Origin of the sequence: Acinetobacter sp. Swhac1 (assembly GCF_013390985.1) — a bacterium.
GTDB classification, from domain to species: domain Bacteria; phylum Pseudomonadota; class Gammaproteobacteria; order Pseudomonadales; family Moraxellaceae; genus Acinetobacter; species Acinetobacter towneri.
Genome location: NZ_JACASN010000010.1, coordinates 1 through 115,343, shown reverse-complemented (window position 1 = coordinate 115,343; position 115,343 = coordinate 1). Strand labels below are relative to the sequence as shown.

At 41.6% G+C, this 115,343-nt stretch carries 109 protein-coding genes, 1 tRNA gene and 2 pseudogenes (1 of these 112 running past the window's edge); 61 read left to right on the top strand and 51 right to left on the bottom strand.

The window, feature by feature from the left end:
• From HX743_RS07320 to HX743_RS07310, 3 genes are all read right to left on the bottom strand, one after another.
• Positions 1-696: the 5' portion of a Tim44 domain-containing protein gene (locus HX743_RS07320; protein WP_178318863.1), read on the bottom strand. The gene continues 291 nt to the left of window position 1, outside the view; the window shows 696 of its 987 coding nt (coding positions 1-696); the start codon lies at positions 694-696; its stop codon lies off the left edge, out of view.
• Positions 697-811: 115 nt separating this feature from the next.
• A complete protein-coding gene (radA, locus tag HX743_RS07315; RefSeq protein WP_104853204.1) occupies positions 812-2,203 on the bottom strand; it encodes a DNA repair protein RadA in 1,392 nt (463 codons plus the stop codon).
• A 156-nt stretch (positions 2,204-2,359) separates the two neighbouring features.
• Entirely contained in the window at positions 2,360-3,715 is a 1,356-nt protein-coding gene (locus tag HX743_RS07310) for a sodium:alanine symporter family protein (RefSeq protein WP_096900947.1), read from the bottom strand.
• A 359-nt stretch (positions 3,716-4,074) separates the two neighbouring features.
• On the opposite strand from HX743_RS07310, the gene HX743_RS07305 reads away from it, so the two are divergent.
• The 10 genes from HX743_RS07305 to HX743_RS07260 all read left to right on the top strand — a co-directional run bounded on the left by HX743_RS07305 (position 4,075) and on the right by HX743_RS07260 (position 14,899).
• Positions 4,075-4,314, top strand: a complete 240-nt coding sequence (locus tag HX743_RS07305) for a lipoprotein (protein WP_004971884.1) — start codon at positions 4,075-4,077, stop codon at positions 4,312-4,314.
• A gap of 25 nt (positions 4,315-4,339) precedes the next feature.
• Entirely contained in the window at positions 4,340-5,584 is a 1,245-nt protein-coding gene (gene lysA, locus HX743_RS07300; RefSeq protein WP_004971882.1) for a diaminopimelate decarboxylase, read from the top strand.
• Positions 5,585-5,596: 12 nt separating this feature from the next.
• Entirely contained in the window at positions 5,597-6,442 is an 846-nt protein-coding gene (gene dapF, locus HX743_RS07295) for a diaminopimelate epimerase (RefSeq protein ID WP_004971880.1), read from the top strand.
• Positions 6,443-6,573: 131 nt separating this feature from the next.
• Complete coding sequence (locus tag HX743_RS07290; protein ID WP_096900946.1) at positions 6,574-7,212, top strand: alpha/beta fold hydrolase; 639 nt, start codon at positions 6,574-6,576, stop codon at positions 7,210-7,212.
• Positions 7,212-8,126 carry a site-specific tyrosine recombinase/integron integrase gene (gene xerA / locus HX743_RS07285; RefSeq protein ID WP_178318862.1) on the top strand — a complete coding sequence of 305 codons (915 nt, stop codon included), beginning with the start codon at positions 7,212-7,214 and terminating at the stop codon, positions 8,124-8,126. Before HX743_RS07290 ends, xerA begins: the two co-directional genes overlap by 1 nt.
• Before the next feature lie 282 nt (positions 8,127-8,408).
• Complete coding sequence (locus HX743_RS07280) at positions 8,409-8,780, top strand: hypothetical protein (RefSeq protein WP_096901040.1); 372 nt, start codon at positions 8,409-8,411, stop codon at positions 8,778-8,780.
• 545 nt (positions 8,781-9,325) lie between these two features.
• Positions 9,326-10,075, top strand: a complete 750-nt coding sequence (locus HX743_RS07275) for an electron transfer flavoprotein subunit beta/FixA family protein (protein ID WP_096901145.1) — start codon at positions 9,326-9,328, stop codon at positions 10,073-10,075.
• An 18-nt stretch (positions 10,076-10,093) separates the two neighbouring features.
• Positions 10,094-11,026: an electron transfer flavoprotein subunit alpha/FixB family protein gene (locus HX743_RS07270; protein ID WP_104853206.1), complete on the top strand. Its 933-nt coding sequence runs from the start codon at positions 10,094-10,096 to the stop codon at positions 11,024-11,026.
• A 403-nt stretch (positions 11,027-11,429) separates the two neighbouring features.
• Complete coding sequence (gene gyrA, locus HX743_RS07265) at positions 11,430-14,405, top strand: DNA gyrase subunit A (protein ID WP_178318861.1); 2,976 nt, start codon at positions 11,430-11,432, stop codon at positions 14,403-14,405.
• Between the two features lie 68 nt (positions 14,406-14,473).
• Positions 14,474-14,899, top strand: a complete 426-nt coding sequence (locus HX743_RS07260; RefSeq protein WP_096901142.1) for a DUF3887 domain-containing protein — start codon at positions 14,474-14,476, stop codon at positions 14,897-14,899.
• A gap of 27 nt (positions 14,900-14,926) precedes the next feature.
• On the opposite strand, the gene HX743_RS07255 is transcribed toward HX743_RS07260, so the two are convergent.
• The 7 genes from HX743_RS07255 to HX743_RS07225 form a co-directional block, all read right to left on the bottom strand.
• Positions 14,927-16,027, bottom strand: coding sequence for an ABC transporter permease (locus tag HX743_RS07255; protein WP_178318860.1), 1,101 nt, complete (start codon positions 16,025-16,027; stop codon positions 14,927-14,929).
• Positions 16,024-17,154: an ABC transporter permease gene (locus tag HX743_RS07250; protein ID WP_131261184.1), complete on the bottom strand. Its 1,131-nt coding sequence runs from the start codon at positions 17,152-17,154 to the stop codon at positions 16,024-16,026. The genes HX743_RS07255 and HX743_RS07250 overlap by 4 nt, the downstream gene beginning before the upstream one ends.
• Positions 17,154-18,284 (bottom strand): HlyD family secretion protein, encoded by a 1,131-nt coding sequence (locus tag HX743_RS07245; RefSeq protein ID WP_005252470.1) that lies wholly within the window; start codon positions 18,282-18,284, stop codon positions 17,154-17,156. The genes HX743_RS07250 and HX743_RS07245 overlap by 1 nt, the downstream gene beginning before the upstream one ends.
• A gap of 11 nt (positions 18,285-18,295) precedes the next feature.
• A complete protein-coding gene (locus HX743_RS07240) occupies positions 18,296-19,777 on the bottom strand; it encodes a TolC family protein (RefSeq protein ID WP_178318859.1) in 1,482 nt (493 codons plus the stop codon).
• Positions 19,778-20,174: 397 nt separating this feature from the next.
• Positions 20,175-20,988, bottom strand: a protein-coding gene (locus HX743_RS07235) for an IS5 family transposase (protein ID WP_178318858.1) whose coding sequence is annotated in 2 segments (ribosomal slippage) — positions 20,175-20,600 and positions 20,602-20,988 — 813 coding nt in all. Because the reading frame shifts where the segments join, the coding sequence is not laid out codon by codon here.
• Positions 20,978-21,292, bottom strand: coding sequence for a hypothetical protein (locus HX743_RS07230; RefSeq protein ID WP_035310653.1), 315 nt, complete (start codon positions 21,290-21,292; stop codon positions 20,978-20,980). The genes HX743_RS07235 and HX743_RS07230 overlap by 11 nt, the downstream gene beginning before the upstream one ends.
• Before the next feature lie 255 nt (positions 21,293-21,547).
• On the bottom strand, positions 21,548-21,991 hold the full coding sequence (locus tag HX743_RS07225; protein WP_004971845.1) for a hypothetical protein: 444 nt from the start codon (positions 21,989-21,991) through the stop codon (positions 21,548-21,550).
• Between the two features lie 255 nt (positions 21,992-22,246).
• Here HX743_RS07225 and serC point away from each other — a divergent pair, with 255 nt between their 5' ends.
• Positions 22,247-23,326: a 3-phosphoserine/phosphohydroxythreonine transaminase gene (gene serC / locus HX743_RS07220; RefSeq protein WP_004971842.1), complete on the top strand. Its 1,080-nt coding sequence runs from the start codon at positions 22,247-22,249 to the stop codon at positions 23,324-23,326.
• Between the two features lie 94 nt (positions 23,327-23,420).
• Here the strand turns inward: serC and HX743_RS07215 are convergent, their stop codons facing one another.
• Together HX743_RS07215 and HX743_RS07210 are read right to left on the bottom strand one after the other, a co-directional pair.
• On the bottom strand, positions 23,421-23,561 hold the full coding sequence (locus tag HX743_RS07215; RefSeq protein ID WP_004971840.1) for a hypothetical protein: 141 nt from the start codon (positions 23,559-23,561) through the stop codon (positions 23,421-23,423).
• 490 nt (positions 23,562-24,051) lie between these two features.
• Positions 24,052-24,984 carry a hypothetical protein gene (locus tag HX743_RS07210; RefSeq protein WP_019837949.1) on the bottom strand — a complete coding sequence of 311 codons (933 nt, stop codon included), beginning with the start codon at positions 24,982-24,984 and terminating at the stop codon, positions 24,052-24,054.
• Between the two features lie 239 nt (positions 24,985-25,223).
• On the opposite strand from HX743_RS07210, the gene HX743_RS07205 reads away from it, so the two are divergent.
• The gene (locus tag HX743_RS07205; protein ID WP_004971836.1) at positions 25,224-25,691 is read left to right on the top strand and encodes a YaiI/YqxD family protein; all 468 of its coding nucleotides are present in this window, start codon (positions 25,224-25,226) and stop codon (positions 25,689-25,691) included.
• Between the two features lie 12 nt (positions 25,692-25,703).
• Complete coding sequence (locus HX743_RS07200; RefSeq protein WP_104853213.1) at positions 25,704-26,615, top strand: DMT family transporter; 912 nt, start codon at positions 25,704-25,706, stop codon at positions 26,613-26,615.
• A 76-nt stretch (positions 26,616-26,691) separates the two neighbouring features.
• Here the strand turns inward: HX743_RS07200 and HX743_RS07195 are convergent, their stop codons facing one another.
• On the bottom strand, positions 26,692-27,255 hold the full coding sequence (locus HX743_RS07195) for a PilZ domain-containing protein (protein WP_178318857.1): 564 nt from the start codon (positions 27,253-27,255) through the stop codon (positions 26,692-26,694).
• A 25-nt stretch (positions 27,256-27,280) separates the two neighbouring features.
• Between HX743_RS07195 and HX743_RS07190 the strand changes: the two genes are divergently transcribed.
• The 3 genes from HX743_RS07190 (at position 27,281) to HX743_RS07175 (ending at position 31,760) form a co-directional block, all read left to right on the top strand.
• Positions 27,281-28,516 carry a lipoprotein-releasing ABC transporter permease subunit gene (locus tag HX743_RS07190; RefSeq protein WP_004971828.1) on the top strand — a complete coding sequence of 412 codons (1,236 nt, stop codon included), beginning with the start codon at positions 27,281-27,283 and terminating at the stop codon, positions 28,514-28,516.
• Entirely contained in the window at positions 28,509-29,192 is a 684-nt protein-coding gene (gene lolD / locus HX743_RS07185) for a lipoprotein-releasing ABC transporter ATP-binding protein LolD (protein ID WP_178318856.1), read from the top strand. Before HX743_RS07190 ends, lolD begins: the two co-directional genes overlap by 8 nt.
• 132 nt (positions 29,193-29,324) lie before the next feature.
• A complete protein-coding gene (locus HX743_RS07175; RefSeq protein WP_178318855.1) occupies positions 29,325-31,760 on the top strand; it encodes a DNA internalization-related competence protein ComEC/Rec2 in 2,436 nt (811 codons plus the stop codon).
• On the opposite strand, the gene HX743_RS07170 is transcribed toward HX743_RS07175, so the two are convergent.
• Positions 31,717-32,706 (bottom strand): lysophospholipid acyltransferase family protein, encoded by a 990-nt coding sequence (locus tag HX743_RS07170; RefSeq protein WP_004971822.1) that lies wholly within the window; start codon positions 32,704-32,706, stop codon positions 31,717-31,719. The genes HX743_RS07175 and HX743_RS07170 overlap by 44 nt on opposite strands.
• Positions 32,707-32,833: 127 nt before the next feature.
• On the opposite strand from HX743_RS07170, the gene sppA reads away from it, so the two are divergent.
• Positions 32,834-33,856, top strand: a complete 1,023-nt coding sequence (gene sppA / locus HX743_RS07165; RefSeq protein WP_004971820.1) for a signal peptide peptidase SppA — start codon at positions 32,834-32,836, stop codon at positions 33,854-33,856.
• Positions 33,853-34,671 carry an alpha/beta fold hydrolase gene (locus tag HX743_RS07160; protein WP_178318854.1) on the top strand — a complete coding sequence of 273 codons (819 nt, stop codon included), beginning with the start codon at positions 33,853-33,855 and terminating at the stop codon, positions 34,669-34,671. The genes sppA and HX743_RS07160 overlap by 4 nt, the downstream gene beginning before the upstream one ends.
• A gap of 89 nt (positions 34,672-34,760) precedes the next feature.
• Here the strand turns inward: HX743_RS07160 and purN are convergent, their stop codons facing one another.
• Together purN and purM are read right to left on the bottom strand one after the other, a co-directional pair.
• Entirely contained in the window at positions 34,761-35,390 is a 630-nt protein-coding gene (purN, locus tag HX743_RS07155; RefSeq protein ID WP_178318853.1) for a phosphoribosylglycinamide formyltransferase, read from the bottom strand.
• A gap of 10 nt (positions 35,391-35,400) precedes the next feature.
• Entirely contained in the window at positions 35,401-36,471 is a 1,071-nt protein-coding gene (gene purM / locus HX743_RS07150; protein ID WP_004971815.1) for a phosphoribosylformylglycinamidine cyclo-ligase, read from the bottom strand.
• Between the two features lie 134 nt (positions 36,472-36,605).
• On the opposite strand from purM, the gene cxpE reads away from it, so the two are divergent.
• From cxpE to HX743_RS07130, 4 genes are all read left to right on the top strand, one after another.
• The gene (gene cxpE, locus HX743_RS07145) at positions 36,606-37,826 is read left to right on the top strand and encodes a chloramphenicol efflux transporter CxpE (RefSeq protein ID WP_178318852.1); all 1,221 of its coding nucleotides are present in this window, start codon (positions 36,606-36,608) and stop codon (positions 37,824-37,826) included.
• A gap of 14 nt (positions 37,827-37,840) precedes the next feature.
• On the top strand, positions 37,841-38,545 hold the full coding sequence (gene hda / locus HX743_RS07140; protein WP_004971812.1) for a DnaA regulatory inactivator Hda: 705 nt from the start codon (positions 37,841-37,843) through the stop codon (positions 38,543-38,545).
• 122 nt (positions 38,546-38,667) lie between these two features.
• Entirely contained in the window at positions 38,668-40,485 is a 1,818-nt protein-coding gene (rbtA, locus tag HX743_RS07135) for a rhombotarget A (RefSeq protein ID WP_178318851.1), read from the top strand.
• Between the two features lie 57 nt (positions 40,486-40,542).
• Positions 40,543-42,957: a CSLREA domain-containing protein gene (locus HX743_RS07130; RefSeq protein ID WP_250316207.1), complete on the top strand. Its 2,415-nt coding sequence runs from the start codon at positions 40,543-40,545 to the stop codon at positions 42,955-42,957.
• A 100-nt stretch (positions 42,958-43,057) separates the two neighbouring features.
• Here the strand turns inward: HX743_RS07130 and HX743_RS07125 are convergent, their stop codons facing one another.
• The 5 genes from HX743_RS07125 to HX743_RS07105 all read right to left on the bottom strand — a co-directional run bounded on the left by HX743_RS07125 (position 43,058) and on the right by HX743_RS07105 (position 46,338).
• Entirely contained in the window at positions 43,058-43,459 is a 402-nt protein-coding gene (locus HX743_RS07125; protein ID WP_004971806.1) for a DUF3106 domain-containing protein, read from the bottom strand.
• Positions 43,449-43,769, bottom strand: coding sequence for a hypothetical protein (locus HX743_RS07120; RefSeq protein WP_004971804.1), 321 nt, complete (start codon positions 43,767-43,769; stop codon positions 43,449-43,451). The genes HX743_RS07125 and HX743_RS07120 overlap by 11 nt, the downstream gene beginning before the upstream one ends.
• On the bottom strand, positions 43,766-44,380 hold the full coding sequence (locus HX743_RS07115; protein WP_004971803.1) for an RNA polymerase sigma factor: 615 nt from the start codon (positions 44,378-44,380) through the stop codon (positions 43,766-43,768). Before HX743_RS07115 ends, HX743_RS07120 begins: the two co-directional genes overlap by 4 nt.
• Positions 44,381-44,536: 156 nt before the next feature.
• Positions 44,537-45,313: an RNA methyltransferase gene (locus HX743_RS07110; protein WP_178318849.1), complete on the bottom strand. Its 777-nt coding sequence runs from the start codon at positions 45,311-45,313 to the stop codon at positions 44,537-44,539.
• Between the two features lie 50 nt (positions 45,314-45,363).
• Positions 45,364-46,338, bottom strand: coding sequence for a class 1 fructose-bisphosphatase (locus HX743_RS07105; RefSeq protein ID WP_004971801.1), 975 nt, complete (start codon positions 46,336-46,338; stop codon positions 45,364-45,366).
• A 177-nt stretch (positions 46,339-46,515) separates the two neighbouring features.
• On the opposite strand from HX743_RS07105, the gene HX743_RS07100 reads away from it, so the two are divergent.
• Entirely contained in the window at positions 46,516-46,701 is a 186-nt protein-coding gene (locus tag HX743_RS07100) for an NF038105 family protein (protein ID WP_004971800.1), read from the top strand.
• A gap of 156 nt (positions 46,702-46,857) precedes the next feature.
• Here HX743_RS07100 and pal read toward each other — a convergent pair whose 3' ends face one another.
• The 6 genes from pal to ybgC all read right to left on the bottom strand — a co-directional run bounded on the left by pal (position 46,858) and on the right by ybgC (position 51,790).
• A complete protein-coding gene (gene pal / locus HX743_RS07095) occupies positions 46,858-47,427 on the bottom strand; it encodes a peptidoglycan-associated lipoprotein Pal (RefSeq protein WP_004971799.1) in 570 nt (189 codons plus the stop codon).
• A 70-nt stretch (positions 47,428-47,497) separates the two neighbouring features.
• The gene (gene tolB, locus HX743_RS07090) at positions 47,498-48,781 is read right to left on the bottom strand and encodes a Tol-Pal system beta propeller repeat protein TolB (protein ID WP_026438303.1); all 1,284 of its coding nucleotides are present in this window, start codon (positions 48,779-48,781) and stop codon (positions 47,498-47,500) included.
• A 193-nt stretch (positions 48,782-48,974) separates the two neighbouring features.
• Positions 48,975-50,204 carry a cell envelope integrity protein TolA gene (gene tolA / locus HX743_RS07085; protein ID WP_178318848.1) on the bottom strand — a complete coding sequence of 410 codons (1,230 nt, stop codon included), beginning with the start codon at positions 50,202-50,204 and terminating at the stop codon, positions 48,975-48,977.
• Positions 50,205-50,207: 3 nt separating this feature from the next.
• On the bottom strand, positions 50,208-50,657 hold the full coding sequence (gene tolR / locus HX743_RS07080) for a protein TolR (protein WP_070154130.1): 450 nt from the start codon (positions 50,655-50,657) through the stop codon (positions 50,208-50,210).
• Positions 50,657-51,355 (bottom strand): protein TolQ, encoded by a 699-nt coding sequence (tolQ, locus tag HX743_RS07075; RefSeq protein ID WP_178318847.1) that lies wholly within the window; start codon positions 51,353-51,355, stop codon positions 50,657-50,659. The genes tolR and tolQ overlap by 1 nt, the downstream gene beginning before the upstream one ends.
• 27 nt (positions 51,356-51,382) lie before the next feature.
• Positions 51,383-51,790: a tol-pal system-associated acyl-CoA thioesterase gene (gene ybgC, locus HX743_RS07070; protein ID WP_004971791.1), complete on the bottom strand. Its 408-nt coding sequence runs from the start codon at positions 51,788-51,790 to the stop codon at positions 51,383-51,385.
• Positions 51,791-52,018: 228 nt separating this feature from the next.
• Between ybgC and HX743_RS07065 the strand changes: the two genes are divergently transcribed.
• Positions 52,019-52,597 carry a hypothetical protein gene (locus tag HX743_RS07065; RefSeq protein WP_004971789.1) on the top strand — a complete coding sequence of 193 codons (579 nt, stop codon included), beginning with the start codon at positions 52,019-52,021 and terminating at the stop codon, positions 52,595-52,597.
• Between the two features lie 82 nt (positions 52,598-52,679).
• Here HX743_RS07065 and ruvB read toward each other — a convergent pair whose 3' ends face one another.
• From ruvB to HX743_RS07050, 3 genes are all read right to left on the bottom strand, one after another.
• Complete coding sequence (ruvB, locus tag HX743_RS07060; protein WP_004971787.1) at positions 52,680-53,687, bottom strand: Holliday junction branch migration DNA helicase RuvB; 1,008 nt, start codon at positions 53,685-53,687, stop codon at positions 52,680-52,682.
• Positions 53,688-53,929: 242 nt separating this feature from the next.
• A complete protein-coding gene (ruvA, locus tag HX743_RS07055; RefSeq protein WP_004971784.1) occupies positions 53,930-54,532 on the bottom strand; it encodes a Holliday junction branch migration protein RuvA in 603 nt (200 codons plus the stop codon).
• Positions 54,533-54,661: 129 nt separating this feature from the next.
• Positions 54,662-56,002, bottom strand: coding sequence for a deoxyguanosinetriphosphate triphosphohydrolase (locus HX743_RS07050; protein ID WP_019837718.1), 1,341 nt, complete (start codon positions 56,000-56,002; stop codon positions 54,662-54,664).
• 263 nt (positions 56,003-56,265) lie between these two features.
• Here HX743_RS07050 and HX743_RS07045 point away from each other — a divergent pair, with 263 nt between their 5' ends.
• Entirely contained in the window at positions 56,266-56,583 is a 318-nt protein-coding gene (locus tag HX743_RS07045) for a YqfO family protein (RefSeq protein WP_104851742.1), read from the top strand.
• 540 nt (positions 56,584-57,123) lie between these two features.
• On the opposite strand, the gene HX743_RS07040 is transcribed toward HX743_RS07045, so the two are convergent.
• Together HX743_RS07040 and HX743_RS07035 are read right to left on the bottom strand one after the other, a co-directional pair.
• Positions 57,124-57,900, bottom strand: coding sequence for a nitroreductase family protein (locus tag HX743_RS07040; protein ID WP_178318846.1), 777 nt, complete (start codon positions 57,898-57,900; stop codon positions 57,124-57,126).
• A gap of 150 nt (positions 57,901-58,050) precedes the next feature.
• On the bottom strand, positions 58,051-58,851 hold the full coding sequence (locus HX743_RS07035) for an enoyl-CoA hydratase-related protein (protein WP_131261168.1): 801 nt from the start codon (positions 58,849-58,851) through the stop codon (positions 58,051-58,053).
• A 411-nt stretch (positions 58,852-59,262) separates the two neighbouring features.
• Between HX743_RS07035 and HX743_RS07030 the strand changes: the two genes are divergently transcribed.
• Positions 59,263-59,835 (top strand): nicotinate-nicotinamide nucleotide adenylyltransferase, encoded by a 573-nt coding sequence (locus tag HX743_RS07030; protein WP_096901115.1) that lies wholly within the window; start codon positions 59,263-59,265, stop codon positions 59,833-59,835.
• Positions 59,836-59,913: 78 nt separating this feature from the next.
• Here the strand turns inward: HX743_RS07030 and HX743_RS07025 are convergent, their stop codons facing one another.
• From HX743_RS07025 to dapD, 5 genes are all read right to left on the bottom strand, one after another.
• Positions 59,914-60,372, bottom strand: a complete 459-nt coding sequence (locus tag HX743_RS07025) for a peroxiredoxin (RefSeq protein ID WP_096901114.1) — start codon at positions 60,370-60,372, stop codon at positions 59,914-59,916.
• A 70-nt stretch (positions 60,373-60,442) separates the two neighbouring features.
• Positions 60,443-60,847 (bottom strand): hypothetical protein, encoded by a 405-nt coding sequence (locus HX743_RS07020; RefSeq protein ID WP_004971768.1) that lies wholly within the window; start codon positions 60,845-60,847, stop codon positions 60,443-60,445.
• A 13-nt stretch (positions 60,848-60,860) separates the two neighbouring features.
• Positions 60,861-61,532 carry a 7-cyano-7-deazaguanine synthase QueC gene (queC, locus tag HX743_RS07015; RefSeq protein ID WP_136144778.1) on the bottom strand — a complete coding sequence of 224 codons (672 nt, stop codon included), beginning with the start codon at positions 61,530-61,532 and terminating at the stop codon, positions 60,861-60,863.
• Positions 61,533-61,621: 89 nt separating this feature from the next.
• On the bottom strand, positions 61,622-62,332 hold the full coding sequence (gene queE / locus HX743_RS07010; RefSeq protein ID WP_178318845.1) for a 7-carboxy-7-deazaguanine synthase QueE: 711 nt from the start codon (positions 62,330-62,332) through the stop codon (positions 61,622-61,624).
• A gap of 78 nt (positions 62,333-62,410) precedes the next feature.
• Positions 62,411-63,232 carry a 2,3,4,5-tetrahydropyridine-2,6-dicarboxylate N-succinyltransferase gene (dapD, locus tag HX743_RS07005; RefSeq protein WP_178318844.1) on the bottom strand — a complete coding sequence of 274 codons (822 nt, stop codon included), beginning with the start codon at positions 63,230-63,232 and terminating at the stop codon, positions 62,411-62,413.
• Between the two features lie 302 nt (positions 63,233-63,534).
• Between dapD and carO the strand changes: the two genes are divergently transcribed.
• The gene (carO, locus tag HX743_RS07000; protein ID WP_178318843.1) at positions 63,535-64,251 is read left to right on the top strand and encodes an ornithine uptake porin CarO; all 717 of its coding nucleotides are present in this window, start codon (positions 63,535-63,537) and stop codon (positions 64,249-64,251) included.
• Positions 64,252-64,308: 57 nt separating this feature from the next.
• Here carO and HX743_RS06995 read toward each other — a convergent pair whose 3' ends face one another.
• The 7 genes from HX743_RS06995 to HX743_RS06965 form a co-directional block, all read right to left on the bottom strand.
• Entirely contained in the window at positions 64,309-65,505 is a 1,197-nt protein-coding gene (locus HX743_RS06995; protein ID WP_178318842.1) for an outer membrane protein transport protein, read from the bottom strand.
• A gap of 187 nt (positions 65,506-65,692) precedes the next feature.
• Positions 65,693-66,616, bottom strand: a complete 924-nt coding sequence (locus tag HX743_RS06990; RefSeq protein WP_178318841.1) for a CysB family HTH-type transcriptional regulator — start codon at positions 66,614-66,616, stop codon at positions 65,693-65,695.
• A 52-nt stretch (positions 66,617-66,668) separates the two neighbouring features.
• Positions 66,669-67,730: a sulfate/molybdate ABC transporter ATP-binding protein gene (locus HX743_RS06985; RefSeq protein WP_178318840.1), complete on the bottom strand. Its 1,062-nt coding sequence runs from the start codon at positions 67,728-67,730 to the stop codon at positions 66,669-66,671.
• Positions 67,731-67,741: 11 nt separating this feature from the next.
• Entirely contained in the window at positions 67,742-68,635 is an 894-nt protein-coding gene (gene cysW / locus HX743_RS06980; protein ID WP_104851751.1) for a sulfate ABC transporter permease subunit CysW, read from the bottom strand.
• Positions 68,632-69,465, bottom strand: coding sequence for a sulfate ABC transporter permease subunit CysT (cysT, locus tag HX743_RS06975; RefSeq protein ID WP_004971748.1), 834 nt, complete (start codon positions 69,463-69,465; stop codon positions 68,632-68,634). The genes cysW and cysT overlap by 4 nt, the downstream gene beginning before the upstream one ends.
• Positions 69,466-69,552: 87 nt before the next feature.
• Entirely contained in the window at positions 69,553-70,158 is a 606-nt protein-coding gene (locus HX743_RS06970) for an alpha/beta hydrolase (RefSeq protein WP_178318839.1), read from the bottom strand.
• A 319-nt stretch (positions 70,159-70,477) separates the two neighbouring features.
• A complete protein-coding gene (locus HX743_RS06965) occupies positions 70,478-71,485 on the bottom strand; it encodes a sulfate ABC transporter substrate-binding protein (protein WP_178318838.1) in 1,008 nt (335 codons plus the stop codon).
• 160 nt (positions 71,486-71,645) lie between these two features.
• On the opposite strand from HX743_RS06965, the gene pabC reads away from it, so the two are divergent.
• The 5 genes from pabC (at position 71,646) to mtlD (ending at position 77,007) form a co-directional block, all read left to right on the top strand.
• Positions 71,646-72,479, top strand: a complete 834-nt coding sequence (gene pabC / locus HX743_RS06960; RefSeq protein ID WP_019837698.1) for an aminodeoxychorismate lyase — start codon at positions 71,646-71,648, stop codon at positions 72,477-72,479.
• Positions 72,472-73,536: an endolytic transglycosylase MltG gene (mltG, locus tag HX743_RS06955; protein ID WP_178318837.1), complete on the top strand. Its 1,065-nt coding sequence runs from the start codon at positions 72,472-72,474 to the stop codon at positions 73,534-73,536. Before pabC ends, mltG begins: the two co-directional genes overlap by 8 nt.
• A 2-nt stretch (positions 73,537-73,538) precedes the next feature.
• Entirely contained in the window at positions 73,539-74,147 is a 609-nt protein-coding gene (tmk, locus tag HX743_RS06950; protein WP_178318836.1) for a dTMP kinase, read from the top strand.
• A gap of 125 nt (positions 74,148-74,272) precedes the next feature.
• Complete coding sequence (locus tag HX743_RS06945; protein ID WP_178318835.1) at positions 74,273-74,683, top strand: PaaI family thioesterase; 411 nt, start codon at positions 74,273-74,275, stop codon at positions 74,681-74,683.
• Between the two features lie 194 nt (positions 74,684-74,877).
• Positions 74,878-77,007: a bifunctional mannitol-1-phosphate dehydrogenase/phosphatase gene (gene mtlD / locus HX743_RS06940; protein WP_178318834.1), complete on the top strand. Its 2,130-nt coding sequence runs from the start codon at positions 74,878-74,880 to the stop codon at positions 77,005-77,007.
• A 178-nt stretch (positions 77,008-77,185) separates the two neighbouring features.
• On the opposite strand, the gene nadB is transcribed toward mtlD, so the two are convergent.
• On the bottom strand, positions 77,186-78,820 hold the full coding sequence (gene nadB, locus HX743_RS06935; protein WP_154320890.1) for an L-aspartate oxidase: 1,635 nt from the start codon (positions 78,818-78,820) through the stop codon (positions 77,186-77,188).
• Positions 78,821-79,151: 331 nt separating this feature from the next.
• Between nadB and HX743_RS06930 the strand changes: the two genes are divergently transcribed.
• The 11 genes from HX743_RS06930 to HX743_RS06880 all read left to right on the top strand — a co-directional run bounded on the left by HX743_RS06930 (position 79,152) and on the right by HX743_RS06880 (position 88,602).
• Positions 79,152-80,534: a Do family serine endopeptidase gene (locus HX743_RS06930; protein WP_004971727.1), complete on the top strand. Its 1,383-nt coding sequence runs from the start codon at positions 79,152-79,154 to the stop codon at positions 80,532-80,534.
• Between the two features lie 167 nt (positions 80,535-80,701).
• On the top strand, positions 80,702-81,148 hold the full coding sequence (locus HX743_RS06925; RefSeq protein ID WP_104851759.1) for a thioesterase family protein: 447 nt from the start codon (positions 80,702-80,704) through the stop codon (positions 81,146-81,148).
• A gap of 318 nt (positions 81,149-81,466) precedes the next feature.
• Positions 81,467-83,284, top strand: a complete 1,818-nt coding sequence (lepA, locus tag HX743_RS06920; RefSeq protein WP_004971725.1) for a translation elongation factor 4 — start codon at positions 81,467-81,469, stop codon at positions 83,282-83,284.
• 21 nt (positions 83,285-83,305) lie between these two features.
• Entirely contained in the window at positions 83,306-84,133 is an 828-nt protein-coding gene (lepB, locus tag HX743_RS06915; protein ID WP_004971724.1) for a signal peptidase I, read from the top strand.
• Positions 84,134-84,157: 24 nt separating this feature from the next.
• Entirely contained in the window at positions 84,158-84,529 is a 372-nt protein-coding gene (locus tag HX743_RS06910; RefSeq protein WP_004971723.1) for a DUF4845 domain-containing protein, read from the top strand.
• Positions 84,501-85,202, top strand: a complete 702-nt coding sequence (rnc, locus tag HX743_RS06905; protein ID WP_178318833.1) for a ribonuclease III — start codon at positions 84,501-84,503, stop codon at positions 85,200-85,202. The genes HX743_RS06910 and rnc overlap by 29 nt, the downstream gene beginning before the upstream one ends.
• Entirely contained in the window at positions 85,199-86,227 is a 1,029-nt protein-coding gene (gene era / locus HX743_RS06900; RefSeq protein ID WP_218618915.1) for a GTPase Era, read from the top strand. The genes rnc and era overlap by 4 nt, the downstream gene beginning before the upstream one ends.
• A 22-nt stretch (positions 86,228-86,249) precedes the next feature.
• Complete coding sequence (locus HX743_RS06895; RefSeq protein WP_154320888.1) at positions 86,250-86,444, top strand: NF038104 family lipoprotein; 195 nt, start codon at positions 86,250-86,252, stop codon at positions 86,442-86,444.
• 14 nt (positions 86,445-86,458) lie between these two features.
• Positions 86,459-87,172, top strand: a complete 714-nt coding sequence (gene recO, locus HX743_RS06890) for a DNA repair protein RecO (protein ID WP_178318867.1) — start codon at positions 86,459-86,461, stop codon at positions 87,170-87,172.
• An 11-nt stretch (positions 87,173-87,183) separates the two neighbouring features.
• On the top strand, positions 87,184-87,909 hold the full coding sequence (gene pdxJ, locus HX743_RS06885) for a pyridoxine 5'-phosphate synthase (protein ID WP_026438307.1): 726 nt from the start codon (positions 87,184-87,186) through the stop codon (positions 87,907-87,909).
• Positions 87,910-87,948: 39 nt separating this feature from the next.
• A complete protein-coding gene (locus HX743_RS06880) occupies positions 87,949-88,602 on the top strand; it encodes a tRNA-(ms[2]io[6]A)-hydroxylase (protein WP_004971715.1) in 654 nt (217 codons plus the stop codon).
• Between the two features lie 281 nt (positions 88,603-88,883).
• Here HX743_RS06880 and HX743_RS06875 read toward each other — a convergent pair.
• Positions 88,884-88,959: transfer RNA gene (locus tag HX743_RS06875), tRNA-Asn, on the bottom strand.
• A gap of 250 nt (positions 88,960-89,209) precedes the next feature.
• Between HX743_RS06875 and HX743_RS06870 the strand changes: the two genes are divergently transcribed.
• Both HX743_RS06870 and HX743_RS06865 read left to right on the top strand, forming a co-directional pair.
• Positions 89,210-89,668, top strand: a complete 459-nt coding sequence (locus tag HX743_RS06870; RefSeq protein ID WP_178318832.1) for a hypothetical protein — start codon at positions 89,210-89,212, stop codon at positions 89,666-89,668.
• A 139-nt stretch (positions 89,669-89,807) separates the two neighbouring features.
• Positions 89,808-90,635 (top strand): DMT family transporter, encoded by an 828-nt coding sequence (locus HX743_RS06865; protein ID WP_178318831.1) that lies wholly within the window; start codon positions 89,808-89,810, stop codon positions 90,633-90,635.
• 196 nt (positions 90,636-90,831) lie between these two features.
• Here the strand turns inward: HX743_RS06865 and HX743_RS06860 are convergent, their stop codons facing one another.
• On the bottom strand, positions 90,832-92,067 hold the full coding sequence (locus HX743_RS06860) for a pyridoxal phosphate-dependent aminotransferase (protein WP_004971708.1): 1,236 nt from the start codon (positions 92,065-92,067) through the stop codon (positions 90,832-90,834).
• 218 nt (positions 92,068-92,285) lie between these two features.
• On the opposite strand from HX743_RS06860, the gene HX743_RS06855 reads away from it, so the two are divergent.
• Positions 92,286-92,465: a hypothetical protein gene (locus tag HX743_RS06855; RefSeq protein WP_004971707.1), complete on the top strand. Its 180-nt coding sequence runs from the start codon at positions 92,286-92,288 to the stop codon at positions 92,463-92,465.
• A gap of 57 nt (positions 92,466-92,522) precedes the next feature.
• Here the strand turns inward: HX743_RS06855 and HX743_RS06850 are convergent, their stop codons facing one another.
• The gene (locus tag HX743_RS06850; RefSeq protein WP_004971705.1) at positions 92,523-93,311 is read right to left on the bottom strand and encodes a hypothetical protein; all 789 of its coding nucleotides are present in this window, start codon (positions 93,309-93,311) and stop codon (positions 92,523-92,525) included.
• 252 nt (positions 93,312-93,563) lie between these two features.
• On the opposite strand from HX743_RS06850, the gene uvrB reads away from it, so the two are divergent.
• From uvrB to HX743_RS06825, 5 genes are all read left to right on the top strand, one after another.
• Positions 93,564-95,591: an excinuclease ABC subunit UvrB gene (uvrB, locus tag HX743_RS06845; protein ID WP_004971703.1), complete on the top strand. Its 2,028-nt coding sequence runs from the start codon at positions 93,564-93,566 to the stop codon at positions 95,589-95,591.
• Positions 95,592-95,761: 170 nt separating this feature from the next.
• On the top strand, positions 95,762-96,361 hold the full coding sequence (locus HX743_RS06840; RefSeq protein ID WP_004971700.1) for a lipocalin family protein: 600 nt from the start codon (positions 95,762-95,764) through the stop codon (positions 96,359-96,361).
• A gap of 177 nt (positions 96,362-96,538) precedes the next feature.
• Positions 96,539-97,459 carry an EamA family transporter RarD gene (gene rarD / locus HX743_RS06835; RefSeq protein WP_178318830.1) on the top strand — a complete coding sequence of 307 codons (921 nt, stop codon included), beginning with the start codon at positions 96,539-96,541 and terminating at the stop codon, positions 97,457-97,459.
• A 268-nt stretch (positions 97,460-97,727) separates the two neighbouring features.
• Positions 97,728-99,185, top strand: coding sequence for a glyceraldehyde-3-phosphate dehydrogenase (locus tag HX743_RS06830; protein WP_004971695.1), 1,458 nt, complete (start codon positions 97,728-97,730; stop codon positions 99,183-99,185).
• A gap of 203 nt (positions 99,186-99,388) precedes the next feature.
• Positions 99,389-99,751 carry a helix-turn-helix domain-containing protein gene (locus HX743_RS06825; protein ID WP_070154171.1) on the top strand — a complete coding sequence of 121 codons (363 nt, stop codon included), beginning with the start codon at positions 99,389-99,391 and terminating at the stop codon, positions 99,749-99,751.
• A 64-nt stretch (positions 99,752-99,815) separates the two neighbouring features.
• Here the strand turns inward: HX743_RS06825 and HX743_RS16555 are convergent.
• Positions 99,816-100,539 (bottom strand): annotated as a pseudogene (locus HX743_RS16555) (MFS transporter); the annotation flags it as partial.
• 153 nt (positions 100,540-100,692) lie between these two features.
• On the opposite strand from HX743_RS16555, the gene cgtA reads away from it, so the two are divergent.
• Together cgtA and proB are read left to right on the top strand one after the other, a co-directional pair.
• The gene (gene cgtA, locus HX743_RS06815; protein ID WP_178318829.1) at positions 100,693-101,907 is read left to right on the top strand and encodes an Obg family GTPase CgtA; all 1,215 of its coding nucleotides are present in this window, start codon (positions 100,693-100,695) and stop codon (positions 101,905-101,907) included.
• A gap of 27 nt (positions 101,908-101,934) precedes the next feature.
• Positions 101,935-103,068 carry a glutamate 5-kinase gene (gene proB, locus HX743_RS06810; RefSeq protein ID WP_168418174.1) on the top strand — a complete coding sequence of 378 codons (1,134 nt, stop codon included), beginning with the start codon at positions 101,935-101,937 and terminating at the stop codon, positions 103,066-103,068.
• Between the two features lie 101 nt (positions 103,069-103,169).
• Here the strand turns inward: proB and HX743_RS06805 are convergent, their stop codons facing one another.
• Positions 103,170-103,874, bottom strand: coding sequence for an SIMPL domain-containing protein (locus HX743_RS06805; RefSeq protein WP_178318828.1), 705 nt, complete (start codon positions 103,872-103,874; stop codon positions 103,170-103,172).
• Positions 103,875-104,367: 493 nt separating this feature from the next.
• On the opposite strand from HX743_RS06805, the gene HX743_RS06800 reads away from it, so the two are divergent.
• The 8 genes from HX743_RS06800 (at position 104,368) to sohB (ending at position 114,360) form a co-directional block, all read left to right on the top strand.
• Complete coding sequence (locus HX743_RS06800; protein ID WP_168418176.1) at positions 104,368-105,741, top strand: diaminobutyrate--2-oxoglutarate transaminase; 1,374 nt, start codon at positions 104,368-104,370, stop codon at positions 105,739-105,741.
• A gap of 4 nt (positions 105,742-105,745) precedes the next feature.
• Positions 105,746-107,278 (top strand): aspartate aminotransferase family protein, encoded by a 1,533-nt coding sequence (locus HX743_RS06795; RefSeq protein WP_178318827.1) that lies wholly within the window; start codon positions 105,746-105,748, stop codon positions 107,276-107,278.
• 472 nt (positions 107,279-107,750) lie between these two features.
• Positions 107,751-108,773, top strand: coding sequence for a substrate-binding domain-containing protein (locus HX743_RS06790; protein WP_096901088.1), 1,023 nt, complete (start codon positions 107,751-107,753; stop codon positions 108,771-108,773).
• Positions 108,774-108,873: 100 nt separating this feature from the next.
• Positions 108,874-110,253 carry a phosphate ABC transporter permease subunit PstC gene (pstC, locus tag HX743_RS06785; RefSeq protein ID WP_004971674.1) on the top strand — a complete coding sequence of 460 codons (1,380 nt, stop codon included), beginning with the start codon at positions 108,874-108,876 and terminating at the stop codon, positions 110,251-110,253.
• Positions 110,253-111,641, top strand: coding sequence for a phosphate ABC transporter permease PstA (gene pstA, locus HX743_RS06780; protein WP_004971672.1), 1,389 nt, complete (start codon positions 110,253-110,255; stop codon positions 111,639-111,641). Before pstC ends, pstA begins: the two co-directional genes overlap by 1 nt.
• Before the next feature lie 15 nt (positions 111,642-111,656).
• A complete protein-coding gene (pstB, locus tag HX743_RS06775) occupies positions 111,657-112,583 on the top strand; it encodes a phosphate ABC transporter ATP-binding protein PstB (RefSeq protein ID WP_004971671.1) in 927 nt (308 codons plus the stop codon).
• Positions 112,584-112,679: 96 nt separating this feature from the next.
• Positions 112,680-113,324 (top strand): hypothetical protein, encoded by a 645-nt coding sequence (locus tag HX743_RS06770; protein WP_178318826.1) that lies wholly within the window; start codon positions 112,680-112,682, stop codon positions 113,322-113,324.
• Between the two features lie 73 nt (positions 113,325-113,397).
• Entirely contained in the window at positions 113,398-114,360 is a 963-nt protein-coding gene (gene sohB / locus HX743_RS06765; protein WP_004971667.1) for a protease SohB, read from the top strand.
• 132 nt (positions 114,361-114,492) lie between these two features.
• Here sohB and HX743_RS06760 read toward each other — a convergent pair.
• Positions 114,493-115,343, bottom strand: a pseudogene (locus tag HX743_RS06760) (IS66-like element ISAba25 family transposase); the annotation flags it as partial.

The window sequence follows — 115,343 nt, the reverse complement described above, 5'->3', positions numbered from 1 at the left end:
GGCTGTGTTCATAGACTGAATATGGTTAAAACGCTGACGCGCTACACGTAAAAAGGTTGCAGGCTCTGAACCATCAGGCAATTGATTGCCACTGTTGGTATAAGCTGCACCAAATGGCGCGTTATTATTGGCAGCTTGACTAAAAGGCGCTTGGGTAGAAGCGGCAGACCCCCCAACAGATTGACCAAAAATATTGGTATTGTCGTTACGTGGCGCTGCAGCAGGTGGTGTTTGCGCAAACGGTGCCTGATTGGCACCGCTATTTGGCGCATACGGATTAGGCGTTAGTTTTTTTTTTGCGCCCATCTTACGGAAAATGAAGAAGGCAACAGCAGCAGCGAGTAAAATCCAAATCCAGCTTGGAATACCGCCTTTTTCCTCTTGCGCTTCGGCAGCACTTGCAGCTTGATCATCGGCCAAGGCATTGGCAGCAACCGCACCAATTGCCGCACCTGCAACACCTGCAGCAACCATACCACCTACGCCTGGACCAGATTTTTGCTGTGCTGGTGCAGTTGTTGGTTGTTGTGCTGGCGTTGTTTGACGAGGTTGTTGGTAAGACTGAGTTGGAGCAGCCGAACGACTCATGCCATGGCTTTTACCGCCACCTGCACGTTTTGCTTCTGCTGCTAACGGAGCTACCAATAAAGTCGCTGTGAGCATTGCTGCGATCAAACCACGCTGTCGAACTTCCATCAAATTTTCCTATATTAAAATAAAGTTAAGCTGTGTATTTATGCAGGCATTTGCTGCGAATTTCAATATAAATATGATATTTTTTCTTGAAACTGAAAAAATATCATCCAAGGATTTAACCTAAGTTTTCACTTAAATTCATGGCTTCAGTTAAGGCTTCATGCAAACGCGCCACCGCAATAATTTGCACACCTGCAATGGCTTTTTGTGGGGCATTGCCACGCGGCACAATAATATATTTAAATCCGTGTTTAATAGCTTCTTTTAAGCGTTCCTGACCATTTGGTACTGGGCGGATTTCACCCGATAAACCGACCTCACCAAATACTGCCAATTGTTGTGGCAGGGCTTTGCCACGCAAGCTAGAAGCACAGGCAAGTAGTACAGCAAGGTCTGAACCTGTTTCGGTAATTTTTAAGCCGCCGACCACATTCACATACACATCTTGCCCTGAAGTTTGTACGCCGCCATGCCGATGCATCACCGCCAATAGCATATTCAGACGGTTTTGTTCCAGACCTAAAGCCACACGTCTAGGCTGACCATGTGCATCATCCACCAAAGCTTGTACTTCAACTAAAAGTGGTCGCGTTCCTTCGCGGCTAATCATGACAATAGAACCTGGAATTGCCTCATCATAACGGCTCAAAAATATCGCAGATGGATTGGCAACCTCGCGTAAGCCTTTATCGGTCATGCCAAAAACGCCCAGTTCATTCACTGCACCGAAACGGTTTTTGACTGCTCGAATCATACGGTAGCGTGAGTCTGACTGTCCTTCAAAATACAAGACGCAATCGACCATGTGTTCAAGGACGCGCGGCCCCGCTAAAGCCCCTTCTTTGGTCACATGACCGACAATAAACAGCGCAGTGCCACTATTTTTAGCAAAACGAGTCAGCAAGGCAGCTGATTCACGAATTTGTGAAACACCACCTGGAGCAGACTGCAACGTTTCGGTATATAAAGTTTGAATCGAGTCCAGAATGGCTACCGCAGGGCGTTCATGCGCCAAAACTTCACAAATCCGTTCGACACAGGTTTCTGCCATGACTTTCAGTTGATCGGTGGGTAAGTCTAAGCGTTGAGCGCGTAACGCCACTTGCGAAAGAGATTCCTCACCTGTGATATATAAAGCGGTGTTATTGGCAGCCGCCATGTGAGTCGCAGTTTGTAGCAAAATGGTCGATTTCCCGATACCAGGATCTCCACCAATCAGTACCACAGAGCCCGTAACCAAACCGCCACCCAAAACACGGTCAAATTCCCCAATGCCTGTTGTTAAACGGGTTTCGTGCGATACAGACACTTTATTAAGCGTGGTAATGGCGGCCGCTTGTCCTGCATAGCCACCGCCCATTTTAGGTTGGGCACGATGCGTCACCGCAGGGGCAATACTGACCTCATGAAGTGAGTTCCATTCCCCACATTCTGAACATTGACCTGCCCATTTAGGATGATCTGCACCACATTGTTCACAGCGATAGACACTTTTTACTTTTGCCATAACCCAGTCATTGCATCAATTAAAAACTGACTACAGCATACAGAGGAATGTTCGCGAAATGAATGTTATCTGGATTTTTCATGGAAAATCATACAACCACGTGGGTGATTGTATGATTTATGATTTGAACGGAATAATTCAATGAATTGGGCTTATTTAATACAACTCGCCAGATTTGCGCTTCGCAATAAAGTCTTTGGATTCTTTGGCAATCACACCAGACAGTAACAACAAGGCAATTAAGTTTGGTACAGCCATTAAACCATTAAAGGTATCGGCAAATAACCAGACTAAATCTAGGGTGGCGATGGTGCCAATGAACACTGAAGCAATATAAATTAAGCGGTAAATCAACACGTATTTTTCGCCGAATAAATAAGTACAGCATTTTTCACCATAATAGCTCCAACCGAGAATGGTGGAATAGGCGAAGAAGATGATCCCGAAAGTGACGACCCAACCACCAAAGCCTGGCAATAACTGGTCAAAAACCTGTGTGGTGAGTACAGCACCTGTTGCACCACCAAAGCTATTACCTGCCATAATGAAGCCCATTACCAAAACAATCCCCGTGATGCTACAGACAATAATGGTATCAATGAAGGTACCTGTCATAGACACTAAACCTTGACGCGCAGGGTGGTCGGTTTTTGCAGCCGCAGCAGCAATTGGGGCAGAACCCATCCCTGCTTCGTTGGAGAATACGCCACGTGCAACCCCGTAACGAATTACTGCACCAATTGCACCGCCCGCAACTGCTTCACCAGTAAAGGCATCACGGAAAATTAGCTCAAATGCAGGCACGACAAGGTGTAAATTATTCAGGATAATAATTAAACCGCCTGTAACATACAGAATGGCCATAATCGGAACAATCACCGAAGATGCTTTGGAAATCGAGCTAATTCCGCCCAAAATCACCAATGCAGAAAATACGGTAATTACCACGCCAGTAATCCAAGTTTCTACACCTAAGCTATTTTCAACTGCTAAAGCTACGGTGTTGGATTGTACTGAACTACCAATTCCAAACGAGGCGACTGTGCCAAAAAAGGCAAAGATAATCGCGAGCCATTTCCATTTTAGTCCGCGTTCAATGTAGTACATTGGGCCGCCTGACATTTGCCCTTTTTCGTTTTTAATACGGTATTTAACCGCCAAAACACCTTCACCATATTTGGTCGCCATACCAAACAGGGCAGTCATCCACATCCAAAACACTGCACCCGGGCCACCGAGGACGCAAGCCGTTGCAACACCTGCAATATTTCCCGTACCAATGGTGGCAGAGAGTGCAGTCATCAGTGATGCGAAATGTGAAATATCGCCCGGTTCTTTTTGCGCTTTGTCGTGTTTGCAAAAGACTTGTTTAAAAGCCAGTGGCAGCATGCGGAATTGCCAGAACAATAAGCGGAAGGTGAGGAAGACGCCCGTTCCCACAATGAGAACCAGCATGTATGGACCCCAGACCCAACCGCTTAGGGTTTCCATCATCGATTGTAAATTTTGCATAAATTTCTTCTTATAAACGCAGTGTATAAATGCTTAGTTTGTGACTGTAGTTGAACAGTTGTAAAAATTAAGCAAGTGATATGCCAGTCTTTAAAACTTCCTGTTAAAAGAACTTGGTTTTAAGCACGTTATATTTTTTGCATAGTTTTTAGATTTTGACAATTGATGCCTTGAAATAAAATTGACTTTATCTGTGTCAGAAGTCGCAATTTTTCAGACCTGATAAGGTCAATCTATGCCAGCAGAATAGTAAGTAAGCTAGAATTTTTACTAAGCTCAATATAATCTCTCTGCATTAGCACTTTGGTCGCGGCAGTGATCGCGTTATACTTCATCGAAAATATTTTATAGGTGGTCAGATGCGTACCGTCATTTGCTGCATGAGTGTTTTGCTTACAACAGTGGTTTTGGTCGGTTGTGGTCAGTCAGGTACATTACAGTTACCCAATGACCCAAATTACGACAAACGCGCAAAATATTTGTTATATCCAGATGCTGCGCCTAAACGTGCAACGCAATCGGCAACATCGTCAGACACAGCCGTACCTGTGCAACAGCAGTTTGCTGCACCTGCTGCATCTACATCGACTACACCTTAACGCTTTCTAGATAAAGGATACATTCATGAGTTTTACCCGCATTCAAGGGGTTTTGCACGCCGAGCAATGTTCGCTACAACAACTCGCACAGCAATTTGGCACACCACTCTATGTTTATTCAAAAGCGACTTTTGAAAAGCATTATTTAGATATGGATCGTGCTTTCCACTTTATCGATCATCAAATTTGTTTTGCGGTAAAGTCAAACTCGAATCTTGCGGTATTGAATGTATTGGCTAAGTTGGGTGCAGGTTTTGATATTGTGACAGGCGGTGAATTGGCGCGTGTTCTCAAAGCAGGTGGTGATGCATCGAAAATTGTTTTTTCAGGTTTAGGTAAAACTGAAGCCGATATTCAAAAAGCGTTGGAAGTTGGGATTGCCTGCTTTAACGTAGAATCGCATGCAGAATTAGACCGTATTCAAAAAGTTGCGGCAAGCATGAATGTCAAAGCACCAATTTCATTACGGGTTAACCCAGATGTCGATGCCAAAACCCATCCTTATATTTCTACAGGCTTAAAAGAAAACAAGTTCGGGATTCCGTCTGATTCGGTATATAGCACTTATGAATATGCGGCTTCTTTAGCAAACTTAGATATCGTTGGAATTGACTGTCACATCGGTTCACAATTGACCGAAACACAACCGTTTGTCGATGCTTTAGATCGCGTGATTGTGATGATTGATACCTTAAAAGAAATGGGTATTCAGCTAAAACACATTGATATTGGCGGTGGTTTAGGGGTGACTTATAAAGATGAAACTCCACCAACGGTTGAAGAATATGCCAATGCTTTACGTCCCGCTTTAGAAAAGTTAGGTCTTAAAGTGTATATGGAACCGGGTCGTAGTATCTCTGCCAATGCGGGCGTGCTGCTAACAAAAGTTGATTTACTCAAACCGACCAATCATCGTAACTTTGCGATTATTGACGCTGCCATGAATGACTTAATCCGTCCTGCGTTATATGAAGCATGGATGGACATTCAGCCCGTAACCCCACGTACTGATGTTGAAACGCTAGAGTGGGATGTGGTTGGTGCAATTTGTGAAACAGGTGATTTCTTGGGTAAAGAACGTCAGCTTGCGATCAAAGAAAATGATGTTTTAGCTGTAATGGGTGCGGGCGCATACGGTTTTGTGATGAGTTCTAACTACAACAGCCGTGGTCGTGCAGCTGAAGTCATGGTCGATGCAGATCAAGCACATTTAATTCGTGAACGTGAAAGCATTGAATCGCTGTGGGAAAGAGAGCGTTTATTGCCATAAGGGGAATTCGAGATGTTATTAGAATTTACCAAAATGCATGGTCTGGGCAATGACTTCATGGTGGTTGATCTCATCAGCCAGCGTGCGTATTTGGATGCGCTGACTATTCAACGCCTTGCAGACCGCCACTTCGGGATTGGCTTTGACCAACTCCTGATTGTGGAACCGCCCGATTTACCAAATGTCGATTTTAAATATCGCATTTTCAATGCCGATGGTTCTGAAGTGGAGCAGTGCGGCAATGGTGTGCGTTGTTTTGCACGTTTTGTGCATGAACGTCAGCTTACGACCAAAACCAAAATCAAGGTGCAAACCAAGGCAGGCATTGTAGAGCCTGAATTGGGGCAAAACGGTTGGGTGCGGGTGAATATGGGCTATCCAAAATTCTTGCCGCATGAGATTCCATTCATTGCCGATGAGCCTGATAACTTATATGACATTGCGCTGAAAGATGGTGCTGCATTGACCATTGATGTGGTGAACATAGGCAATCCTCATGCTGTGACCATTGTGCCTGATGTATTGACTGCCGATGTTGCAGGTATTGGCCCACAAGTGGAATCACACGAGCGTTTTCCACAGCGCGTCAATGCAGGTTTTATGCAAATCATTGACGAAAAACATGCGCGTTTGCGTGTGTTTGAACGTGGCGTAGGTGAAACCTTGGCTTGTGGTACAGGTGCATGTGCTGCAGCCGTTTCGGGTATGCGCCGTGGCTTATTGTCTAATTCAGTTGAAATTGAACTGGCAGGTGGTAAGTTGCAAATCGAATGGCGTGAAGGCGATGTGGTGTGGATGACAGGGCCAACTGCTAATGTCTATCACGGTCGTTTGGATTTAAATTATTTTCAGGGCTGATGTTTCGTTCTAACATGAACAGCTCTTATCTTACTTAAAAGCACTTTTCAAAACGAATGGTGCTTTTTTGTATCTTGCAGCACGGATCAGGTATGCTGTACTGAATGTCACTCTAAAAACTTCTACTCATTATGCCGCAACTGATTTTTTTACCTGGCGCTTCAGGCAATACCGCATTTTTTCATCCGCTAATCGAAAAAATTGAAAAATTGCCGTGGCAGAATGCTGTAAAAATTGTGGCTTATCCTGAATTTAATCATCAACCTGCACATTCACAGGTACATGATTTTGCAAGTTTGCAGGCTTATGTGTTGGCGAATATCCCAGATGATTGCATTATCATTGCACAGTCGATGGGTGGTATTTTTGCAGTTGCTGCCGCGTTGCAATATCCAGAAAAAGTCAAAGGATTAGTATTGGTTGCAACATCTGGTGGCATGGATTTAAGCAGTTTTCAGGTGCAAGATTGGCGACAAGACTATCAAGCAAGTGATTTAAATTATCCTGACTGGTTTGTAGAGGCAAAGGCCGATTACACGGTAGACTTTGCTAAAATCAACATGCCTATTTTGTTGTTATGGGGTGATCAAGACCCGATAAGTCCACTGGCGGTAGGTGAGTTTTTACAACAACAATTTCCACAAGCCGTATTAAAAATTGTGCATGATGGTGATCATTTGTTTTTAGAAACACATGCAGATCAGGCGGCTGAACACATTGCTGCTTATTTATCTCAGTTTGCCGCAGTTCAGCAATCGGAGCGTGACTAATGTACGATCCGCAGCAACTATTAAAGATGTGGCTCAAAGAACGAGAAATACAACAGCAGTCACCGCATACGTTAAAAGCCTACGCACGCGATTTAAACGATTTTTTTAGCTTTTGTGAGCAACAACAACTTGCCTTATATGATGTAGAGGCTGCAGATTTGCGCCATTATTTAGCGCAAAAAGTAGAACAGCAACAATTAAATAGCAGCAGTTTACAGCGCATGTTGTCAGCGATTCGTCAATTTATGAAATGGGCTGAGCAAGGGCAGTATTTACAATTTAGTCCAATTGATAATTTTCAGCTAAAACGTCAGCCACGACCTTTGCCGGGTTTGATTGATATTGAAACGATTCATCAAATTTTGGATCAGCCTGAACCTGAAACTGAAGTACAACAACAAATGTGGCGACGCGATAAAGCGATTTTAGAATTGCTCTATTCGAGTGGTTTGCGCCTAGCAGAGGTACAAAGTTTACGTATCCGCGATTTAGATTTTAACCGTCAATTGCTGCGCATTACGGGTAAAGGCAATAAAACCCGTATAGTGCCTTTTGGTCGCAAAGCCAAAGATGCGGTGATGCAATGGCTGCAGATTTACCCTTTATGGCAGGGCGATTTTGTACCCGATGCAGCATTGTTTATTACTCAAAAAGGTGAACCTTTAAAAGCACGCCAAATTGAAAATCGGGTGAAGTTTCAGGCGCAGCGTGCGGGCGTTAATGTCGATTTGCATCCGCACTTATTGCGACATTGTTTTGCAAGTCACATGCTGTCGAATAGTGGGGATATACGTGCAGTCCAAGAAATGCTTGGGCATAGCAATTTAAGCACCACGCAAATTTATACCCATGTCGATTTTGATCAGTTAGCGCGAGTTTATGATCAGGCACATCCACGTGCGAGTAAAAAGTAAAGCTTTACCTAAAGTCGGCATTATTTTTGCAAGTTAAAATATAGCTATTTCATACTGCAAATATTTTTCTCACAGTCAATTGTAAAGCCTTTGTGCTGTACTTAATACTTTAAGTAAAAGCGCTTTCACCAAGATGTCATTGCAACTATTGTAGAATAATAAAAAAGTGCGTTATGCAGTATAAAGAAGCAGAAAGAGTGGGTCACACGAATAATAGACATGGATGACATTATTTTTTGTTCCACTGCATAACACTTTGGATATCAAATGATAGGCAAAACCATGATTTCGAATCTTCAAGAAAAATATGAACAATTAAGCCCAAGCCAAAAAGAAATTTTTGCAGGTTATGGCTTGCGTCAAGTGAAACATTTTGTCGAAATAAGCTTGCCGATGATCGAGCAAGAACTACCTGCCGATTGTTTGGTGCAGGGTATTAATGCTGAAGGTAAAATGCAGGCGATTCATCCGCAAACGCAACAAAGCTATTTATGGATTTCAGATCAGCAGTGGCAAGCACGCCCAAATGCAAGCAGTAAAATAGATGTAAAAGAAGATTTTATTGCAGTTTGGGAAATTTTTAATTTACAGGCCTATGAATTGATAGATTTAAGTCATATCCACCGTGACTTTTTAGAAACTCAGCAAGTTTAAGCTGAGTTTTTTATGTCCTTTATCTGGGAGGTGGCGTGGTGAAAGCGCATAAATATCCATCAAAATAAAACAGATTGTTTATTTCATACCCAATAAACTGCTGAATACAGTTTTGTGAACCAGCAGTCACATTTTAAAAGAGCATTTATATCTGAAAAAATACTGCAAAAAATAAAGTTTTCTATCTTTAATGACAGTCAGATTATGGGGTTTTATGTAAGGAACTTTGCTTAAATTGTAGGCGGAACTCAATTTGAATTGCATTTCAATCAATCTTGTTGATGAGGGAAATAAATAAAAAACATAATATAAATCAAAGCTTAAAATTGCTTATATAATCGTCGCTTGGTTTGTTAATTTTTAGAAATAAAAAAGTATGAACGCATCGTTCAGTTAATTTTCGGCATTTTTAGCCTTGTTTAGACAATTCTGACTTGACCGAAATGCCGATCACATAGCAAGATAGGACACCTAAAAAATTTAAAGCGAAGAGTTATTATTAACTTTTCTCAATATTTACTTTTGCTAAAACAGCCGAGGATTACATGAAGGCTCTTGTTGCTGTAAAACGTGTGGTAGATGCCAACGTTAAAGTTCGCGTTAAGCCGGATAATAGTGGAGTTGACCTAACTAACGTTAAGATGTCAATTAACCCATTCTGTGAAATCGCAGTGGAAGAAGCGGTTCGTTTAAAAGAAAAAGGAACTGTTTCAGAAATCGTAGTGGTATCCATTGGTCCTAAAGAAGCGCAGGAACAAATTCGTTCTGCAATGGCGCTTGGTGCAGACCGTGGTATTTTGGTTGAAACAGCCGATGAGATTGGTGCACTTGAAGTGGCTAAAATCTTAAAAGGTGTTGTTGAACAAGAACAACCACAACTTATTTTATTGGGTAAGCAAGCCATTGATGACGACTCTAACCAAGTTGGTCAAATGCTAGGCGCTTTACTTGGTGCAGGTCAGGGTACTTTTGCTTCAGAAGTAAAAGTAGATGGCGACAAAGTTCAGGTAACACGTGAAATTGACGGTGGTTTACAAACTGTTGAGCTTGCACTTCCTGCAATCATCACCACTGACTTACGTTTGAATGAGCCACGTTATGCGGCACTTCCAAACATCATGAAAGCACGTAAAAAACCGCTAGACACCAAATCTCCTGCAGATTATGGCGTTGCAACAGGTACTAAGCTGAAAACTGTAAAAGTTGAAGCACCTGCTGAGCGTAAAGCGGGCGTACAAGTGAAATCTGTAGATGAGCTTGTAGAAAAATTGAAAAACGAAGCGAAAGTGATCTAATACAGAAGGATAAAAATCATGAGTATTTTAGTTATCGCTGAGCACGACAATAAAGCACTAAATGGTGCAACATTAAACGTTGTTGCTGCAGCTCAAAAAATCGGTGGTGATATCACTGTATTGGTTGCGGGTTCTGGTGCACAAACAGTTGCAGACCAAGCAGCTAAAGTTGCAGGCGTAAGTAAAGTATTACTTGCTGACGATGCGGCTTATGCAAACCAATTGGCTGAAAACGTAGCAAAACTTGTTGCAGAATTAGGCAAAGGTTATAGCCATATCCTTGCTGCCTCTACAACAACAGGTAAGAACATTTTGCCGCGTGCGGCTGCACTTCTTGATGTTAGCATGATCACAGACATCGTCGCTGTAGATTCTGCAAAGACATTCAAACGTCCAATTTATGCAGGTAACGCGATTGCAACTGTAGAATCTTCAGAAGCGATTGTGGTAGGTACTGTACGTGGTACAGCATTTGACCCAGTGGCTGCAGAAGGTGGTTCGGCTGCGGTTGAAGCTGCGAGTGTGACAGGTGATGCTGGTATTTCTAAGTTCGTGTCTGAAGAAATTGTGAAATCAGAGCGTCCAGAATTAACTGCAGCACGTATTGTAGTTTCTGGTGGTCGTGGTGTAGGTTCTGGTGAGAACTATCACAAAGTACTTGATCCATTAGCAGACAAACTTGGTGCAGCACAAGGTGCTTCACGTGCAGCAGTAGATGCAGGCTTCGTACCAAACGACATGCAAGTAGGTCAAACAGGTAAAATCGTTGCACCTGATTTGTATATCGCTGTAGGTATCTCTGGTGCGATTCAGCACTTGGCAGGTATGAAAGACTCTAAAGTGATCGTTGCGATCAACAAAGACGAAGAAGCACCAATTAATGCAGTAGCAGACTACTGGTTAGTGGGTGATTTGAACACTGTTGTTCCAGAGTTAGTATCTAAAATCTAATTACTGAACACAGTCAAAAACGCCTCTATGTGAATAGCATAGGGGCGTTTTTTATTGTCTTTTTTAATTTAGATGCAGTGATTGGTTTTAAGTACATTATGTGAACTTAGCGTATATGTGGGTACATATCGAGCAAGTATATGTTGAAGATATTTTGACGTGACTCTTAAAAATATGAAGCACTTTTGTTTCTTGGGTGTGAATATTTTTTTGCCTAAAAAATCACCGTTAAATTTAAGTAAATTAACAAGATTAAGATCATCTCTAAAGCACAAAAACACAGGCGTATATGCTATAATTTTTCGCTAGTTTTTATTTTTAGCCTGCATTTCAGGCTAATCATTTGCAAGTTTTACGACATATAAAATGCAAGCAAAATCTGTTTGCAGAATAAGGAGTATGCATGAGCGTATCGGAAATTAGACCGATTGCCATTGAGGATGAACTCAAGCACTCGTATTTAGACTATGCGATGAGCGTGATTGTGTCACGTGCGCTGCCAGATGTACGAGATGGTCTTAAACCTGTGCATCGTCGTGTGCTATTCGCAATGCACGAATTGGGCAATGACTACAACAAAGCTTACAAAAAGTCTGCCCGTGTAGTCGGTGACGTCATCGGTAAATATCACCCTCACGGTGATTTTGCAGTTTACGAAACAATTGTTCGTATGGCGCAAGATTTCAGTTTGCGTTATCAATTGGTCGATGGTCAGGGTAACTTCGGTTCGATTGATGGCGATAGTGCCGCAGCCATGCGTTATACCGAAGTCCGTATGCGCAAACTTACTCATGAACTGTTGGCCGATTTAGAAAAGGACACCGTCGATTGGGAAGATAACTACGACGGCTCTGAGCGTATTCCTCAAGTAATGCCAACTCGTATTCCAAACCTATTGGTCAATGGTGCTGCAGGTATTGCGGTGGGTATGGCGACCAATATGGCACCGCATAACATGACTGAAGTGGTGCATGCATGTTTGGCTTATGCAGACAACCCAAATATTTCAATTGAAGGGCTAATGGAACATATTACTGGTCCAGACTTCCCTACAGGTGGCATCATCTACGGTAAATCAGGCATTGTCGATGCTTACCGTACAGGTAAAGGCCGTTTGCATATTCGTGGTAAGTATCATTTTGAAGAAGATCAAAAGTCTGGTCGTACCACCATCGTCTTTACTGAAATCCCTTATCAGGTCAACAAAGCCAAAACCATTGAGCGTATTGCTGAACTGGTGAAAGAGAAGAAACTCGAAGGTATTTCAGAATTACGTGATGAGTCTGATAAAGAAGGGATGCGTATTGCAATTGATCTGAAGCGTGGTGAAAACGCTGAAGTGATTGTGAATAACCTGTTCTTAAATACGCAGTTAGAAAACTCATTCAGCATCAACATGGTCTGCCTAGACAATGGTCAGCCAAAATTGATGAACCTGAAAGATATTATTGCGGCATTTATTCGTCACCGCCAAGAAGTAGTGACCCGCCGTACCATGTTCGAGTTGCGTAAAGCACGTGAACGTGGGCACATTTTAGAAGGCTTAACCGTCGCGTTGGCCAATATTGATGCCATCATCGAAACCATTAAATCTTCTGCCAACCCAGCCGAAGCGCGTGAGCGTTTACAGGTAGGCGAATGGGCAGCAGGCGGTGTAGTCGCATTATTAGAAAAAGCTGGTTCAGTTTCTGTACGTCCAGACGAAATTGAAGGTGAAGATCCTAACCGCCCATTTGGTTTAGATGGTCAGGTTTATCGTTTATCGCCTGCGCAAGTGACCGCAATTTTAGAATTACGTTTGCATCGTTTAACTGGTCTAGAACAAGACAAATTACATGCAGAATATTCTGAAATTTTGGCACAAATTGCTGAATTAACTGCAATTTTGAATGACTTTAATTTGTTGATGGGCGTGATTCGTGAAGAGTTGGCGCAAGTTTTACAGCAATATGGCGATGCACGTCGTACTGAAATTGTAGAATCTCGCATTGATTTCTCGCGTGAAGATTTAATCCCAGAAGAACAAGTGGTACTGACAGTATCACAAACAGGTTATGCAAAAACTCAACCATTGTCAGATTACGCAGCGCAGCGTCGTGGTGGTCGTGGTAAATCTGCAACGTCGATGAAAGAAGATGATTATGTGCAGCATTTAATCGTGACATCTAACCATGCAACGGTGCTGTGCTTTACCGATGTGGGTAAAGTTTACCGTCTGAAAGTGTTTGAAGTGCCACAGGCATCGCGTGGTGCGAAAGGTCGTCCAATGGTGAACTTATTGCCATTAGATGCCAATGAAACCATCACCGCGATTTTACCTGTCATTGATGCACCGAAGAAATTTACCGAGCGTTTGGCAGACTTCCGTAGCTATGTAAAAGCCAATGCGGCACATCTACAAACCAACGCAATCATTGCTGCACATTATGCAGAATTAGAATCTGCCTTTGCTGAATTAGCAGATGGTGATGATTTATCTGATGCATTGCGTGTGCAATTGAAACAATTGGGTGTAGAGCTTTCTGCAACCGATTTAGACGATGAGATCATTGCAGAATTTGCATCACAAGCAGAAGCCTTGCGTAAAAACTTTTATGTCTTTATGGCAACGGCATCAGGTACAGTGAAACGTGTTGAATTGGAACAATTCAGTAACGTACGTTCGAATGGTTTACGTGCCATTGAATTGAATGAAGAAGACACTTTAATTGGTGTTGCAATTACCGATGGCGAACAGCAAATTATGTTGTTCTCCAATGAAGGTAAAGCGATTCGTTTTGCTGAAACCGATGTACGTTCAATGGGTCGTGCGGCCAAAGGCGTACGTGGTATGCGTGTCAGCTTCGGTTCAGCACAAGTTGAAGATGTCGAAGATGTAGAAGTCGATGGCGATGATGAAGACAGTTCAGATTCAGCACTCATCAGCCGTATCGTATCGCTAGTCGTAGTACCAGAAACAGGCGAAGTTTTGTGTGCTTCGGCGAATGGTTATGGTAAGCGTACACCTGTAGACGACTTCCCAACCAAAAAACGTGGTGGTAAAGGTGTGATTGCCATTAAGACCTCTGAACGTAATGGTGAATTGGTCGGTGCAGTTGCTATTGATGAAAGCAAAGAACTGATGCTGATTTCTGATGGCGGTACATTAGTGCGTACTCGCGCTTCTGAAGTGGCGCAAACAGGTCGTAATGCACAAGGTGTACGTTTAATCCGCTTGGGTGAAAACGAAACACTGGTGGGTGTAGAAGCGATTGAAGCTGTTGAAGAAGACGAGTTTGTTGAAGCGATTGAAGGTGCAGAATCTTTAGTGGCTGAAACGGATGCAGTTGCTGAAACTGAGCAAGTGGAAAAAGACGGTGAAAATTCAGTAGAAGAATAGGTTTTTTACTGATAAAAAGGGCGCTTCGGCGTCCTTTTTTATAAACGTTGACTGCATAAGGGTAAGCGATGAAAACCAAATTAATGTTGTTGGCAGCAGCGGTTGCATTGAGTGGCTGTAATTCAATGGACAATATTCCAGATCCGAGTCCTGAACAGGAAAAGGCGGCACAGCTAGCCTATGAGGATTTGCGTGATGGGAAGTATGACGAGTTTTTGGATCAGTTAGAGCCGCAGTTGCAAACCCAGTTTAAGGACAATGAAAAGCTGATGAAACGCTTTTCACGTTCAATTCCTCAAGGTGAATACAAGTCTAAGACTTTAATGACCAAAGAGATTGAAGAAGCAACCAATCAGCTTGGGCAATATAAGGTCAGCTATGAAATTGCCTATCCGGAAAATCTGGTTCAGTATGATGTTAGTTTTGACAAGCCGAATGGTAGCAACAAGATTCGTAATTTCAATATTCAAGTCTTTGGCGAATCGGGTAAATAAGTGGAATAGGAGCATTGCTATAATGCTCTATCTGCTTTGATGACCAGAAATTAAACGTCGATAAGCCAAAAAAAAGCACAAGCTACCGATCATTCCAAGATAGAGCAATTTAGGCAAGATCAGTGTTGTAGGCACACCCATCTGATTGAGTTGAATAAACATCTGCACAATTTGGGTAGAGGGCAGGATTTCGCCAACGACTTGCATCCAGGTGGGCATGGCAGCATGCGGCCAGGCCGCACCAGATAAAAAGAACAGTGGAATAGAAGTGAATACAATGACATGCCCCGCACGTTCCGGCAGATCCAGAAAACTAGCAAATAAGCAGGTCATGCCAATTATCGTGTAGATAAAAACCGCAACAGCCAGCAGCATCCCGAGCAGGTTGCCACCGCGCGGATAATCAAATAGCCAGAAGCTAAAGCCGAATAAATAGAAACATCCCAGACAACCAATGGTGAAGATCGCTAAACACATCCCAATCAATGCATTTGTGTTTAATTCTATTTTTCTTTCCCGATATACCAAAATCAGCATACTCAAACCCAAAAGAATGGTTTGGTGGATAATTAAAGGTGCAACCGCAGGAAAGACATAGCTGCCATAGCCGGACAGCGGATTAAATAAAGGAATTTGATGCACAGAAAGGGCAGGTGAAAAATCCGAGACCTTGCCAAAGCGTTCAGTATAATCTGCCAAAGTTTGCTCAACTGATGTGGCTAAGCCCAGACCAATTTGTTTGGTTACTAAAAAGTTGGCTGTACTTAAATACAGGCCAATGCCACCTGTTTCACCATGCCTTAAGCTTTGCGATAAATTGTCTGGCAGAAGTAAAATACCATCGGCTTTTTGTGATTCCACCCATTGTTTGGCCTCGGAAAAATTGCCGGTAATCGCCTCAATCTCCACATTGGGGCTTTGTGCCACTTGACCAATAATACGGGTGCTTAAGTTACTTTGTTCTTCATCGACAATAATAATCGGTAAGGCTTCAGCCTGCTGTGCCTGATAAGCGGTTGGATAAAAAAAGCTGTAAAACAAGACGGATAGAATAAGCGTGGTAAAGATCGTGCCGTGACTGACAATATCCTTAAAGCTTTGCAGATAGTAAAACCAGAGGGATTTCATTGGACTGCTCCTTTAACTATTTTTTTAAGAAACAGATAAGCCAGCAGAGCGTAAACTAGGGCATAGATCAGCAGCATGAATCCAGCTTGCAGTGAAATATGCAATGGACTACCAATCACCCATTGTTCAGTTTGTAATTTGGCATAGGGCGTAAACGGAATAATATTGGACCAGAGCTGGGTGAATAGGGGCGCATTATTTAAAGGTAAAGTCACACCGGCAAAACTTAAAGATGAACCACCATAGACCGCAATGATGCCAAAAGATTTACTTAAATCTTTGGTTGCCAGAACCACTGCACTGCTTAAAAATGCATAAGCGCTATATAGCAGAAATTGTGCCGATAGAATCAGAGCGAGCGAGCCGGCAACAAACCAGCCGCGAATTTCAATCAGCCAGAACATCCAGATCCAGGTCCATAGACTAAAAATAGCCACATAGATCAGGTTCTTAGACAGCAATGCCATCCAGATGGATGAGTTGCTAATCCAGCTTGTTAAGGTCTGCCGCTTCAGTTCCTGACCGACGGAAAATGCCACACAACAACACAGCAGTAAATGCAGAATTGCCGGAATGACATAGGGTTCCAGATAGAATTCATAATTCAGCTGCGGATTATACAGCGGAGATATTTTAATATGCGGTGACGGTGCTTCGAGAGAGGGGAGTCGGTTGCCCAGATATTGCTGTCCGCTAAATTCAGCGAGTGCTTGTAGGGTACTGACCAGCATGGCTGAGGAAATGGTATTTCCAATACTGAAATAACTCTGGTTAAAAGCAATACTGATGTCAGCATCCTGGGCACGAACCAGACGTTGCTCGGCACCGCTTGGAATATGGATATAACCCCAAATTTTATTTTGATTTAACAGGCGCTCAATTTCAGCTGTTTGTTCCGACACCGTAGCAATTTTAAGAGTATGATTCAGCGCCACATGTTGATAAATGCTTTGACTCAGCGCACTCTGGTCTTGATCAATAATCGCAATCGGTAAATGATCCGATTTCCCTTGAGCAAACATGCTGCTGAATAAAATAATCACCAGTGCAGGTGCCAGCGTGACCAGACACAGATCCCATTTTTCGCTGAGCAGATAGCGCAGTTCGCGCCATATACCCGTCCACATTATCGGGTCTCTTTCAGTTTAAATAACACGCTCATCCCGACTTTCAGTTCAGAAATCGCTGGTGTGGGTACAAGATGCAGCTTAAAACTGCGCACATCATAACCGCCGGTTTGACGTGTGGTCTTAATGGTGGCAAATTCACCTTCAGCACTGATCTGTCTAATTTGAAAAGTGGCGGTTTTATCTAGGGCGGGAATATAACCTTCAATACTGCTCATTTTCTGAAATGGGGCATATTGGTCTTCACGAATATTCAGGCTCACCCACATTTGATCTTCAATCAGGCTGACCACAGGGACTGCGGTGGCTACCAGCTCCGAGACTTTGCCATAGGTTTTAGACACCGTTCCGTTTACAGGTGCTACTAATTGGGTTTCTGCTTCTAAAGCATTGGCTTCATCCAGCGCAGCCTGGGCAATATCTACTTGTGCATCGGCAGAACTCTTTTGCTGCGAGGTGCTGCCACGTTTGGCACGTGCGTATTGCTGATACGCTGCTTCTGTCATTTGCGCCGCTGATTGACTGGCTGCATACAATTCATCACGGCGCTGGCGTGAAATCACACCTTCCTTCAATAAATTTGCACCACGCTCATAAGAAACTTTGGCTAAATTTTGCTGTGCTTTCAGCGATTGCCAGTTGGCATACAGACTGGCGATATTTTCTTCCTGCGAGCCACGTTCAGCAGTCGATTGTAAGGCCAGCGCAGATTGTAAAGCCGCTGCGGCTTGCTGTTTTTTGGCCTGAATTTCCGGGCTGTTTAAGCGCACCAGTACATCGCCTTTTTTGACCCGCTGACCTTCTTCTACATAGATTTCTTCAATACGGCTTGGCACTTTGGTCGCCACCTGAACTGTTTCAGCTTCTACACGACCCTGCAATTCAAGCGGAGCCGGTTGGTAGCTTTTCCACAATCCAAAAGCGATGACTGCCAGCAGAACTGGAATCAGGGCGAGCAATAAATATTTTTTCTTTTTAGCGATTTCAGGAGCTTGTTGTTGCTCGGTCGAAGTCGTCGCGTTGTTTTCTATTTCAGTTTTTGTTTCTACCTGTTGCGCAGGCGATTTTTCTGTATCGCTGGATGAAGCCACTTCATTCACAGGATCATTAGGTTTTTGATCTTCGTTCATGTTCGGCTCCATTAGCGAATATAGTGGGTGTTGGCATGTTGAATGTAGGTTGGAAATTCTGCAATCGAGCCATGGCTTTGTAATAGTGTGGCCAGTGACATCACATATTTGTAAGCATTCAAGGCAGTTTCAGCTCGTAGTCCGCTCAGCATATTTTGTGCATCGATGACCTGTGTGGCGGTGCCCGTATCTTCTTTAAAAGACAATTCTTGGATGCGTAAATTTTCCTGTGCGGCTTTCAAGTTTTGTGCCAGAAGTACATCACTTTGCTGTGCACTAAGTGCTTCGCTATAAGATTTATAAATCAGATTTTCAATTTCCTGCTGGGTGCGTGCAGTAAGCAGTTCTGTTGCAGAGCGTTTGAGTTCGGCAGCCTGAATATTCTTGTTTTTATCGATCCCGGAAAACAGGTTATAGCGTGCGGCAACCCCGACAATCCAGTTTTCATTTTGATCCAGACTATATTCGCCAAAAGCAAATACATTTGGTTTTTTCGCTGCTTGCTGGGCTTTCACATTGGCTTGGGCCAATTGGGTATCCAGCTGCATTTTTTGAATCAGCGCAGAGTTCTGACTAAAAGTTTTTAGCAGATGATTTAAGGCCTGTGGCTCGGTTTTATTGACAAATAAAGGCATCGAAAGCTCAGTGATGCTACTTTCCTGAAGCAGATTATTCAGCTGGAACAGCGCTGCATTCAAATTGGCCTGCGTATTTTGCTGGCTGCGCTCGGCATTATTACGTGCCACTTCAAATTGCATACGCTGGCCTTTACTGATAAAACCTTGCTGTTCCATTTTTAAGGCATTGCGATAATGCTGCTGCATGGCATTCAGATTAAACAGCGCAGCTGCATGCAATTGCTTTTGGAGCTGCACATTAAAATAACTTTGAATCAGTTCAAAACGCTGCGTATCTTGCTGCTGTTTGTTGCTGAGCTGACTACGACCGACCTGAATATTGGCAATTTCTTTGGCACTACGGGTGAGGCCTCCAGTATATATTGGCATAATCACGGAAACAGTGGGGCGAATCACCTGATCTTCAAGGATGACATTAGACGTATCCGGAATCAGACCAACTCCGCTATGAATAGTATTGTTAAGTCCATCACGCAGTGGATCAGTAATACCTGCAGGTAGATCCACGCCATTACTGGCCTCCCACTCATTAAGCCGGCCATTCACGCCTTGAGAGAGTGAATTCTCCAGATTATTTTTAAATTGCTTTAATGGAATATCGACTTCACTGTGAAAGGCATAGGCACGAACATTCAGGTCGACACGTGGCAGACCTACGCCTTTTACTGCTTCAGCTTCAAGTTTTGAAGCCTGTTCCAGACTTTGATAGGCTTGGCTGCTATAAGAATTTTGCAACAACTGACGTTCAGCATCCTGAAAGCTGATGCTCTGTGCATGAGCAAAGCTGCCATACATCATAGATGCAAGCAGATTTAAACCCCAGACAAGCTGTCTTTTATTTTTCTTTAAGTTCATAAAGTCGCTAAACTGATATAAAGCCGGTAATGTTATCCCGCTAGTATAAATCAAAGGTTCGCAGATAGAACTAGTGTAAAGTTATAGTATTGTTTCTTGTACATTTGTCTATAAAAAGCACGCTTATGCGTCCTCTAATCTTCTTTTTTTACCTTTTCTTTTTAAATAGCGTTTTTTAGCTACTTTTTCTCTATATTCTTTTAAAAGTCTTGGATTTTTTGCGATTAATTCATCCATATTGCTTTTTCCCCCCTCGAAATTCAGGATGTTGCTCTCGCATTTTTTTACATTCACTCTTTTCTCGCCAGATTTTAAAGAATAAATAAAGCTTGCTGAAGCATCTCTACGTAAAACTTCTTCTTTAAATAAAGGGGTGGCAATAGATCTCTTGCGAAAGTTAATTTAAGAGCATCCAATTCACCATTCCAGCAATTAAATTCATTCTTAGACCAAATCGTTTCCGTCTATTTCTATGGCGTTCTGTTAATATCCGAAAATGTTTAAGTTTGCCGTTGATATGTTCAATTGTGATCCTACGCCGACTGATTTCTTGGTTGATCTGTTTTGCTATTTGGGGTAATGATAAATTGTTAGGTTTCTTGATTGGAATGAGTAACTTACTCTTAATCTGATGAAATCCTTTATAGGCTAAATCTGCCATGATATAAGGATAAATAATCATCTCCTTCAAATGCTTACGCGCAATGTTCAGATCGTGTTTTCTGCCATCTTCAATCTGTATACTTACAATTTGCTTTAATTGGGGGTTAAAAATGACCTGTGTTTTTAGCGTATGTTTCTTCTTTTTACCACTATAGAATTTTCTTTGTTTTTTTGGGACGCTCAATCTGTGACTCAGTAACATCAACGATTACATAATCCCCCTCATTAAACTTTTGATTCCTTTTCGGCAATGCGAAAATCCGTGATTGAATCAGAGCATTTTCAACTTTCTGAATCGTACGATTCACATTACTTTCAGCTAGGTTATAGTCGGCGGATAACTCAATTTGAGTTCTATAACAGCGTAAGTAATTTAAAGTTAACAACAATTGATACTCTAAACACAACGAATGAGGTCTTCCAGATTTTTTCTTGGCAAGTTCAGCATGTTGTAACACTGATACCATTTTTAAGAATAATGGACGAGGAACTCCAACAAGTCGTTTAAATTCTTCATCATTAAATCTTGTTAAATTTTCATATTTCATGAGATGAGTATAAACAATTTTTTACTTTCGCAAGAGGTCTAATATTAGTGAAAAAATAATTAGTTTTATAGCTAATCATAGATTCCAAGATATTTTGAGGTAACAAAATTACAGGTCCAACAACTTTATTAGGCCCCCAAGGAGCGTGAGGAAGTGAAAATTTTGATTTTTTCCATTCGTTATCGATTGCACAAAAGAAATGAATAGCCTCTTTTGTTTCAGTCGTTTCTATACCTAATTTTTCACATTGTTCTAATGTATATTCTGCAAAATGTTTAAAGCAAATATTAGGGTTTGTTGACAATTCGTCTATGTTTGCGGCATGAGAGATATATCTCGCAAGGTTTTTTAGCTGCTATAAGGCATGGGACAGGAAATTTAGTCATTTTAAATGACTGGCACATAACGCAATAGCAGCAAAAAATATGCTCGCCCTGAAAGGCTGTGGCTAAAACTTTCTCAGATTGCGTTATGAAACTTAGCAATAATCTCGCTATTCCTTGCGTTTCATGCCTGATCTGCTCAGTTTTAGCCTACAGCACAAGCCATTTATGAAATGTCAACAGACCCTAGTCGTTATATCTGAAATAGTGTCCGGACCTATACCATCTGCAACTAATATTAATTCTTCAAGATCTTCTAATAAGCCTGTCTGAGCTGCCTGAGAAGACTTTAAGCATGTGAGTATATATTCAACTTTAATATCGTGTGATCCTTTGCCATTTACTCCTTCTTTAGTTGCACCAATGCCAGTATATTTGGGCTCAGGAAAATGGGAGCATAATTTTCTTGCTTTAATTTCATCTTTTTCTTTAAGAGCTTCCATTAAACATTTCATAAAATTTTGCTGAGTAGTCAGAGCAGACTTGGAATGTATGTTCTCACAACGAGTTAAATAATAACTATCAATGTATAAGCGAGTATCTGTTTCCAGATTAGGGTCAAAGAAGTCAACTTCAAGTAAATTTTTATCTACCTTAAAGTGATTGAGGAATGTTGTCATTGTTTATTTTTCCTTTAATATTTATTTAAAATATCATTTAATTAGGAGTAGTGGGTGGTTTTTTTGATCAATTTGCGACAGATATTGTCGCACACATTTCAACCTCTTTTTTTGATTTAGTAAATTTATCCCTCGAATCTACATTGATTTTTTGACTCTATCTTGGCTCATAGATTGAAATAATTTTGTGCAAGACCCTGCCAGATATGGTTAAATGCCATCATTTTATTGTGTTTCACTCTGAAAGGAAAAATCATGCGCGCGTACAACTTCTGTGCTGGTCCTGCAGCATTACCGACTGCCGTACTTGAAAAAGCTCAAGCTGAAATGCTTGACTGGCATGGCAAAGGTCTTTCGATCATGGAAATGAGCCACCGTAGTGCCGACTATGTTGCCATGGCTGAAAAAGCGGAAGCAGACCTGCGCAAACTCATGAATATTCCTGAGAACTACAAAGTATTGTTCTTGCAGGGTGGTGCATCGCTACAATTCTCTGCGATTCCACTGAATTTGTTGGGTAAAAACAACAAGGCAGATTATATCCACACGGGTATTTGGTCTGAAAAAGCCTTAAAAGAAGCGCAGCGCTATGGCGATATTCATGTCGTTGAAGCGGGTATTCAGATTGAAGGTAAGCATGCCATTAGCGAACAAAGCCAATGGAACTTATCTGCCGATGCTGCCTATGTGCATTATGCAGATAACGAAACAATTGGTGGTTTGCAGTTTGCCAATATTCCAGAAACAGACAAACCGTTGGTATGTGATTTCTCATCAAGCATTTTATCTGCACCTTTAGATGTATCTAAATTTGGTCTGATTTATGCAGGTGCGCAAAAAAATATTGGCCCAGCAGGCTTAACCATTGTGATTGTACGTGAAGATTTGCTTGATCAAGCCAAGCCTGAAATTCCAAGCATTTTGAAATATTCAGCACAGGCAAAAAATGATTCCATGGTGAATACACCTGCAACTTATGCATGGTATTTGTCTGGTTTAGTGTTTGAGTGGTTATTGCAAAACGGTGGTGTAGATGCGATTCATCAAGCTAACCTAGAAAAAGCGAAATTATTATACGGTTATATCGATTCAAGCGATTTCTACGCGAATCCAATTTATAGCGCAAACCGTTCAATTATGAACGTTCCGTTTACTTTGGCTGATGCCGCACTGGAAAAACAATTCTTGCAAGAAGCTGAAGAAAACCGTTTGTTGAACTTGGCAGGTCACCGTTCTGTAGGTGGTATGCGCGCAAGTATTTATAATGCAGTGCCATTAGATGGCGTACAAGCTTTGGTTAACTTTATGGATGACTTTGCAAAACGTCACGGTTAATTGATAGTAGTAAAAAGCAAAAACCCAGCTGAATTAGCTGGGTTTTTTTATAGAAATAGGTGAAAAGTCATAGAGGCTTGTTGATGAGTGAAACTCAGAACACAAAATAGTGTAAGCCGTAGGCGGAGAGCAGCATGCCTAATGCAAAAAATAGGCAAGACATCGGGTCGAGCTGATAGCGTTGCTCAAGTTGATGTTCTACATGCTGTAAGTTTTCTTCTTGCACGATTTTCATAGATATTATTTTCCGATGATCTATTTATCGTTAAATATTTAAATACGGCTATATTTTTAGCATAAAAAATTGATTAAATAAAGTACTAATTTTATTTTAAATATAATATCTGCCAATAATGAATTAATTCTGTGTTGATTTTTAAAATCCGCACCACTCAAGGCTTTCAGATTATCTACGGTGCTTGGTGCAGATGTTTGGGTTTTAAAATAACTTATCCACATATTCGATTTAAAATATGGCTGATTTTGAATTTATAATAAATTTAAAACTGTGGATAACTGTGTTTTTTTTGAATTTAAAATGCTTAAATAAGCATCAATATATTCACACTATCAATAGCACTTTTGCATAAATTAAAAATTAATCATAAGCCATCAGTGAAATAAGTATTGAAAGTTCCTTCTCCCTGAGGAGAAGGCGAGGATGGGGGGATGGTGAATATAAGTTTATTATTTAGACAATCGACTTGATGTTTGTGGTTAATAACCTACTGTTTTATATTGTGAATATTGGCTTGAATCCAGATGTTGCCACGAATGTATTGTCCAATTTCAAAGTTTTGATGCGCAGGATTTTTAGTCGCAAGACGAATTAAAATCGCAGGCTGATTTTCATCATGAATTAGAGTGACATCATAAACAGTATAGGCTTGATTCATGAATTCAAAACTGGTTTTACCAACAACATTGCCCTGAAACCAAGCTTCATCTTCCTGACCGATATTTTCGCCATATAAATATGCGACCATTTTAGAAAAATCCACCGTTACAGGTGCTTTGTCATCTTCGGACTTAGGTTGCCATGCGTCAATTTGTTCTTGCAGATTGGCAGGTGCAACACCATCATTGGCTGCTAAAATATCATTCAGCGCACGATGGTGTTTAATTGACGCAGGATCATCGACCACCAATTGTTCGCCTTCAGCAACAGCTTCAAGTTCATACGCCCATGCGTTTAAATGCACCCAGTAGGTTTGATCTTTTTGGTATTGTTGATGGTTGACGCTGTATAAACTGTCAAAAGCATAGACAATACTGTTGTTGCCTAAATTGAGTCGAAGCACCGCTTGAGTGTTAGATTTGCAGCTAATGATACGTTCAATTTTAGCTTCAACTTTGTAAGGACTTTCAAAGCAAGGGAAAGCCGTTTTTACAGCTTGTGGTTTGTTATTTTCAACCGCAATCACTTGTGTCAATTGAATTGCCTCTTTGCTTGGGCCTTGAATCAGCCATGTGCTTTGATCCATTTCTGCTTCTTGGCGGCATAAACCCATTGGCATAATTGGTGCATCTAGAGCCAGTCCTAACCATTTTGGAACTTCGGTGCAGGGTTCATCCGTGAGTAAATTCCAATGTTCAACATGGCTGCCGAAGTTCTGATCTTCAATGCGGATGATTTCTGGTCTATTTTGATTGTTCATAAGCACTTTGAGATGTTGGGTTCTTTTCTTTACTCTTAGATCGAGGGTTATTTCGATTTTTCAAGTCTTTGGCTGAAATTTCATGTAATGCCACTGCATTTGTACAGATTGTGGACAGCGATGCAGCAGAAACAAAATCACATCCATCTACACTTTAGCATGCAATTCTGAGCATTTTAAACATACTGCAATATAATGAGTTTGATACACTAGTCGCATATTATTATCAGGGTTGCACAGTGCTGCCATTTAAACTTTGGGTTGATGCAGATGCATTACCTAAAATTCTAAGAGAAGTCATTTTACGTGCTTCAGATCGTTACCAACTTGAAGTCACTTTTGTTGCCAATCAATCGGTCGGGATTACGCCTTCGGTACGGATTAACTCTATTCAAGTGATGCATGGTGCCGATGCCGCCGATCAGGAAATTGTAGATCGCATGAAGGAACACGACATTGTGATCACGCAGGATATTCCACTAGCGGCACAAGTGATTGAAAAGGGCGGAATAGCGATTCATCCACGTGGTGAAATTTATACTGTTGCCAATGTGAAAGCGCGTCTGCATTTGCGTGATTTTATGGATACTTTGCGTGGTGCAGGCGTACAAACAGGTGGGCCAGCACCTATTTCAGAACGTGATAAACGTGAGTTTTCAAGTAGTCTAGATCAAACCATCCAAAAGCAAAAACGTAAAACTGCTTAATACGAGTCACGCATGCCTTCTAAAACCAATATTATGATGACCTATGCCTTATTGGTTTTCATTTGGGCAACAACGCCTTTGGCAATTGTCTGGAGTGTGTCAGATTTACACATGCTTTGGGCTTTGGTGCTACGTTTTTTCATTGCTTTGCCCTTAGCTATTATTTTATTGCTGCTGTTAAAAGTGAAATTTCCACATCATCTACAAGCGTGGCATAGTTATTTGGCAGGTTCGTTTAGTCTGATCGGTTCACAAATTTTCACCTACATTGCCACCGCTTATTTAAGCTCAGGCATTATCGCCCTGATGTTTGGTCTGACCCCCATCATAGCAGGTTTGATTGGTCGTTTTGTGTTTCAGTTGCATTTGGCACGTATTCAATGGATCGGAATGACAGTGTCCATTTTAGGGCTTGGCATCATCTGCTTTGGCGGCGAAACACAGCATGTGCATCCTCTGGGTATTGTTTTAATGCTGTTTAGTGTATTGACCTACACCATGTCTATTTTCTGGGTGAAAAAAGTTAATGCGCAAGTTGAACCTGTAGCACAGGCAACTGGCTCGATTTTGGTATCAACCATTGCGGCTTTATGTATTGTGCCGTTTATTTGGCAATATGTACCGACTAGTTTGCCGAGTCTTAAATCTATCGCAGCTTTACTTTATACCGTGATCATGGCTTCTTTGATTGCAATGTTCTGTTATTTTAAATTGGTGCAGAATATTCAGGCGACCACCTTATCTTTAACCACCGTCATGACGCCAATGATTGCTTTGTTGATTGGTGCTTTACTCAATCAAGAAGCTTTATCGGTCATGGTATTTGTGGGCGCTTTGGTTTTATTGTCAGGCTTAGTGCTGTATTTTTATCGTGATCTTAAAGCAAGTCGGGCATTGGCTCAGAAAATCAAAACACCATCCTAACGATATGCAAAGATGGCGTTATCCACGTGATTTTATATACGCGAACATGCAGAAATGATTTATTTTATTTCTTAGATTATGCTTGTTTTAAAGCAATGGCTTCTGCAAGTTTGACGCGATCTTGAGGGTGTAGAGTAATAAAATACGCCCCAGTACGATATTGTCCATTTTCTTCTTCACGGCTGTAAACCACTTGCGCGGTTGCGGCTATATGGAAAAAGTTTTCAGGATGGCTGAGCGTGACATGAATATAACTGCCCGTGTTTAATTCACGTTCACTATAAAAACTGAAACCACTTTCTGAAAAATTGACCTGTTCAGGGATAGGTAACATGCTTTGTACAATTGCATCGTATAAAGACCCTGTAATAAGGTTTAATTTTTGGTTGAATAAGGATAAGATTCGAGCAATTTGTTGATCTTTTTCAGTTAATTGTTCTAATTCGTAGTTTAATGCATGATCAAATTGATCTAATTCTGCGAGTAGTAGAAAATAACGCGGTAAAACAAAATTAGCATCGTAAGGGTCGTTCAGCGCAACATCGTCAGAAATGATCTGGTAATTGATTCTCAGGGCAGCATCAATTCGTGACATGACACGACGTTCAGACGCGACGCTTTGATGCTGTAAATTTTCCATAATGTATTACCTCGGACTTGATGGTATGTTTAAACCAATCTCGCTATATATAGGGTTGAGATATACGCGCGCTCGGCGCAGTAACCACTTTATTTCTTTTATTGCCTTAGTTTCGATGATCGGTCTAACTTTGGGTGTTGCCGTCCTCATTACCGTACTTTCGGTGATGAATGGTTTTGATCGCGAATTAAAAAATCGTGTCTTGGGCATGATACCTCAAGCCACTGTTTCATCAACACAAATTTTAACAAATTGGCCAGAACTTGCAACGAAAGTTGAGCAACATAAGCATGTTGTTGGTGCTGCACCATTCACGCAATTGCAAGGCATGTTGACCGCACAAGGGCAAGTGTCGGGCATTATGGTCACGGGAATTGAACCCGAATACGAAAAGAAAGTATCCATCATTCAAAACCACATGGTTGCAGGCAGTATCGATAATCTGCAAAAGGGTGAGTTCGGTATTGTTTTGGGCAAACAAATGACTGATGCCTTGGGTTTGGGTTTAAACGACAGCATTACCTTGGTTTTACCTGAAGCGACGCCATCACCTGCAGGCGTTGTACCGCGTTTTAAACGCTTCAAAGTGGTCGGTATTTTTAGTATTGGTGCAGAAGTCGATTCGATGATGGGATATATCGCCCTGAATGATGCTTCGACTTTGCTGCGTTTACCCGATGGTGCGCAAGGTGTACGTTTAAAACTGGATGATATTTTTGCTGCACCACAAGTATCTCGAGATATTGTGCAAGAGCTACCTGCCAATTTTTATGCTTCGGACTGGACTTATACGCACGGCAACTTGTTTAGCGCCATTCAAATGGAAAAGGCAATGGTGAGCCTATTGTTATTCCTAATTGTTTTGGTGGCTGCATTTAATATCGTGTCGTCTTTGGTGATGGTCGTGACCGATAAAAAATCGGATATTGCGATTTTAAGAACTTTGGGTGCATCACCAAGCACGATTACCAAAATTTTTATGGTGCAAGGTACGGTCATTGGGGTTATTGGTACGGTTTCAGGTGCAATCTTGGGGATTATTTTCGCGTCCAGTATCAGTGGCTTTATTGCATGGTTGAATAATGTATTAGGGCTAAACTTATTTGATGCCTACTTTATCAACTACTTACCTTCATATTTAAGATGGCAAGATGTGGTGGTGATTGTGAGCTTGTCATTAATTTTAAGTTTCTTGGCGACGATTTACCCTGCATTACGTGCCGCGAAAATTCAACCAGCAGAGGCATTGCGTTATGAGTAAGATTGTTCTGGAAGCCAAACAAGTTTCTAAACACTTTACCGATGGCAAAACCACTGTTGAAGTGATTCGTGGTCTAGATTTACAAGTTCAGCAGGGGCAATTTATGTCTATTGTTGGGGCGAGTGGTTCGGGTAAAAGTACCTTATTGCATGTTTTAGGTGGCTTAGACCGACCAAGTACAGGCGAAGTATTTTTAAATGGTCAGCGTTTTGACAATTTAGGCGAAGCTGAACGCGGCTATTTGCGTAATCGATACCTCGGTTTTGTTTATCAATTTCATCACTTGCTGCCTGAGTTTAGTGCGCTTGAAAATGTGGCGATGCCGTTAATGTTACGCGCAGGCACGAACTATAAAGAGGTGAAGGCACAGGCAGAGTATCTGCTTGAGCGTGTCGGTTTGTCGCATCGTTTAACCCACAAACCTGGTGAGCTTTCTGGAGGGGAACGTCAGCGTGTTGCATTGGCACGTGCATTAGTAACAAAACCCGCACTCATGCTTGCCGATGAACCCACTGGAAATTTAGACCGCAAAACTGCAGTTAAAATTTTTGAATTGCTGCGTGAATTACGCAGAGAGTTTAATATGGCGATGTTGATTGTGACTCATGATGAAGAGTTGGCAAAATCTGCCGATACCATTCTGCACATGCAAGATGGTGTTTGGGTAGATGCTTAGGGGCATAGCTCGTAAAGCCGCTCAAAAGCGATTGCGTTTAAAACAGTAATTGCTGGAATAAGATTGTTTTGTTGAAGCCCACTTCGGTGGGCTTTATGATGCATGCCAATAAAAATAATAAGTTTAATATTCATGCTGCAATTGATTGGTCTGGCTTGGGTGATTGGGATCGCCTGTGTCGGAATACGTTCTTCTTCTTTTCCAATACATTCATTGACTTCCATGCCTAGTGCAATGGTTTTACTGATTTTATGCAGTATCGTTGTGCAATACTTGTTGCAAGCTCGCTTATCTTCAATCTATTGGAAATGTTTGAATGTAGGAGTGGCAGGTGTTTTGAGTCTTGTTTTCGGTTTGATCTATGCGGATACGCAGATGCAGCAGCGTTTGCAATGGCGTGAACTACAACCTGAATTTGCTGAAGTCGTGGTTTATGTCAGACAGTTAAATCAACTGAATGACAACGGCATTTCACAAGCGGTTGAAGTGTTAAACCGACATCCTCAAACCGTGACATGGTTAGCGACTTTAGCTCAGACTCAAGTAGATCATGGGCAAAATTTAGAACTTGGACGCTATTACAAATTAAGTGGAAAAATTCGCCCTGCACATAGTTATGCCACAGCAGGTGCATTTGATGTAGAGCGATGGTATTTACAACAAAATATCATGAGTAGTTTTCGGGTGGAGCAGGTTCAGCCCATCCCGTCAGAACAAATCTATGCCATGGGGTTTACACAACATTGGCGTGCCCAACAGACGCTATGGGCAAAATTTCGATTATGGATTGAACAGCAGCGTTATCAAATTCGACTGTTTATTCAGCAGCAACCTTTGCATCATCAAGGTTTAATTCTTGCATTACTCACAGGAGATAAAAGCCTATTAGATGCAGAAACTGAAGCACAGTTTCAGCGTTTTGGAATTAGCCACTTATTGGCTATTTCAGGGCCACATGTGCTGATTTTTGCAGGCATGCTATGTTGGGCATTACGTCAGCTGATTAGGTATTACCGTCCGCATTGGTATTTGTGGATGCCTAAACAATACTTGCTCATGTTGCCATTTTTAAGTTGTGTATTGCTGTACACCGCCTTTGTCGGTTTTGAAATTCCTGCATTAAGAACCTTGCTGATGTGCAGTCTAGTGACAGTAATGTTAGTGCTGAAGCAGAAGCTTCAAGGCTTTGCCTTGCTGATTTATAGTGCTGCCTTATTATTATGGTTTGATCCTTTAAGTGTACTGTCTGCTGCTTTTTGGCTGTCTTACGGGGCCTGTTTTATTCTACTGCGTATTTATCAGAGCTTGAGTGCGCAACCACGTATAGAGCTGAATCGTTGGCAGCAACTGAAACATGCCAGCAAAATTCTAATCGAGTCGCAATGGAAAATTTTTATTGCCTTATTTCCTTTGGTGATTGTGTTTTTTAAACAAGTGGCGTGGATTGCACCGCTTATTAATATCATCGCAATTCCATTGATTGGTATGCTGATCGTGCCTTTAGATGTTTTGGCAGGAATTTGCTTTTTTATTTTTGAACCCTTGGCGTCAATACTGTTTCAATTGAATGATCTAGCTATGGCTTTGTTGCGCTTGATTTTTCGGGGGATGGAAACCGTTTTTGTACCACGGTTACATACTTTGTCGATGTCTGCAGCGGTGTATGTCTGTCTATGTTTAGGCTTATTTCTGCTATTTTTACCACAATCGGTATTGCCTAAAACTTGGGCAATCTTATGTTTTGTTCCACTGATTATAGTCGATAGCCAACGACAACCATTTGAATTAACAGTACTCGATGTGGGGCAGGGACAAGCTTTATTTTTACGTTCAGGTCATTACAACATGATGATTGATGTGGGCGGTTCTTATGATGAAAGTAAGTTTAGTATTGGACAGCAAATTTTACGTCCATTTTTAGCGGTGCATGGTATTAAACAACTGGACTTGGTGGTTTTAAGTCATTTAGACCAAGACCATAGTGGTGCATTTCCTCATTTGCAAAATGAAGTCAATATTCAGCATGTCTTTGCCAATCAGACCGTAGATGTGGCAGTAAATAGCAAGTTTAATTTGTGTCAGCAAGGGCAACAGTGGTCTTTACCACATCAGGTACAGATACAAGTTTTATCTCCTAAACCGAGTCAATTACCCTATGCCGCACAGCAACAAAATGAGTTGTCATGTGTGTTGTATATTTCAGTGCCATCCGCACAGCCATATCAGCATTTTTTAGTGATGGGCGATGCAGGTTGGGCAACTGAATATCAATTGTTGCAGGAATATCCTGATTTAAAAGTAGATGTGTTAATTTTGGGTCATCATGGGAGTAAGCACAGTTCTGCCTATGATTTTTTAGCACATTTTAAACCCAAATTGGCCGTGGCATCTGCAGGTTTTGATAATCGTTATGGACATCCTAGTTCTTTAGTTCAGCAACGCTTGGCTGCGCTCAATATTCCGTTCATGAACACCATACAACAGGGCAGCGTACGTTTTTCTGTAGATGCACAACAGCGTATGCTTATACAGCCGTATCGGCAGCAGAAATTGTGGTTGCAGCGTTAGTTTGGTTCTGTGTCTGGGCACGTACAGCCTGCACATCTGCCAAGGCTTCTTGCACAGGTTTATGATAGACCCCGCGTAAATCTGGATGGGCTTTATAGCGTTTATAACTCCAGTGATAATGTGTAGGATAACGACGGATCAAATCTTCAATTGCACGGTGAATAATAGCTGTCCCTGCATTGGCATCACACTGATAAATGTGCTCATCTATCGCTTCGATATACATATCAAAGCCTTGATCTGCATTTCTTAACGCATATAAGAACAAAGCTTTTGCTTTAGTTTTCTGAATCAATTTGGCGCTTAAATTACTCGATTCCAACGGAATACCAAAAAAAGGAATCATCTCACCACCTATATTTGGGGTATGGTCTGGCAAAATGACAGTGGTTCCGCCTTGTTTGAGTGCTTTAAAAATTTGACGTACCCCAGATTCATCTGTTGGGACTAAATGTGCCTGTTCACGGCTACGTGCTTGGCGCACAAAATCATCTGCCGCAGGGTTTTTGACAGGTTTATACATGATGGTCATTTGCGTATATTGAGCGATCCACGCATTCATAATTTCCCAAGTGCCAAAATGCGGCACAATTAAGACCAAACCCTTTTGTGCAGCCAGTGCATCTTGTAATAGTTCTAAACCATGTACCTGATGGATTCTTTGAATATTTTTTTGATTGCTTGATCCCCAAATATGAAAAAACTCAAAATAAGAGGTCAGTTCGTTACGAATTGCTTGCTGGGTAATCTGTTCGCGTTGTTGTGAGTTCAGCTCAGGAAGCGCAATTTGTAGATTGAGTTGAATGGTTTGAGAGGTTTTACTCAAACGCAGTGTATTGACCAAAAAAGCCAAAGATTTTGCAAAAAAACGCGCAACTGTTAAAGGTTGCCGACTGACAAAATCAAGCAGGCGCGATAAAGCCGTTGTCGGTGCAGGTTCGGTCATAACGACAGCATCAATTGATAGAAAGGATAAAGATGTAAAATATTATAGGAGAAAATACAGGCTTTAGACAGTTTTTGCCAATTCCGTGTATATAATGGAGCAAATTTACTATTTTTTGGATTGTTTCATGTCCGATTGGCCACCAAAACCACAAAATGAATCACAACAAATATCTCCACAAGCACAGCAGCCCACAGGCAATGAGTGGAAACTATTAGAAAAAGCTGTTTTAGCTTCAGTTGAAGAACAACGTCGTGCACGTCGTTGGGGGATTTTCTTTAAGTTTTTAACTTTTGCTTATATATTTTTACTGTTGGTGATAATGGGCAAAGGGTGCAGTACCACGACCACGAATCCATCGGCAGCGAGTCCACATATCGCGGTGGTGGATATTGTTGGCACAATTGCATCTGATAAGCAAAGTGTGAACAGCAATGACACCATCAAGTCACTGAAAAAAGCCTATGAAAACAGCAACAGTCAGGCGGTGGTGCTAAATATTAATTCTCCGGGTGGTTCACCTGTGCAGTCAGATGAAATCTGGCAAGAAATTCAATATCTGAAAAAACAGCATCAAGGGAAAAAACTCTATGCCGTGATTGGCGATACTGGCGCTTCAGGTGCGTATTACATTGCTTCCGCTGCAGATGAAATTATTGTCAATCCATCAAGTTTGGTGGGTTCAATTGGCGTGATTATGCCAAATTATGGGCTGAGCGGTTTAATGCAGAAGATGGGTGTGGAAGATCGTACTATGACCTCAGGTGAAAATAAAGCCTTATTGTCGATGACACAACCTGTTGATCCTGAACAGAAAAAACATGTGCAAGCCGTATTAGATAATGTGCATGGCCACTTTATTCAAGCAGTGAAAGATGGACGCGGCGCGAAACTGAAATCACAAGATCCTGCGATTTTCTCAGGTCTGTTCTGGACAGGTGAGCAAGCCGTGACTTTAGGCATTGCCGATAAGATTGGCAGTTTAAATAGCCTGAAGCGTGATTTAAACCTAGATAAAACAGTGAACTATACCATTGAACACAGTCCTTTAGACTCTGTGTTGGGTCGTATGGGGGCAGCAGTGGGAGAGGGCTTTGCCACTTCTTTATCTCAACATATTCAGACTGAGCAAAACGCGAAATTACAATGAAACCACTGATTCATTTTGCGCATGCCAATGGCGTGCCATCGAAGGTTTATCAAAAACTGTTTGATTTACTTAAAGATGATTACGATGTGATTTACGTCCCTTTGTTGGGGCCAGATAAGCGTTATCCGATTGATAATCATTGGCAAAGCTTAACCCAACAAGTGATTGACAGTGTTGTACGTCAAGCTCAGGGACGTAAAGTGATTGCGTTGGGGCATTCTTTAGGTGCAGTGTTGTCGTTTCAAGCCTCTTTACAACGCCCTGAATTATTTGAACAAGTGATCATGCTTGATCCACCTTTAATTATGGGTAAAGCATCGGTGTTTTTACATTTTGCCAAAATGTTTAAGCTTAAAGCAGTAGATCAACTGTCGCCTGCATCTTTGTCTTTGCGCCGTCGTGATCATTGGGAAAGTCGTGAGCAAGCAGCAGACTTATTGCGTCCGAAAGGTTTTTATCAAGATTTCGATGCCGATTGTTTTCAGGCTTATATCGAGCATGCTTTGACTGATGACCATGTGCGAGGCGGAGTACAATTGACCATTCCAAAAATGGACGAAGTCAATATTTTTAGAACCAATCCCTCACTGTGGTGGTTGCCGCAAGCAAAACTGCAAGTGCCGACAGAATTGGTGATTGCAAAAAAAGGTCCGTTCTTAAAAGCAGGTTTCCCACAAATTACCGCCAAGAAGTTCAACATTGTTTATCAGGTGGTTGAAGGTGGACACATGTTCCCTTTAGAAAAACCTGAAGCCACGGTGCAGTTGATTAAAGACTTGATTCAGGCACAGCAGAGTAAAGCTGCTTCTGTTTGATTCAGTCCGAACCAAGTACGAGCCATAAAAAACGCCTGATCAACAGGCGTTTTTTCGTATATTGTAAAAGCTACAGACTTAAAGAATATTTAAAAATGGCAAAACTGTACAGGTTGTTGTAAAAGTTGTTGGCGGTAGATCACGCCCTGCGCAGTGTGCTGAATGGTTCCGTTACAAATCCATTCAACCACTTGCGGGTAAATCAAATGCTCCAACACATGCACACGGTTCGCCAAACTTTCGGCATCATCGCGGATGTTTACTTGCAACACACCTTGTGCAAGTGCCTGACCTGCATCCAATTCAGCAGTGACATAATGCACAGTACAGCCGTGTAAGGTATCGCCTGTATTGAGTACACGTTGATGGGTGTGCATGCCTTTATAATGCGGCAAGAGTGAAGGATGAATGTTGAGCATTTTACCTTCCCAAGCGTGCACAAATTTGGCACTTAAAATACGCATAAAGCCCGCAAGCACCACCAAATCAACATCCCATGCAAGTAATTGTTGATGCATGACATCATCAAATAATTCACGACTCGGATATTGTTTGTGCTCAATCACTGCAGTTTGAATCCCTGCTTGTTGAGCGCGTTGTAAAGCATAGGCATCAGGCTTATTGGAAATAACCCCAACAATTTGCCCTGAAAGATTGGCATCTATCAGGGCTTGTAAGTTACTTCCGCTGCCTGAAACGAGGACAGCTATTTTGATCATCTGAGTCAAATCACGCAAAAATTACGCGAATTTTTTCATCTGCGCCTTCAACGGATTCGGCGTTGTCTTGAATACGACCCATCACCCAAGCTTTTTCGCCAAGGCTGTTGAGAAGCTCAACTGTTTTGTCTGCATCGTTGGCATCTACAACAACAACCATACCTACACCACAGTTAAAGGTGCGATACATTTCAAACTGTTCTACACCGCCTTCACGTTGTAACAATTTGAACAGTTCTGGCCATTCCCAAGATGATTCGTCAATCACTGCTTGCGCACCATTTGGCAATACACGTGGTAAGTTACCTGGTAAACCGCCACCCGTAATGTGCGCCATAGCATGCACATCAACTTGTTTGCACAGTTCAAGCATTGATTTGACATAAATGCGTGTTGGTTCCATGGCAACGTCAGCCAGTGGACGACCATCAACCAGTTGAGTTAAATCAACATTTTTTACGTCTAAAATTTTACGAAGTAAAGAGTAACCGTTTGAGTGTGCACCTGAAGAAGCGACACCAATCAGAACGTCACCAGCTTTTACTTTAGAGCCATCAATAATTTTGCTTTGCTCAACCACGCCCACACAGAAGCCTGCAAGATCGTAATCTTCACCTTCATACATGCCTGGCATTTCAGCAGTTTCACCACCTACAAGCGCACAGCCTGCAAGCTCACAGCCTTTACCAATTCCTGTAACAACATTGGCTGCAACGTCTACATTTAAGTGACCTGTTGCATAGTAGTCTAAGAAGAATAAAGGTTCAGCACCGCACACCAGCAAGTCATTTACACACATTGCCACCAAATCTTGACCAATTGTGTCATGGCGGTTTAGGTTCAACGCTAAACGTAATTTAGTTCCTACACCATCTGTGCCAGATACGAGCACAGGTTCTTCATAACCTTTCGGAATTTTACAAAGTGCGCCAAAGCCGCCTAATCCACCCATCACTTCAGGACGAGTCGTGCGCTTAGCGACAGATTTGATACGATCGACTAACGCGTCGCCCGCTTCAATATCGACACCAGCATCTTTATAGCTTAAACCAGTGGTTGGGTTAGAAGTTGAGTTGCTCATAATGAAGTCTCCGCATTCGCGGGGCGATTATACCTGAATATACGAAACTCTTATGTTATTTATGCGCTAAAATGCTATCTTTATTCAAATATTTTAACTTCTATAACGAATAAACTGAAAAAAGGCGAATTTCTATGGTCGATCGTACCTTGCGTCGCATTTTTATCCTGTCTGGGATAGTGCTGCTCCTTTGGGTGCTGTACTTATTAAAACCGGTTGTCATTCCTTTTGTTGTTGCATTTTTCATGGCTTATTTATTTAGCCCATTGGTTGAACAATTTTGCAAAGTCGGTTTGCCACGTTGGCTATCTATCAGTTTGGTTTTTATTGGGATTGGCATCGCGCTGACTTTGGCAGTTTGGTACATCATTCCTTTGGTTTGGAAGCAGTTGATGATTGCGCGTGACAGTATTCCTGTCGGTATTAACTGGATCAATTCGACCTTCTTGCCGTGGGTATCATCCACTTTCAATATTGAAGAAATGGAAATTGATACCTCGCACATGAGCAGCATCGTCATGGATTATGTGCAAACCAATTATAGCGCCGATAGTATTCAAGCCATGTTATTGCGTGTCGCACAGTCTGGTCTGAATTTTATTCAAATTGGCGGCACCGTGGTGCTGATTCCGATTATTGCTTTCTATTTCTTGCTCGACTGGCAGCGTATGCTCGACAGCCTGCGCCGCTTAATTCCGCGTCCTTATGAGCAAAGCACGTTGGCTGTGGTACAAGAATGTCACAGTGTGTTAGGCGCTTTCGTTAAAGGTCAGTTTTTGGTGATGATCTTGTTGGGCGTCGTTTATGCGACTGGATTGCAACTGATTGATTTAGAAGTCGGCTTGATTATTGGGATGGTTGCGGGACTTGCTAGTATTATTCCGTATTTAGGTTTCGCTGTAGGGATTGTTGCAGCCATTATTGCCACTTTCCTACAATTTGGCATTGACTGGATGCAATTGGTTTTAGTCCTTGTGGTCTTTATGATTGGACAGGCGGTGGAAGGCTATATTCTACAACCGTTTTTATTGGGTGATAAAATCGGACTTTCGCCAGTCGCGGTGGTGTTTGCAGTTTTAGCAGGTGCACAACTGGCTGGATTCATGGGTATGTTGATTGCTTTACCTGTAGCAGCAGTGATTGTGGTTTTACTGCGTCATTTTCGTGATTTTTACGAAAAAAGTTATTTGTATGGGCAGCCTGTGGTGGTGTCTGAAGATGGTGCATCGGGTGACATTAGCATTGATACAGCACAAGTTCATATTGATATTGAGCTTGATCCTCAGTCAGCAAATTCACTGCAACAGACTGAAAAATCAAGTAAGATAAAGCCCTCAGATCAGCAAAACTCCTAGGTGATTACAATTCTATGCGTCAACTGCAGTTAGATATCGAGCCTCAATTAGATGCACGGATCAGTGATTTTTCTGGTCCAGGTTGGGGGCATGTGATTGATGCAGTTCGACAGCTTCATGCAGGATTGGTCAATCGCTTTTATGTCTATGGTGGTGCGGGTACAGGCAAAAGTCATTTATTGTCTGCAATTTGCGATTCCTATTTAGAAATTGGCAAATCAGCTATTAAAGTATCCTTACTTGAATTATTGGATGCCCCAACAGAAGCAATTACCTCTTTAGACCGTTATGATTTGGTTGCTTTAGACGATATTGAAGCGATTAGTGGTGTACCACATTGGCAACGTGCGGTGTTTCACTTAATCAATTACAGCAATGAGGTTGGTGGTCAGTTGGTGTTTTCATCACGTTTTGCACCCATTGAATTAAAGCTTGAATTGCCCGATTTGCAATCACGTTTGACGCAGGCTGTGAGTGTTAAAGTGCCTTCAGGCAGTTTATATGCAGACCGACAAGCTTTGGTGAGTTCTGTGTTAGAGCGTCGCGGGATTATCATCGACCCACAAATTATTGATTATTTGTTGTTACATGGCCCACAGCAGACCTCGATTTTGCTGCAAAGCCTTGAACAGTTGGTGCAATTACTTAAAGGAGAGAAAACGAAATTAAGTGGCGCAAACCTGCGTCAGATTTATGCTTTAATTGACGAATATCGGTAAAAATTAAAATTACTTGAGAATTTGCGCAAGCTATGCCAAATTATTCGGAAAATAATTCGAAGTTGCAGGGAATTTGCAACTAAAGAAGAAAAAAAACAAAGAAAATTACAAGGAGTACGCTTATGCTCAAGCAGAGCATCGGCATTGGTATGCTGTTTATCGCAGGTCATGCATATAGTAGTAATATCATTGTCACCACCACTGCTGACACCAAAGCAGATGATCAACAATGTTCTTTGCGTGAAGCCATTGAGTATATTAATTTAGGCATGCCTGAAGAAGGCTATTTGGGCTGTGGCGGCAAAAATGCCTCAAGTGTGATTTTATTAGAAAAGAAAGCCGTCTATCAAATTGATACTCAACTTAAAATTACAGAAAACCTTGAAATTAAAACCACCTATGACAGTAGTCTGAATGATAAAACTGCCCCAGGTTTGAATAATGCCACGATTCAGATGCGCGGCAATGAGCGAATTTTCCACATTGAAGATAGCAAGGATCGTTTCTTAAAAGTTTCTTTAAAAGAATTAACTTTACAGGGCTGCGGTGAGGAACGCTGTCGTCAGCAGCAAGGTGGTCTGATTTATAATAATGAACATTTAATTTTAGACTATGTGAAACTGAGTAAGGGTCTAGCTAATCAAGGTGGGGCAATTTATAACCTCGCACAAATGACAGGCGAGAAGATCCCTGCAGGTTTTATTGAGATCAAAAATAGCTTGCTTGAAGCTAACCAAGCGCAGGAAGGTGGCGTCATTTATACGCAATTCCCACGCTTTGTGATTACAACTTCAGTATTTAAAGGCAACAAAACCATATCAGTTGCTTCAGCCAATCTCTATTCTGCAGCAAGTTTGGCAGATGAAGAAATCAAAGCCTTTCCTAGTATGGGGAATATGATCGTGAGCAGTACTTTTACTGCAAATGAAGGCTATGTCATGAATGTGCTGGATGATATTGGTGTCAATAACATTAGCTTGATTGGTAACAGCCGTGGTGTGTATCTCAACGCACCTTTGGGTAAAGCCTATATTGCCAATAGTGTGATTTTGGGTAATCCACATCCTGTCAGTGTCAATACTGCAGCAAACTGTGTGCAAGCAGGTTCAGATGCAACAAGATTGCAAAATAATTTAGTCGGCGCAGGCTGTGGAGCAGGCGATAGCAACTATCCAAATACGCTATGGACTGCAAATTCGGTGCTTGCAGGTAATCTGCTTGAAGGTGCATGCCAAACCCTCAGTCAAGATAAAACGGCTCTCTTTTGTCCATATCAAGTTCCTGAAAACTCATTCTTGGGCTTTATGCGCCCACGCGTATTGCTCAGTTATAACAGCCTGAAAGATTCTGTGGTGTTGAATCAGGGGCAATTACAACTGGGGGATAATACGGTAGTCGGTTGTGCTGCTTCAGATCAGCGCGGTAAAAACCGTCAGTCAGATATTACCTTATGTGACCGTGGTGCAATAGAGGTGATGGTTCCTGAAACTATGGGGCTTATAGGTCAAGATATTTTGGCGGGTCAAATTGCTAAAATGTCGGTGAGTGATTTGTTGGGTGATAGTGATTTGGTGCCTAAAGAATTTTGTGATCAAGTCTATCCAAACAATCCGACAGGCCAAGCATGGCAAGCAGGTTGTGTGCAAATTGAGCAACTCGATACACGTTCTAAAGGAAAATTGACCGTAGATGAGTTGGGGAATTTGGTATATACCCCAGATTCTGCTTGGCATGGTGCAGATGTCTTTAAAATTAAATTAGTTACCAGCACCACACGCTTTAACAGCACAACACCTTATATGGAAGTGAAAGTCCAAGTTATTCAAGAACATGAAAATCGTATGGAAAGCGATAAAATAAAAGTTTCTGGTGGTGCATGGAGCGCTTACGGATTAATGACTTTATTGGGTTTGTTGGGTTTACGCCGTAGAAAAGCATAAAGGATGAATATGAAAAATAATAAAAAAACACTATTAGGGATAATGGTGCTGTCTGCTATGTCGCTTATGGCAGCAGATAATCGTGTGATTCAGGTCACGACCTTTGAAGATCAAAATGGTGAAGACTTAAGCAAATGTTCATTACGTGAAGCGTTAGTTGCGGCCAAGCAGAATATTGCGTTCGGTGGATGTAGCGCAGGCAATACCAACCGTGGTGCAACCGATATGATTCAGTTGCAGGCTGGGGAATATATCTTAAACTCAGAATTACGCCCGCAATCTATGGTGCGTATTTATGGGGCGACAGCGGTCGACTATAACCAAGTAGATCCAATTACACATCGTTATCCTTCAATTGCACCGTTAAAAACCACTATTAATGCACATGGCAATAGCCGCATTATCAATACTTCAGATACCCAAGCCAGCGTGGCGCTATACGATGTCATTCTAAAAAATGGGAATGCCCATGGTGGTGGTAATGCAAACCCTGCAGATGCAGGCAAGGGTGGTGCATTATTTGTGGCAGGCCCATTAGCTGCGAACAATGTCGAAATTCAAAATTCGCATGCAGAACAAGGTGGTGCAATTTACGTTGTTGCTCATCAAGCGGAGCGTCAAGTCAATTTAGAAAATGCTTATATCCATGCGAACCAAGCCAAAGTAGGTAGTGTGTTGGCAATGGATTGTAGTGCCAACTTGGTCAATACACGCTCTATGGTGAAAATTGACCGCAGCAGTATTGTGAAAAATGGTGCTGCAAATAGTCTTAGTACTTTTGATCTTTGCGGCCAACCAGATCTTGCGTTGACTGCCAGTACGATTGCACAAAACCAAGCTGATACCAGCAAAGGTCATATCTTTAACTTAAGTAATGCAGAAAATCATCCGCTTAGCACTTTGTCACAGGTGTATTTGCAAAGTAATACCATTGTTGAAAATAAAGCATTGAGTACTTTGTTTTATGACAATTATCCACGTATTGTCCTCTCTTTTAATATGTTGGCCTTTAACCAAGGTAAATCTTGTCGTTATGCATTCCCTGCGAGCTTAGAGCAGGCGCGCAACATCAACACAATTCGCAATGCCTTATTCGCAATGGGATCAGCGACAGAGCAAGGCGAGTGTGATTTGCCTGAAACAGCAAATAGTTCTTATGATGGTGCTAAAAATTTGGATTTGACAGGGCTTAGCTTTGATCAAGTATTGCAGCCCTTGCAAGAACCATCTGCTTATAATTTATTCCTGCCGTTGTATTATCCAAAACTTGGTTCAGACCCTGCGAAAGATTTGATTGATGTAAACAGCATGGGGTGTAGTGATTATGAACAACGTGGTTTAGCGCGGGTGAGTAATGCAACTTTAACTTTAAATCCTGATGCAAAAAATACCTGTGAAATTGGCTCTGTAGAAGTGATGCGCTTAAATGCAGCCGATATTCAAAGCTTGCGTAATGTCTCTTATGAAAGTTTATTTGCCAATTATCAGCAACAAATTGACCGTATTCAGTCTGCGATAGATCAAAGTAAAGATGTTGCATCTTCGGTCGTTTCTCAATCGCGTACTGATTTGAAAACGATGCAGGATTTGTTGGCGAATACCAAAGCTAAGCAGCAATATCGTGCCATTTATGTTGATCCATTTGCGATGGCATTAAAGCAAGATGAACCAACTGCAGATGGGAAATTTGTTCAGTTAAGACAGCTTAATTCTGACAACTTTAGCATTAGCACTGAAGTATTGGGGATTGGTGCAATTTCGGGTTCAGGTACCACATTTAGTACCGATAAATTGACCCAAGATCCACAATTCAAATGTGAATGGGATGCACAGTTGCAACGGATTGTGATGTATCGACTGAATGATAAAGTCACAGAAGCAACCGATTCAGCGTATTGTAAATACACCATTACCTCAAAATTGGACAGTAATTTGCATTCTTCGGGCTTACTTGAAGGTAAATTTAGCAATATTGCCCCAATTGCAAAAGATGATCGTGTACGACTTGAATATGGTACAGACCTCAAAGTGAGTTTTAATCCATTGCTGAATGATAGCGATGCAGGCGATGGTTCTATCAGCACTTTGAAAGAAAATACCAATAAGCCTGCATTCTATAAAGATAGTACAGGACAAGAACTGGCAATTCGTTTTACACAAGTACCTTCAGGTGTGGTACTTACGGCAGATCGTCAAGCACCTTGTCCTGGGGATTATGCACGTGAAATTTGTTATGGTGGCAATATTCAGGTTCAAGTACGAAATAGCTTTAGTCCATTTGATTATGAGCTGAAATACACGATTTTCGATCATGAACTGGAATTATCGCCTGAAGCGACCATTACTTTAGAAAATACAGCGAAAAATACCAATTATGAAGCCAGTGGTGGCGGTGGGGGAAGCTTAGGTTTCTGGGGTATGTTTGGTTTAATCGGATTGGCGTTCTATCGTCAACGTCCAAGAAAATCGTAATCTACCGACTCTTTATTGCAAAAGCCTCATCTGTTTTACACGATGAGGCTTTTGTTATTGGTGACTTCAAGTACTTTCTATTATCCATGAACAGATAAAATTAGTGACTCATTGCAGGCTGCTGATATTTAAGAATGTATTCCTGACGAATTAAAGGTCGTTGTTCAGGTGTTGCTTGTTGCAAGCGTTGTCCTAATTCACGACGTTCTTGCGTGCTCATTTTTTGCCAAGTTTCACGCATTTTTTGTTTTTCGCTATCAGGCAGTTGAGTAAACCAATCCATCCGCTGCTGTAAAGCTACGCTTTTTTCTGCAGGAATTTCTTTTAAGTTTTGATAGCGCTTAATTAAGGCCAATTGTTCTTCTTCAGAAAGAGTTTCCCAGGTTTCTGAAATTTGCGTATCTGCATCTTTGGAAAAAATCCAAAAACGCTCAAACCCTGCAAAACTGGTTTGTAAAAAACTGAGCGCACAACACGCAATCACAATTCGTTTAGCTGCCATGTGGAACTTTGTCCTCACCCAACACCATTAACATTTCTAAATCTTCCACCATTTGTGGAGAAAGTTTAGGAACAGATACAGCTTGATTCTGCGGCTGTGTGGTCATTTCCATTGAATTTGGCAAGACCACAAAACCTGCAATTGCCGCAGCCAATGCAAAACCTGACATTTTCCAAAGCCCATAGCGCGATGTTTTCTTGTCTTGAATATTGTCCAAGACATGATTCATGACCGCGGCTTTGTCTTGATGGTGGCGAGCCAATCCATCAAGTTTAGATGTCACTTGTTTTAAGAAATCATCTTGTTTCATTCTGATGATCCTCCCAGATACGGATTCATATGTGCCAAACTGTTGCGTAAAGCTTGAATAGCACGGTGATAATGCGTTTTTACACTGCCTTCAGTGCAGTTCATAATTTGTGCGGTGGTTTGCGTATCAAAACCTTCCCAAGCACGTAACATAAAAGCTTGTTGTTGCCGCACAGGAAGCCCCGCAATTGCTGCCTGAATTTCTTCTACAGTCACAGCTTGATCTAAAAACTCTGCAGGATTGAGTGCTTGCTCATCGACAATATCAAGTTGTTCAACATCGTCATCATCTAAACTGATTTTTTTGAACCATGAAAACGGTTGAGCGCGGCGAGCTTCTTTACGACGCCAATCTTGTAATTTGTTATTTAAAATGGTGTAAAACAGGGGATACCATTCCTCTGTGGCTTTGTCAGCATAAGATTTATGCAAGGAAATAAAGGCTTCTTGCACCAAATCCATAGCAATGCCGTGCTGTCCTTGCGTTGCACTTTCCATCATCACTAAGGCACGCCCCGTTACGTCTTGCATGAAATTCTTCAGACGTTGCTCAGCCGTACTCTTAAGAGCACTCAAATTTTCCGAGTGTGACGACTTCGGGTTTAAATCCATAGAGATGGAAAATCCTGTCATTGGATACCCACCATTATTTTTAACATCATATTTTTATAACGCTAAAAACAATGGTTTGGTTGACATTGCAAGTTATTATTTTCAGTCTAATCTATTTTTTTTGCAGGGCTAGTCTTTTTAAAATAAATTAACCATTTACAGACGTTGGCGTACCATTTCAAAGAAACAGATTGAGCCTGCAATTGCCACATTCAAAGATTCCTGTCCACCTGGTTGTGGAATACTTACCGCTTCTGCATGCTGTAAGGCATAATCGGACACACCTTGACCTTCATTGCCTAGAATCCAGACGCAAGCATTACGCAGATTTTTGGAATAGAGACTTTCTGCATGGTGTGAACTGGTCACATATACAGGAATCTGAAATTGTGCTAAGACATCTTCGAGTTCAATATTTTCAAAGGTATGCAAGCTAAAGTGTGCGCCCATGCCTGCACGTAACACCCGTGGCGACCAAAGTGAGGCAGAACCTTTGGTACAAATAATTTGTTCAATACCTGCTGCTGCTGCAGAGCGCAATAAGGTGCCGACATTACCCGGATCTTGCACATTTTCTAAAATCAGTGTGTCTGCTTTAAAGTCTAAAGCTTGGCTTGAACTTGGCACGTCGACAATGGCTAAACAGGCAAGGGAAGTGCCTAAAGTGCTTAAATCTTTATATAAAGATTCGCCAATGACAAAGACCACGCCTGTGTATTTAGCCAAAATACGCTCATAGTCAGGATGGCTTAGTGCATGTTCGGTGGTAAAAATCGAATTGATTTTTTTATTTTCATGTAACCACGCCAGACACAAATGTGTACCTTCAAGTACCGTTTGTCCCTGTTTTTTGCGATAGTTATTTTGTTCAATTAAACCACGTAAGTGTTTAATTTTCGGGTTATCTTTTGATTCTAAAAAAATCGTAGGCATGCGATAAAATCCACAGCAGTCAGCGAATGGCCGACTGCTGTTGTTAAAAATTATTGATGGTAGCTGCTGACCAAATCGACTTCATTTTTTGAGCCAATGATGACAGGCACACGTTGATGTAGGTCTGTGGGTTGGATGTCTAAAATACGCACACGACCTGTGGTTGCCGCACCGCCTGCTTGTTCCATGAGCATACTCATTGGATTGGCTTCATACATTAAACGTAAACGACCTGCTTTTTTCGGGTCTTTTAAGTCGTATGGATACATGAAAACCCCGCTACGGCAAAGGATACGGTGAATATCGCCCACCATACATGCAACCCAACGCATGTTAAAGTCTTTTTCGCGTGGCCCAGTTTTACCAGCCAAAAGTTCATCAATATAGCGTTTTACAGGTGCTTCCCAATGGCGTTGGTTTGAAGCATTGATCGCGTATTCTTTTGTATCGGCAGCAACTTGAATGTTGTCTGCAGTCACCAAAAACTCTTGGCTTTCTGGGTCAAAGGTAAAGAATACCACGCCTGCACCAACAGTGAGCGCCATCATGGTAGATGGGCCATACAGGACATAACCTGCAGCAACTTGTTGTGTACCTGCTTGCATAAAGTCTGCAGCTTGGGTCACGGCATTTTTTGCAGGTAAAATTGAGAAAATGGTACCCACACACATATTGATGTCGATGTTGCTTGAACCATCCAGTGGGTCAAATAACACTAAATATTGACCATTTTCCTGAGCAGGAGTGAATTCGTCTAATTCTTCCGACGCCAAACCACCCACATTAGGATGTTTTTGTAACGCTTCAATTAAATAATCATTTGAAATAACATCTAATTTCTTTTGTTCTTCGCCTTGTACGTTTTCATTTTGTGCACTGCCTAATACGCCCGCCAATGCACCTTTTTGTAATGTTTGGTCAATTGTTTTGCAAGTATTGGCTATAGTTTCAATCACTTGAGCAAGTTCGGGTGTTAAATTTCCAGTTTGTTGTTGTAGAAATTGGGAAAGGGTGCGGTATGACATGACTGGAAAACTCCGAATGACTGCAAAAATGAGGATAACAATATGCTGCAATAGTTTAGATGAGAACGCGTTAAAAGAAAAATTAAACTCGACTATTTGCTGTGATTTTACCCTTGCAAGTCCTGCAGAAAGTGCTATGTTGATGTGAAGGATTTAATTTGAGATAGGAGCACAGATATGACAACGTTAAAGTTTGATGCGACTCCAACGCCAAGCGAAGGGATTAGTTTAGACGATATTTCTGAGGACAAGATGAAAGCCGCTTGGAAAGATTACGAGTCTAAACCTGAATATAAAAAGTTTAATAAGCATGATTTGATTGAATCTATGCAAACTGCAAAAGCTGATGCCGAGTCGGAATAACTGAAGCAAAGCTGTATTTCTGCACTTATCTGTTAGTTTTTAAAATATTCGTTTGCCCAGTTTTTTATGTCATAAAAAAGCGCCCTTGTAATAAAGAGCGCTTTTTTCGTATTGGGGAAACACGTTCTAAACGAGTTTTTCCCAAACAGCAAATTATTATTTCAATAATGGTGGAACAGCTTCGTAGTTAATTTCTACGCGACGGTTTTCTTTCCATGCATTTTCATCATGTCCAGGGTTGACTGGCATTTCTTTACCATAGCTCACTGCTTCAAGCTGACCTGCGTTAACGCCGCTGGTGATTAAGAAGCTCTCAACCGCTTTGGCACGACGCTCGCCTAAAGCCATGTTGTATTCGCGTGTACCGCGTTCATCGGTATGACCTGTAAGCGCTACTTTAGAGTTGGCATTCGCCATTAGAAACTGTGCATGTGCTTGTAGGGTCTGGTAATCATCATTAGATAATTCGCTGCTGTCGTAGTCAAAATGCACCACGCGCTTTGCCAAGAAAGCTTTGTTGGCTTCGGTTACACCTTTGGCAGATGCACCTGCAAGGTTTTGTGCATTTAAAGCTGCATCTTCACTCAAACCTTGGGTGTTGACTGTAGTTGCACCACTTGGTGTTTGACCTGCTTGTGAGTCAGTCGTTGGTTTGCGGTTTGCACAACCTGTCATCACTAAAGCCGATGCCAAAACAGGGAGTACCAATAATTTAACTGCGTTCATCCTCATCTCCATGAAGCTTGATTTTTGGTTTTAAAACAGAACTGAAAAGTGTTTACCTTGCGGATACTCATTATTTTGGCGCCCACGCAGGTTCACGCACTTCACCTTGTTCACTTGGTAAGTTCATGCGGAAGCGACCGTCTAAAGACATAATTGACAATAAGCCACGTGCGCCTTCGCGCGTTGCATACACCACCATTTGCCCATTTGGTGAGAAGCTTGGCGACTCATCCAAACTGGTTGGGGTTAAAATATTGGTGATATTGGTGTTGATGTCTTGAATTGCGACTTTGTAATTACTGCCACTTGGGCGATGCACCAATGCCAGTTTACGACCATCGGCACTGAGCGTACCACGTGCGTTAAATGCACCGCGGAAGGTTAGGCGTTTGCTGCTGCCTGTGGCAAAGTCATAACGATAAATTTGTGCGGAACCACCACGATCTGAAGTGTAAATAAATGATTTACCATCTGGTGCATAACGTGCTTCGGTATCAATCGCACTGTCATTGGTCATGCGTCGCAGTTCACGGGTGCTTAAATTCATTTGATAAATTTCTGGATTGCCATGCATGGATGCGGTAAACAACATGCTTTGACCATCTGGTGAGAAGCTTGGAGCACCATTTAAACCACGGAAACTGGCTAATTTTTCACGCTGACCTGTCGCCAAATCTTGCACATAAATAGCAGGGCGTTTGGTTTCAAACGACACATAGGCAATTTTTTTGGCATCTGGTGTCCACGCAGGCGATAAAATAGGATCACGCGAAGTCAAAATGGTTTTAGGCTGTTCACCATCAGTATCGGCAATTTGCAGGGTATAGCGTTGTTCAGGTGTTGCAGGGTTGCGCAGTACATAAGCAATGCGTCCGCTAAAGTCACCTTTAATGCCCGTGAGTGCTTCATAAATGGCATCACTGATCATGTGTGCAGCAGAACGTACCCGTGACGCAGGCACGCTTAATAATTCATTCAATAAGTATTGCTGTTTTTGCACATCATAAAGTTGGTAGTGAACTTCATAACCGCCTTCTGCAGTGGCTTTAACATTTCCTGTCACCACATAAGGTACACCTGCGGCTTGCCATGCAGCTGCATTTGGATTGTTCATGCTTGCAGTTGCAGCAAGGTTTTTAGATGAACTGGTGAATTTGCCTGAACGGTTTAAATCGTTTTCTACAATAGGATAAATACTTTGATCATTGCCAAACGGCACAATCGCAATTTTAGGTGCTTCTTCTGGTGCTTTGGCAATTTCTAAATGCAGTTGTGCAAAAGATTGTGTGCTTAAAACTGGGCTAAGCGCAGTTAAAATAGCAAGACAAAGTAGGTGTTTACGCGTTGTTTCCATCATTCGCTATTTTCTCAAATCAACATAACTTTTTTGGATGTAATTGTGGTACATAATGGCATGCTTTGGTAGGAATGAAAGCATGAATTTATAATAAAACTGTTATAACACTGTGAAAATTTAAATTTATTTATACTCGTAAATATTTTGAGAAGGAGTTAGCCAAATAGATGTTATTCGGCTAACTGGTAACTTATTGCGCTGTAAAGGTAGAGGTGAAGCTACGTGCTTCGCGTCGTGCATCTGGGTCTGATGGCATCGGATAAGGTGCGGCAGCACGAACAGCAGCTTCTACACTGGCTTTCATGTCAGGGTCGCTAGAATTAACCACGACAGACTGAACTGCGCCACTGTCACTTAGGGTCACACGCGCAGTTGCACGTTTGCCCGATGAACCCACAGGGGTATCCCACGCACGTCTGATTTTATTTTCGAAATCGCGTTTAGCAGTGGATGCAATGCGTCGTACTTCAGCCTTTTTCTGAGCAGCTTCTTCTGCAGCTTGTTTGGCAGCTGAAGCTTTGGCTTCAGTATCGGCACGTGCCTTCGCTTCGGCATCAGCTTTGGCTTTTGCATCTGCGTCAGCCTTACGTTTTGCTTCGGCATCAGCTTTGGCTTTTGCATCTGCAGCAGCTTTACGTTTTGCGTCGGCATCAGCTTTGGCTTTTGCATCTGCTGCAGCTTTACGTTTTGCATCGGCATCTGCTTTGGTTTTTGCATCTGCGTCAGCTTTACGTTTTGCATCAGCTTTGGCTTTTGCATCTGCGTCAGCTTTACGTTTTGCCTCAGCATCTGCCTTGGCTTTTGCATCTGCTTCAGCTTTGCGTTTTGCTGCTGCATTGGCTTCGAGTTGACGTCTTTCTGCCGCTTCTGCTTTTTTCAGGGCTTCGGCTTCTTTACGACGTACAGCATCTGCTTCAGCACGTGCTTTGGCATCGGCTTGAGCTTTTGCTTTAGCATCGGCTTCTCGTTGAGCACGTTCTTCGGCGCGTGCTTGTTGAGCTTTTAAGCGTTCAGCTTCTAGTTTTTGTCGCTCTGCAATTTGTTTGGCTTCAGGAGCTTGTCGTTCTGCACGTGCTTGAGCCTCTGCTGCTTGTGCAGTTTTTTGTGTATCAACTTGAGGAGCGGGTGGCGTAGGAGCCGCTGCAGGTGTTGGAATGACAGGGGCAGGTTCAAGAGCAGGCTCGGCTGTTTGAGTAATTTGCTCTGCTACATTTTCATGTGTGGTTTCAGCAGATTTAGTTTCTAATAAGGGTTTTAAATCTTCTGGTTTTATTAATACCGTTTTAATGGGTTTAGGCGGCTCAGGTGCTTTACTCATGCCCAAATAAAGCAAGCCAACCACTGCGATAAGGTGGACACCTACGGTGAACCCAATCGCGATGGCTTTTTGTTGAAAAGGTGGCTTTTTAAAATCTTTCATAAATTACTTTAAAGGCTCGGTCAGCAATCCAACTTGGGTTAAACCCGCATCTTGTAAGTCAGACATTAACGCAATCACATCACCATAAGGGCGTGTATTATGACCGCGAATAACAACCTGAAACTCTTTGTTTTCAGCTTTGGCTTGAATTTGAGCATCGGTCAAAATTTGTTTCAGTTGGGCTAATTCCAAAGGTTCGGCTTTGTGTTCTTTGTATTCTAAAAAATATTGCCCATCTTTATTTAAAGTCACCAAAGCAGGGGCATCTTTCGATTCAATTGGATTACCATTGGCTTGAGGTAAATCGACTTGAATCCCACTGGTAATCATCGGTGCAGTAACCATAAAAATCACCAATAACACCAACATGACATCAATATAGGGCACTACATTCATGTCACTTTTGAGTGGTTTCTTAATGCGCTCGAAGCGTCCTGAGCGTTGAATAGCCATTAGTCGTGATCCTGAGTATTGCCTAAAGATTGACGTTGTAATAAAGCCACCATTTCTTCGGCAAATAACGCACGATCAGAATAAATCGCTTCGCCTTTGGCGGTGTAATGGTTAAAGGCAAGTACCGCAGGAATGGCGGCAAATAAACCAATGGCTGTGGCAATGAGGGCTTCGGCAATCCCTGGTGCGACTGTTGCCAATGTGACTTGATCGACATCTGCCAGTCCAATAAAGGCATTCATAATGCCCCAGACGGTACCAAATAAACCAACGTATGGCGCAACCGAACCAATGCTGGCTAATGCACCTAAGCCTTGTTCAAGTTGAGCTTGGTCGCGGCTTAAACCGACACGTAAAATACGTTCTGTGCCTTCAATGGTTTGTGTTGCAGGCGCTTGGCGCTTTTTGAGTTTTAAAAACTCACCTAAGCCTTGATAGAAAATATCTTCCAAACCGACACGTTTTGAATTGAGCTGTGCGTTGTTGTAAAGCGTATTTAATTCTGCACCAGACCAGAAGATTTTTTGGAAATGCTGATCATCTGCCTGTGCTTTTTTATAGCTCATGTGTAACTTGGCAATCAGATACCAACTGTATAATGATGCTAAAAGCAGCGAGAGCATTACCAGCTGAACAACAGGACTTGCTTGTAAAATAAGATCTGATACTTGAAGAGATGATTCGAGTTGTGTTGCCATAGTTACTACATGTGCCAATTCATTTTTTTAATCTTGTCCTAATTCTTTCAGAATAAGGCTACGAATTTCATCTGGCAGACGACGTGGTTTCATATCTGAACCAAGACAGGCCAATTCAACCTCGCCAGATGCAAGCATGATTTCACCACGATAAATATTTTGTTGCAATACAAATGATGACGCTTTACACGAAACTACACTTGCTGTAACAGTAATTAGGTCATCCATTAAGATTGGACGTGAATATTTCACGTTAATTTTATGCACGACAAAGTTGTAATCTTGTTGATGCCAATAATGATCAACACCCGATGCACGAAGCCATTCGGTACGGGTACGTTCCATAAAGCGAATATGGTTGGCGTGGTAAACAATGCCGCCTGCATCAGTATCTTCCATATAGATACGAATTTTAAATTCAAATTTATTCGCCATGATGATGTTCCGCTTCAATGTTGCAAAGTTGTTTGATAAGCAATACTTATAGCTTACGCCGTGTCTGTGAAATTGACGTGAATCGGGGCTATAAGTCAAGCTGTGTATAGCGTGGCAGTTTATCATTCTCAACGCTTCGTCCAATGGCACAAGATTTCAAACATGCTTTTAAGTTAAAATTAGCTGCCTGCCTGATACATGCAGATGATCCACCCCAATGAGCAGCACATGAGCCGTTTAGTTAAATTTTTTGTGGTAATTGCCATATTGTATTTGTTGTGGATGACGCTGTTCCAGCCAGATGGAGGAATTGCGGATAGCACAACCTATCAGTCATCGCAGCAAGTGCATCAATTTAAAGACTATACCATTCAAGCTTTGGAAACCTATGAAGGTGAGTTTCGGGTATTGTCACGTGAAAATTATAATTTTGGACGTGAAGCCGAACTTAGCCCTGTCGATTTTGCTTTGGGATGGGGCGAAATGGCCAAGCCTGAAGTGTATAAACAGTTGTCTATTCGTCAAAGCAACCGTTGGTATCATTGGCGTTATGAACAAGCACCACCGATTCCTGTGCAAGAGATTGCAAGTTTGAGCGCTAATACGCATTTAATTCCTGCCACACCCGCGATTGCGACACAGTTAAAACAGATTGATGAAGATGATTTGATTTATTTGAAAGGTAAATTGGTTGAAGTTACTGCCGCAGATGGGTGGCAGTGGCGCAGTTCTTTAAGCCGTCATGATACAGGGGCGGGCGCGTGTGAATTAATGCTTGTTGAAGATGTGCGTATTATTGAAAATTAGGGTCTATCTACAGACCCAATTGACCTAAATATTTAATAGCTTAAAGGGAGATAGCTCCCTTCAAGCTATTTTTTCCTTTGAGCTATTTTTCTTTTGGCTCTGGCGGTGTCATCCCAAATTGTAAATACGCCATATTGGTGGCAATACGCCCGCGAGCGGTTCGCATTACATAACCTTGTTGAATTAGGTATGGTTCAATTACATCTTCCAAAGTGCCAGAGTCTTCAGCCATAGCAGCGGCCAAAGCTTCCACACCTGCAGGCCCACCATCAAAACGCTCTAATAACATTGATAAATAACGACGGTCTAAGGTATCTAAACCATCTTTATCGACATTCAGCATATCTAGCGCACGTTGTGCCATCTCTTGCGTGACTTCACCTGTGCCTTTGACCTGCGCATAGTCACGAACGCGACGCAATAATCGGTTGGCAATACGTGGTGTACCACGTGAACGACGAGCGACTTCATTGGCTCCTGCATCGGTCATTGGCACATCCATTAAACTCGCCGAGCGTTTGACAATATGGGTCAAATCTTCAACCGAATAAAATTCCAAACGCTGCACAATACCAAAACGGTCACGTAACGGTGAGGTGAGTAAGCCTGCACGTGTGGTAGCGGCGACAAGGGTAAATGGTGGCAAGTCCAGTTTAATGGAGCGTGCTGCAGGCCCTTCACCAATCATGATGTCCAGTTGATAATCTTCCATCGCTGGATACAAGATTTCTTCAATCACAGGTGAAAGACGATGGATTTCATCAATAAATAACACATCGCCTTCTTCAAGATTGGTCAGCATGGCGGCTAAATCACCTGCGCGTTCCAAGACAGGCCCTGAAGTGGATTTAAGATTGCCGCCCATTTCACGGGCAATAATATTGGCGAGTGTGGTTTTACCTAAACCTGGTGGTCCAAAAATCAGGGTGTGGTCCAGTGCTTCTGCGCGTCCACGGGCTGCACCAATGAAAATTTCCATTTGTTCACGCACTACAGGTTGCCCAATATAGTCATCGAGTGAGGTGGGGCGAATGGCGCGATCAATTTGATCTTCGGGTTTTTCAGAACCACTGATTAGACGGTCTTGCATATCGTGTTAACTAATCTCTTGAGCTGGGCATTTTGATGCTGCATGCACAGCCTCAAAGTATGAGTTGCGTTTAAATGCCTTTGCGAAGGCATGATTTTACTTTTGAAAGATCAAAAGTAACAAAAATCTTATGTTGAGTTGAGGGTATATCCCTATACCCCAACTCAACGGGCGACATCCATGTCGCCAGTCATGTATCCAATATTGGAAAGATGAACTTACGCTAGGTTTGTTGGCATCTTTTATTTATTCATCGACTTTAATGCTGCACGGATAATATCACTGGCTTCAGTAAAATCGCCCTTGACTGCATTAATCAGTTTTTGTGCTTCGGCAGGTTTATAACCTAAAGATTGTAAAGCGGCTTCGGCTTCGGCAACAGCAGAATTGCCTGTAAACTGGATTTGAGTCATTGTGGAATTGCTGCTGCTCACTTCGTTGGACATGGCTTTAAAGCGATCACGTAATTCAATCATTAAACGTTCAGCAGTTTTTTTGCCCACACCTGGCACTTTAATCAGGGTATTAATATCTTCATGTTCTACGGTGTGAATCAGTAGCTCGACGCTTAAGGTTGATAAAATACCTAGCGCCATTTTTGGGCCGACACCATTGACTTTAAGTAAGGTTCGGAAAATGGTTTTTTCTTGGGCTTCTAAAAAACCATATAACAATTGAGCATCTTCACGCACGGCTAAATGCGTCCATAGGGTAATTTTCTGCCCTTTTTGTAATTGGCAAAATGTGGTGAGCGGCGTGTCAATTTCATAGCCCACACCATTCACATTCAGCAACACGGTTGGTGCTTCTAAAGCCAATACTTCGCCAATAAGACATCCGATCATATTTGTGATTCACTGATTGATTTAAAATAAGTTGCTGTTCGCATAGTAGAGCGCATTTTCACAAAAGGCAAAATCTGCGCTTAAATCCTACTTCTATTTAGATACAAGTATTGATATGCAAATTACTCATTATAGCAAGCCGACCTTATTGCCTTGTAATTCTTGCGATAAGTTATAGGCTTGGTGATCTGAAAACTTAGAGATAATATCCAAGACTTGCATAATATTGTCATAGTGATTATGCGCAAAATCTGCCCCTGAGCGTTGCAAGATTGACATTAAACGCTGCTCTTTAAAACTTAGGGTTTTATGTGGCGTGGTGAGTGGAATAAACGCATCCAAAATGTTTTGTAAACTTTGATGCGCAATAATTTCCAGTCCTGCTTTTTGCGGATGCTCGAAAATTTTCTCACGCGCTAAGTCTTTGGCGCGATTAATACCAATTTCAATATCTGCTGAGCAATACTGTAAAAGGCTGCCTTTAAGTTGTCCCATTAGGATTTCAAAATGGTGTTTGGCAAACGCTGTGGTGACTTCATCGACTAAACGCTTCATGACCCGACCACGCAAAGCGGCAATTTTTTGTTGCCATGTGGTACGTGCCATCGCTAGTTCTGCAGGAATACCGTAGTCACCAATCAAGTTTAAAAAGATCGGCTCCACTTCTTCATAGCTGAGCATGTTTAAAATAATGCCATCTTCTAAATCAATTAAGGCATAGCAAATATCATCCGCCGCTTCCAATAAATAGGTGAGTGGATGACGACAATAGTGATAATCGCCCAATTGAATCAGTCCAAGCTGTTCAGCAATTTGTTTGAGAATTTCTTTTTCGGCTTGGTAACAACCAAATTTATCACGTTGATTGGCAGGGCGGTTGCCTTGTTCAGCAATGGTCTTAGACAGCCACGGATATTTTAAATAAGCGCCTAAAGTGGCATAGGTTAAACGCATGCCGCCATCATTTGGATGATAGTCAATTTTGGTGAGTAGCCGTAAACCTTGCGCATTGCCTTCAAACTGACGCACGTCAGCTTCTTCTTCATCACTCAGTTTGGCGAGAAAATTGCCGTGTGAAGCATCGTCAAACCATTCACGAATGGCATATTCACCTGCATGTCCGAAAGGTGGATTGCCAATATCATGTGCCAAACATGCGGCTTGAATAATCGCACCGACATCGGCAGGAGAAATCCACATTGGCAAGTGGTCTTTGATTTTTTCTGCAGCCAGCATCCCTAATGAACGTCCAATACAAGACACTTCTAAAGAATGGGTCAGGCGAGTATGAATACCATCATGTTGAGTGAGCGGATGGACTTGGGTTTTACGGTTAAGCTGTCTGAAACTTTGCGAAAAAATAATACGGTCATAATCTTTGTGAAAAGGGCTGCGCGCCTGTTCTGTACTTTGTTTTTTACTACCAATTCGAACTGTGGAAAGCAGTTCTAACCAACGCATTTGAGTCATTTATCATTATTCACTATGTGCTTGTTTTGCATCATGCCAAAAAAATGACAAAAGCTCTAGGGGCGTGCGACATGGCTTGTCTTTTTAAATCTAAATTCATACAAAATGGGGGATAAGTTTGTGGCGAAGCGTACTTTAAAGTTTTTTGGGGAACTGTATAAATTGAGGATTGGATATTGCGTATAGGTTGCCAAAATAGCAACAATGCTCAAATTTTTATGCTAATTTCTAATTAATTGTGAAATGCATAGCGAAGCTTAAATATGCTCAAACTGATTTATTATGTGCCTGAATCTCATCTTGAAGAAACTAAACTGGCGGTTTTTGCAGCGGGTGCAGGTGGAATTGGCAATTATGAACATTGTGCATGGCAGGTTTTAGGCACAGGGCAATTTAAGCCTGTCAAAGGAGCAAATCCGTTTATTGGTGAGTTAGATGCTTTGGAACACGTTGCCGAATGGCGCGTGGAAACCATTGTACCTGAGCAAAATGCTCAGGCAGTCGCAAAAGCGCTCAAGGCAAGCCATCCTTACGAAGAGCCTGCCTTTGAGTTTATGCAACTTTTAGATATTAATTTTTAAAGACTTAAATACCAATTTTTAAAGAAAAATAGAATTGTACGATCACTCATATATGGATTGGGGCAAATATAAGTTGCGTAGATAGATTTTACTTTTCACGGGCGAAAAGTAACAAAAGCCCTCTGTTAGACTGATGGTACGTCCTGTACCACAGTCTAACGGGCGACATCCTTGTCGCCTTGTCACGAGTCGAAATGTGGCTAGGTTTTAAAAGTACAGTTGAAATATTAGGGTCTGTTGACACTTCATCTATGTTTGCGACGTGAGAGATATATCTCGCAAGGTTTTTTAGTTGCTATAAGGCATGGGGCAGGAAATTTAGTTATTCTAAATGACTGACTCATAACGCAATAGCAGCAAAAAATATGCTCGTCCCCTTGCGCAGCAAACAAAGCAGCGCTTTGTTCTTGCTCATGTGGCTAAAACTTTCTGAGATTACGTTATGAAACTTGGCAATAGTCCCGCTATTCCTTGCGTTTCATGCCTAATCTGCTCAGTTTTAGCCTACAGCGCAAGCCATTTATGAAATGTTAACAGCCCCTAGACTTTCTGAATAAACAGGTCACGGTCAAAACGGTATTGCGGGAAAAAGACACCATCTTCGGCACGTTCACCTGCAGCAATCACCATCACTGGAAATTGTTGTTCATTCAGTTTTAAGAGTTTGCGTACCATCGGCTCATCAAAACCTTCCATCATGCAGCTATCAAAACCGTGTGCGCGAAGGGCCAAGACCATATTTTCACAAGCGAGTGCAGTGGTTTTACTCGCCCAAAGTTTGGCATCGGCAGGGTTAAATGCAGTTACAGGTAATTGTTTATCTAAACTACGTGCAATTTTGAAAGCGACTTTCTTAAAGTTACCTACTGCGTTTAAGTAGCCAGTCATGTAGTTATAAGGAATAAACTTGTAATATTTTTTGACTGCTGCAGGTGCTTCAGGAAAAGGGAACTCGCTGATATTCTTTTTTGCCATTTCATCAACACGGTCTGTACGTGCAATACACACGATTAGCTCTGCTGCAGTACGAGCAGCGAGTTGTCCTAAGCAGGCTTTAACCAGTTGTTTTTTCTTGGCAGGATTTTGCACCACGACAAAAGTCCACGGTTGTAAATTAGATGAGTTTGGTGCCAATAAAGCCATATCTAAACAATCATCCAACACTTCAACAGGAATGGCTTTGTCGGTAAATTTACGCACCGAACGACGGCTTTGAATGACTTTTTTAAAGTTTTCTATATCAATATCTTGTGGTGCAGGCTCAAAATAACGTTCTTTTTTTTCAGCTTTAACATCAGCTGGATTTGGATTAGACATTACAATTTTCCTCAATTTTTTAATGATTGATAGCACATTGCAGAATATGGGGGCGAATAAAGAAAAAACCACATTCAGCCAAAATGAATGTGGTTTTAAAACGTCTAGTTTACTTGAAATGGGTGTAAGTACATTTCAGCTAAACAGCGCTTAATTAAATTGGCTGAAATCAGGTTTACGTTTTTGCATAAAGGCCTGCACTGCTTCCATCATTTCTGCTGAGCCGACACGTTGCATAAAAATCTCAGCTTCATGGTCAATCCAAGCCACAATTTCATCGACATTATGTTTCATGAGGGCTTTAGATTGTTTGAGTGAAGCTAATGGTAAAGCTGCCAATTGTGCTGCTTTTTGTTGCGCCGTTGCATAGACATCGGTTTCAATGCTATTAACTAAATTTGCCGATAATGCCGTTTCGCTATTGAATTTTTGTGCAGTTAGCAACAGTTCAGCCGCTTTGTGATAGCCTGCTTGTTCTACTAGAAGTTTGCTTGATGCACCTTCAGGCGATAAGCCCAAGCTCACAAATGGAATTTGGAATAGGGCAGTATTGTCGCTATATACCAAATCTGCATGTAATAGAATTGTGACACCAATGCCAATTGCCACCCCACGTACAGCTGCAATCAGCGGTTTAGAAAACTTAGCTGCAGATTTTAATAAGATGAATGGAGGGCCTTCGGCAGCAGGTAGTTGTCCTTTAAGTGCAGCAGACTTCATAAAGTCTTGCATGTCATTGCCAGCACTAAAATCTGCATCTGTGCCACGTAAAATTACACAACGTACTGCGTTGGACTGATCTGCTTCATCTAAGGCTTGTGCAATCCACAAATATAATTCACCATACAGCGCGTTTTTTGCTTCTGGTCGGTTGATGGCTAAAGTCAGTACGCCATTGTCTAAATTCGCATTCAAATGTGGGTGAGGTTGTTGAATACAGCTCAGTGTCATCGTACTATCCTTGCTTTGATTGGTTAGAATTTATGGCTCATTATGTCGCAAATTCGCAGCGCTGGCACAACTCATGAGTTCATAAAAAGTTAGTGAATGATGAGATTTGCGTTCCTAATTCAATGTGAAATTTATTTAGAATTTGGGGTTGTTCATTTAAAAAATGAATAAGCAAGGCGGAATCTTAACGTCTATTAATTCTATTTTAGGATTAACCTTCGGTTCGACCTACTTTTGTTTTGGCAAAAGTAGGCAAAACCATTTGTCATCCACGAAACCTGCCCAATTATTGTTTTTGATTTATTATCTTGCAAAAACAATAATGAGTTGATACCACGCAGGTTGTGGATGACATTTCCGCGTATCAGATAGCATCATGTTGTTATCAAAATTAGGATTGGCGTATTTATTATGCAATATACGTTTGATTATTTGGTTTTCATTGGCCGCTTTCAGCCATTTCATTTGGCGCATTTGCAAACCATTCAAATTGCGTTAGCACGTAGTCATTATGTGATTTTGGCATTAGGTTCTGCACAAAATGAGCGCAATTTAAAAAATCCGTTTTTAGCCAAAGAACGTGAGCAGATGATTTTGTCTAACTTTTCACCTGAGATGCAAGAACGGATTAAGTTTGTGCATGTCGTAGATGTCTACAATGATGAAAAATGGCAAAAACTAGTCAAATCTTTAGTCGGTGAATTGATTCAACCGCAAGATCGTGTTGGTTTAATTGGGCATTTTAAAGATGACTCGTCTTATTATTTAAAGTTTTTCCCTGAATGGGAGATGGTAGAATTAGACAGCTTGCAAGATGCCATGTCTGCTACGCCTGCACGTGAGGCTTATTATCGTGGGGAAATACAGCCTAATTTTTTCCCGCAAGGCACAATTGATTTCTTAACCGCATTTCAAAACACGGAAATTTATCGTCAATTACAAGACAAATACCAGCAGCAGGACAGCAGTAATTTGACGGAGTAATCCAGTTTTTAAATGAAAAAGGATGATTGAAAAAGCTTTCAATCATCCAGAACATTGTGTTTTTTTAGAGGCTGAAAATTAAGCCTGTAAAGCGGTTAAATCCGCAAGCACTTGCTCGGCATGTCCTGCAGCTTTGACTTTACGATATTCTTTCAGTAATTGACCTTGATGGAAAATAAAAGTAGAGCGTTCAATGCCCATAACTTTTTTGCCATACATATTTTTTTCTTTAATCACATCAAACAACTGACACAATACTTCTTCTTTATCGCTAATCAAGTTGATGCCTAAAGATTGTTTTTCGGTAAAGTTTTGATGGGCTTTGACTGAGTCGCGCGAAATGCCAATGATGGTGGTATTAAGCGCATCAAATTGTGGCTTTAGCGCAGTAAAATCGACAGCTTGTGTGGTGCAGCCTGGGGTAGAATCTTTCGGGTAAAAATACACCACTAACCAATCTGTACCAAGTTCGGTTAAATTGACTTCGCCTGTGGTTGCAGGAAAAGCTTGATTTGGTAATTGAATTGTCGTGCTCATATTTTTCTCCAAAATCATGCACATAAAAAACTAGCCACATAAAGTGGCTAGTTGAAATTGTTAAGAAAAATTATTTTTTCTCAGCCGCTTTCATTGCTTCTTCAGTTAAGGTTTTTAATTTACCTGTAAGCTGAGGACCAAAACAAGTTTGCAAATCTTTATTTTGCTTTTGTACAAAAGCTAAAGTCGCAGGGCTCTTTTTCTGGTTAATTGCGCTTTGAATTTCCCATTTTTGAGCGTTGGTTAATTTACCATCTGCTTCTACTGCACAAGTACAATATTTGCTTACTTCAGCTGTAGTCAGTTTTTTGCCTTTTGCAGTTTCTTCTTTACAAACATTAATTAAAGCTGCTTTTACATTGGTGCTTTTATATGCTTGTTGCAACTTGTCATTATTTGCGTGTGTCGTTGTTGCGAATAATGCAGCAACAGACATAATCGCAGAAACTATAATGTTTGATTTTAAATTTTTCATACACTTTACCTTGTTATGACGGTATATAACGCGTTGGGTCTGCAACACCAGCATCGGCAAAACCTTGTTTGCGTAAGCGACAGCTGTCACATTTACCACAAGCACGTCCTTGGTCATCTGCTTGGTAGCAAGAAACCGTTTGACTATAGTCTACGCCATGTTCAATACCTAAGCGAATAATATTTGCTTTGGATAAATGTAACAAAGGTGTCTCAAATTTTAACGGTTTGCCTTCTACGCCAACTTTGGTTGCCAAGCGTGCCATATTGGCAAATGCATCAATAAATTCAGGACGACAGTCAGGATAACCCGAATAATCTACCGCATTAATGCCAATCACAATGGCTTCTGCATCAAAAACTTCGGCTGCTGCCAAAGCATAAGATAGGAAGATGGTATTACGTGCAGGCACATAAGTCACAGGAATACCTTCTTGCTCATGATCAGGTACTTCAATGCTGTGATCGGTCAGGGCAGAACCGCCCAAGTTGCCTAAATCAATATTAATCACACGATGCTCAATGCCTGCATTTTTAGTCAAGGCACGTGCAGCATCTAGCTCTGTGGTCGAGCGTTGACCATACATAAAACTTAGTGCAATACATTCATAACGCGCTTGTGCCCATGCCAAACACGTAGTTGAGTCTAATCCACCAGATAACAATACAATGGCACGAGGGCGCATAATTGAACTCCAAATTTTAAAATATTGCGATAGAACTTGAGCAAAACTGTGATGATTGACCTCAGTACGAATGTGTATTCGTATAGAAATTAACGACCTGTTTCATCATTCCAAAGCAATTTATGTAATTGCAATTGGAAACGAACAGGGAGATGGTCGGCTAAAATCCACTGTGCCAAATCACGTGCAAGTTGTGGCAAGGCGACAGCACCTTTTTCGACAGCAAATGCAGGGGAGAACCATACGGTATTGACTTTTTTATGCAATTGATAATGCTCAACTTGCTGCTTCGCCCAAAGATAATCATCATGATCACAAATCACAAATTTGATTTGATCATGTGGGTTTAAAAAATCTAAATTTGATAATAAATTGCGCGACATTTCACCCGATACAGGGGTTTTTAAATCTAGCACTTTAGATACACGGTTATCCACTTTAGAGATATCTAAAGCGCCACTGGTTTCCAAAGACACTTCACAACCTAAATCTGCCAAACGTTGCATCAGTGGCAGCGCATTCGGTTGGGCCAGAGGTTCACCGCCTGTTACACATACATACGGTGTTTTGAAATCTAGTGTGGTTTGGATTATGTCATCTAAAGATCGACGTTCGCCACCTTCAAAAGAATAGGTGGTATCGCAGTAATGACAACGCAATGGACAACCCGTTAAACGAATAAATACGGTTGGCAAGCCTGATGTATTGGCTTCGCCCTGCAATGAATAGAAAATCTCCGTAATGCGTAAACCCGCAGACGGATCAGAAACAGGAATAGCGGAAGATCGGAGGGTACTCATAAAATTCATCACAGTATATAAAAAACAAAAATCCCTACGGTCATTGCTGGCCGTAGAGATGGGGAAAACTAAAAAAGTTTAGTCTTCGCGTAATAAGTCGTTCAAGCTAGTTTTTGCACGGGTTTTCGCATCTACTTTCTTCACAATGATAGCAGCATACAAGCTATAAGTGCCACATTTAGAAGGCAGATTGCCAGAAACGACCACCGAACCTGCAGGTACACGACCATAATGGATTTCGCCAGTTTCACGGTCATAAATTTTGGTCGATTGACCAATATAAACGCCCATAGAAATGACAGAACCTTCTTCTACAATCACGCCTTCAACAATTTCAGAACGTGCGCCAATGAAGCAGTTGTCTTCAATAATTGTTGGGTTTGCTTGAAGTGGCTCAAGTACACCACCAATGCCTACACCACCCGATAAATGCACGTTTTTACCAATTTGTGCACATGAACCTACAGTTGCCCATGTATCGACCATGGTGCCTTCATCTACATAAGCGCCAATATTGACATAAGATGGCATTAACACCACATTTTTGGCTTGGAATGAACCTTTACGTGCAACAGCTGGCGGTACTACACGTACACCTGCTTGTTTAAATTGCTCGTCAGTCCAACCTGTAAATTTAGTGTCTACTTTGTCGTAGAAACGCAAATCGCAAGATTCAATTGGCTTGTTATCATTGAGTTTAAAAGATAACAAAACTGCCTTTTTTAACCATTGGTGAACGATCCACTCACCATTAATTTTTTCAGCAACGCGCAATGTGCCGTTATCTAAACCTGCAATTGCTTGTTCAACTGCTTGGCGAATTTCAGCAGGGCAATCTGCTGCTGTAAAATTAGCACGGTCTTCAAATGCTTGTTCAATAATTGTTGAAAGCTGCGACATCGATGTAATTACCTGAAAAAAAACTTTCCAAGATTTTACACTATATTGAGACAGGAATAGATAAAATTTAGAACAACTTGGAGTTTATCCTTGGCTAGATAAAACAAGTCAAGTTGAGCGCTAAATTGTTGAAGTTTTGAAAATAAAAGCTTTTGCAATAAACAATAAAAATAAATTTGTATCAAAAAACAACATAAACCTACCACATCTTGCATAAATACTGAACGCAATATGCTCTATAGTTTTCACATGAAAAACGAACGAATGAAAATTCAAAAAGCTTTAGTTTGAGGAGAAACACAATGAAATCTTTACACACAATTTTAGCCGCATCGGTATTGGCAGCAGTTGCAGGTTCTGCAATGGCAGATACAGCTGTTGTGCAAGATGGTTATGCATTTGACCGTAACCAACTCATTCCAACAGGTGTTCGTGCTGAAGTCGGTACAACTGGTTATGGTGGTGCCTTACTTTGGACTGCAAACCCGTATGTGGGCTTAGCATTGGGTTATAACGGTGGCGACATTTCTTGGTCGGATGACGTAGAAGTTGATGATGTCAATTATGACGTTGATATGGATAATAACTTGACTTACTTAAATGCTGAATTACGTCCTTGGGGCGCAAGTCCAAATAAATGGGCACAAGGTGTTTATGTAGCTGCAGGTGTTGGTTACATCGATCAACAATACGCTCTACAAGCTCGAAACGATGGTGGGAATATTAAAGTTAAGGGTGAAGATACAGGCTTAAGCAAACTTGGTTATGATCTTGACTATAGTAATGATATTGCACCATATTTAGGTCTAGGTTTTGCACCAAAAATTAATAAAAACTGGGGCGTATTTGGTGAAGTTGGTGCTTACTATACAGGCAACCCAACTGTGACTAATGTAAATTATTATGGAGGTACGCCATCTGATGCTACATTGGTTGAAGACCACCTTAATGAAGTTCGTAACGATGATAAATATGAGTGGATGCCAGTTGCCAAACTAGGTGTAAGTTACCATTGGTAATATCCGTTAGTTTTAGCTAAACTAAAAAAAACGAGCTTCGGCTCGTTTTTTTGTGGTTTAAAAGCGGTGTGCCAATTTTAAATGATAAACCCAAGCCTCACGTTGCTCGAGTGAAGAAAAACTTGATATTTGCGTGATTAAGGACTGCGGCTGTACTGTGTCTGGCTTAGTAAAGTGCAAATAAAGCAGACCTGCAATCATAAACGTTTTGGGGTTGAAGTGATAAACCGCGCCCGTACCAACACCAATATAGCCGTCTACGGGATTTAAGCTTGAGGCAGGATTACCTGCACCAGAATCCCACAATCCTTCCACCGCAGTGATCCACTTGGGTGACCATTGATGGGCAAAACCCAAACGGGTCGACCATTGATTTTTTTGGTAATCAATCAGGTTGAACTGATTACCAAATCCTTCAGATTGCAGAATTGCAGCAAATTGAGTGGGTTGAATTTTAAAATCTTGCCAATTGACCCATCGCAATGATCCATACAGAAAATTTTGCGCAGGTAAACCTGTGTGAAAATCTAAATTCACCGATTCAGGTGTTTCAATTTCTGTTGCTTGATGTGGTGCAATCTCTAAAGGAAATCCCCAAATACTTTCGCTTGCATTGGTACTGTGCTTGATTTTAGAGCGATAAGTAATTGCTGTATTAAATGCATATTCAGGAATTTGGTAGCTTACACCTGCTAACCAACCCCACGCATGGTCTTTGGGAAAATGCGCATGATAATCAAAAAAGGTATAGTCAGCTTGTGTACCAATTTTCAGATCACCTGAAAATGACTGGTAACTCAGACCTGTAAAGAGGTTCCAATGTTGTGTGGGTTGATAGCCAATGAGCGCTGTAATATTTCTTGAGTCAAACTTAATATCTGCGTTTTCTATAGGTAAGGGTTCGCCTGAAAGAATAGGACTATAGTGATAATCCACATCAACAAAATAAGGTTGGTCAAATAATAACGCCACAGAAATTTGTGGATGTGGTTGTAATTTTAATGCAGCTTGAATGAAGTGTTGATTATTGACTAAATTGCCTGTTGAAAAATCTTGAACGCCTAATTCGGCAATATTTTGTTGATGCTGTACCTGACCTGAAATATTGGTATCCACGTGTAGCAAAGCGACTTCCGCATAATTTCCTTTTTCAAATAATGCATGTACCGATTGACCGCTACGTTCTAAAGCGGCAGCAGAGGCATAACCTAGCGGCAGGACACACAGCAATCCAACAAAAATGTGAAATTTCATGTTACGTCCTTGGTCTAAATTATACAATTGTGTTTAAAATCAAATTACGTTTTTTATTGTTGATTATATTTTATTCATGTTTCTGATAAATTAAAATCATTATTTTGATTATTTCTAGGCATTTAGATCAGCAAGAATTTTGCCAGAGAACTAAAAGAGAGCCTAGGCTCTCTTATGCATTATTGTTTTATTCTTCAGGATAGGCGATACGTTTTAAAGCTTTAATATCGGCATTCGGTGCACATAAAGAAATAAACTCATAGCCGTAACCACGTAGTAAGTGTCCTTTGCGAACCGCAATCCACGTGGTGTTTACCCCAAAAATATCGGTCTGGATTTGTTTTAGGCGGTAATCACGTTCTGCATCGTATGCCACATTGTTCACCACACCTACGCCCATGCCCAATTCAACATAGGTTTTAATGACATCTGCATCAAGTGCAGACATGACGATATTGACATCAATTCCTGCATCGGTAAATGCTTTGTCAATTTTAGAACGTCCCGTAAAGCCGCCGTGATAAGTGATGATTGGATATTCTGCCAAATCGGTCAGGCTGATCTCAGTTTTACTGGCTAAAGGATGATCTTGTGGGGTAATAATGCTGTGACACCAGTCATAATAAGGCACACTTGCTAAGTTCTCTTCAGTGGTTAGAGATTCAGTTGCAATACCAATATCGGCTTCACCTTGCAGCAGCATTTCGGCAATTTCTACAGGGCTGGCTTGTTGCAAAATCAAATGTACTTTAGGGAATTCTTTTTTAAACAAATTCACAATAGGCGGCAGCACATAACGCGCTTGGGTATGTGTAGTCGCAATGGTGAGCGTGCCTTCATCTACTTTATTAAAGTCATCAGCAAGGCGTTTAATGTTATCTGCATCAACCAACATGCGTTCGACAATACTTAGCAACGCTTGTCCTGGCTCGGTTAAACCTAATAGACGTTTGCCTTTGCGCACAAAAAGCTGCACACCAAGTTCATCTTCAAGGTCTTTAATGTGCTTACTCACGCCCGATTGAGAAGTGTATAGTGCCGCAGACGCTTCGGTTAAATTAAAGTTTTGCCGAACGGTTTCTCTAATAATTCTAAGTTGTTGGAAGTTCATAGTGGTGCAACCCTAAAAAGGATGGAGCGGGTTAGGCTCCATCTTGATGTCCTTATGCGACTTGATTTTCAAATAAATGTAAAGTGGTTACACTTAACCAAAACGTTTGATTTGGGCGGAATTGGTGCAGTTTCGCTTCATCTGCAGTGAGTGCAATTTCAATTAAATTCCCTTGGCGATCTTGCAATTCTGCAACTACTTTACCAGCAATCCAAACCTCACGTAAGAAGGTCGCTTGAATGGTATTTTCCTGTGGTTGGGCATGAATATGCAACTCATCTGGACGCGCAAATGCAATCACTTTGCCTTGTGGTGCATTCGGTTGATTGAGAAGTTGTACGCGATCTTCACCAATTTGCACAACCCCTTGATGATGTTGTCCTTCAAAACGGTTGGCTTGACCTAAGAAGTCAAATACAAACGGAGTTGCAGGCTGTTCATACACTTCACGCGGTGAACCAATTTGTTCGACATTACCTTTGTTCATGACAATAATTTGATCGGCAACTTCGAGTGCTTCTTCCTGATCGTGGGTCACGAAAATTGAAGTGATGTGTAATTCATCATGCAAAGTTCTTAACCAACGACGTAATTCTTTACGCACTTTGGCATCAAGCGCACCAAAAGGTTCATCCAATAACAATACGCGTGGTTCTACCGCTAAGGCACGTGCCAAAGCAATACGTTGACGTTGTCCACCCGATAATTGTGCAGGATAACGGTCTGCTAAAAAGCTTAACTGTACCAAGTCGAGCAAACGCATAACACGTTTTTTAATCTCAGCTTCTGAAGGTCGGGTTGCACGTGGACGTACCCGTAAACCAAACGCGATATTGTCAAATACGGTCATGTGGCGGAATAGGGCATAGTGCTGGAAAACGAAACCGACTTGACGTTCGCGTACATGCACTTTGGTTGCGTCCTGACCTTCTAAAATCACTTGCCCACGATCTGCCGATTCTAGCCCCGCAATAATACGCAACAAGGTGGTTTTACCACAGCCTGAAGGCCCAAGCAGTGCTACCAATTGACCATCTGGAAAATCGAGGGAGATGTCTTTAAGTGCATGGAATGCACCAAAATTTTTTTCAATATTTTTAACTTGAATACTCATGCGGTCATTCCTTAAGAAACAGTTGAATCTTCATTGCGTTGGTTTTGCTTTTCTTGGCGAATTTCAACCCAAGTTTTTAAAATCAGGGTCACAATCGCGAGAAGTGCCAAGAGAGAGGACACCGCAAACGCAGCACTAAAGGTATATTCGTTATAGAGAATTTCGACGTGCAGCGGTAGGGTGTTGGTTTCTCCGCGAATATGCCCCGATACCACAGATACCGCGCCAAACTCACCCATTGCGCGGGCATTACACAGAATCACGCCGTAAATTAAACCCCATTTTATATTTGGCAAAGTGACTTTCCAGAAGGTCTGCCAACCCGATGCACCTAATACAATCGCAGCTTCTTCTTCCTCTGTGCCTTGCGCTTCCATTAAAGGAATCAATTCACGCGCCACAAAAGGTACAGTAATGAAGATGGTGGCAATCACAATTGCAGGCACGGCATATAAAACTTTGATGTCGTGTTCCATCAACCAGCCGCCCATCCAGCCTTGTGTGCCAAAAATCAGGACTAACATTAAACCTGCAATCACAGGAGAAACTGAAAAAGGCATATCAATTAAGGTGGTGAGAATTGACTTGCCACGGAAATTGAATTTCGCCACTGACCACGCTGCGGCAATACCAAATATCACGTTTAAAGGCACGGCAATGGCTGCAGTGAGTAAGGTTAATTTCACTGCTGATAAAGTGTCAGGATGCACCAATGCTTGGGCATAGACACCAATGCCTTGTTTAAACGCTTCGACAAAAACCAAAATCAGCGGCAAAATCAGACAGCTTAAGAAGAAAATGAAGGCAATTGCAATCAGGGTATAGCGTACCCAAGTCGGTTCACGTGTTGCATCGCGAGATTGTAGTTTTTCAGCCAAAGCATTGCTGTTGGTATTTAAACTCATCGTGCAGTTCTCCCTGTGCGACGACTTGCCCATGCTTGTAATAAGTTAATTAAGAACAGCATGACAAAAGAGATCAGCAACATCACCACAGCAATTGTGGTTGCACCTGCGTAGTCATATTCTTCTAAACGAGAAATAATCATTAAGGGTGCAATTTCAGTTTTAAATGGTTGGTTACCTGCAATGAAAATCACCGAGCCATATTCACCCACGCCACGCGCAAATGCGAGGGCAAAACCTGTAATCAGTGCAGGCAATAAAATAGGGAAAATCACTTTGGTGACAATTTGAAAGCGGTTAGCCCCTAGCGCAGATGCTGCTTCTTCCAACTCGGTTTCTAAGTCACTGAGTACGGGTTGCACGGTACGCACAACAAATGGAATACCAATAAAAATCAGGGCAAGGGTAATCCCGATAGGGGTATACGCGACTTTAATGCCTAATGGTTCTAAATATTGTCCAATCCAGCCAGTCGGTGCGTATAAAGAAGTCAGGGCAATACCCGCAACTGCAGTAGGCAATGCAAAAGGTAAATCGACCAAAGAATCTATAATACGTTTGCCCGGAAAGCTGTATCGTACCAAACACCATGCCAATAATAAGCCGAAGACGACATTAATAAAGGCTGCAATGAGCGCAGCGCTAAAACTGAGTTGCAAAGATTTTTGGATACGTTCTGAACTTAAAATTTCCCATAAACCATCCCAACCGATACCCAGCGATTTAATAAATACAGCCGATAAGGGAATAAGAACAATTAAGGATAAATACGCTAGGGTAAAGCCTAGAGAAAGACCAAATCCTGGCAGCACTTTGGATCGCTGCGACATGATGACTCCTCAAAAGAGAGAATGAGTGTTTGAAAACAAACAGATAAAAGTAAAAGATAAATTCGGCACAAGCATAATTTGCGAAGATTAAATTGCAAATTTGAATAAATACTTGTTGTTATCAGAAATACTGATATGTGATTGCATATTTTCTGCAATCAAATAATCATAAATTTCAGGAAATGCCCCAAAGCCTGATGCAACATTAATATGACCCACTTGTCCTAAATTAATCGGTGTTAATTGCCATGCTTGGGCAAGTGCCTGTGCATCTGCAAAACTTAGCCACGGGTCATTTTCACTGATCAATAAGCGTGTCGGTACAGCCAATTTAAGTTGCTGAAAATAAGCCGAATAATTGCTTTGGCTGTGTTGTGCAAAACCAGATTCACCAAAACGGGCAGGGTTAGCAGGTGCAACCAAAACCACATTTTTAATTTTCGCCTGCAATTTAGGTTGCTGTGCTAAGGCTGCCACTGTGGTCAGACAACCAAAGCTGTGCGCCACAATTTGAATATCGTTCTGAATCGGGGCAACTGTTTTGACAAATTCAGCAACCCAGTTCTGTAAAATTGGGCTATTCCAGTCTGACTGTTGTACACGCGAGCAAGACATGGGTTGTCGTTGTAACCAAGATTGCCAGTGCGCATATTCACTGCCACCTACACCTGGAACAATTACGGTATGAATCATGTCGATGCTCCTTCGCATATTTCAGCCTGAAATAATGATCTGAATAACGCTTGAATATGAATTGAACCCATCATTTTCAGCTTTGGCTGTGATCACTTGGATTCAAAACTCAGTAAGATAATGCTGTAAAATTCATGTTTTAAATAATCTGCAACAAGGATAACTAGAGTTTCTATGCAAAAAAAATAATTAAAAATGAATTTTATATGAATAAAAGAGATATATGTGAATCAGGTAAAAATGCGTTTGTGAAAACACCCGTATTTTTCAATTTGGGTGTTTTCAGCTAGAGCTTTGGTATGATTTACCTTTCGGAGTATTATTTGGTTTGGTTGGCTTTGATAATCTGATCGAAAATGCCATCATTTTCAAAGTGTTGCTTCTGAACTTTGCTCCATCCACCAAACTCTTGATCAATAGTCACCAACTTCAATGGTTTAAATTGCGACTTATATTGTGCCAACACCGTAGCATTACGTGGTCGGTAATAATTCTTCGCAGCAATGTTTTGACCCGCAGGCGAATAGAGATAGTTTAAATAGGCTTTGGCTAAGTGTTGATTGCCATCTTTTTGCACATTTTTCTCTACAATCGCCACAGGCGGTTCAGCCAAAATAGATAGAGAAGGCGTGATGATCTCAAATTTACCCGGTTGTTCACGCACGGCTAAATAGGCTTCATTTTCCCAAGCTAACAAAACATCACCAATGCCACGTTCTGCAAAAGTGGTGGTTGAGCCACGTGCGCCTGAATCCAATACTTTGGTTTGTTTATAAATTTGGCGAACAAACTCTTGCGCTTTAGCATCATTGCCCGCAGGTTGATGTTTTGCCCATGCCCACGCTGCCAAATAGTTCCAGCGTGCACCGCCAGATGTTTTTGGATTTGGAGTAATGATTTCCACACCAGGTTTGACCAAATCGCCCCAATCTCGAATACCTTTCGGGTTGCCTTTACGCACTAAAAATACAATTGTGGATGTATAAGGGGTCGAGTTGTGCGGAAATTTCTTTTGCCAGTCTTTAGGTAATAGACCGCGTTTGGCAATTTCATCAATATCGGCAGCCAGTGCCAAAGTCACGACATCGGCACCTAGACCATCAATCACCGCACGTGCCTGTTTGCCCGAACCGCCATGTGATTGTTTAAAGTTAATGTTTTGCCCGGTGGCTTTTTTCCAGTACGCACCAAAATCTTTGTTAAAGTTATCGTATAATTCACGGGTTGGATCGTAGGAAACATTCAGAAAGTCTTTTGCAGAAACGCTCAAGGTTGTTGCCGAAAGTACTGCCGCCAGTAGTCCAATTTTCAGTTTTGTAAAGTTCATGTTTGACCTCAGGTATTAAATCTGTTGTTGAATGAGGCAAGCATATCGGTAGTCTATTTGCTGAAAAAATAATTTAAAATGCGGTGAATATCAGTAAATGATAAATATAAATTTCTTCATTGTTTTCTATATTTAGAGATAAATAACGAGTACTTCTTCCATGCAGTGTTATAAAAATGCCAAGCCTACCGAGCAGATTCATGTGTTAGATCGCGCGTTTCATTATGGTGATGGATGCTTTAGCACTGCACGTTTTCGCCAAAATCAAATTGAATTATTTGACCGCCATTTGGCGCGTTTGCAATATGCCAATCGCCAACTTTCTTTAAATGCCAATCTTGAGTTAATCACTGAAACGCTGACACTTTTAAAGCAGGCGCATGGCGAGTTAAATGGTACTTTGAAGATTGTTTTAAGTCGTGGTGTGGGGCAGCGAGGTTACAGTTTGCCTGATCATCCTGCCGATGTTTGGGTGTTTTTCTATCCACAAGTACAAGCGGCTTTAGATACGGCATATCATTATGACATCATTCAAAGTGGCATCTTGGCACAAGCGATTGGACTAAGCATGCCGAATTTAGTTGGGCTGAAAAGTCTAAACCGACTTGAACAGGTATTGCTCAAACAAGAAGCCGATCAAAAAGGCTGGACAGAAGCTTTGGTTACTGATGTACAGGGCAGTGTGGTTGAAGGTGTGAGTAGTAATTGTTTCATTCGTATAAACAATACATGGATTACCCCGCAACTTGGTTATAATGGCGTGCACGGTGTCATGCGGGCAGAAATTTTATCGCGCATGCAACAACAGAATTTGCATTGTGAACAGCGTGATGTTCATGTTTCGGAAATTGCGCAGATTCAAAGTCTGTTTTTCTGTAATGCCTTAACGCCCATGAAAATTGTCAGCCATTTAGGGCAGCAGGTTTTAGATGTGCAGCCGTGTGTGGAACTATTTAAGCAACTTCAACTGAATCAGATTCATTCTTATGTCTAAGCGCCCATCAAAATCTAAAAAGAAAGCCAAAACTATGTGGTCTAAGCGTGCTATTCAGGGTGCGCTTATTTTTGTACTCGGACTGTTTTTGGTCATTGGCATGATCTTATGGTCAAGCTTATTTAAAGATTATCCTATTGAAGGCAAAAAACAATTATTGGCAATTAATGATGGTGATACCTATTCACGCTTTATTGATCGTTTGGCAGAACAAGATCATGTGAATTTTCCAATAGTTTTAAAGCTCTATCAACGGGTGATGATTCACGACAGCATGAAAAAAGGCGTGTATGAAGTTCGTCAGGGTATGAGTGTACGTCAGGTTATGGAAATGATCGCCAATGCTGAAAATGCACAAATGAACCGTATTTTGGTGATCGAAGGCACGACTTTTAAACAATTGATTGATGCGTTAAAGAAAGATGAGTTAGTCACCAAAGAAGTGTCGCATTTGCCATATGATCAAATGCTAAAAGCTTTAAATATTCCTTTTACACATCCCGAAGGTTTATTTGCGCCGAATACTTATTTCTTTGCCAAAGGTGAAACTGACCGTAAAATTTTAACCGATTTATATCAGCGTCAAATGAAATCATTGGATGATGCTTGGAATAATCGTGCAGCAGATTTGCCCTATAAAAATAAATATGAAGCTTTAATCATGGCATCTATTATTGAAAAAGAAACCAATGTTGATGCTGAATTAGAGCAGGTTTCGGGTGTGTTTGTACGTCGTTTAAAACTGGGGATGCGTTTACAGACTGACCCAACCGTGATTTATGGTATGGGTGACCGTTATCAGGGCAATATCACCCGTCAGGATTTACGCACTCCAACGCCATACAACACCTATACCATGAGTGGCTTAACGCCAACACCAATTGCTTTGCCAAGTCAAAAAGCCATTGAAGCGGCTATGCATCCAGACCAATCTGACAATATTTATTTTGTCGCGACAGGTAACGGTGGGCATAAATTTAGCACCAATTTGCAAGATCATAACCGTGCCGTACAGGAATATTTAAACGTACTACGCACGAAAAAATCAGGGGAATAAGCATGTTTATCAGTTTTGAAGGTACTGAAGGGGTAGGCAAAACTACACTTATTCGCCGTATTCATGATTATTTTACTGCACAAGGTCAGTCGGTGGTTTTAACCCGTGAACCGGGTGGAACCTCTATGGCAGAGCAAATTCGTGCTTTGTTGCTCGCGGTCAACCATGAAGAAAAAATGTGTTCAGACACTGAGTTATTGTTGATGTATGCAGCGCGTGCTCAGCATTTAGATCAGGTGATTTTACCAGCAATGGCTGCAGGAAAAACTGTACTATGTGACCGTTTTAGCGATGCCAGTTTTGCTTATCAATGTGCGGGACGTGGTTTAAGTGAAAGCAAGTTGCAGACTTTAAATAATAACTTTGTCGCACGTATGCCTGACTTAACTTTTTGGCTCGATGCACCGATTGAACTGGGTATGACCCGTGCACGAGCGCGTGGAGAGCTTGACCGTTTTGAGCAAGAGAAAGCAACTTTCTTTGAGAAGGTAAGGGGTGGCTATCAAACTTTATGGGAGCGGCATCCTGAGCGAGTGAAGCGTTTAGATGCAACACAAAGTCCAGATCAAGTATTTGCACAAGCGATGCACTATTTGCAAGCGAAAGCATAAAACGCAAAGGCATATACAAAAAAGCATAACAAGCCATTGGGTTGTAGTTAGACATTTGATTGAATGGAAAAATCTTCTATAGTGGAAACGCTTTAGAAGATTTTTTTAAATAGTGAATATTAAGTATGACCAAAGAAGAAATTATTGAATTTTTAAAAGTAGAGTTTCCGCAAAGTCTGGAAAAATGTGAAATTGTGTCCATCACGCCACGTGGCGCATTGGTAAATTATCACATCGATGAACGTGATTTACGCCCAGGTGGTACGGTATCAGGGCCGACTATGATGACTGTTGCAGACTATGCACTTTATATCGCCATTTTAGGGGAGTTGGGTTTGGTGGCTTTGGCGGTGACCAGTAATTTAAACATCAACTTTTTACGCAAGCCCGCAGCAGGGAGTAATTTACGTGGTGAATGTCGCTTAATGAAAGTAGGGAAAAACCTCGTGGTCGGTGAGGTTTGGGTATATTCCGAAGGTGTAGATGATGCCGTGGCGCATGTCACAGGGACGTATTCGATTCCACAGATTGGCTGAGAATAAAGTCAGCTTTATCTTAATTTTAGTTACTTATATTTACCATGTGGTTACATATGTACACATACCACATGAAAATCAGGGTTTGATTGGTTAAAAAATAATCACAAATATTTCATTTTATGTTTTTCATATAGATCAAATCTGTTTTTGTCTAAGCTAGCAACCCGTAAGTGATAAAACAAGGGAGCTAAATGCTTAAATTTAAGAACAATATTGTTCATGGAGCAATCTTTGATATGGATGGAACAATGTTTGATACTGAACGATTACGGTTTCAAACATTGAAGCAGGCATCTCAGGAGCTCATTGGCGTTGAATTTTCAGACGTATACCTCATGCAATGTTTGGGTTTGAGTGCAAAGAGCGCTGAACAACTGGCGCAAGCAGAATATGGTGCAGACATTCCTTACCGTGAGATCCGTCAGCGTGCTGATGAACTAGAACTAGAAAGTGTGCGCAATTTTGGGGTGCCCATTAAAAAAGGTTTGTTGCAGGTATTAGAGCGGTTACGAAAGTCTGGCTTGAGAATGGCGGTTGCTACGTCTAGTCGTCGTGCCATTGCCGAAGAATATTTGATTAATGCCAATGTCTATAAGTTTTTTGATGTATTAGTTTGTGGCGATGAGGTGCAACAGGGCAAGCCACATCCTGAAATTTTTATAACAGCCGCACAAAAAATTAATCTAGAACCCAGCGAATGTTTCATGCTGGAAGATTCTGAAAATGGAATCAAATCTGCACATGCAGCGGGTGGCATAACCATACTATTTCGGGATATCAAAAAACCTAATGCTAATATGTTGTCACTCACGCAGCATTATTACGCAAGTATGCAAGCTTATTTAGATGACTTAAATCAAGTTATTCCTGTATTGGAAATGCCGAGTTTACAAGAGGCCTTCCCGCAAACTTTAAATCAGTTGAGTGTGGGGATTCATGGTTTTGGTGCAATAGGTGGGGGCTATTTGGCCCAAATTTTATCGCACTGGGATGGCTATACCCGTCCTAAACGTATTTATGCTTCTACACGGAATACCTTATATCGTTCTGCAGTAAACGCCTTTGGAACGTATTCAATTCGTTATGGACAATGTTCTTATGATGAACGAATTGAAAATATGCACATCATTGATGCGGAGAACTTGCAGCAGATGCAGCAAATGTATGTGGAGTCGAGCCTAATTGCATTATGTTTGCCTGAACATGCTTTACAGCAAGAGGCTAAAGTAATTGCGCAGGGCTTATATGCCCGTTTTATAGCGCAAGTTGAACTCCATCAGCCTTTAACTATTTTGGTAATTTTAAATAAAGTTGGGGCAAAACAGCTCTTGATGACGCATATTCATCAGGCGTTAGAGACGTTGTTGGATCCCGATACGGCAGCCAAAATTATGGCGCAGCATTATTTTTGCGATACTGTCGTAAATAGAATGGTCTCTAAATTAAGCGATCAAAACTTATATCGCCAATTACGCATCAAGTATAATATTTTTAAGCAATTTCAGTTGGATGACGAAGCAGAGCCAATTGAAATTGAAGATAATACTCGATTGCAGCCTGAGCAAGAGCGTCAAGCCACCTTATATATAGAAGATTTAAGACGCAATTTTCAGCCCAGTCACATTTTGCAAAGTATGGATTTAATTTTATTTCATGCTGAAAGTGACATGCCTATTTATGTGGAAAATGCCAGTCCATTATTGCAACACATGCGTCAAATGATTTTGGTAGATGATATTGCCGAAATCCAACTCATTAAAAATCGTTTATGGAATGGTGTACATGCCATGATGGCTTGGTTATCCAGTTTAATAGGGCATAACAGTATTGGTGTCGCAATGGCAGACCCATTGGTTGCAGATTTTACCCGCGCTGTTTCGGCACAAGTAGCGTTGGGATTAGCTGCACAGTTGCCGCATCGTCAGCAAAACTTAAAGCATCTGGCACAGAGCTTTCTGGACTCATGTGAACATGCCTATAAAGACCCGTGTCAGCGTGTGGCACGTGACCCTTTGCGTAAACTCTCAGCCAATGAACGGGTGATGGGTGCTTTGATTTATCATCTGCAGCATGATTTAGCTGCAAATTATGTGCAGAAAGGAGTGGTGTTGGGCTATCTGTATGCAATTAAAATGCAGCAGTTGGGGGCTCAAGCAGCATTACAGCATTTGTCAAAACAATTGCAAAATGCGCCTATAGACGAACAGACACGGCAGCAATTGCAGTACATAATTAGCCACCAATTACAGCAACTATTGGCTGGTCAAGTTCGCTTAGAAGCATTTATTCAAGATGGTACTCAAGTTGCAGCCGTAATCTAAAACTCAACTTGATGAATTCTTGGGGGGAGGTTTAGTAAGTTAACGTCATCATATTCAAAATGATAAAATATCGAATCGTGTTATGGAACACGATTCGGTGCTTTCTTGCATTAGAATTCAAATGCACTTTATTCACAGATACTTTTATGCAAATGCTGTTGTGTAACAAGCAATCAGATCACTCATTCACCAATGGAGTTTCCACTTGGAAATTTGGTGGAATGAGCACAGTTTTACGCAATTCAGGCGCAAGCTCTGGATAATCTAGTGTGAAGTGTAAACCACGTGATTCTTTGCGTTGCATGGCACAGCGCACAATCATTTCAGAAACCAGAACCAAATTACGCAGCTCAATCAAGTTTTTACTGACTTGATAGTCCTGATAATACTCGGTGATTTCACGTTTTAGCATTTCAATACGGTGTAAGGCACGCTCTAAACGCTTAGTGGTGCGTACAATGCCGACATAGTTCCACATGGTTGCACGTAGCTCATCCCAGTTTTGTAAAATCACCACATCTTCGTCAGGGTTCGTCACTTGCGAATCATCCCAAGCAGGAACTTCAGGCGAGCTATAATCTGCAGTGTAATGGGCTTCAATATGTTTGGCGGCAGCCATTCCATAGACAAAACATTCTAAAAGAGAGTTACTTGCCATACGGTTAGCACCATGCAAACCTGTATAAGAAGTTTCACCAATCGCATATAAACCAGCAATATCGGTTTGGCTATGTTCATCCACCATTACTCCGCCACAAGTGTAGTGGGCGGCAGGTACAACAGGAATCATATCGGTAGTGATATCAATGCCCAATTCCAGTAAACGTGCATACAGCGTTGGGAAGTGTTCTTTCACAAATTCTGCAGGTTTATGAGTGATGTCTAACCACACATGACGTATACCTAAGCGTTTGATTTCATAGTCAATTGCACGTGCGACAATGTCACGTGGTGCCAATTCTGCACGCTCATCAAAACGCAGCATAAAACGCTCACCATCGGGTAAACGCAAATATGCGCCTTCACCACGCATGGCTTCAGTAATTAAAAACGAACGTGCCTGAGGATGATACAAACAGGTCGGATGAAATTGGTTAAATTCCATATTTGCCACACGGCAACCCGCACGGTATGCCATCGCCATACCATCACCTGTGGCAATGTCTGGGTTAGATGTATACAGATAGGCTTTCATTGCACCACCGCAGGCAAGTGCGGTAAATGGTGCAAGGAAGCTATGCACTTTTTGTGTTTTTTCATCTAGTGCATATAAGCCTAAAGTGCGATTGCTTTCATTTAAACCTAATTTTTGCGAGGTAATTAGGTCAATCGCAATAAAATTTTCAAAAATGGTGATGTTTTGCTGTTCTTGGACACGTTGTACTAAAGTGGTCGAAATTGCGCGTCCTGTTGCATCGGCTGCATGAATAATACGTCGCTGTGAGTGACCGCCTTCACGGGTTAAGTGCAACTGTTCTTGTTCATCTAAAGTAAATTGAACACCTTGTCTCAGCAGAAAATCTACCGAAGGTTTGCCGCCTTCTACGGTTTGTTTGACGGCATCCATTTCACATAAATGCGCACCTGCAATCATAGTGTCATCTATGTGTTGTTCAATTGAATCTGTTTCATCAAGAACTGCCGCGACACCGCCTTGCGCATAGAAAGTGCTGGCTTCAGTAAGGGTAGATTTCGCCAAAACGGCAATATTGAAATGCTGGGGTAATGAGAGCGCTAAACTCAAACCTGCACCACCACTTCCCACAATAATCACATCAAATTGATGTGTTGTGTTTAAATTAGGCATGTCCATCAGCTAATTTGAAAAAAGTTGGATAATGACACCCCTTTTTACAGAAAAAGGCAAGTGCGAAGTGGATTTGAATAATGAAAAAAAAGAATAAACTGGCAACTTTTATGGAATATCCCACTTTTATTGTGATTCGATTCCACGCTTTTCATTTATAGCACTTTGGCGCATCATTTTTGATGGGTCAAATATAAGATGCTATCTCAGCTATCCTCCACAGTGCCTGCCAAACCGTAATTGAAAAAGATTCAACATTTTATTACGCAAAAGCCTATTATTTTGTGCTAAATAAGGTGAGTTCAAAGTCATAATTATTATTGAGTGAATGCTATTTATGAAAAATCGCAACTTAAAAAAAGGTTTATATGCGGCTGTTTTTACTATGGCAACTGTGCAGACTCAAGCAGCACCACCAGTAGACTTTTCTAATTTGGTTGAGCAGGTTAGTCCTGCGGTGGTGAGTGTCAATGTTGTCAAAAAAATGAGTCAGGAAGAACTCTTACAACAACAAGTTCCAGAAATTTTACGCCGTTTTTTTGGCAATCAAGTGATTATTCCTCAACAGCAAATTCCACAAGAAAAAACAGGTTACGGCAGTGCCTTTTTTATCAGTAAAGATGGATACCTTTTAACCAATCACCACGTTGTTGAAGATGCTTCTAAAGTTACCATTGTACTGAATGACCGCCGTGAACTTGATGCAACTGTCGTGGGTAGTGATGAACGTACCGATGTCGCGTTATTAAAAGTGCAGGGCAGCAGTTATCCAGAACTGCGTACAGGCAATGTCGATCAATTACGTGTAGGTGAGCCTGTACTTGCGATTGGTTCACCATTTGGCTTTGACTATTCTGCATCGGCAGGAATCGTGAGTGCCAAAATGCGTAATATGATGGGTGAAACTTCAGTGCCATTTATTCAGACCGATGTGGCGCTTAACCCAGGTAACTCAGGCGGGCCACTATTTAACCAGCGCGGTGAAGTGGTCGGCGTGAACTCCCGTATTTTTAGTGGTACGGGTGGTTATATGGGCTTGTCATTCTCCATTCCTATTGATGTTGCCATGGATGTTGCCGATCAGTTAAAGCGTAACGGTAAAGTGACTCGTTCTTATTTAGGGGTGAGTTTGCAAGATATTGACCGCAATTTGGCAGAATCTTATAAACTCAGTAAGCCTGAAGGTTCATTAATTACTCAAGTTGCACCAAACTCACCTGCGGCACGTGCAGGTTTGCGCGCGGGCGATGTGATTCTTAAATACAACGGCACACCTATTTCCAGAACGTCTGAATTGTTGAACTATTTAAACCGTTCAGTGCCAAATCAAAGTATTCAGCTTGAAGTATTACGCGATGATAAACGCCGTAATATTACCGCTACGGTGAGCACAGCACCTGACGACACGCCTGCCAAAAACAACCCTGACACAGCAGCCAAAGGCCCTGTTTTAGGGGTGTCGATTCGTGATTTAAGCGTTGCAGAACAACGCCAATTAGATATTAAAGGCGGTGTGCTGATTCAGGAAGTGCGTCGTGGTGGTTCGGCAGCTCAGGCACGTATTATGCCAGGTGATGTGATTGTGCAACTGAATAACACCACCATCCAAAATGCCAACCAATTTGTTGAAACTGTCTCTACCTTGAAACAAGGTACAGTTGCGCGTGTGGTGATTATTCGCCAAGGGCAACGTGCGATTATTGGCATGCGTATTCAATAAGTTGAAGTGGCATAAAATCGTAAATCTAACTAAATTTAGCATATTGCTAAACTTTAGATAGTCACTTATTTTAAGAAAGTTGCTCTTGAACTGGAGCGACTTTTTTTATGTAACTCGGTATTTTTGTTAGACTAGACCGACATCGCCGTTTTAGTTAAAAGGATGACATGAGCAGCATATTTGATTTAAAAATCACCGTACAGCCAGAACATATTGATATTTTAGGGCATGTCAATAATGTGGTGTATGTGCAGTGGATGCAGGATGTAGCATCGGCACATATCAAAACATTAGGCTTAGGTGTGCAGGAATACTTAAAACTAAAACATGCGATGGTGGCGGTGGAACATCATGTGCAATATCGTAAAGTGGCACTCGAAGGTGAGGAGCTGATTTTGCGTACATGGTTAAGTGATTTGAATGCGTTGTATTCATTCCGCCAATATGCGTTTTATCGCCCTCAAGATAAAAGTCTGCTGTTTATGGGCAATACACAATGGGCTTGTGTGGAAATTGCTACAGGTCGTCCAAAACGCATGTCACCGACATTTACGCAAGCCTATCAACCCCTTGCTGCTGATGTGAATCCGTTGGATTTTAGTGAGTATGATTAATTAAGAGGAATTGAAGCACCAAGTGTAGCGTCATTGAAAGTTGCTGCATGTTATTGCTGTCGATGTTGTTAAAGAGGGTATTCACCTGTTTCAAATAGCATGAAGTATTCTTCAATTCTCACTTTAATTACGACACACATCTCTGCATAAAAAGCCTAAAACTCTCGAATAAAAAGAAAAACGCGTGAGGCTGCAAAAGGAAGTCATTATTATGGATACATTGAAAAATCCATCTGCTATAATCCTTCGCAATTTCTATTCGGCTTTTGCTCTGCATGAATTTTGAGGTGCAGAGCGTGTTATTTTTCAAGGTAACCCATGGCGCAAGCTAAAAAAACTGTTGATATTAAAAACATCCGTAACTTTTCGATCATTGCCCATATTGACCATGGTAAATCGACTCTAGCAGATCGTTTCATTCAAACCTGTGGTGGTTTACAAGATCGTGAGATGCAAGCTCAGGTGTTGGATTCTATGGAGCTTGAGCGTGAGCGTGGGATTACCATTAAAGCCACCTCAGTGACTTTATACTACAACCATCCAAATGGTCAGGAATACCAGTTAAACTTCATTGACACCCCAGGACACGTTGACTTTTCCTATGAAGTATCACGTTCTTTGGCAGCTTGTGAAGGTGCGCTATTGGTAGTCGATGCGGCACAAGGGGTAGAAGCGCAATCAGTTGCAAACTGCTATACCGCAATTGAGCAAGGCTTAGAAGTTTTACCTGTACTGAATAAAATTGATTTACCGCAGGCAGAACCTGAGCGCGTGATTCATGAAATTGAAGAAATTATTGGTATCGAAGCGCAAGATGCACCCACCTGTTCGGCTAAAACAGGTTTAGGCATCGACAATGTATTAGAAACCTTGGTGAATGTCATTCCTGCACCACAAGGTGATCGTGATGCGCCATTGCAAGCCTTAATTATTGACTCATGGTTTGATAACTATTTGGGCGTTGTGTCGTTGGTACGTATCAAGCAAGGTCGTGTGCGTAAAGGCGATAAAATGTTGATGAAATCGACAGGTCAAACGCACATCATTACCTCAGTTGGTATTTTTAATCCAAAACATACCGAAACAGGTATTTTAGAAGCAGGTGAAGTTGGCTTTGTTATTGCGGGTATTAAAGATATTTTCGGTGCGCCAGTGGGTGATACCATCACACTCGCAACTACACCAGAAGTAGAAACCTTACCAGGCTTTAAAAAAGTTAAGCCGCAGGTTTATGCGGGTTTATTCCCAATTGATGCCAGCGACTTTGAACCGTTCCGTGAAGCATTGCACAAACTACAAATTAACGACTCAGCATTGTTCTTTGAACCTGAAAGTTCAGATGCTTTGGGCTTTGGTTTTCGTTGTGGTTTCTTGGGCATGTTGCACATGGAAATCGTACAAGAGCGTTTAGAGCGTGAGTACGATTTAGACCTAATTTCATCAGCTCCAACGGTTATTTATGAAGCTGTGATGAAAAATGGCGAAACGGTGTATATCGACAGTCCATCTAAAATGCCTGATGGTTCAACTGTAGAAGATTTGCGTGAACCGATTGCGGAATGTCATATTTTAGTGCCGCAAGAATACTTGGGTAACGTCATGACCCTATGTATTGAGCGTCGTGGTGTGCAAAAAGACATGAAATTCTTGGGTAACCAAGTGTCTATTACTTTTGAAATTCCAATGGCAGAAGTCGTGATGGATTTCTTTGATAAATTGAAGTCATGTTCACGTGGTTTTGCATCGTTAGATTATAACTTTGTGCGTTTTGAAAGTTCATCTTTGGTTAAAGTAGATGTACTGATTAACGGTGAAAAAGTTGATGCCTTAGCGATGATTTGTCACCGTCAGGATGCACGTCACCGTGGTATTGCCTTGGTTGAAAAAATGAAAGACTTGATTCCGCGTCAAATGTTTGATGTGGCTATTCAGGCTGCCATTGGTGCACAAATTATTGCGCGCTCAACCGTGAAAGCGATGCGTAAAAACGTACTTGCGAAGTGTTATGGCGGTGACGTTTCTCGTAAAAAGAAACTACTTGCCAAGCAAAAAGAAGGTAAGAAACGTATGAAGCAAGTGGGAAGTGTTGAAATCCCGCAAGAAGCTTTCTTAGCTGTACTTAAAGTCGAACGCTAAAATTATAAGGATAATAAACCCATGGATTTTGATTTTAATTTGATTCTCGTTCCTGCCACATTATTTTTTATTGCGGTGTGGCTGCTCGATAAATTTGTATTTAAGCAAAGAGCAACGAAAGGGCGAGGCAATGAAAACTTCATTATCACATGGGCTTATGATTTTTGGCCTGTTTTGGCAGTGGTGATGGTACTGCGTTCATTCCTGTATGAACCATTTAATATTCCGTCAGATTCTATGGTGCCAACCTTAGAAACGGGCGATTTTATTTTGGTGAACAAGTTTGAATATGGCGTGCGTTTGCCAATTATTAACAGCAAAATTATAGATGTGGGTTCGCCTGAGCGTGGCGAAGTTGCGGTGTTCCGTTATCCACCACAACCAAGCATTAGTTATATTAAGCGTATTGTCGGTTTACCAGGCGATCATATTGTTTATGATCATGGTCAGCTGAGCATTAATGGCGAGAAAGTAACGAAAACCCCAATCCAGTTTAGCCGTGAAAAAGACAGTCTAGATACACCTACTTCAATTTACCATCAGGAAACTTTAGGGGCGCATACATTTACCATGCGCGAGCTTGAAGGTGTTAACGTGGCGCGTCAGGCACCATTCCTGAACTATGTAGACAATGGTAAATATTCAGCAGAAAATGGTTTATATTGGGAAGTCAAAGTACCTGAAGGTCATTACTTCGCGATGGGGGATAACCGCGATCAAAGTGCTGACAGTCGTTTTTGGGGCTTTGTACCAGAGGAAAACCTAACAGGCCGTGCATTCTATGTGTGGATGCATAAAGAACCTGGGTTTAATTTGCCGTCATTTAGTCGTAACGGCAAAATTGATTAATACAGCAGATTAGGAAAATAAAAAATGCGTCATCAACAAGGGGCATCCTATATTGCAATTTTAATTGCAATTATTGGTTTTGCATTTATGGCAAAAGTGGCAATTGCGGTTTGGGGACCATATTTCGATGATCGAATGTTGGACAATCAAATTGAAGAACAATTGTTAAATGGGCCAAAAAACCTATCACCACAAAAGTTTATTGGTGAAATGGACAAGCGTTTAAGCATGAACAACATTCGCGATATTAAATTTGCAGATGTAGCTCAAGTGACCAACGTAGATGGTTTAGAAGTGAAAAAAGAATATGAAATAAGAAAACCTTTCTTATTGAATATTGATATTGTAATGAAGTTCGAGAAAAGTTTTGATCAAAGCTCAGTCCAAGCTAAATGAGACCCGTCTAGCCAGCCGAATCGGTTATCAGTTTAAGCAACCTGAATTGCTTAAACTGGCTTTGACTCACCGCTCGGTGAGTCATAAACACAATTACGAACGTCTGGAATTTCTAGGCGATTCGTTATTGGGAATGATTGTTGCCAATTATTTATATGTGGCTTATCCACATGAAAATGAAGGGCGTTTAACGCGCATGCGGGCAACACTGGTACGTCAGGAAGCCTTAGGCAAAATTGCCAATGATTTAAAGCTCAGCCAAAATTTAATTCTCAGTACGGGAGAATTGAAATCTGGCGGTCATCATCGTGAGTCTATACTGGCAGATACCGTAGAAGCGATTATTGGCGCTATTTATGTCGATAGCGGTGATTTGAGTTTGCTGCAAACGATTGTGCTAAAATGGTACAGCCCTTATTTAGATCATATTGAGCCAACCGATCAACTCAAAGACCCTAAATCACGCTTACAAGAGTATTTACAAGCACGTAAAAAACCTCTCCCGGTTTACGAGGTTGTAGATATTCAGGGCGATGCACCGAATCAGCATTTCATTGTGGAATGCCGAGTCGATAGCTTACCTGTAATGAAGGGTGAAGGTTCAAGCCGTCGCTTTGCCGAGCAGGCAGTTGCGGCAGATATTTTAAAATTCTTGGAGCAAAAGTCTGAATGACCATCCATTCCGATCACGTAGATGCTGATCACGAGTCGAATAACGACGCCAATGACCTAATTAACCAATTCTTTAGCGGTCAGGGAACTGAAATTCCATCTGATTTCCGCAGTGGTTTTGTTGCGATTGTTGGTCGCCCGAATGTGGGTAAATCGACCCTCATGAACCACTTATTGGGTCAAAAACTATCCATTACTTCACGTAAACCGCAAACCACACGTCACAAAATTGTGGGAATTGATTCACGTGAAAAATCTCAGGCTGTGTTTGTAGACACACCAGGGATGCATAAAAAAGAAGTCCGTGCCATCAACAAAATGATGAACCGTGCTGCATCATCTGCTTTGCGTGATGTGAACTTGGTTTTGTTTGTGGTGGATGCACAAAAATGGACGCAAAATGATGAGTTAGTCCTAGAAAAGCTGAAAAATGCAGAAATGCCAGTGATTCTAGTGATTAACAAACTCGACACTTTTGAGAATAAAAATCAGGCTTTGCCGATTATTCAAGAACGTGCCAAGTTAATGAACTTTGCCGAAATTGTACCTGTATCGGCATTGCGCGGCGCGAACCTAGATCATTTGCGTGACACGATTGAACGCTATTTGCCATTCCAGCCACCGTTGTATTCGCTAGATCAAATCACAGACCGTTCAGAACGTTTCTTGGCCTCTGAAATTATCCGTGAAAAGATCATGCGCCAATTGGGCGAAGAACTGCCTTACGATTTAACCGTGCAAATCGAATCATTTAAAACTGAAGATGCGGTTTTAAATGAAAAAACGGGTCGTATGAAAGCGCCATGTACGTATATTGATGCCACTATTTTTGTAGATCGCCCTGGTCAAAAAGCCATTGTGATTGGCGAAAAAGGCGCGAAGCTGAAAAAAATTGGTATGGATGCACGGGTCGACATGGAAAAAATGTTCGAGCAAAAAATTATGCTGACGCTTTGGGTGAAAGTCAAAGGTGGTTGGTCTGATGACGAACGTGCATTAAAAAGCTTAGGATATAGTGATATCTAAGTTTGACGAAAAGGGAACTGTGATGATGAAAGTGTTGGCCATTGTGGCATGTATGTTTGTCTTGCAAGGTTGTATTCACAAAGTTGTGACAGTTCCCGTAAAAGTTGCCTACAAAACTACAAAGGGTGTGGTGAAAGGCACTGCTGCTGTAGTTGGTGCTGTCATTCCAGATGGTGATGACGAAGAAAAATCCAAACAAGAATCCTCTAAAGAATAGGATTAATTGACGCAATTATGCGTAATGAAATCTTGCATGGTTATTTAATCCATCATCGAAAATACCGCGAACGTAGCCATATTGTGCATTTGTTTACCCGCGAACATGGGCGGGTCGATGGTATTTTAAGACAAATGCCACCGCCACAATATCAACCGATTCGCATACAAGCTTCGGGAAAATCAGACCTTAAAAATTTCACCAAACTAGAAATTGTCAATCAACCGGTTTTTTTCTTTGGTGATGCATTTTTTTCAGGCTTTTATTTAAATGAAATTGTGTTGCGCTTGTGTTCTGCCGAAGTGGAAATGCCTGAAACCTTTGTGCAATATCATCAGACTTTGGCGCATTTACAACACTTATCTAGTCAAGAAAACCCCAATCTATTCTTAAGACAAATTTTGCGTCAGTTTGAACATGCTTTATTGGAAGAATTAGGCTATGCGATTGATTTTTCAGTCGATGCGAACCAAGAGCCGATTCAGCCCAATATGCATTATCATTTTCAATTGAATGATGGTTTTATTCCTACTGCACAAGCTTCACGAGCCAATTTGCTTGGCGCACAGATCCTCAGTATGTGCGACTATGAAAAAGGTAGGGATTTTAACCCAGAACAGTTACAATTACTGTCTCGGCTGTATCGACAAATGATTAGTTCACTGTTGGGTGATCGACCTTTAAAAAGTCGCCAATTGTGGATTCAGAATTCTCAAACCCAAGCGTAATGTAGGAACCTATTATGGCTTTACTCGGTGTCAATATTGACCATGTGGCAACTTTAAGACAAGCGCGTGGCACGAACTATCCAGACCCTGTGAAGGCCGCATTAGTTTGTGAACAGGCGGGTGCGGAGGGGATTACTTTGCATTTGCGTGAAGATCGTCGTCATATTCAGGATGATGACGTGCGTCGTATGCGTCCGTTGTTGAAAACCCGCATGAATTTGGAAATGGCAGTCACCGAAGAAATGATCGAGTTTGCCAAGGAAATTCGTCCACAGCATGTATGTTTGGTACCTGAGCGCCGTGAAGAAGTAACCACTGAAGGTGGTTTGGATGTAGTAGGCAATTTTGCAGCAGTTAAGGCCGCTACTCAGGAATTAACAGCAATTGGCTGTGATGTGTCACTGTTTATTGATGCAGATCTTGCACAAATTGATGCGGCCGTTGCATGTGGTGCACCGACCATTGAAATCCATACAGGCGCGTATGCCAATGCAGAAAATGAAGCTGCACAGCAAGCTGAATTGACCCGTATTGTTCAGGGCGTAGAATATGCAGCTAGCCGTGGCTTAGTGATTAATGCAGGGCATGGCTTGAACTTGGACAATGTAGGTGCAATTGCCGCTATTCAACACATCCATGAGTTAAATATTGGTCATGCTTTAATTGGTGATGCTGTATTTGTCGGCTTGGAACAGGCTGTTAAACGCATGAAAGCTGCGATTGATGCAGCGCGTTAATCTGTATATTTGAAATTGAAAGATAAAATTTGAAACGTTATGTCCAGCATAAATTATGATGAATTGATGCAGCCTGTGATAGCATTTTTAGGCTGCGAAACACCCAAAGAATGGTTGAACGAAGCATTAAATAATTTAGATATTTTGATGCAAGATCATGCTAACTGTGAGAAAAAAGCAGCAGGCACAGCCATGAATCTGATGTTTCGTTACAGCTTTTTTACCGATTTGCAGGTCAAACTGGCACAGTTGGTACGCGAAGAAATGCTGCATTATGAGCAGGTGCTAGAGTTCATGGCAAAGCGTGGGCAAATGTGGCAGGGTTTAAGTGCAGGGCGTTATGCAGGCGGTTTACGTAAAGAAATCCGTACCTATGAACCTGAAGCACTAATTGATGTTTTGGTGATAGGTGCCTTTGTAGAAGCACGTTCATGCGAGCGGTTTTATGCGCTTGCGCCATTGGTAGATGAAGAATTAGGTAAGTATTACCGTTATTTACTGAAATCAGAATCACGGCATTATGAAGATTATTTGGCACTGGCTTTGGATGTAGCAAAAACAGCAAAACTGAAAAACCCTGAAGAAGATATTCAGGGGCGAATTCAGCATATACGTGAAGTGGAAAAGAATCTTATTTTAAGTCCAGATGATCTGTTCCGTTTTCATAGTGGTGTGCCTGTGCAAGCCGCTTAAAACTTGTAGATGATCTAAGATAGAAAACGGAACTTCGGTTCCGTTTTTTTATCAATCAAGTTATTGCTTAGGTATTTTGATTGTGGATTGTTGCCTAAGTCACTTAGAAATGATCAAGGCTAAGATTAGGAATTACATTAAGCTGAATTGCCCAAAACAGTTACATTCATCTTTTTGAACGATTAAGGCATGAATCGCTGCTTGGTTATTTACAGACCACATCATCCATAAATTTTAGGCAATAAAAAACCCAAGTCGTTATGCTTGGGCTTTTTAGAATTTGGCTCTCCCACCTGGGCTCGAACCAGGGACCTGCGGATTAACAGTCCGTCGCTCTACCGACTGAGCTATGGGAGAATCTGAATGCGATTATAAGCAGATTTAAGCAAGGGTCAAGCATAAATTGTCATGTTTCTTTAATTTTGACTTTATATGCTTTTTATTTGAACAAAAAACAAAATTTTATTAAAAAATCACCCACAAGACTTGCGTTACACAAAATCGGTTGTTAGTCTGAGTGACAGGACAAAGCGTTTAAGTAGCATCTTAAACAGTGTGGATTTAACCCAACTTGCCAGCACTAAAATGGCTAAATCGGAGTAAGCGAATGAATACGCTCAGCATTTCTGACATTTTTTCTCAATTTTCTTATTATCAAGAACATTATCTTTCTATCTTGTCTACGCCTGAACAATACTACACTGCTGTAGAAGGCGCGTTTATTCATGTCTGGCCTTTGGCACCTCAAGATTTGTATTTGGGCGATTTATTGCAGTTGTGGTTTAGTGAAAAATGGCTCATTCAATCATCCTGCCAATTGCTTTCAGACCATCCAGACAACGGCACAAAAAAACCATTGCAGCGTGATCATGATTTGTATTTGTACCAACTGGCGGGCAGCGCGCTTTCGGGGAGCAACCGTTCACGCGTGTGGTCTGTGTCTGAACAAAAACAATTGCGTGTAGAATTAGACTCTGCTTTTCGCTATTTATGTGAATATAAAGCGACAACTCAACCTGTAGTGTCTAAATCAGAGTTGATCGCAGCATTGAAAAACAGTATCTAATCTAAATAGTATTTAATCTAAGATGATTTATCATTTCAGCCAAATAGATTTGCATTGAATCGAGTTAAATGACTCGCACCAAAATAGTGTTATAAACTGCGATAAAAATTTGCGAACAGCTTGAAAAGGATATTCAGCCGTGTGGATTAAAATATGCATTGCCATGCTCGCATTTGCTGCAAATTCTTTGCTGTGTCGTTTGGCATTGGCTGAACAGCAAATTGACCCTATGAGTTTTAGTTTGCTCAGGGTTGGCAGTGGGGCAGTGTGCTTAGGCATATTCTATGCTGTTTTGCAGGTTCAACAACCAATTCAATTCCAATGGAAATCTGCACTCAGCCTTGCTGTATATCTACTCGGTTTTTCGTTGGCATATTTGCATATAGATGCAGGCATTGGTGCATTGATTCTATTTGGCGCAGTGCAAATCACCATGATCAGTTATGCAATTTTGCATGGTGAGCGCATGACTTTGCCGCGCTGGGTCGGGTTAGGCTGTGCTGTATTGGGGATGGGCTTGTTGCTATTGCCTGAAGCCAGTACGCCAACGTTCAAATATGCATTGATGATGTTACTGGCAGGTATTGCATGGGGTTTTTACAGTATTGCTGCAAAGACGATGCAGTATGCTTTAACCAATACTCTATCTAATTTCATTCTGGCGACACCACTTGTTGCTGTATTTTTTCTTTGGCATTTACCTGAAAGTTTTATCACTTGGCAGGGTGTGGTTTTGGCAGTGTTGTCGGGTGCATTGGCTTCGGCTGGCGCGTATGTGTTGTGGTACAGCATTGTGAAAAAAATTGATCACATTACCGCAAGTACTGTGCAACTTTCTGTACCGTGTTTGGCGATTTTAGGCGGTGTAATTTTTCTAGGCGAACAACTCACCCTGTTGATGGTCGTGGCAACCTTGATTGTGTTGTGTGGTATTTTGATGGTGATTTTAACTAAACCACGTGTATAAAACCGTTTAGATTGCAGCGGGTTTGGTCTTTTATTGAATTTCTTATATCTATCAAGAAATGATTGTGAGGCTTTTTTAAAGCGTTGTTTGTGATCTCTCTCCTCAGAAAGAAGGGGAAATAGTGAGTGAAAAAACGCAATTAAAAACAAAAACCCACGATTCAATCGTGGGTTTTGTTCATCTAAACAGGTTTAGATTATTTTGCAGCTTTTTCAGCTTCGATTGAAGCAATCGCTTCATCTACACCTTCAATTGATTCAGCAGCTTTTTTGATACGTGCAAGCGCATCTACAAGTACTTCGTCTGCAGTTGCATAAGAAATACGCATGAAACCACCTAAACCGAACGCATCACCAGGAACAACGGCAACACCAGTTTCTTCCAATAACCAAGCAGAGAATTCTGTGCAAGATTTTAAGCCTTTCGCACGAATTAATGGTTTGATGTTTGCATACGCATAGAACGCGCCATCTGCAGGTAAGCAAGAAATACCTTTGATGTCATTCAAGCCATTTACAACTAAGTCATGACGGCGTTTGAATGCTTCAACCATTGGCTCAAGTACGTCTTGTGGGCCGTTCAATGCAGCTTCTGCAGCAACTTGCGAAATAGAAGTTGGGTTAGAAGTCGATTGAGATTGAATTTTCTTCATCGCACCAATTAGTTTAGCAGGGCCCGCTGCATAGCCAATACGCCAGCCAGTCATTGCATAAGCTTTAGACACACCGTTTAACACGATTGTGCGGTCATAAAGGTCTGGTGCAACTGTCGCGATGTTATAGAACTCATCATCCCAACGGATTGGTTCGTACATATCGTCAGATGCAATGAATACTTCAGGGTATTTGCGTAGTACAGCAGCCAAAGCTTCTAATTCAGCTTTAGTGTAGATCATACCTGTAGGGTTAGATGGGCTGTTTAACACCACTAAACGTGTTTTGTCAGTGATCGCAGCTTCTAATTGTTCAGGCGTGATTTTGAAACGTTGTTCTTCACCACATTCCACAATAACTGGCACGCCTTCAGCAATAATCACCATATCTGGATAGCTTACCCAGAACGGTGCAGGGATAATCACTTCATCACCCTTGTTTAACAAAGCCAACGCCAAGTTAAAGAATGATTGCTTACCACCACAAGAAACCAAAATTTGGTTCGCTTGGTAGTCAAGATTATTGTCACGTTTTAATTTTGCGATAATGGCTTTTTTAAGACCAGGCGTACCGTCAACAGCAGTATATTTTGTAAAACCGTTATTAATTGCTGCAATAGCTGCATCTTTGATGTGTTGTGGTGTATCGAAATCCGGTTCACCTGCACCCAAACCAATAACGTTATGACCCGCAGCTTTAAGTTCAGCGGCTTTATTGGTTACTGCAAGTGTTGGGGACGGTTTGATGGCATTGACACGATCAGAGAGACGTACGTCCACGGCATATTCCTTCTTATAGGGATAAAAAAATAAAAAGCATATTATCTTAGCTTAAATTCGATGTCTGCGTCGTTTAAAATTGCATCAAATTAATAAAAAATCACCAAATTAGACCAATTTCCTATGAAATCGTGATTAAAACTGCTGTGAGGTGGAAGTTTCTCGCATCGGGCGGCAAAAAACTTTAAAATAGTCCAAATTTTATAAGAGTAATGGTCATGAGTAAGCAGCAGCCTACTTCAAAAAAACCATTGGTGAATCTCCCATTCCCAATGCCAAATACAGCGCAGGATAATGATCAGGCGGTACATAATTCAGTGCGTCCTAAACCTGAGCAATATGCCGATAAGACTTGGCCACCGCCACGTGGTACTCGTCGTTCGATGGGTAAGCGCTAAAAAAAATGCCACAATTACGTGGCATTTTTTATTGATGGGGATTTAAAAGTATTGAAATTAACGAACATGCTTACGCGCTTTGTTGGCAGGTTTTGGCGGCGAGATTTCACGTACGCCATGCCATACATCGCTAAAATCTTGCTCGTTGATATTATACAATTCCAATAAAGCCAAAATCGCTGCACCAAATAGCATTGGGCCTTCTGAATTATTTTGGAACTCGAATACCTTACCATTTAAGTTGTGCAAAATATCCTGAATTTCAAAGACCCGATCACGCCCATTGCTGTCAGTTGGGTACATTTGTGTATTCAATATGATTTTAGCCAAGGCTTTTTCATTATCGCTCAATGCCAAGACTTCAATTAATTCATCGGTGGCAGGGGTAAAAATCACAGAATCACGGTAAATGGTGTGTAGTAATTTTTGCGTTAGTTTAGGCAATGCTTTTTCGACAAAAGGACGAAACGACGCAGGAAAAATCACATTATGGGCAATGCCTTTAAACATAGGGGCAATTTCTTCAACCGTATAACCTGCAATACCACAACCAATTGAAGTTAAAAAATACTTCATTTTAGGATGGTTTTTGGCATAGATTTTAAAGTCATCCACATAGTGCTGAATTTGCGATAGTGGCATTTGTTGTAAATGTTCATTCATGGTTGGAATGGCAAAACTTTGTCCTGCCCAACCGCGCCCGACGCCTTCAACGGCACCAAAAAATTCTTTGGCTGTTCGTGCTGCACCACCTGCATGTTGTCCTGCCATGTTACTGCCAAATACGAAAACAGTATCTTCAGGGAGGCTTTTGATAATTGATTCGTCGTGATATTGGTAAGTCATGAATGTGTGCTTTTATGGTTGTCGTCCTGAAATTTCATGTTGCCTTTGAATAGCCAGTGGGTCAAGTCTTAAAGCAGTTTCCCCGTGCTCAATTTAGTCGTAGCACATCTTCGTTCTAACAGCGTCCAATACAGAATTAAAACCGAGCAATGGCTTTGTAGCTACGCAACATCGCCACAACATATTCGGATGTCCTGAGTGTAGGCAAATCTGCTAAAATATTAGGTCGCATCAAACCTGAGAGCTGCATTTGTGAGTGATAAGCAACCTTTCGATTTAGTCACCAACTATCAACCTGCGGGTGACCAACCACAAGCCATTGAAAAATTGGTTCAAGGGATAGAACAGGGCTATCATGATCAGCTATTACTTGGGGTTACAGGCTCAGGCAAGACTTATACCATGGCCAATGTGATTGCCAGAACACAGCGTCCGACCATTGTCATGGCACATAACAAAACGCTGGCAGCGCAGTTGTATGGTGAGTTTAAAGCGTTCTTTCCGAACAACGCAGTCGAATATTTTGTCAGTTATTATGACTATTATCAGCCTGAAGCCTATGTACCATCTTCCGATACTTTTATTGAAAAAGATGCGGCTATTAATGATCATATTGACCAAATGCGACTCTCGGCCACACGTGCTTTGCTAGAGCGTCGTGATGCCATTATTGTCGCATCGGTATCTGCAATTTACGGTTTGGGTGACCCCAATGCTTATATGAGCATGTTGCTGCATGTGGTGCAAGGTGATCGGGTGAATCGTGATGATTTGATCCGTCGTTTGGTGGAAATGCAATATAGCCGTAATGAGCTAGAGTTTTTGCGCGGTACTTACCGTATTCGTGGTGAAATTTTAGATATTTTCCCTGCTGAATCTGATCAGCATGCTATTCGCATAGAATTATTTGATGATGAAGTCGATTCGATTCGTTGGTTTGATCCATTAACAGGCAAATTGGTGCGTAAAGTGCCGCGCGTGACTATTTATCCTAAAAGTCACTATGTTACGCCTAAGGATAATTTGGAACGTGCGATTGGTACCATTAAAGAAGAACTAAAAGAGCGTTTGGTGTTTTTTCGCGAACATGACAAATTGCTAGAAGCGCAGCGCATAGAACAACGTACCCGCTATGATTTAGAAATGATGCAGCAATTGGGCTATACCAACGGCATCGAAAACTATTCACGACATTTGTCTGGACGACCTGCAGGCGAAGCACCGCCCACTTTGTTTGATTATGTACCTGATGATGCCTTGCTGATTATTGATGAATCGCACGTGACCGTTCCGCAAATTGGCGCGATGTATAAAGGTGACCGATCACGTAAAGAAAACTTGGTGAATTATGGTTTCCGTTTACCTAGTGCGTTAGACAACCGTCCAATGAAATTTGAAGAATGGGAGCGCATCGTCCCATCCACAATTTATGTGAGCGCTACACCTGCACAATATGAGTTGGAAAAATCGCAACAAATTGTAGAGCAAGTGGTGCGTCCAACAGGATTGATTGACCCAGAAATTGAAATTCGTCCTGTGTTAACGCAGGTGGATGATGTGCTGTCTGAAATCAATTTGCGTAAAGAATTGAATGAGCGGGTGTTGGTCACCACTTTAACCAAACGCATGGCTGAAGATTTGACCTCGTATTTAAAAGAATACGGCATTCGAGTGGCTTATTTACACTCTGATATTGATACCGTAGAACGCGTCAAAATTATTCACGAATTACGTACAGGCGTGCATGATGTCTTGGTTGGCATTAACCTGTTACGAGAAGGTTTAGACATGCCTGAAGTGTCTTTAGTGGCAATTTTAGATGCCGACAAAGAAGGCTTTTTACGTTCAGAACGTTCGTTGATTCAAACCATTGGACGTGCAGCACGTAACTTGAAAGGTAAAGCAATTTTATATGCAGATCGCATTACCGATTCAATGCAAAAGGCGATAGATGAAACAGAGCGTCGTCGTGCCAAACAAATTGAATTTAATGAATTGCACGGCATTACTCCACGTAGTGCAGTGCGTCAGGTGATTAAAGAAATCGACACAGGTGAAGTGCTGAACGATGAGCAAATTGATGAAAAAATCAATGCACAAAGCCGTGCTTTAAGTGACGATGAACAGCACATTTTGGCTGATCCTAAACTGTATGCCAAACATATTGCCAAACTTGAAAAAGAGATGTTGAAAGCATCTAAAGAACTGCAATTTGAACAAGCGGCTCGTTTACGTGATGAAATTTTGCGTTTAAAAGCGCAAATGTTGCAATCTGGCTAAATTGGGGCGAATTGCACTGTCAGTGTAAGTGCGAGTTTGCATACTAAACTTGCTATGTAAAATTTGAGTTGCAAAAATTACATATCCATACAGTAAATTGAAATGCTTGCGGTTATTTTTGAAGAAGATAAACAAAATTGACTGAACATTAGAGTTTAGAGGTTGGGACAATGGCTAAAAAACTTCCGTTTGCAGGTGCGCGACTTGCCAAAATTGCCCTTGGTGGTGTGGTGCTGATTGGTTTGGGTGCTGCGACTATGGCATATTCCAAAACCAATGAACCGATGAAAACGGTAGAAAAAGTCGAATTAGATAAATATTTAGGCGTTTGGTATGAGGTTGCAAGAAAGCCTTTATATTTCCAAAACAAATGCGGTTCGAACGTAACAGCAGCATATACATTGAATGAAAATGGCAATGTGCAGGTGGATAACCGTTGTATTGCAAAAGATGGCAAACAAATGCGTGCTTTGGGCGAAGCTTTTGTACAAAATGCGCCTTTTAACAGCAAACTCAAAGTTAGCTTTTTACCTGAAGTCATTCGTTGGTTGCCTGTAGGGCGTGGTGATTATTGGGTGTTAAAGCTAGATGATGACTATCAAACTGCCTTGGTGGGTGAACCACGCCGTAAATATTTATGGGTACTTTCACGTACGCCGCATCCTGATCAGGCTGTCGTGACTGAATATCTGAACTATGCCAAATCACTCGGTTATGACTTAAGTGATGTGATTTATACCAGACATACGCAAACTAAAAAGTCAGACTAAGTTGCAGCAGCTCCAGAGCTACTTATAGATATAAGCAGACAAACGTATGCAGACCAATTGACCACGCAAAAGCTGCGTGGTTTTTTATATCCTGTCATTTTAAATTTTGAACATTCGATCAATCTCTAAAACAACGTATATATGAGTATAATGCCGACTGATATAGGGGAGAGTCGGATGTATAAAGGCATTGCACTATCGGTTTTAGCATCGGTCACTTTTGGGGTGCTGTATTTTTATACCCAATTACTCAAACCTTTAGACAGCGAAGAAACTTTTGCGTGGCGTATGTTGGCAACTTTGCCATTCCTAACTTTGTTTATGTGGTGGTCGGGAGATTTAAAACATATTTCCGCGATTTTTCAGCGGCTCAAACAACAACCACAATTCATACTTTGGCTGATTTTTAGTTCTTTTTTATGCACTACGCAATTGTGGTTATTTTTGTGGGGGCCGATTAACGGGCGTGGTCTACAAGTGTCGCTCGGGTATTTCTTATTACCCTTGGTGATGGTCTTGGTTGGTTGTGTACTCTATAAAGAAAAATTATCAACTTGGCAGATGGCAGCAGTTGCCTTGGCGGTGTTGGGTGTCAGTCACGAAATTTGGCGGATTGGCAGTGTGGCGTGGGAAACCTTATATGTGGCATTTGCCTATCCTTTATATTTCTTTTTACGTCGGGTCTTTCAAACCGATCACTTGGGCGGATTTTGGTGGGATTTACTGCTAGTCATTCCTGTCGCGGTATATCTAGGCTTTTATTATAGTGACAGCGTAAATGTCATTGCGGCTTTTCCATATTTAATTTGGTCGGTACTTGGACTGGGCTTTTTAAGTGCATTGGGACTTGGTAGTTATATTTTGGCCAGCCGCTATTTGCCTTTTGTGATTTTTGGTTTACTGAGTTATTTAGAACCTGTGCTGTTGGCTTTTGTGTCTATGTTGTTAGGTGAACGAGTTGAAGCAGAGGAATGGCTGACTTATATCCCAATTTGGTTGGCAGTTGCATTATTGGTGGTTGAAGGGTGCTTGCATTTAAGAAAGCAAAAAATGAATCAGCAAGATTTACAGCGGAAAATTCAACAGTCATCTGAATAATAAAAGCCGTCGTTATGGTGAGATATTCAAATTTCCAAGAGGATAATGAGGTTTGGCATCATCCTTCTTTTCGTCTAAAAAATTGAACTTTTGTTGAAAAAACTAAAATCACAAAAATAATTACCACTATTTTATGAATTTATAGTGAATATATAGGAAAATATTCGGGTCAGTACCAGCTTTTGATTCAATCTTGACGACAATTCCATTACAATTATCGGGTTTTGAAATTCATGCCTAGATATACAATTAATTAGAGGACGTATCTGTGAGCAAAGAGACTATCATCGCCCTACACGCAGAGCACCAAGGTCGCTGGAAAAACCGTGAAGAAATCGCGGAACGTATGATTGCTTTACTCGGTCAGTTGTACCGTGAAAAAAATATCATGGTTTCAGTTTTTGGTCGTTCTTTAGTTAACCGTTCTGTGATTCAAATTTTGAAAGCACACCGTCGTACTCGTATGATGGACGTAGAACTTTCAGTTGTTCACACTTTCCCATTGCTTGAAGCTTTGGCTAAAGTAGACAACATCGGTTCAGCAGAAATCGACTTAGGTAAACTTGCTGTTGAATATAAAGAAAAAGGCGGCGATGTAAATGCATTTGTTGCAGACGCTGTGAAATCTTTAGCGGGCAATCCAACAACTGTAGAAAGCAAAGATGTTGTACTTTACGGTTTTGGTCGTATTGGTCGTATCCTTGCGCGTTTAATCATTGGTCAATCTGGTCTTGGTCGTGGTTTAAACCTTAAAGCAATTGTGGTACGTAAATCGTCTGATGGTGATTTAGAAAAACGTGCGTCTTTATTGCGTCGTGACTCTATTCACGGTCCATTTGCAGGCACGATTTCTGTAGATGAAGAAAATGAAGCCATTATTGCAAATGGTAACTTCATTAAAGTGATCTATGCGTCTAACCCATCTGAAGTAGACTATACGGCTTATGGCATCAACAATGCATTGGTGATTGACAACACTGGTAAATGGCGTGATGCAGAAGGTCTTGCACAACACCTTCAATGCCCAGGTGCTGCACGCGTAATTTTAACTGCACCTGGTAAAGGTGACATGAAAAACGTGGTGTACGGTGTTAACCAAGCAGACATTCTTGATGAAGATACCATTATTTCTGCAGCAAGCTGTACAACAAACGCAATTACACCAACTTTAAAAGTGTTGCATGACAAGTACACTGTTGTGAATGGTCACGTTGAAACTGTTCACTCATTCACTAACGACCAAAACTTGATTGATAACTATCACAAGGCTGATCGTCGTGGTCGCGCAGCAACATTGAACATGGTTATTACCGAAACAGGTGCAGCGAAAGCAGTTGCGAAAGCATTGCCTGCATTACAAGGTAAATTAACAGGTAACTCTGTACGTGTTCCAACGCCAAACGTATCACTTGCAATCTTGAACTTAACGCTAGAGAAAGAAGTAGATCGTGAAGAAGTGAACGAATATATTCGTCAAATTTCAATTCACTCTAATCTTCAAGGTCAAATTGGTTATACCAACTCGACTGAAGTGGTTTCAAGTGACTTCATTGGTTCGCGTACTGCAGGTGTGTTTGATGCGCAAGCAACCATCACTTCAGGCAACCGTTTAACTGCTTACGTTTGGTATGACAACGAAGTGGGTTATAGCTGCCAAGTACTGCGTATTGCTGAACAAATGGGCGGCGTAAGCTATCCTAAAGTTCCTGCTGAAACAAATGCATAATTTGTGAAAGCAAAAAAAGAGCCTCATTTGAGGCTCTTTTTTATGCGCTTTAATTCATCATCTAATATAAGAGTGAGTGTTGAAATTTTCACCGAATACGCTATTATAAACTTACTAAAATAAAGTCTATGCTAAAAAGTAAGTTTTATTTTGCTTTCAAGCTTTCAAAGCCTAAACAATAGAAATAAAAGAAGGATACCGTTATGCAATACGCCACTAGTCACATACTTGGACAAGTCCTTGCTAAAGATTGTCCATCTCGGGTTCGTTTGGAGCATCTAGCCAACAAATGGTCAATGTTGGTGTTACATTGTTTAAGCGAGGGTTTACACCGTTTTAGTGAGTTAAGACAGCGCATTGAAGGAGTGAGTGAAAAAATGTTGGCTCAAACCCTGAAAACTTTAGAACAAGATGGTTTGATTTTACGCACTGTCTATCCAACCGTACCACCTAAAGTGGAATATCAGCTCACTTTTGAAGGCTCACAAATTGCAGCAAGAGTGAATCAACTGATTGAGTATTTAGAACAGCATTTGCCTGAAACTTCACAGCAATCTTCTCACTAATGGATTACTCATCTTTTAGGGAAGTCGCTGTAGATGTTCCTACTCCAAAGCACATTCTGGATGATTAAATAGTGCGTCGATGTGAAAAATCATAACGATCAATCAGTAAAATCCTTAAGGCAAACAACAATATACTGGCAAAATCATCCATTCAGCCCCCCTAATGCCATGTGTAGAGCGCCGTCAATGAACCAAGTGCCGCACCTGAAAAATAAATGGTCATCTATACCGCATTGATGCGGGAACGTGCGGTGGCATCAATTCGGTACACTAAGTTATGATTTAATACGTGAAAAGCAGTTAGACCAAAATAACTCATCAACACGCCAACGGCATAGGCCACGATATTCTGCTGTGCAAAAAGTGGAATGCAAGAAAACAACATCAAGCCAATACATAACATTGCGACACAATTTCACGCCTTTTGCCCACCGTCTAAACAGACCCACTTGACGAGAAAATTCCGCTGCCACCCAATAAACCCAAAAGCCTAATTTGAGAAATCACTAAAACAACAAGGCAGAATGACATAAACAAAAGTCATGGAAGTAAAAACCAAGGACAAAATGGCAAAGCCCAAAGCGCCTGCGCACGCTATGAATTAAATATGGCTGAGTCAGAGCCAATTGAATTAAAGAACGATAAATGCCTGCTATAGTCTAGTCTGTGTTGACAGTCGTAGATGGAAGTTTTGTCCATAACAAGCCTGCAAAAAGTAGGGTCATGATGCCGCTACTGAAATAGACTGCTTCCCAAGATCAATAGGTCGATACAAAACCCGCATAAGAAAAAAATGAACTTCTCATTGCTAAAAGCAATGAGTGTTATGAACAATCAAGGATAAAAAGTAGTTCTGTATACGATTGCATAAATATAATTCGAGAAATTTTCTAAAATATGGCAGAATATACGGCTTTTAAAGTTTTTAGAGGATTGGCAAGATGCGCTTTGTTGATGAAGCAGTCATTACCGTAGAGGCTGGCGACGGTGGCAATGGCGTAGCCAGTTTTCGCCGAGAGAAATTTGTACCATTTGGTGGACCAGATGGCGGTGATGGTGGTCGTGGCGGTAGCATTTTTATTCAAGCCGACGACAACGCAAGCACCCTTGTAGATTATCGTTATACCCGTAAATTTCGGGCTGAACGTGGTAAAAACGGGTCGGGCGCAAACTGTGCAGGTCGTGGCGGTGAATCTGTCGTTTTGACCGTTCCAGTGGGCACAACCATTGTAGATACAGACTCTGGCGATATTATTGCAGATTTAGTCGAAAGCGGTCAGAAAGTATTGGTCGCTCAAGGCGGTGATGGTGGTTTAGGGAATACTCACTTTAAATCATCTACCAACCGAACACCGCGTAAATTCACGCATGGTACCAAAGGTGAATTCCGTGAAATCCGTTTGGAGTTGAAAGTCCTTGCCGATGTAGGCTTGCTAGGCATGCCAAACGCGGGTAAATCGACCTTTATTCGTGCCGTGTCTGCGGCAAAACCAAAAGTTGCTGACTATCCATTTACCACCATGGTGCCAAATTTAGGCGTGGTGGATGCAGATCGTCATCGTTCTTTTGTCATGGCAGATATTCCAGGGCTAATTGAAGGTGCGGCTGAAGGTGCAGGCCTTGGTATTCGTTTTTTGAAACACTTGGCACGTACCCGTATTTTGCTACACATTGTAGATGTTCAGCCTATTGATGGCTCTGACCCAGCGTATAATGCCAAAGCCATTATGGAAGAATTGAAAAAATTCTCTCCAACTTTGGCTAAATTGCCAATGGTGTTGGTGTTAAATAAACTGGATCAAATTCCTGAAGATTCACGCGAAGAGTGGTGTAAACACATTCTGGAAGAATTGCAGTGGGACGGCCCTGTATTTAAAACTTCAGGCTTAATGTCTGAAGGTACTCAGCAAGTGGTTTATTACCTGATGGATCAAATTGAGCAACAACGCGAACGCGAAGTTGAAGATCCTGAGTACGCAGCAGAAATGAAAGCATTCCGTGATCAGCTGGAAGCTGAAACACGTGAACAAACCATTGCCGCGAAAGAAGCGTATCGTGAGATGCGCCGTCAGCAACGTCTTGCAGGTATGCTGGGCGATGATGACGAAGACGATGATGGTGAAGATGGCGAAGTAGAAGTGTACTACGTACGCTAAGCGCTACAAAAAGTGACTGAGGACAAGATGATAGAAGTGGTAGATGGGCAACGTCAGCTCAAGGGTTGTAAACGAATCGTTGTTAAAATCGGATCATCTTTACTCACAGCCAATGGGCAAGGTTTAGATTTAGATGCGATCTCGCATTGGGCGGGACAAATTGCAGATCTACACAATGCAGGACACGAAATTATTTTGGTGTCATCGGGAGCTGTGGCTGAAGGTATGGTGCGAATGAAACTAGAGCATCGACCCACTGATCTACCCAGTCTTCAGGCATGCGCTGCCATTGGTCAAATGGGACTAATTCAGACTTGGTCAAGTGTGCTGGAAAAACACCAAATTCAAACGGCACAAGTACTTTTAACGCATGATGATCTGGCGGATCGTCGTCGCTATTTAAACTCATGTGATGCTTTGCAAAACCTGATTGAATGGCGGGTGATTCCTGTCATTAATGAAAATGACACGGTCTCTACCGATGAAATTCGTTTTGGTGATAACGACACCTTGGCTGCAATGGTGGCAGGGCAAGTGCATGCAGACTTACTGATCATTTTGACTGATCAGCAAGGCATGTTTGACTCTGACCCACGTTCTAACCCAAATGCAAAACTATTCCATACCGTACGTGCTTTGGATGAAAGCTTGTTCGATATGGCAGGTGGTGGCGGTAAGTTTGGGCGTGGCGGTATGCTGACTAAAGTTCGTGCGGCACGTTTAGCGGCTAAATCGGGCTGTCCGACGTTGATTGCCAGTGGTGAAAGTGACAACGTACTTGCGCGTTTAATGGCGGGCGAATTGTTGGGTACTTTATTTATTACCGATAATGACCGTATTGCCGCACATCAACAATGGTTGGCAGCACATTTACAAACAGCAGGACGTTTGGTTATTGATGATGGTGCAGTCAAAGCCATTAAAGAAAATCATCGCAGTTTATTGCCTGTGGGTGTAAAAGCCGTAGAAGGGCATTTTGACCGTGGTGATGTGGTGGAATGTGTAGATACGCAAGGCCATCGTGTGGCAGTTGGACGTGTTAATTTTAGTTCGCGTTCAGCTGACTTGGTCAAAGGCTTGGCTTCTGACAAAGTGCATCAGGTGTTAGGCGAGGCACGTTCGTTGGAGATGATTCACCGCAATCACATGGCGATTTATTGATGATGCTGTAAGTTATCATTCAATTGAAGTTATCAAAAAAAACCGCTTGGAATATCCAAGCGGTTTTTTATTACTTAAGCAATTCATGTCATGCTTCAGGTTTATTTAAACTGAATCGTTCCATTCGCATTGACTGTAATTTTAGATTCACCTGCTGCCATATCTTGATCAGCTACAGCCGTTTCTGCGACTGCAAATTTTGCCATGCTTGCGCGCATAACAGGCTGCGGAAAATAAGAATTGGTGTTTAGGTTCAAATTAACCAAGTTATAGCCCGATTTATTCCAAGCCTGACTTAACATTTGCGCACGTTGTTGAAAGTTTTTAGACGCTTCGACCATCAACTCGTTTTCAACTTTTTTGCGTTGTGCATCCGACACGCTAAAGTTAATTGATTGGGTTTGGAAGTTTTGTTGTAGCTCACTCACCAATTGGCTTGCGGCTTTAAAGTCGGTGCTTTGCACGCGCACTTCGGCACGACCACGCCATTCTTTTAACTTACGGCTGTCATTGTCGTAAATTGGATAAGTGGTTTGTGAACCTGTTTCTACCTTCACTTGTGGATATTTACGTGCAGTTGCAATAGCTTGGCTCATTAACTGATTGATTTGCGAAGCCAACTCTGCAGGTTGTTTGTGACTTTTTTCAATATACAGTACTGCATGCATTTGATCATTTGAAACTTCGCGTGAAGCCTCAGCTTGTACATTGACGATATTGTAATTCAGTGATTCATTTTGCTGTGCAAATACCGTACTGGCAGCACCAGCAGCCAAGAGCGTAGCAACGAGAGAAAGTAAGCGCATATTCTGACCTATTGTTCAAATTATCGGAAAGTTTGAAGTTGATTTGTCTGCTTTAAATAGTAACTTTGCTTTGTGAGGATTTTTAGTCGAAATTGTGGTGGCTTTGTAAAATTTCGCTATAAAATTGCAGTAAATTCAGGTTTATAAAATTCAATAAAAATAATGATCTATACTATTTTGAAAATAAATGCTGCACAGCTTGAGAGATTGCTCAAAAGAAAGTATAAAGGAATAGGAAAGAGTTAATTTTTCTTTCCTTTGTCATAATGTAAGATGATAATTCAATCGAATCATCTGCAAGATATGTTTTTTCGATGAAATTAGGCAATATTTGGGTTAAACCTGTTTATTTTCTAGAAAAATTAGGTATTATCCCGCTTCCTAGTCTTGAAGAACAAAACTCTATCTCGCTAGATCAAAAAAGCACCGAGTCAAAGGACCGCAAGTCACCAGACTTATTTCTTTCAACCCATATCAGAGATGGTAATTCGATATGAGCGTTACTTCTGTAAACCCTGCCAACCATTCCACAAACGAATACTACTTGACTCGCCAAAGTCAGATGGAATCGAATGTGCGTAGTTATCCTCGTAAATTACCGTTAGCGATAGCGAAAGCACTGGGTTGTTGGGTTACCGATGTTGAAGGTACTGAGTACCTAGATTGTTTGGCTGGGGCAGGGACCTTGGCATTGGGTCATAACCATCCTGCGGTGGTTCAAAGCATCCAAGACACTTTAGCGAGTGGTTTGCCATTACACACCCTAGATTTAACGACACCTTTGAAAGATGCTTTTACTGAAGCGTTGCTTTCACACATGCCTGGCGGCCAAGAAGAGTACTGCTTACAATTCTGTGGTCCTACAGGTGCAGATGGCACTGAGGCTGCAATTAAACTGGCAAAAACCTACACAGGTCGTAGCTCAGTTATTAGTTTCTCAGGTGGCTATCATGGTATGACACATGGCTCATTGGCCATGACAGGTAACCTGTCTGCAAAAAATGCAGTAAATGGTTTAATGCCTGGTGTTCAATTTATGCCGTATCCGCATGAATACCGTTGCCCACTTGGCATTGGTGGCGAAGCGGGTGTAGATGCTTTAACGTATTATTTTGAAAACTTTATTGAAGATGTAGAAAGCGGTGTCACTAAGCCTGCAGCTGTAATTCTTGAAGCAATTCAGGGTGAAGGCGGTGTTGTGACTGCACCAGTAAAATGGTTGAAGAAAATCCGTGAAGTGACTGAAAAGCACAACATCGTTTTAATTCTAGACGAAGTACAAGCGGGCTTTGCACGTTCAGGCAAAATGTTTGCATTTGAACATGCAGGTATTGAGCCAGACGTGATTGTTATGTCTAAAGCTGTTGGTGGTGGTTTACCATTAGCTGTACTTGCCATTAAACGTAAGTTCGACGCATGGCAGCCAGCAGGTCATACGGGTACTTTCCGTGGTAACCAATTGGCAATGGGTACAGGTCTTGTTGTACTTAAAACCATTAAAGAACAAAACTTGGCACAAAACGCACAAGAGCGTGGTGAGTTCCTTCAGGCTGAATTGAAAAAATTAGCGGTTGAATTCCCATGTATTGGTAATGTTCGTGGTCGCGGTTTAATGATTGGTATTGAAATTGTAGATGAACGCCAAGAAAAAGACCGTTTAGGTGCTTATCCAGCAGACTCTCAATTGGCTGCTGCTGTTCAAGCTGCATGTTTTGACAACAAATTGTTGCTTGAGAAAGGTGGTCGTGGTGGTACGGTAATCCGTTTACTTTGTCCACTCATCATTACTCAAGAAGAGTGTGTAGAAGTCATCGCTCGCTTCAAGAAAGCAGTTGCTGAAGCGTTAGTCGCAGTTCGAGGCGCATAAGTTTATGGTAGATTTTGCAGAACATCGTAAAGCGTTACTCTGCAATGATGCTCAATCCATTGCTGACTACAGTGCAGCAATGGAACAAGCGACTCAAGCAGTCGCGGCATGGTTGCAAAATGACAAAATGTACACAGGCGGCAGCATTAAAGAATTGCGTGAAGCGATTTCTTTCCAGCCTGCAAAACAAGGTTTGGGTGTACAAAAGTCATTGGAACGCATGGTTGAGCTTTTCTTAAACAAAAGTTTAAAAGTTCATCATCCACATTCTTTGGCACATTTGCATTGTCCAACTATGGTGGCAAGCCAAATTGCAGAAGTTCTCATTAACGCAACCAACCAGTCTATGGACTCTTGGGATCAAAGCCCTGCAGGTTCATTGATGGAAGTACAACTAATTGACTGGTTACGTCAAAAAGTTGGCTATGGTGCAGGTCAAGCGGGCGTGTTCACTTCAGGTGGTACGCAGTCTAACTTGATGGGTGTGTTATTGGCGCGTGATGCGTGTATTGCAAAGAACTGGAAAGATGAAAACGGTAATCCGTGGTCTGTTCAGCGCGATGGTATTCCAAGCGATGCAATGCGTAATGTGAAAGTCATTTGTTCTGAAAATGCACACTTCTCTGTGCAAAAGAACATGGCGATGATGGGTATGGGCTTCCAATCGGTTGTTACTGTACCTGTTAATGAAAATGCACAAATGGACGTGGTTGCACTTGAGCAAACCATGGCGCATTTAAAATCTGAAGGTAAGATCGTTGCGTGTGTGGTTGCGACTGCAGGTACAACCGATGCAGGCGCGATTGATCCGCTTAAAAAGATTCGTGACATCACTAATCAATATGGCGCGTGGATGCACATTGACGCAGCTTGGGGTGGTGCATTAATTCTTTCTAACAGTCATCGTGACATGCTTGATGGTATTGAGCTGTCTGATTCTGTGACACTGGATTTCCATAAGCATTACTTCCAAACTATTTCGTGCGGTGCGTTCTTACTGAAAGATGAAGCGAACTATCGTTTCATGCACTATGAAGCAGAATATTTGAACTCTGCTTATGATGAAGAACATGGCGTACCAAACTTGGTGTCTAAGTCATTGCAAACAACGCGTCGTTTTGATGCGTTGAAACTTTGGATGACGATTGAAGCATTAGGTGAAGAGCTTTACGGTTCTATGATTGATCATGGTGTGAAGCTAACCCGTGACGTTGCTGATTATATTAAAGCGACTGCAGGTTTAGAATTGTTGGTTGAACCACAATTTGCTTCAGTGTTGTTCCGTGTTGTGCCTGAAGGTTATCCAGCAGAGTTCTTGGATAGCTTGAACCAAAACGTGGCAGATGAGTTATTTGCACGTGGTGAAGCCAATATTGGTGTAACTAAAGTCGGTAATCTTCAATCATTGAAGATGACGACTTTAAGTCCAGTGGCAACACTTGAAAACGTGAAAAACTTATTGGGCTTGGTATTGGCAGAAGCAGATCGTATTAAAGATACGATTGTAGCGGGTACTTATACACCACCAATCGACTAATGCTTTCATAATTCAGATTGTTATGAAATACAACAAAAGAAGTCACTACGGTGGCTTTTTTTGTGCCTGATTAAAATATTCCAGTGAAGCGTTGTAGCATTTTGCTTGAATTTTGTGATGGATTGGGTGTTTTGGGCTCAAATAATGCACTGCGGATGTCATAAAAATTACGCAATTGGCGAATAAACCATCAATTTTGGTAGAAAAAACCATAAATAATGATGACATTGGCATGAATTATTACAATTTGAAATTTAAATACTGAAAAAAATAAGCACTCTAGTGTTTTATTAGTTATTGATTTTAAATCATTTAAAAATTATTTCAGATACGAAAAGCAAATATAACCAAAGCGTAACAAAGCTGTAACATGGTTGTCATATTATAAAACCACAATGCAGTTATCGAAATAAGTACAAAACTTAATAACAAGTGACGTACTCCGAACTTGCATACTATGAGAGAGAACAGAATGCGCTTTACTAACATCGCCATTGCTTTAGCCGTATCTGCAGCAGCTGTAACAACTGCTAACGCAGCTCGTGACACCATTCAAATCGCGGGTTCTTCAACCGTTCTACCATACGCAAGTATTGTAGCAGAAGAATTTGGTAATACTTTCCCACAATTCAAAACTCCAGTTGTTGGTTCAGGCGGTTCTTCAGGTGGTTTGAAGCAGTTCTGTACAGGTGTGGGTGATAACACAATCGACATCGCGAACTCATCTCGTAAAATTAAAGATTCAGAATTAGCTGCTTGTAAAAAAGCAGGCGTAAACCAAGTTTTAGAAATTAAAATTGGTTACGACGGTATCGTATTTGCTTCTAACGCAAACAAAGCGGCTTACAAATTAAAGCCTTACCATGTATATGCAGCAATTGCAGCTCAATTACCATCTAAAGGTAAAATGGTTGCTAACCCATATACACGTTGGAACCAAATTGACAAAACACTTCCAAACGAGCCTATTACACTTGTAATTCCAGCGTCTAACCACGGTACACGTGAAGTGTTCCAAGAGAAAATGGTTGATGCAGGCTGTGAAGCTTATGCTGCAATCAAAGCATTAGACAAAGATGCGCAAAAGAAAGCGTGTACTACTTTCCGTAAGGATGGTCGTGTAATCGAAATCGCGGGTGACTACACAGAAACACTGGCACGTTTGAAAACTTCTCCAAGCGCAGTAGGTGTATTCGGCTTAGGTTTCTATGACCAAAACCGTGACCGTTTACGTGTTGCAACTGTAAACAACGTAGCGCCATCTGAAAACACAATTTTAAATGGTTCTTACCCTGTATCACGTCCATTGTTCTTCTACGTGAAAGGTGAGCACCTTAAATCAATCAAAGGTTTACCGCAATTTACTGAATACTTCTTGAGCAAAAAAGTATCTGGTAAAGGTTCTAAGTTAGACAAAGCAGGCTTAATTTCTATGTCTGACAAAGAGCGTGCACAAGTTCTTGCTAACTTCAAAGCTGGTAAAGCGGTTAAGTAATTTGAGTTAAAACAGCTGATGGCAGGGAACAACCTGCCATCGGCTTTTTGCTAAGAAATGTTTTTTCAAAAACACAAATTGAAAAAACAGTGGAGAATACATGAATCTGCTACTCATAGGTGTGTTATTGGCGATTATCGCCGTAGCCTATCAAATCGGGTTAAGCAAGAGCCGTAACCTAGCAGGTAAGGGAAATAACTCTGCAATGTTACATTCACGCCCAGGATATTATGGCGCGTTGGTAGCATTATGGTGTGGTATTCCTGCTTTTTTAATTTTGATTGTTTGGAACTTGGTTGAACCAAGTATTCTAGAGCAAGTGGTAATTAATAATGTGCCAGCGCACATTGCTGCAAGCCTAGACCCTGCAAGTACAAGTGTTTTGGTTGATCGCGTACAAGCCATTGCATCTGGTTTTGGTGTAAGTGATACACCTGCTGCATACGAAGTTGCAGCGGCAGAGCAATTAGCGAAAATTGAAACCATTGGTTCTTATGCCAAACTTGCGGTGGTGATCTGTGCGGCCTTATTTGGTTTGCTGTGGGCAAAGAAACGTGTTTCACAACAATTCCGCGCACGTAACCAAGTTGAAAAAATCATCAACATTTCTTTGGCATTATGTTCTGGTGTTGCGATTCTAACTACGGTTGGTATTGTGATGTCCATGTTCAGTGAAGCGATGCGATTCTTTAGTTTCGTTAGCCCACTGGATTTCTTCTTTGGTACAGTCTGGAACCCTGGTTTTAGCACCTCGGGTAGTGCAGATGGCAGTTATGGTTTACTTCCATTACTGTGGGGTACATTGATGGTGAGTGGTATTGCTTTATTAGTTGCAGTACCTATTGGTTTAATGATCGCCATTTACCTTGCAGAATATGCATCGCCTAAATTCCGTGCATGGGCAAAGCCGACCATTGAAGTTTTAGCAGGTATTCCGACCATTGTGTACGGTGTATTTGCCATGATGATCATCGGCCCGTTCCTTAAAACTGCGGGTGCAATCATTGGACTAGATATTAATGCCACGAGTGCATTAACCGCTGGTTTAGTGATGGGTATTATGATCATTCCTTTTGTATCTTCATTGTCTGATGACATTATTACGCAAGTGCCGCGTGCGCTGCGTGATGGTTCTTTAGGCTTAGGTGCAACCAAATCTGAAACCATTCGTCGCGTGGTGATGCCAGCTGCATTACCAGGGGTGATTGGTGCATTCTTACTTGCTGCATCACGTGCAATTGGTGAAACCATGATTGTGGTGTTGGCTGCAGGTAATAGTCCTTTACTACACGCAAACCCATTAGAAGCGGTATCTACGGTTACGATTACGATTGTGAACCAATTAACAGGTGATACAGATTTCGCAAGTCCGCAGGCATTGGTTGCTTTCGCACTTGGTTTGACCCTGTTCGTGATTACCTTAGGTTTGAACATTGTTGCACTATACATTGTGCGTAAATATCGTGAGCAATACGACTAATGAGTACTTCAAATACATCGTCTTTGGATCAGTTAGATCCACAAGCTGCTGCCGAATTACGTGAACAACGTAAAAAAACCATCGCCAGTTCATTGGGTAAGCGTCATCGTAAGGAAAAAACCTTCCGTTTGATGGGGTTCTCGGCAGTTATTGCAGGTTTATTCTTTGTCGTATTGTTATTCGGCAGTATCTTATCTAAAGGTTTGCCTGCGTTCTGGCAAAGCAGCATGAGCCTTCCAATTTACTTCGATCCAGCGATTGTCAATGCAGGTCCAAAACCTAAGGCGATTGCAGGCGAGTCACCAGCACAATACGAAGACCGTATGATTGCGTGGCAAACCGAAATGGGTATGGTCGATTGGGATGCTTTAATCGTGAATGGTATTGTGGCGAAAGACAAAGCGCTTGAAGCTAAGCGTGATGATCTTGGTTACTTATATACCAGTTCTGAAGCATACCGTATTCGTGACATGGTCTTGGCTGATCCTTCTTTAATTGGTCAAACCAAAGAAGTGAAAGTGCTTGCAGATGCGAACGTTGATGTATGGTTAGAAGGCAAGATTGACCGCAGCTTACCAGATGAGCAGCAACAATTAAGCCCTGAAGTACGTCAATTGGCAGATCAGCTCGAATCACAAGGTATTATTGAAAGTACTTTCAATACCAATATTTTTGTTAGCCCAGACTCACGTAGTTCTCCAGCGACTTCTGGTTTGGCAGGTGCATTCATGGGTTCATTATTCATGATGCTGATTGTGATCTTTATTTCGATTCCAATTGGTGTTGCATCAGCAATTTACTTAGAAGAATTTGCGCCAAAAAATGCGATTACTGATATTATTGAAGTGAACATCAATAACTTGGCCGCTGTACCTTCTATTGTATTTGGTTTGTTGGGTGCTGCGATCTTTATTGGTTGGATGCATTTACCATTGTCTGCACCATTGGTCGGTGGTTTGGTACTGAGTTTAATGACTTTACCAACCGTGATTATTACCACGCGTGCATCATTAAAAGCAGTGCCACCGTCTATTCGTCAAGCTGCTTTAGGTTTGGGTGCTTCTCGTTTACAAACAGTGTTCCACCACGTACTCCCACTTGCATTGCCGGGTATTTTAACGGGTGCAATTATTGGTGTCGCACAAGCTTTAGGTGAAACCGCACCATTGTTATTAATTGGTATGAGTGCTTTCGTTGCCAGTGTACCAGCAACTCCACTTGATCAATCTACTGCGTTACCTGTGCAAATTTTCTTATGGCAGGGTAATGAATTGCGTAACTTCTTCGAGGGACGTACCGCTGCAGCCATTATCGTACTACTTGCGCTAATGATTGGCTTAAACAGCCTTGCAATTTGGTTACGTAAGAAGTTTGAAGTACGCTGGTAATTGAGGGCAGAGAATATGAATGCTGTAGCAAGCACAGAAAAACAGAATTCCTTAGAACAGGATAAGCAAGTGAATCCACAACAAAGCCAATTTACATCTACCGATGTAGAACAGAAGCAATCATCGACTTCGTTTGTTTCACAATTTGATACGCAAACTTCAAGCAAAAAAGAAGCGAAATCATCAAATGTAAAGTTAAGTACCAATGACGTGCATGTGTATTATGGTGAATCTGAAGCGATTAAAGGTATTGATTTAAATATCTATGAAAATGAAGTGATTGCCTTCATTGGTCCATCAGGTTGTGGTAAATCTACGTTCTTGCGTACTTTAAACCGTATGAACGACACGATTGATAGCTGTCGTGTAACGGGTAAAGTAATGTTGGATAACCAAGACATTTATGACCCGAACCTTGACGTGGTGTTATTACGTGCGCAAGTGGGCATGGTGTTCCAGAAGCCAAACCCATTCCCTAAATCAATTTTTGAAAACGTGGCTTATGGCCCTAAACTACATGGTTTAGCACGTGATAAGTACGATTTAGAAGAAATTGTTGAAAACAGCTTACGTAAAGCAGGTTTGTGGGATGAAGTGAAAGATCGTTTGAATCAACCGGGTACTGGTCTTTCTGGTGGTCAGCAACAACGTCTTTGTATCGCGCGTACCATTGCGGTAAGTCCAGAAGTAATTTTGATGGATGAACCATGTTCGGCACTTGACCCAATTGCAACGGCTAAAGTAGAGGAGTTAATTTCTGAACTTTCTACTCAATATACGATTGCGATTGTAACGCACTCAATGCAACAGGCAGCGCGTGTATCTGACCGTACCGCATACTTCCATTTGGGTGATTTGATTGAAGTGAATGCAACTGAAAAAGTATTTACTCAGCCAGACCATCAATTAACTGAAGCGTATATTACAGGTCGTTTTGGTTAACCTGCTTAAGTCCTGAAAGCTATTAAAACAGAATCTTAGGATTCTGTTTTTTTTGTTATAGTATTGATTGTTTTGTACGCGCAGCGAAAATAAAAAATGCAGTTTCCTTCACAAGAAGAACGACAACAGGCAAAACCAGCACGCCAAGCCACGAAAAAAATAATCGATGCCTTGTTTGGATTTCAACATAGTGCAGAGACGATAGCAGCACTTTTGGTTTTGCTGAGTATTTTATTGGCAACGTTTTTTAACCATGATGGGTGGTTTCCAACTTCTCAAAGCCCCAATATGAGCAATTATCATCGTTGGTTGTATGATCAATTTGTGATAGTTTCAGGTGTGATAGTGCTTGTTGTTTATTTTAGGGTACAGCAGCAAGTAAGTGATCCCCATTTTCGGCAGGCTTGGCGAGACTATATCGATGCCAATGCTAAATTTAAGTTTTATCGCTATGTAAAAGCACAACAAAAAAATAAGTTACCGTTCTTGCACAGTGCAGTAGGTGAATTTCTTTGCGTAATGTGTTTCTGCGTAGGTTTAGTGTGTTTCTATTCAATGCTTGCACCTTCAGATCATGAGCGTAGAGGTAGTTTTCTACTGTTTGGTTGGTGGCCGATCAACGCACTTATTATTGGGATTTGCTATCAGGGGCAAATTTGGTTTGCTGTACGTTTAATGGCTGTTCGGCAGATTTCTAAACGATATTTACGATTGATTCAAAAAGAAGCTGCTTTAAGATAGAAAAAGTATTGAAAAAGTCGAAATTGACCTAATGTAGTCCTAATAAACCGAATTAAATTGAGAACTCATTTTTATGTTATTTCATTTACCTAAACTACCTGCCGAAATTCGGATTAGTCATTTGAATGCGCGAATTAATGAACAACGAAAAAAAATTGCGCAAACCACGGCATCTAAACTCGAGCTATTACAACTTTCACAACAAATGGCACGTGAAGCGCGCGCCCGTAAAAAGAACAATCAAAAAATTTATGTGTTGGATTTTAAAGGTGATACTGCTGCGTCTGCTGTAGAGCAATTGCGTGAAGAAATCACCCTAATTTTGGCAACGGCCAAAGCTGGACGTGACCGTGTTGTGGTACGTTTGGAAAGTCCAGGCGGTATGGTGCATGGTTATGGGCTTGCAGCTGCACAATTGGTACGTTTGCGTGATGCAGGTTTCCATCTCACGATTTGCGTCGATAAAGTCGCAGCAAGTGGTGGCTATATGATGGCATGTATTGGTTCAGAAATTGTGTCAGCGCCATTTGCGATTTTGGGTTCTATTGGCGTAGTGGCACAAGTGCCTAACTTTAATCGCTTGCTCAAAGAAAAAAATATAGATTTTGAGATGTACACAGCAGGTCAATACAAACGCACTGTGACCATGTTTGGTGAAAATACCGAAGAAGGCAAGGCTAAGTTTGAAGAAGAATTGCAACAAACTCATGTACTATTTAAACACTTTGTCGAAAAATACCGTCCACAACTGAATGTTGAAAAAGTGGCAACAGGTGAGCATTGGTATGGTCAGGATGCACTGGATTTAAACTTGGTAGATAAGTTACAAACCTCAGATGAATACTTACTAAGTTTGTTGCCACAGCATGATATTTATGTGATTCAAACCCGTAAAAAGCCAACTTTGGGTGAAAAACTGGGTTTGCAAGCTGCACAAATGGCAGACAGTTTGATTCCTGCAGTGATGAATAAACTGGTTGATAGCCTAAGCAAAGCCAACAGCAGTTTGTTGCAAATCCGTGATCCTAAACTGTAATAGTGATGATCTAACTTCTAAAATTTATCTAAAAATTGCGCTCAATTGAGCGCAATTTTTTTATTCACTTTTATTCAAAAATATAGGGTCTTTGATTTAAGGTAAGCGTCCGCTGAATCCCATACCTATTTTTTAATTCGATTTAGGTTTCCAGCAGTGTGGCAGTAACTCTTCAATCTGGGTCACTTTATGTGTCGGCAGCCTTTTCAGCACATCACTTAAATAGGCATACGGATCCAAGCCATTCAGCTTTGCTGACTGGATTAAAGTCATGATGTTTGCCGCTCGCTGACCACTGCGCAGCGAACCTGCAAACAGCCAGTTCTTGCGCCCCAACGCCCAGGGACGCATCTGATTCTCGACCCAATTATTGCAAATAGGTAGATTGCCATCATCCAGATAGCGGCTTAAAGCTGGCCAACGCTTCAGAGTGTAATTGATCGCCTTGGCGGTTGGAGAACTCGATGGCACTGTCAGATGATGTTGGTTGAGCCATTCATATAGTTGTTGCATCACTGGTTGACTATGCTGTTGTCGGTATTCGCGGCGGTCTTCCGCTGTACCATCGGTCTTTTTCCTGAGCTCTGCTTCTATCGCATACAGTTTCTGAATCAGCACTAATGCCTGTTCAGCGACCTGACTTTTTTTGGTCACATGCAGTTCATGGAATTTACGACGCGCATGCGCCATGCAGCCCACCTCAATGACCTGACCTGATTTAAAACGTGCTTTATAACCACTGTAATCATCACAGACTAGATAACCCTGCCAGCCTTTCAAGAACTCTTCAGCATGCTGGCCTGAACGACTATCCTGAAAGTCATAGATCACCGCCTGAACTGGATTGTACTGTGTAGTGGCATAGGCCCAGACATAACCTTTCTTCGGTTTTTTATTATTCTCACCCATCCGCATGATGGTGACCGGTGTTTCATCTGCATGCAGCACCCGCTGTTGCAGCACCACCTCTTTTAAGGCATTGG

Excerpts from the sequence above, each read along its gene's own strand:
- HX743_RS07200 (WP_104853213.1), top strand. The coding sequence starts at position 25,704 with ATGCCTTCTAAAACCAATATTATGATGACCTATGCCTTATTGGTTTTC.
- HX743_RS06800 (WP_168418176.1), top strand. The coding sequence starts at position 104,368 with ATGAGCGTTACTTCTGTAAACCCTGCCAACCATTCCACAAACGAATAC.
- HX743_RS07020 (WP_004971768.1), bottom strand. The coding sequence starts at position 60,847 with ATGAAAAATTTAAAATCAAACATTATAGTTTCTGCGATTATGTCTGTT.
- cgtA (WP_178318829.1), top strand. The coding sequence starts at position 100,693 with ATGCGCTTTGTTGATGAAGCAGTCATTACCGTAGAGGCTGGCGACGGT.
- rbtA (WP_178318851.1), top strand. The coding sequence starts at position 38,668 with ATGCTCAAGCAGAGCATCGGCATTGGTATGCTGTTTATCGCAGGTCAT.
- HX743_RS07245 (WP_005252470.1), bottom strand. The coding sequence starts at position 18,284 with ATGAACGAAGATCAAAAACCTAATGATCCTGTGAATGAAGTGGCTTCA.
- HX743_RS06895 (WP_154320888.1), top strand. The coding sequence starts at position 86,250 with ATGATGAAAGTGTTGGCCATTGTGGCATGTATGTTTGTCTTGCAAGGT.
- lysA (WP_004971882.1), top strand. The coding sequence starts at position 4,340 with ATGAGTTTTACCCGCATTCAAGGGGTTTTGCACGCCGAGCAATGTTCG.
- tolA (WP_178318848.1), bottom strand. The coding sequence starts at position 50,204 with ATGAAAGATTTTAAAAAGCCACCTTTTCAACAAAAAGCCATCGCGATT.
- HX743_RS07275 (WP_096901145.1), top strand. The coding sequence starts at position 9,326 with ATGAAGGCTCTTGTTGCTGTAAAACGTGTGGTAGATGCCAACGTTAAA.
- HX743_RS07035 (WP_131261168.1), bottom strand. The coding sequence starts at position 58,851 with ATGACACTGAGCTGTATTCAACAACCTCACCCACATTTGAATGCGAAT.
- lolD (WP_178318856.1), top strand. The coding sequence starts at position 28,509 with ATGAGTAAGATTGTTCTGGAAGCCAAACAAGTTTCTAAACACTTTACC.
- HX743_RS07270 (WP_104853206.1), top strand. The coding sequence starts at position 10,094 with ATGAGTATTTTAGTTATCGCTGAGCACGACAATAAAGCACTAAATGGT.
- pstA (WP_004971672.1), top strand. The coding sequence starts at position 110,253 with ATGAGTACTTCAAATACATCGTCTTTGGATCAGTTAGATCCACAAGCT.
- queE (WP_178318845.1), bottom strand. The coding sequence starts at position 62,332 with ATGAGTACCCTCCGATCTTCCGCTATTCCTGTTTCTGATCCGTCTGCG.
- tmk (WP_178318836.1), top strand. The coding sequence starts at position 73,539 with ATGTTTATCAGTTTTGAAGGTACTGAAGGGGTAGGCAAAACTACACTT.
- HX743_RS06880 (WP_004971715.1), top strand. The coding sequence starts at position 87,949 with ATGTCCAGCATAAATTATGATGAATTGATGCAGCCTGTGATAGCATTT.
- HX743_RS07190 (WP_004971828.1), top strand. The coding sequence starts at position 27,281 with ATGTTTAAACCAATCTCGCTATATATAGGGTTGAGATATACGCGCGCT.
- lepB (WP_004971724.1), top strand. The coding sequence starts at position 83,306 with ATGGATTTTGATTTTAATTTGATTCTCGTTCCTGCCACATTATTTTTT.
- HX743_RS06930 (WP_004971727.1), top strand. The coding sequence starts at position 79,152 with ATGAAAAATCGCAACTTAAAAAAAGGTTTATATGCGGCTGTTTTTACT.
- hda (WP_004971812.1), top strand. The coding sequence starts at position 37,841 with ATGCGTCAACTGCAGTTAGATATCGAGCCTCAATTAGATGCACGGATC.
- HX743_RS07260 (WP_096901142.1), top strand. The coding sequence starts at position 14,474 with ATGAAAACCAAATTAATGTTGTTGGCAGCAGCGGTTGCATTGAGTGGC.
- HX743_RS07025 (WP_096901114.1), bottom strand. The coding sequence starts at position 60,372 with ATGAGCACGACAATTCAATTACCAAATCAAGCTTTTCCTGCAACCACA.
- lepA (WP_004971725.1), top strand. The coding sequence starts at position 81,467 with ATGGCGCAAGCTAAAAAAACTGTTGATATTAAAAACATCCGTAACTTT.
- HX743_RS06985 (WP_178318840.1), bottom strand. The coding sequence starts at position 67,730 with ATGAGTATTCAAGTTAAAAATATTGAAAAAAATTTTGGTGCATTCCAT.
- HX743_RS07030 (WP_096901115.1), top strand. The coding sequence starts at position 59,263 with ATGCAATATACGTTTGATTATTTGGTTTTCATTGGCCGCTTTCAGCCA.
- HX743_RS07225 (WP_004971845.1), bottom strand. The coding sequence starts at position 21,991 with ATGACAACATTCCTCAATCACTTTAAGGTAGATAAAAATTTACTTGAA.
- HX743_RS06825 (WP_070154171.1), top strand. The coding sequence starts at position 99,389 with ATGCAATACGCCACTAGTCACATACTTGGACAAGTCCTTGCTAAAGAT.
- era (WP_218618915.1), top strand. The coding sequence starts at position 85,199 with ATGACCATCCATTCCGATCACGTAGATGCTGATCACGAGTCGAATAAC.
- HX743_RS07250 (WP_131261184.1), bottom strand. The coding sequence starts at position 17,154 with ATGTGGACGGGTATATGGCGCGAACTGCGCTATCTGCTCAGCGAAAAA.
- HX743_RS06910 (WP_004971723.1), top strand. The coding sequence starts at position 84,158 with ATGCGTCATCAACAAGGGGCATCCTATATTGCAATTTTAATTGCAATT.
- HX743_RS07100 (WP_004971800.1), top strand. The coding sequence starts at position 46,516 with ATGACAACGTTAAAGTTTGATGCGACTCCAACGCCAAGCGAAGGGATT.
- nadB (WP_154320890.1), bottom strand. The coding sequence starts at position 78,820 with ATGGACATGCCTAATTTAAACACAACACATCAATTTGATGTGATTATT.
- HX743_RS07105 (WP_004971801.1), bottom strand. The coding sequence starts at position 46,338 with ATGTCATACCGCACCCTTTCCCAATTTCTACAACAACAAACTGGAAAT.
- HX743_RS06840 (WP_004971700.1), top strand. The coding sequence starts at position 95,762 with ATGGCTAAAAAACTTCCGTTTGCAGGTGCGCGACTTGCCAAAATTGCC.
- HX743_RS07175 (WP_178318855.1), top strand. The coding sequence starts at position 29,325 with ATGCTGCAATTGATTGGTCTGGCTTGGGTGATTGGGATCGCCTGTGTC.
- tolR (WP_070154130.1), bottom strand. The coding sequence starts at position 50,657 with ATGGCTATTCAACGCTCAGGACGCTTCGAGCGCATTAAGAAACCACTC.
- HX743_RS07110 (WP_178318849.1), bottom strand. The coding sequence starts at position 45,313 with ATGCCTACGATTTTTTTAGAATCAAAAGATAACCCGAAAATTAAACAC.
- HX743_RS06790 (WP_096901088.1), top strand. The coding sequence starts at position 107,751 with ATGCGCTTTACTAACATCGCCATTGCTTTAGCCGTATCTGCAGCAGCT.
- HX743_RS06870 (WP_178318832.1), top strand. The coding sequence starts at position 89,210 with ATGAATACGCTCAGCATTTCTGACATTTTTTCTCAATTTTCTTATTAT.
- HX743_RS06965 (WP_178318838.1), bottom strand. The coding sequence starts at position 71,485 with ATGAACTTTACAAAACTGAAAATTGGACTACTGGCGGCAGTACTTTCG.
- HX743_RS07210 (WP_019837949.1), bottom strand. The coding sequence starts at position 24,984 with ATGAACAATCAAAATAGACCAGAAATCATCCGCATTGAAGATCAGAAC.
- tolQ (WP_178318847.1), bottom strand. The coding sequence starts at position 51,355 with ATGGCAACACAACTCGAATCATCTCTTCAAGTATCAGATCTTATTTTA.
- HX743_RS07065 (WP_004971789.1), top strand. The coding sequence starts at position 52,019 with ATGAGCCGTTTAGTTAAATTTTTTGTGGTAATTGCCATATTGTATTTG.
- dapD (WP_178318844.1), bottom strand. The coding sequence starts at position 63,232 with ATGTCGCAGCTTTCAACAATTATTGAACAAGCATTTGAAGACCGTGCT.
- purN (WP_178318853.1), bottom strand. The coding sequence starts at position 35,390 with ATGATCAAAATAGCTGTCCTCGTTTCAGGCAGCGGAAGTAACTTACAA.
- xerA (WP_178318862.1), top strand. The coding sequence starts at position 7,212 with ATGTACGATCCGCAGCAACTATTAAAGATGTGGCTCAAAGAACGAGAA.
- HX743_RS06945 (WP_178318835.1), top strand. The coding sequence starts at position 74,273 with ATGACCAAAGAAGAAATTATTGAATTTTTAAAAGTAGAGTTTCCGCAA.
- pstB (WP_004971671.1), top strand. The coding sequence starts at position 111,657 with ATGAATGCTGTAGCAAGCACAGAAAAACAGAATTCCTTAGAACAGGAT.
- serC (WP_004971842.1), top strand. The coding sequence starts at position 22,247 with ATGCGCGCGTACAACTTCTGTGCTGGTCCTGCAGCATTACCGACTGCC.
- pal (WP_004971799.1), bottom strand. The coding sequence starts at position 47,427 with ATGAACGCAGTTAAATTATTGGTACTCCCTGTTTTGGCATCGGCTTTA.
- ruvA (WP_004971784.1), bottom strand. The coding sequence starts at position 54,532 with ATGATCGGATGTCTTATTGGCGAAGTATTGGCTTTAGAAGCACCAACC.
- HX743_RS07310 (WP_096900947.1), bottom strand. The coding sequence starts at position 3,715 with ATGCAAAATTTACAATCGATGATGGAAACCCTAAGCGGTTGGGTCTGG.
- rarD (WP_178318830.1), top strand. The coding sequence starts at position 96,539 with ATGTATAAAGGCATTGCACTATCGGTTTTAGCATCGGTCACTTTTGGG.
- HX743_RS06855 (WP_004971707.1), top strand. The coding sequence starts at position 92,286 with ATGAGTAAGCAGCAGCCTACTTCAAAAAAACCATTGGTGAATCTCCCA.
- pstC (WP_004971674.1), top strand. The coding sequence starts at position 108,874 with ATGAATCTGCTACTCATAGGTGTGTTATTGGCGATTATCGCCGTAGCC.
- cysW (WP_104851751.1), bottom strand. The coding sequence starts at position 68,635 with ATGAGTTTAAATACCAACAGCAATGCTTTGGCTGAAAAACTACAATCT.
- HX743_RS07215 (WP_004971840.1), bottom strand. The coding sequence starts at position 23,561 with ATGAAAATCGTGCAAGAAGAAAACTTACAGCATGTAGAACATCAACTT.
- HX743_RS06970 (WP_178318839.1), bottom strand. The coding sequence starts at position 70,158 with ATGATTCATACCGTAATTGTTCCAGGTGTAGGTGGCAGTGAATATGCG.
- radA (WP_104853204.1), bottom strand. The coding sequence starts at position 2,203 with ATGGCAAAAGTAAAAAGTGTCTATCGCTGTGAACAATGTGGTGCAGAT.
- HX743_RS06795 (WP_178318827.1), top strand. The coding sequence starts at position 105,746 with ATGGTAGATTTTGCAGAACATCGTAAAGCGTTACTCTGCAATGATGCT.
- HX743_RS07115 (WP_004971803.1), bottom strand. The coding sequence starts at position 44,380 with ATGGATTTAAACCCGAAGTCGTCACACTCGGAAAATTTGAGTGCTCTT.
- HX743_RS06995 (WP_178318842.1), bottom strand. The coding sequence starts at position 65,505 with ATGAAATTTCACATTTTTGTTGGATTGCTGTGTGTCCTGCCGCTAGGT.
- HX743_RS07170 (WP_004971822.1), bottom strand. The coding sequence starts at position 32,706 with ATGACCGAACCTGCACCGACAACGGCTTTATCGCGCCTGCTTGATTTT.
- HX743_RS07125 (WP_004971806.1), bottom strand. The coding sequence starts at position 43,459 with ATGGCAGCTAAACGAATTGTGATTGCGTGTTGTGCGCTCAGTTTTTTA.
- carO (WP_178318843.1), top strand. The coding sequence starts at position 63,535 with ATGAAATCTTTACACACAATTTTAGCCGCATCGGTATTGGCAGCAGTT.
- HX743_RS06925 (WP_104851759.1), top strand. The coding sequence starts at position 80,702 with ATGAGCAGCATATTTGATTTAAAAATCACCGTACAGCCAGAACATATT.
- dapF (WP_004971880.1), top strand. The coding sequence starts at position 5,597 with ATGTTATTAGAATTTACCAAAATGCATGGTCTGGGCAATGACTTCATG.
- pabC (WP_019837698.1), top strand. The coding sequence starts at position 71,646 with ATGCAGTGTTATAAAAATGCCAAGCCTACCGAGCAGATTCATGTGTTA.
- cxpE (WP_178318852.1), top strand. The coding sequence starts at position 36,606 with ATGGTCGATCGTACCTTGCGTCGCATTTTTATCCTGTCTGGGATAGTG.
- purM (WP_004971815.1), bottom strand. The coding sequence starts at position 36,471 with ATGAGCAACTCAACTTCTAACCCAACCACTGGTTTAAGCTATAAAGAT.
- HX743_RS07290 (WP_096900946.1), top strand. The coding sequence starts at position 6,574 with ATGCCGCAACTGATTTTTTTACCTGGCGCTTCAGGCAATACCGCATTT.
- HX743_RS07280 (WP_096901040.1), top strand. The coding sequence starts at position 8,409 with ATGATTTCGAATCTTCAAGAAAAATATGAACAATTAAGCCCAAGCCAA.
- ybgC (WP_004971791.1), bottom strand. The coding sequence starts at position 51,790 with ATGGCGAATAAATTTGAATTTAAAATTCGTATCTATATGGAAGATACT.
- HX743_RS07305 (WP_004971884.1), top strand. The coding sequence starts at position 4,075 with ATGCGTACCGTCATTTGCTGCATGAGTGTTTTGCTTACAACAGTGGTT.
- sohB (WP_004971667.1), top strand. The coding sequence starts at position 113,398 with ATGTTATTTCATTTACCTAAACTACCTGCCGAAATTCGGATTAGTCAT.
- HX743_RS07050 (WP_019837718.1), bottom strand. The coding sequence starts at position 56,002 with ATGACTCAAATGCGTTGGTTAGAACTGCTTTCCACAGTTCGAATTGGT.
- HX743_RS06770 (WP_178318826.1), top strand. The coding sequence starts at position 112,680 with ATGCAGTTTCCTTCACAAGAAGAACGACAACAGGCAAAACCAGCACGC.
- HX743_RS07040 (WP_178318846.1), bottom strand. The coding sequence starts at position 57,900 with ATGTCTAATCCAAATCCAGCTGATGTTAAAGCTGAAAAAAAAGAACGT.
- HX743_RS06990 (WP_178318841.1), bottom strand. The coding sequence starts at position 66,616 with ATGAACTTCCAACAACTTAGAATTATTAGAGAAACCGTTCGGCAAAAC.
- mtlD (WP_178318834.1), top strand. The coding sequence starts at position 74,878 with ATGCTTAAATTTAAGAACAATATTGTTCATGGAGCAATCTTTGATATG.
- HX743_RS07240 (WP_178318859.1), bottom strand. The coding sequence starts at position 19,777 with ATGAACTTAAAGAAAAATAAAAGACAGCTTGTCTGGGGTTTAAATCTG.
- cysT (WP_004971748.1), bottom strand. The coding sequence starts at position 69,465 with ATGTCGCAGCGATCCAAAGTGCTGCCAGGATTTGGTCTTTCTCTAGGC.
- HX743_RS07120 (WP_004971804.1), bottom strand. The coding sequence starts at position 43,769 with ATGAAACAAGATGATTTCTTAAAACAAGTGACATCTAAACTTGATGGA.
- HX743_RS07195 (WP_178318857.1), bottom strand. The coding sequence starts at position 27,255 with ATGGAAAATTTACAGCATCAAAGCGTCGCGTCTGAACGTCGTGTCATG.
- HX743_RS07045 (WP_104851742.1), top strand. The coding sequence starts at position 56,266 with ATGCTCAAACTGATTTATTATGTGCCTGAATCTCATCTTGAAGAAACT.
- queC (WP_136144778.1), bottom strand. The coding sequence starts at position 61,532 with ATGCGCCCTCGTGCCATTGTATTGTTATCTGGTGGATTAGACTCAACT.
- HX743_RS06805 (WP_178318828.1), bottom strand. The coding sequence starts at position 103,874 with ATGCGCTTACTTTCTCTCGTTGCTACGCTCTTGGCTGCTGGTGCTGCC.
- HX743_RS07160 (WP_178318854.1), top strand. The coding sequence starts at position 33,853 with ATGAAACCACTGATTCATTTTGCGCATGCCAATGGCGTGCCATCGAAG.
- HX743_RS07255 (WP_178318860.1), bottom strand. The coding sequence starts at position 16,027 with ATGAAATCCCTCTGGTTTTACTATCTGCAAAGCTTTAAGGATATTGTC.
- mltG (WP_178318837.1), top strand. The coding sequence starts at position 72,472 with ATGTCTAAGCGCCCATCAAAATCTAAAAAGAAAGCCAAAACTATGTGG.
- HX743_RS07130 (WP_250316207.1), top strand. The coding sequence starts at position 40,543 with ATGTCGCTTATGGCAGCAGATAATCGTGTGATTCAGGTCACGACCTTT.
- sppA (WP_004971820.1), top strand. The coding sequence starts at position 32,834 with ATGTCCGATTGGCCACCAAAACCACAAAATGAATCACAACAAATATCT.
- proB (WP_168418174.1), top strand. The coding sequence starts at position 101,935 with ATGATAGAAGTGGTAGATGGGCAACGTCAGCTCAAGGGTTGTAAACGA.
- tolB (WP_026438303.1), bottom strand. The coding sequence starts at position 48,781 with ATGGAAACAACGCGTAAACACCTACTTTGTCTTGCTATTTTAACTGCG.
- ruvB (WP_004971787.1), bottom strand. The coding sequence starts at position 53,687 with ATGCAAGACCGTCTAATCAGTGGTTCTGAAAAACCCGAAGATCAAATT.
- HX743_RS06850 (WP_004971705.1), bottom strand. The coding sequence starts at position 93,311 with ATGACTTACCAATATCACGACGAATCAATTATCAAAAGCCTCCCTGAA.
- gyrA (WP_178318861.1), top strand. The coding sequence starts at position 11,430 with ATGAGCGTATCGGAAATTAGACCGATTGCCATTGAGGATGAACTCAAG.